Source organism: Rhodococcus sp. SJ-3, assembly GCF_051918125.1.
Lineage (GTDB): Bacteria > Actinomycetota > Actinomycetes > Mycobacteriales > Mycobacteriaceae > Rhodococcus.
Genome location: NZ_CM123306.1, coordinates 3777011 through 3892353, shown reverse-complemented (window position 1 = coordinate 3892353; position 115343 = coordinate 3777011). Strand labels below are relative to the sequence as shown.

Here is a 115343-nt window from a genome sequence, read left to right as displayed (position 1 = left end):
GCTCGAACCACACGCTCGGTCTCTGCGCCGACGGCACAGTCGTTGCGGCGGGAGATCCGAGAGATGGTCGGTGCGATGTCGATGAATGGCACGGCATCCGGCTACCCAGGTGTCGACCTCATCCGCAATCGCCCTACCGATCATGACGAGCGACGTATTCACGAACCCGATCGATGACCGCCTGCGGCTCATCCACCAGCACCGCGTGGCCTGCATCAGGGAGTATGTTCAGCTCGGTCTGGGGGTGAGACGCCGCGAACCATCTTCGACGCACGTATCGGCGGTGACGACACCGTGACCGAGTCGACGCTATGCGTGACCCCGCGATGACACACGTCGTAGGCGATCGTCAGTAGTGGTAGCGGGCCTGTTGGATGATGACGGTGTCGGCGTCGACGACATACACCAGACGGTGTTCGTGGGTGATCCGGCGGGACCAGACGTTGCCTTCCATGTGACGGAGACGTTCCGGCTTCCCGATGCCCTCATAGGGGTGTCGCTTGATGTCCTTTATCAGGTCGTTGACCTTGGTCAGGACTTTTCGGTCGGCGGTCAGCCAGTGGGTGTAGTCGTCCCAAGCATCGTCGGTAAAGGCGACCTTCACTCGATCAGTTCCCTCTCGGTGTATTCACCGCGCTTGGTCGCCTCCAAGCTCCGGAGTAACCGGCGCGCGTTTGCCGGTGACGAGAGAAGGTAAGCGGTCTCCATTATCGAGTCGTAGTCGTCCTTGGACAGCAACACAGCGTTGCCGTTCTTCGAAACGATTTCGATGCTTGTGTGATCCTCGTTGACCTGGGCTACCAGGCCGAACAGGTTCTTCCTGGCTTCGGTAGCAGTAATTGCGGACATGGCTTCGGAGCCTCCCAATGACGAGGTGTCCACGGTTGACAACTCAACACCCAAGAAGATACCACAAACGTACTGCATAACGTACATAGCCAGGACGCGAGGTGAGCCGTAGAGCCCACGGATGTGTCGCCGCTCCATACGCCTACGGATCCTGCCGCGATCGAAGTCGCGCGACTCACGCAGGAGAACGCGGCGCCCCGATGCCCGGATCGATCCGTACCGGCCCGTCCACTGTGGGCGACAGCGGGAAGTCGAAGATCGCGGTCGGAAGATAGACGGTGGCACAGGAATTGGGGATGTCCACGACTCCGGACAGCCGCCCCTCGATCGGTGCGGCACCGAGGAGAAGGTACGCCTGCTCCGGGCTGTACCCGAACTTCGTCAAGTACTCGATAGCGTGCAGACACGCCCGTTGGTACGCCAATTGCGAATCGAGATAGCGCTGTTCACCGTCGAGCGTCACCGAGGTGCCCGAGAAAGCGAGCCATTCGGAGAACTGGGGGTCGGTGTTCCCCGGCATGAAGATCGCGTTCTCACTCACCCCGTAGGTATCCATTCCACCCGGGATGAGATCGACACGCAGATCGATGAAACCACCCATCTCGATGGCACCGCAGAAGGTGATCTCGCCGTCGCCCTGCGAGAAGTGCAGATCGCCGACCGACAGATTCGCGCCATCGACGAATACCGGATAGAAGATCCGGCTGCCTTTGGTCAGATTCTTGATGTCCTGGTTGCCGCCGTTTTCGCGGGGAGGGGCCGTGCGCGCGCCTTCCCCCGCGACACGGTCGAAGTCTGCCCCCGTGAGGCTGCCCAGGATCGCACCGTTCGGTTCCGGTGGTAGCGCGAGAGGGGGCACCCGTTCGGGGTCGGTCGCGATCAGCGCGGCTTCACGAGTGTTCCACGTGGACAACAGATCATGCGACGGCGCCGTTCCCATCAGTCCTGGGTGAACGATACCGGTGAACGAGACGTGGGGAATGTGGCGGCTCGTTGTCCTCTGACCCGAGAAATCCCAGACCGCCTTGTAGGCGTCGGGGAACTGCTCGGTGAGGAAGCCGCCCCCGTTGGGTTTGGCGAAAATCCCTGTGTAACCCCAGCCCTGTCCCGCGAGCGGACCGGAATCCTCCTGTGGGATCGGGCCGAGATCGAGAATGTCGACGACCAGGAGATCACCCGGCTTGGCACCCTCGATCGCGAAGGGCCCGGACAGCGCGTGGACCGTGTGCAGCGGCGCATTGCGGATGTCGTCGGCGGAGTCGTCGTTGTGGATTTCCCCGTCGAACCACTCCCGGCAGTGCACCCGGAACGACTCCCCCGGTTTCACCGTAGCCACCGATGGGGTGTCGGGATGCCAGCGGTTGTGACCGATCTTGTCCTGGTCGGTGAAGCGGCGTGTCGAATCGAGCGGAAAGACGACGTCGGGCACTGGTCCTCCTGGGTCGGACGAACTCGTTCAAGGGCGAGGGAGTAGCCGGTGTCTCGGGTCGGTCGAGACGGGACGGGATTGCCGCGCGCCACCTGGGAGCGCACCCGACACGACGTGCGGATCGGATGCCGTGCGCGCTGTCGCGTCGTGCAGGCGCATCGCGGCAGATGCGCCCCGACCGAGACGCGGGGCCGTGATCGCGCGCGATGCCTGCTTTCCACACGAAGGGCACGCAGTGGACGGGCCGACGTCCCCCATCGGTATCGATGCATCGAACAGACCGCACTCGACGCACCGGAAGTCGTACAGCGGCATGGATATCGACCTTTCGAATCGATCTGCTGCCGAAACCGTAACCGACCGGCCTGTTCCGCGCGCCACGTCGACAGAATTCGTCACGGCCATTCCGCCGCGATCGCTCCCGTCGGTCATCCACGCGACCAGCAGTGAGAGAATCGACGCCGTGCCGATGCCCTCACCACTACCCGTCAAGAACGGAATCGGACCGACCCGGCTGAGTGTTCCGACGACCGGTCCGTGGTCGACGATCGCCGAGTACGTGGTTGCGAGATTCGATCACATGGACGCGGGCACTCTGTATCAGCGGTTCGACGACGGCGAGATCGTGGGTGCCGACGGCACTCCGATCGATCGCGGCGCCGCATTGGGCACACACAGATTCATCTGGTACTACCGCGAACTGCCCTTGGAAGATCCGGTGCCGTTCCGCGAAGAGATTCTTCATATCGACGACGACCTCGTCGTCATCGACAAACCGCACTTTCTCCCGACCACTCCGGGTGGGCGCTACCTACGCGAGTCGGCACTCGTCCGCTTGCGGATCCGCCTGGACAACCCCGACCTGACGCCGATTCATCGACTGGACCGCGCGACGGCCGGTCTGGTGATGTTCTCGACCCGCCCTGCCACACGCGGCGCCTACCAATCACTGTTCGAGAAGCGGCAGGTCACGAAAGTCTACGAGGCGGTCTCGGCACTACCGCCAGGCTGGGCCCCCGGCTCGCCGACGCTCGCAGGGCACGCGTTTCCCGTCACCTACCGGAACCACATCGAGGCTCGTAAGGGCGAGCTGCGGGTGGTCGTCGACGACAGCCGGGAACCCAACTCCGAGACCGTGGTCGGGGTGCTCGGTTCCGGTGTGAGTGCATCCGGACGCGCTGTACTCCACACGATCCTGCGTCCGCGCACTGGCCGGATGCACCAGTTGCGGGTGCATCTGGCCGCGCTCGGTATCGGAATCCTGGGCGACAGTTGGTATCCCGATCTCCTTCCCGAGTCTCCGGACGACCATTCCCTTCCGCTCCAATTACTCGCGCGGGAACTGGAATTCACCGATCCGCTGTCAGGAGAGCTCCGACGATTCGTCACCGGACTGACGCTGAGCGAGATCCCGCTTCCGGAGCATCGAGACGCTGCCGCACCGTCGTAGCTATTCTCCGGTGACGCCGTAGGCAGCGAGGAACATGTCGATGAGTCCGTCGATGACCTGTTCGTCGACCGGTCGCGGCGTCAGGAGCAACCGGTAGTAGAGCGCTCCGGCGAGCACCTCGGCGGGGATCGTCAGGTCTACGCCGGACTCGAGCTCTCCATGTTGCTGTGCGAGCCTGATGCGATCGAACGTCCTCTGCTCGACTGTCGCAAGGAACCGCTCGTGCAACGTCTTCCGCAGTTCCGGATCGGCCTGGGCCTCGGCGATGACCGCTCGGTAAACGGGGCCGATCGGAGGTGTGGAGAGGGCGCGAACGGACCGTCGGAACTGTTCGCGTAGATCCGCGCGGATGCCTCGCGTCGTGTGGTAGTCGAGCTCGGTGATCCACACGTGGTTCAGTGCGTCCAGCAGCAACTCGGGCATCGACGACCAGCGGCGGTAGATGGTGTGCTTCCCTACTCCTGCGCGCTGCGCGACCGCTTCGATTGTCAGGCCACGGTAGCCCGCCTCCGTCGCAAGCTCGAGCGTGACATCCAACAACTGACGGGTCAGCGCCTCCCCGCGTCGCCGCGGTGCCCGAGATTCCGTTGACGAGTGCTCTCGCTCATCCATTCCCCCATTATATCGGCACGCATCGTGCCGTTGACAGCACCCGATCCCCGAGTGCACACTGACCCATAACGGCACTAGCCGTGCCGTTATGAGCCGGAAGCGGAACAACACGGGAGGAACGACGATGAGCACCGACACAAGACACACGACTACCGACGAACAGCAGACATTCACCGCCGAAGAGCGAGCGGCCATGAAAGAGCGTGCGCGCGAGGCACGCGCGTCGACAAAACGCGTGTCCGCCGACCGGAAGGCCGCCGAGGACGAACAGGCCGTGCTCGCCAAGATCGACGAGATGCAGGGTCGCGATCGTGAGATCGCCGAGAAGATCCACTCACTCGTCACGAGGAGCGCACCGCAGCTCGCACCGAGAACCTGGTACGGCATGCCTGCCTACGCGCTCGACGGGAAGATCGTCTGCTTCTTCCAGAACGCCGCGAAATTCAAGGCTCGCTACGCAACTCTCGGATTCAGCGACGAAGCGCAACTCGACAACGGCGCCATGTGGCCTACGAACTACGCCATCACCGAGGTGACCGACGACGTCGAGATGCAGATCATCGCACTCGTGCAACGCGCCGTCAGCTGAACTTCACCCACACCCCACCTCATTCGAAGGAGATCCGATGAAATCCATGACCTGTCGAGAGCTCGGAGGGCCCTGCGACGCAGACCTCCGCGGAGAAACAGCCGACGAGATCATCAAGGCGCAGGACCGACACCTACGGGAGTCCGTGGACAGCGGTGACACCGATCATGTTCCGGCACTCGAGGAGATGAGGAAGCGGTGGAAGCACCCGATCAAGGCGATGGGCTGGTACAAGGACACCAAGAAGGCATTCGCGGCGCTCCCCTGACCTCGTGAGCGTTCCGGAACTCCCTCAGTTCAGGCGCATTCGACTGGCAGCCCCGGCTCACAGGTAACGGTGCACCGAAATCCGCTGCACATTCGAGGGCGGCGACGATCGACGGGTCCGGCGCAACCACCACGGTCGGACGGAACCACTCCGTCGCCGTCGCCGCCCACGCCGGCCGAGGCATGCGACCACAGCCTTTACTTTGCCTACAAAGTAATATCGTCCCTTATGCCTGACATCCCTCGCTCTCCTGGACAGGAGAGTGCCGTCGACTATTCGGCGCTTCCCGGGCCGGGCGGAAGCAGATCCAAGATGCCCGCTCTCGATGCGCGGGCGTGGACGCTGAAGGTGGCGCTCTCCCAGCGCCCGTGGAGCTTCGTGGCGTCGGCAGGCATGGCAGCCTCGTTCGTCTGCAACGGTCTGACGCCGGTCGTGGTGGGCAAGGCCGTGGACGAAGCCATCGCCACCTCGTCACTCCACCGGCTGGGTTTCTGGATCCTGATGCTGGGCTGCCTCTTCGTGGTCGCCATCGGCGTGAACTGGGTTGCGCGTTTCATGCTGATCCGAAGTCAGCAACTGGTCAGTCATGACCTGCGCACCATGGTCACCGACCGCATCCAGGATCCGCGTGGGTTCGCCGGTCGCGAGCGCACCGCCGGCGGCTTGCTGTCGATCGCATCGTCCGACACCAACCGGGTCGGTGACATCGTCATGATGACGGTCATGCCGGTGGCCGAGGCTGCAGCCATCACCTACGGCGCCATCATGATGTTCACCATCAATCCCTGGCTGAGCCTGGCAACCCTCATCGGCGGGCCCCTCCTCGTGGTCGTTGCGCTCGCAGTGGCCCGGCCGCTGCAGAGCCGTTCGGTGGCACGTCAACACGCAATCGCGCAGGCCGCGGCGACCGCCACAGATGTGGTCCAAGGGCTCCGCATCCTCAAGGGGCTGGGCGCGATCGTCACTGTCCGGAATCGCTATGACGAGGTCTCGGACATCGCCTATCGCAAGACCGTTCGCGCCAACGGGGCCGAGGCGAGCCTCAATGGTGCCACCGAGGCAGCGGGGGCGATCTTCGTCTCCGCCCTCGGCATCGCCACCGGCGCGCTCGCGCTCAACGGGCATGTGACCATCGGTGAACTCATCACGGTCGTGGGCCTGACCCAATTCCTCATCACTCCGATGACGATGTTCGGAAGAAACCTCGCCTCGCGCTGGGCGTCGGCCGAGGCATCCGGACGGCGGATCCGAGAGGTTCTCGGGGCGGATTTCGAACGCACCACCGAGGTCGACGCCGCCAGGGCCACCCGATTCATCGAGTCCCTGCCTACCGGTCTCACCTCGGTACGCGGCACCGATCACGATGTGATCGCCCAACTCGAGTCGCTGCCCCGCAGCAGAGTGATCGTCGTCCCGCACGCGGCCGACCTGTTCGACGGCAGCGTCGCCGACAACGTCTACTCCGACCGAGCCATCGCGGAAGAAGCACTCCGAGTCGCCTGTTGCGACGACATCCCGGAGGGCCCCGACAAACGCGTCGGAGAGAACGGACGCATGCTCTCCGGCGGTCAGCGCCAGCGCGTGGCTCTGGCGCGCGCCCTCGCCTTCGATCCCGAGGTCCTCGTATTGCAGGATCCGACCACCGCCGTCGACTCGGTGACGGAGCAGAACATTGCCGAGCGAGCGTCCCGTCACCGGGCGGGCAAGATCACCCTTGTCTTCAGCGAGGCACCTGCATGGAACGCTGTCGCCGCCAACCACCTGAGTGCGGAGGATCTGAAGGCCACAACCGAGGAACTACTGGCAGGGGCCACCGCATGAGGTCGCCGACAAGCCCGACCCCACCCGTCAAGGCCGACACCACCCTTCGATTCCCCCTGGCCACCCTGAGTCAGGTACGGCGCGAGGTAGCGCATCAGTTGGGGCGGGTCCGCCACGCGAAGCCGTTGTTCCTGCTCGCACTCGTGCTGCTCGGCCTCGGCGCCTACGCCGGAGTGCTGGTGCCGCAGCTGATGGGCCGGATCGTGGACGTTGTGATGGGCGATATCCAGCAATCGCTGTGGCCGATCGGCGCAGGCCTGATGTCGGCGGCGATCGCCGGCGCGGTCATGAGCGCCTGCGGTTTCTATCTGGTGGCCCGGCTGTCGGAGCGCGTGATCGCGAACCTCCGCCAGGACATGGTCGGCACCGCCCTCGGGCTGCCCACTCACCGAGTCGAGGATGCAGGCACAGGTGACCTCGTCAGTCGTTCCACCGATGACGTCGCCGAATTGTCGGCTGCCGTCACCGAGACCGTACCGACGCTCTCCACCTCGTTGTTCACGGTCATTGCCACCGTCATCGCCCTGTTCACGCTGGACTGGCAGTTCCTGATCATCCCGGTCATCGTCGCGCCGGTGTACTACATTGCCGCGCGCCTCTACCTCAGTAAGGCTCCCGCACGCTACGCCGACGAACGCGCGGCAATGGCCGAGCGCGCCCGCCGCGTTCTGGAGGCCATCCGGGGCCGAGCGACAGTGCGTGCGTTCTCGATGGAAGACCGCATGCACACCGAGATCGGGAACGCCTCGTGGAGCGTGGTCCGCAAAGGGATCAGGGCACGCACCACCATGCTCGGCCTCAACGCCTGGATGCTCGGTGCCGAGTTCCTCATGTTGACGACCGCGCTGTCGATGGGATATCACCTGGTGTCCACGGGCGTCCTCACCGTAGGTGCCGTGACCGGTGCGGTCCTCATGATCATCCGGCTGCGCGGTCCCTTGAACACGTTCATGCGCGTGCTCGACGTCGTACAGTCCGGGTATGCCTCACTGGCGCGTGTCGTGGGAGTGGTGACGGACCCACCGGTGCCGGTACCCGACAGCGGTGTCGATGCTCCGCAGGGTCGCGTCGAGCTGCGCGACGTCAGCTTCGGCTACGGCGATTCCTGGGCGGTACGCAATATCGACGTCACCATCGGCCCGGGCGAGACGGTCGCCGTTGTCGGCGCATCCGGAGCCGGAAAGACCACGGTGGCAGCGCTTGTGGCGGGACTGCGAGTACCCGATGCCGGTGTGGTGCTCGTCGACGACCGCCCCGTGTCGTCGCTGTCCGACCGTGAGCGCATCGCCCGTCTCGCCATGGTCAGCCAGGAAGTGCACGTCTTCTCCGGAACCCTGCGCCAGGACATGACTCTCGCCAAGCCCGATGCCACCGACGCAGAGCTCCTTGCGGCACTCGATCTGGTTCATGCGCGCCCGTGGTTCGACCGGCTCCCCGAAGGTCTCGACACGGTGGTCGGTGCACGGGGCATCCAGCTCGATCCGGTGGCCGCGCAACAGCTCGCACTGGCTCGCGTCCTGCTTCTCGACCCGGCCGTCGTCATCATGGACGAGGCAACCGCCGAGGCCGGCTCTGCCGGGGCGGGGGCGTTGGAAGATGCCGCCGACGAAGTGACCCGTGGTCGTTCCGCCTTGGTGGTGGCGCACCGCTTGGACCAGGCCTCACGTGCCGACAACATCCTCGTCATGGACTCGGGTCAGGTTGTGGAGCAGGGCACCCATGGCCAGTTGCTCGCTCGTGGCGGGATCTATCACGGATTGTGGTCCGCGTGGACTGCCGGTCGGCAGGAGACCGACGACGTGCGCGCGGAGAAAGTGCACGCGTACCGCGACTAGTTCGCACGAGGGGGTGGTTGTGTGCGTGTTTGCCATCGGACTCGCACATGACCTCCCCCTCGTCGCAACGGGTGCGGTACGTCAATGACGCTAGACGTTGAACCGGAACTCCACCACGTCGCCGTCGGCCATCACGTAGTCCTTGCCCTCCATGCGGACCTTGCCCTTGGCCTTCGCCTCGGCCATCGATCCGGCCGCGTCGAGATCCGCAAACGATACGATCTCGGCCTTGATGAAGCCCCGCTCGAAGTCGGAGTGGATGACACCCGCCGCCTGCGGCGCGGTCGCGCCCTGCGGGATGGTCCAGGCGCGCGCTTCCTTGGGTCCCGCAGTGAGGTAGGTCTGCAGACCGAGGGTGTGGAAGCCGACGCGCGCGAGCGAATCGAGTCCGGCTTCGTCCTGGCCGATCGAGTCGAGCAGTTCCTGCGCTTCGTCGGGTTCGAGTTCGATGAGCTCCGACTCGACCTTCGCGTCGAGGAACACGCAGTCGGCGGGCGCCACGGCCGCGCGCAGTTCCTGCTTCTTCGCGTCATCGGTGAGTACCGACTCGTCGGCGTTGAACACGTAGAGGAACGGCTTGGTCGTCATGAGGTTGAGCTCACGCAGCAAGCCGAAATCGAGGGTGTCCTTCTTCGAGAACAGAGTGGCACCCTCGTCGAGCACGGCCTGCGCTTTGAGCGCTTCCTCGTGCTGCGGCTTGAGTTCCTTGTTCTTCTTCGCTTCCTTCTCGAGGCGTGGCACAGCCTTCTCGAGGGTCTGAATATCGGCGAGGATGAGTTCGGTCTCGATGATCTCGATATCGCCGAGCGGGTCGACGCGACCGTCGACGTGGACGACGTCGTCGTCGGCGAACACGCGCACGACCTGGCAGATTGCGTCGGCTTCGCGAATGTTGGCGAGGAACTTGTTACCGAGCCCCGCGCCTTCGGACGCGCCCTTGACGATGCCCGCGATATCTACGAACGACACGGTGGCGGGAAGGATTCGCTGCGAACTGAAGATCTCGGCGAGCCGATTGAGCCGCGGATCAGGCAGTTCGACGACACCGACGTTCGGCTCGATCGTCGCGAACGGGTAGTTCGCGGCGAGCACATCGTTCTTGGTCAGCGCGTTGAAGAGCGTCGACTTGCCGACGTTGGGAAGTCCGACGATTCCGAGGGTAAGGCTCACAGGATCAAGAGTCTACGTGGTCGTCGCGGTGACCATTCATCCGCACGCCACACGCACCAGTTGCGCGATGCGGGCCGCCTGATCTTCGGTGGGGACCGCCGAGCCGTTGGCCGCGAGTTCTCCAACTTTCGCGTTCACCTCGGCATCGTCGGCGCCGTCTTCGATCAGCGGGCAGGTTTCGGTGACGATCGTTTCGATCGACTGGGTCTCGCGGTCGGCCGACAGGTTCGGATATGCGGCACGGAATGCAGTGACGAATGCACCGAGTTTGGCGTCGTCGAACCAGCCTCCGGCACGCTCTGCCGCGCTGGACGCGGCGCTCTGCACGGACGAGGCCGCCCCCTCCACACGCTCCTGAGCGGATGTGACAGCGACGTCCACCGAGGAGCGCACACCCTCGGAAGTGGCCGAGTCGTCCTCGCCACAAGCGCTGAGGGCTGCGGCACATGCGAGGGCCATGACCACATACATCACTCTGCGGGGACGGGATGTGTCGATGCGCAAGGACATATGTCGAGAATGCCACGCGTTCGTGCTGGACACGGGCGTATCCGACAAACCTGCATCCCACGGCAGATCCGGCACGGTGGCCGTAGATTGGCGAATATCGATCGAGGCGATCAACACATGCGCGCGGAAGGACCACCGTTGAGCGAGGCGAAGAACACCTCCGACCACAAGGCAGGCGACAAAGCTGCGAAGCCGGATCGCGGGACCCTACTGGGCGTCGGTGGAATCTGGTTGGCGAAGTGGTCGGGCTGCCTCGTTCTCATCGCCGCCGCGGCTGTAGTGCTCGGCTGGGTCATCGAGAAGATGTGGGTGATCATCCTGCCGGTGGCCCTGGCAATCGTCGTCTCGACGATCCTGTGGCCGCCGACCCGCGGGATGACCAGACGTGGGGTTCCGCCCGCCGCAGCAGCCGGGCTGACTCTCGTGCTGTTCTTCGCGATCGTCGCCGGGATCATCGCCGGCATCGTCCCCTCCGTGGTGGCACAGGTTCCCGACCTTGCGAACAAGGCCACCGAGGGCATCAACACCGTGCAGGACTGGGTACAGGGCCCGCCGATCAACCTGCAGGACGAACAGCTCGACAACGCAGTGCACGTCGTCGTCGAACGTCTACAGGGCAGTGCCGCCTCGATTGCCGGCGGCGTGTTCTCCGGGGTGAGCACGGCAGGATCACTGCTGGTGACTCTGGCTCTGGTACTTGTGCTGACGTTCTTCTTCATCAAGGACGGGCCGCGGTTCTTGCCGTGGCTGCACTCGGTCAGTGGTCGCAGGGCAGGCCGTCACCTCGAAGAAGTACTCGAGCGGATGTGGGCCACCCTCGGCGGATTCATCCGCACCCAGGCGTTGGTGAGCTTCATCGATGCATTGTTCATCGGCATCGGCCTCGTCATCCTGGGGGTCCCGCTCGCCCCGGTACTCGCGATCCTGACGTTCATCGGTGGGTTCATTCCGATCGTCGGTGCGTTCGTCGCAGGCGCACTCGCGGTATTGGTCGCCCTGGTCGCAAACGGGTTCACCACAGCAGTGATCGTGTTGATCCTGATCATCGCGGTGCAGCAGATCGAGGGCAACGTACTGCAACCGGTGCTGCAGTCCAAGAGCATGAAATTGCACGCCGTAGTTGTGCTGCTCGCCGTGACGGCCGGCTCGTCATTGTTCGGGATCATCGGCGCCTTCCTGGCTGTCCCGGTCGCGGCAGTCGGCGCGGTGGTCATCCGCTACATCGGCGAACAGATCGACGCACGATCGGTGGAGCGCGAAGACGGCGAGAACGAGGACGAGGAGGACAGGAAGGCCTTGCCTGCGCCGGGAGACACTTCCGCGCCCGACCCGAACTCGTCGTCCCCCAACCCGTAAGTACCGCTCAACCCGCCACCTGCACGGTGGAGCCGGTGCGACCACGCAACACGTGCAGGCGGCTCGGAATTCGTTGCCGCAGTTCGTCGACGTGGCTGACCACACCCACTACCCGCCCACCGGCACGCAGCTCGTCGAGGACCCCCATCACCGCATCGAGTGCGTCGGCGTCGAGAGTGCCGAAACCCTCGTCGATGAACATGGTGTCGATCACCACTCCGCCGGCCTCGGCTGCGACGACATCCGCGAGCCCGAGTGCCAGCGCCAGGGATGCCTGGAACGATTCGCCACCCGACAGCGTCTTGGTGGACCGCACCGAACCCGTGTATTCGTCGTGGATGTCGAGGCCGAGCCCGCCTCGCTTGCCGTGGCTACCTGCAGCGTCACTGTGCACGAATTCGTAGCGGCCACCGGACATCCTGCGCAGCCGCTCGGACGCCGCCTCCGCCACCTCTTCGAGGCGTGCAGCGAGCACATAGGAACGCAACGACATTCTGCGGGTGTTCGCCCCTCCACCGGCGACGACGTCGGCAAGTGCCGTGAGTTCGGCCTGCTCGTCGCGCAGCGGCACCAGCGCCTCGTAGGCCCGCTCTAGACGGCTCGCGTAGGACGCGATGTCGGCGTGACGACGGTGCGCCTCGGTCGCGGCAGCGAGCGCGGATTCGAGTGCCGCAGCACCGGAGTCGACCACCCCGCGCGCTGCCTCGACATCGGCGACCTCGTTGCCGGTGAGAGCATCGATCTCCGGTTCGGCGAGCACGGCGGCGACGATCGCCTTGCGGTTCTCGGCATCGCGGATCTCGTAATCGATCTCCGCGATTCTCGACGCGGGACGCAGCGCGGCACGCGCGTGCGCCAGGTCGGCGAATCCGCCGTCGGTTGCGGCGGCCTCCGCTTCACGAGCGCGTTGCTGCGCAACCGAACGCACCTGAACCACCCTGAGCCTGGCATCGAGCCACGCGGTGGCAGCGCGCACCAGAGCGGCGAGGTGCTCCCGCTTGACCGACAACGATTCACTGCCGTCGACTGCCGCAGCGATACGACAGCCGATCTCCTCGGCCTCCGATGCGAGTACCGCATCGTCGCGGGCGATGGTTGCCAGTACGGTCTCCGCCTCCCGCTCTCGGGCCTGCAGAGCAAGGTCGCGTTCGTGAAGATCGGCGACCGCGCGGCGACGACCCTCCAGCTGCGTTGCCGCAGACTCAGCCGTGTCGTGCGCCCGTACGGCGTCGGCGTGCGCCGCGGCCGACTCGTCTTCACAAGAGTCGCCGCTGCGTTGCCGCAGGATCGCCACCGCGCTGGCGGCATCTCCGACCGCCGCACGCACCTCGGTGAGCGCCTTCGCTGCTCGCCGCTCTGCGGCATGGGCGTTCTCTTCGTCGTCCTCGGTCGCGGCGTCGGGTTCGGGCCGTGCCGGCGACGGATGTGCGACCGCTCCGCACACCTCGCAGGGATCGCCGTCGACCAGCCTGGCAGCCAGTTCCGCCGCCATACCGGCGATTCGGCGAGCGCGAACATCGAGCAGGGCCTCGTGCGCCAGATTGTGATCCGTATGGCGCTGCGCAGCCGTCTTCTCGAGTTGGTGAAGTTCTGCACTGCGCGAGCGCAATTCACGAGCAGCAGCAAGCGCGTCGGCGGCGCGGTCGCGGGCATCGCGCAACCCCGGGAGCGACGCTGCAGCCTTCTCCGATTCGGCGACCGCGGCCGCTGCCTCCGTCACCATAATGGGCAGCGCAGCACGTTCCGCAACAACCCCTTCGAGTTCTGCAGCGGCGGTCTGCCGTTTTCCCTCCAAAGTCTCACGGCGCGAGACGATCTCGGAAAGACGCCGCTGCTGATCGATCAGGGCGTCGAGTCCGGTCACCTCACTCGACCACTGCTCGCAGCGGGGACGGATCAGCGCGCGGTCTGATTCGTCGGGCGGCCCGGGCACCTCGCCGAGTAGGCCGCGTCCCTCGACCGACCTTGCGAGAACCGATGCAGTGGAGTCGAGTTCGGCCTGGGCAGCTGCCGATTCAGCGGCAGCGCCCGCGGCTTCACGATCGAGGACCGCCACCAGTTGCGCACGACGCGCTGCGTCACGTTCGGCGAGAATCGCGGTGCGCTCCGGCTCGGTGACGTCGAGCCGGGCTCGGTCCGCGAGTGCTTCGCCGCGTCGCCGGATTCGGTCTGCCAGCGCGACCGCGTGGTCGAGTGCGGCGCGGTTGACACGATCGGTGTCGCGGGCATCGGCGTGCACCACCTCGGCCGAATCCCGGACGTCGGCTGCATCGGCGAGCAACCTGCGGGCCCATTCAACCGGTTCGGCGTCGGCTCCGGCCTCGATCCCGGCGGCTGCGGCCACCTTCGCTGCGAGTACGTCGACGGCCTTCTGCTGTTCGGCGAGCGCTTTCGCGCCGGACCCGCGGCGCTCGCGGAACCATTGCTCGACGTCACCGAATCTGGTGGTGTCGAACAGTCGCTCGAGAAGTTTGCCGCGCTCATCGCTGGGCGCCCGCAGAAATTTCGCGAATTCACCCTGCGGCAGCAACACGACCTGGAAGAACTGTTCGGCGCTCATCCCGAGCAGCCCCTTGACCACGTCGCCGATCTCGGGGATGCGCGACAGGTTCTCCCCAGTGCCGTCGAGCCACAACAGGGTGGCTTTCGCCTGCTGCTTGACGGTGCCGACCCCGCGCTTCTTCGGGCGCTCGAATTCGGGACTGCGCTCGATGCGTAGTCGCCGACCGCCGATCGTCGCCTCGAGGCAGACTTTCGGTGCGGCACCCGCGGGCGCGTGGTCGGACAGCAACCTACGCCCGTCGGCGCGGGCGCCGGGCACCGTGCCGTAGAGCGCGAACGCGACGGCATCGAGGATCGACGTCTTCCCCGCACCGGTCTGTCCGTGCAGGAGGAACAAGCCGTCGGCGCCGAGATCGTCGAAGTCGACGGCGACGGTGTCGGCGAACGGCCCGAAGGCGGTGATCTCGATCGAGTGCAATCTCATGCCGGTACGTCCACCCGCTGGTCGCGACCGGAGTCGTCGCCCCGCGACTCGTTGCCGATGCCGCGGCGGCGATCATCGTCGCGGAGGGCCTGTTCGAACCATTCCGTTTCGCGGGGGGACGGCTCGGAGCGGACGTCGGTGAGGAACGACGAGGCGATCTCGAGGTCGGTGCGGCCTCGGACCTTCTCCCGGTAGCTGCCGTCGGATCCCGACGCGGGGCGTTCCCACTGAACGTGCACAGCATGCGGAAATCGCTCCTGCAGCCGTCGCATCGCGTCGACGGGACGGGCCCGGTCGGTCAGGACAGCAGCGACATAGTGGTCCTCCGCGGCCTCGTGAGCCGAATCCGCGAGCAGATCGTCGAGATCGCCGGTGAGCTGGGTCAGCTCGCGCACCACGGGCAGGTCGACGCGGTCGGCGGAGACGAGGCCGTTCTCGTCGAGGTCGACGAGCCACACCGCCTTGCGATGAGAGCGCTCACCGAACGAATAGGGCAGCAGCGACCCCGAATACCGGACGTGTTCGGACACCGTCTGCGGCGAATGCAGGTGCCCGAGCGCAACATAGTCGGCGCCGTCGAAAGTGACCGCGGACACGGTCTCGACACCACCGACCGAAATCGACCGCTCCGACTCCGTCGGCTCCCCGCCCACGACGAACGCGTGCGCCAGCACCACGGTGCGGACGCCGCGCTCGGCGGCGTCGGTCTGTACCCGGGCCATGGCGGCGTCGAGGATCTCCTGATGCGACCGCGCACCGGGGACGCCGAGCTCGGCACGGGTGATCTCCGGCTCCAGATACGGGATGCCGTAGAACGCCACCGGCCCGTGCTCGTCGTTCAGCACCACGGGCCGGTCGACCTGCGAGACCCGCGTGATCAGGTGCAGTCCTCCGTGCACAGCAAACGCGGCACCCGCGCCGAGACGCACGGGCGAGTCGTGGTTGCCGGAGGTAGCGACGATCACTGCACCGGCGGCACGAATGGCCTCGAGCCCGGCATTGCACACTGCGACGGCGTCGGCACTGGGGATGGAGCGGTCGTAGATGTCGCCCGGCACCACCACCACGTCCACCCCACGCTCCGCGACGAGTTCTGCGACGGCGGTGAGCGCGGCGGCCTGGTCGGCGAGCAGGTCGACACCGTGGAAGGTGCGACCGATGTGCCAGTCGGAGGTGTGCAGGATCCGCATGTCGTCAGACGGTAGAGGAAGACACCGACACGCTCGGGTTCCGGGTAACTGTCACGGCGGTGCGGCATCATGCGGCTCATGTCAGCTCTCACAGCTCTGGGTCTCGTCGTCGCACTCGCCCTCGGGGTGGTGCTCGGCTGGCTGCTGCACGCATCGCGCAGCGGCGACCGCGCAGCGCGTGCCGAGGCGAAACTCGCTGCCCTCGAGGCCAACGAATCACAGTTGCGGCAATCGTTGAGCGCGGTGAACGAGGATGCCGCGCGGCGGCATTCCGGGGCCGTCGGTGAACAGGTATCGCGGCTGGTCGGGCCCCTGCACGAGGCAGTCGGGGCGCTGTCCAAACAGGTCGAGAACGTCGAGCGGAGCCGGATCCACGCGTATGCGGGCCTGACCGAGCAAGTGGAAGGGATGCACCGCGCCTCCCAGTCGCTGTCGACGCAGACCCAGCAACTCGTCACTGCACTGCGAGCGCCGCAGGTACGCGGCAGGTGGGGCGAGATCCAGCTGGAGCGGGTCGTCGAGCTGGCCGGGATGGTGCGGCACTGCGACTTCGACACGCAGGTGTCGAAGGAGGGCGTACGCCCCGACCTGTTGGTCTACCTCGCAGGCGGCAAACAGATCGTGGTGGACGCCAAGGTGCCGTTCGCTGCCTATCTCGACGCGGCGCAGGAGGAGGACCCGGCACAGCGCGAACGACATCTGACCCGGCACGCACGCCAGTTACGCACCCACATCGACCAGCTTTCCGCGAAGTCGTACTGGGAGTCGTTCGATCCGACGCCGGAGTTCGTGGTGCTGTTCGTACCGGGCGACCCGTTCCTCGATGCAGCCCTCGGCGCCGACTCGGATCTGCTTGAGTACGCGTTCGCGCGAAACGTGATCCTCGCCACCCCGACCACGCTCGTCGCTCTGCTGCGCACGATCGCCTTCACATGGCGACAAGAGGCCCTGTCGCGGGACGCCGCGACCATCCACAGGCTGGGTAGAGAGCTGTATCAGCGCCTCGGCACGGTGGGCGATCACCTCGATCGGCTCGGCGGGCAATTGGGCAAAGCAGTCGATTCGTTCAACCTCACGGTGTCGTCGATGGAGGCACGGGTGGGAGTCACCGCCCGAAAGCTCAATGAGCTGGAACTTTTCGATGGCGACGTTCCCGAGATCCGGCGCGTCGACTCGTGGCCGCGACGCAGCACACTCACAGAAACTGCGGAATCCGACGGTCCTGTCGACGAAGCAAGCTGATTCTGTCGGGTTACTGTTTACCTTGTGTCTGCATCCCAACGCGCTCGCTCGGCAGTGCCGCTCGATATGCGGTCGTTGGTCCCGTCGCTTCCCGGTGTCCCCTGGTGGGGTGCACCACTCATCGCTGTCGGTGTCACCCTTGTCGGGCTGCTGATCGATGCGACCGGCGGCGACCAGCTGACGTCCACATTCACTGTCTTCTATGTCCTCGGATGCATCGCGGCCGTTGCCGCGGTCCGCTATCGCGGATTGTTCACCGCGATGGCCCAGCCGCCGTTGTTGCTGCTGCTGGCTGTGCCGATCGGTCAGGAAATCCTGGCTTCGGGCAGCACGAGCGGACTCAAGGAATTGGCCTTGAATGTCGCATATCCACTGGTCAATCGGTTCCCGGCCATGTTGCTGGCGACCGTGGCGGTGTTGGTGATCGGTGCTGCACGGATCTTCCTCGCCAAGCAGAACGTCGGTGTTCGCGCGCGCGCCCCGCGGTCCCGTCGAGCGGCGCCTGCGCGCAGTGCCGCAACCGCACGCCGACGCAGTACCGCGAAGCGTCCCGTACCGGAGGAACCGAATCCGGCCGAGGCTCCTCGCAAGGCTTCCTCGCCGCGCACCTCCGCAGTGCGCGGCCCCTCGGCACGCGCGGAGCAGGCAGAACCGCCGAGGGCGAAGGCCTCGGTCCGCGACGTCGCCGATTCACGCGGCCGTGCGGCAGCACCGCGACGGCGAAGCACCCCGCCCCCGGCCAGCGACCCGGTGGCGCGCGCAACACCTGCGCCGCGCCGTGGCGATATCGATCCGAGGCGCGACGCCCCTCAACGGCGACGACCCCGACCTGAGGAAGCCTCCCTCCGCACACCACAGCCCACACCCATGGCCGGTGCTCCGAGGCAGGTCCCCGGGTACCGGCCACCGGTGGTGCGCTACCGGGATCGCGTCGACGACTGAGTTGCGCGATGTCCGCTCAGCGGCGGGCGTCCCGCAGCTCGCGCGGCAGCGCGAACACGAGGGTCTCGTTGGCGGTGGTCACCGACTGCACACTGTGGAATCCGTGCTCGTCCAGTAGATCGATCACGCCACGCACGAGGATCTCCGGCACGGATGCACCCGAGGTGATACCGATCGTCTCGACGCCGTCGAGCCATGCGGGGTCGACCTCGCGGGCGTAGTCCACCAGGTGCGCGGCCTTCGCGCCCGCACCGAGCGCGACCTCCACCAGGCGGACCGAATTCGAGGAGTTCCGAGAGCCGACCACTATCACCAGGTCGCATTCGGGTGCCATCGCCTTGACCGCGACCTGACGATTCTGCGTGGCATAGCAGATGTCGTCGCTCGGCGGATCCTGCAACTGCGGGAACTTCTCGCGCAACCGCTGCACGGTGGTCATCGTCTCGTCGACACTCAGGGTGGTCTGCGAAAGCCAGATCACCTTCGACGGGTCTCGTACCGTCACGGCATCGACCGCGTCGGGGCCGTCGACGAGCTGAACGTGGTCGGGGGCCTCTCCTGCAGTACCTTCGACCTCCTCGTGGCCTTCGTGGCCGATGAGCAGGATGTCGAAATCGTCGCGGGCGAAACGCTTCGCTTCCTGGTGCACCTTCGTCACCAGCGGGCAGGTCGCGTCGATCGTGTGGAGGTTGCGGACGGCCGCGGCCTCGTGCACCGCGGGCGAGACGCCGTGCGCCGAGAACACGAGGACCGACCCCTCCGGGACCTCGTCGGTCTCGTCGACGAACACGACACCTTGCTCGGCAAGGGTCTCCACGACGTGCCGATTGTGCACAATCTCTTTACGGACGTAGATCGGAGCACCGTGCTTCTCGAGAGACTTCTCGACGGTCTCCACTGCACGGTCCACACCGGCGCAGTATCCTCTCGGCTCGGCGAGAAGGACGCGCTTCCCCGGCGCCGATGTGCCGGGTGACCGTGTGATTCCTACTTCGAGCGGGACAGGCGCAGACATGTCTCCAGAGTACGGGCCGAGCGGTCACACCGACCCGCTCGGCTACCAAAGACACCGATCGTGAGGCAGGGTGAGGGAATGATCCGTCCACCGTTCATGGCACGGGTGGCCGCCGGCGTGGCCGTCACCGCGTACGAAGAAACTCTCCGACTTCCGAGTACTGCAGTTGCGCTCCCGATGACCACGGTAAGTCAGATCCTGCAGACCGCGATGCGGATGCAGCAAGTGATGACCGGCCTGGCGATCAAGGGCGATCAGCTTTTCGAGGTGTTCGCGTCGTCGCCTTCCGAGGAACCCGAGTGGGCAGTGTTCGACGAGGACAAAGAGCCTCTCACCAGCACAGAGGAGCCCGCGAAGCAGGTCGATACCGCGGCCCCGGCCACACCGGGGGCGTCGGCGTCCGGCCGCTTCGCGCTGTACTCGGTGCCGCCGGGTGAGGCTGCGGGCAGGCCTGCCGCGGCCCCCGCCTCGACGGAGGCGCCCGCCACCGCCCCCGCACCATCCGCTTCGTCCACCGCCGAGTCGAAGGCTCCCGCTGCTGCCGGGGCGAAGAAAGCGCCTGCGAAGAAGGCGGCCGCCAAGAAGGCCCCTGCGAAGAAGGCCTCGGCCCCGCGCCCCTCCGCCGCGAAGGCGGCTGTGACGAAAACCTCACCGGCGAAGAAGTCGGCGGCCGCGAAGTCCGCGTCGAAGTCGGCACCCGCCTCGGCGGCCAAGCCGACGCAGCCGGCCGAGATCGCCGAGTACCTCGACTACGGCACGTTGACCCTCGCGCAGCTGCGTGCTCGTCTCCGCACGTTGTCGGTCGAGGACCTCACCGCGCTCCTCGCCTACGAGAACGCGAATGCCGGGCGCGCTCCGTTCGTCACGATGCTGTCCAACCGGATCTCCAGCGCCGAACGCAAGTGAGCACAGGTCAGACCGGTGGTCGCACCAACTCGGCGGAGAACCCGTGGCCGGTGCGCACCGTGTCACAGAAGATCTCCGGTTGGATCGACAAACTCGGCACCGTATGGGTGGAGGGGCAGCTCACCCAGATCAACGCCCGGCCGGGGACCCGGACTGCGTTCTTGACCCTGCGCGACCCGTCGGTGGACATGTCGTTGCAGCTCACCTGCGACCCGCAGCTGCTTCGCGCATCCGAGGTGCCGCTCACCGAGGGCGCCAGCGTCGTGGTGTTCGGCAAGATCACGTTCTGGCCGGGTCGCGGCAGCCTGGCGTTGCGGATCACCGAGATCCGCCCCGTCGGAATCGGCGAACTTCTCGCACGCCTCGAACGTCTACGCAAACTTCTCGCCGCGGAAGGTCTTTTCGATCAGCGGCTCAAGCGCCCGTTGCCGTTCCTGCCCCGGCGCGTCGGGCTGATCACCGGCCGGGCCAGCGCCGCCGAACGCGACGTGTTGTCGGTCGCGGAGCGACGGTGGCCCGCCGTGCAGTTCGACGTGCGCAACACCCCGGTGCAGGGGCCGACCGCGGTGCCGCAGATCCTCGAAGCGCTCGCCGCGCTGGACAAGGATCCCGACGTGGATGTGATCATCCTCGCGCGCGGCGGTGGTAGCCCCGAAGATCTGCTGCCGTTCTCCGACGAAGCTCTGTGCCGCGCAATCGTCGCGTGCACGACGCCCGTCGTCAGTGCGATCGGGCACGAACCGGACACCCCGCTGTCCGATTACGTCGCGGACCTTCGGGCCGCGACACCCACCGACGCTGCGAAGTGTGTCGTGCCGGACGCCGTCGCCGAACAGGATCTCGTCGACGAACTCCGGTCACGAGCTGCCGGTGCCCTGAGGAACTGGGTGCGACGGGAAGAACACGTGATCGCACAGCTGCGCGACCGGCCCGTGTTGGCCGATCCGGCCGCCGCACTCGATCGGCGTACGGACGAGATCGAACGACTCCGGGTGGCCGCGCGCCGCGACATTTCGCGGGCGATCACGTCCGAGGCAACGACCGTCGAACATCTGCGTGCACGCCTGTCCACACTCGGACCTGCGGCAACACTCGCTCGCGGCTACGCCGTGGTGCAGCGGGTCGTGGCCGACGGCGATCCCGAGGTGGTGCGGTCGGTCGACGATGCCCCGCCGGGCACACAGCTGCGAGTGCGAGTGGGTGACGGTGCGGTGCGAGCCGTCGTCATGGGACGAGAGAAGTGAAGGATCACGCTGTGAGCGACACGAATTCCGACGTTGCCGAACTCGGCTACGAACGCGCGCGCGATGAGCTCGCGAACGTCGTCAAGATGCTCGAGCAGGGCGGGCTGGATCTGGACGATTCACTCGCGTTGTGGGAGCGGGGTGAGGCACTGGCCAAGCGGTGCGAGCAACATCTTGCCGGCGCACGTCAGCGGGTCGAGAACGCCCTCGCGCACGCCGACGACGAGTACGACGACAGCGACGAAGACTAACCGGTCAGGGCTCCAGCGGCTCGGCAACTCCGACCGCGGTGGCGAGTTCGGTGAACTCTTCGTCGGTGCCCGAACCACCGACCAGGATGCGGACGTCGCCGAAGTCCGATACCCACAGCGCTTCGACGCCTTCGCCCCCGTAGACGGTCCAGTCCCGGGTGCCGATCTGCTGCGCGCCGGTGACGCGACGCGATTCGCCTGCCACGAACCGGACGAGTTCGTCCTCGCCCGCGTCGGACTGCGTGAAGCGCACGTAGCGTCCTCCGGCGGTGACGAACCCCACGGTGCTCGAATCGCCGCCTTCGCTTCCGGAGATGATGCTGCGACTCCCCGAGTTGGACTGCCAGCCCTCCGGAACTTCGGGGTGCCGGATCGGGAAGCCGAGTTCCTTCGCGTCGTACTTCAGGCCTGCATCGAGATCGAAGGTCGGTACCGGACCCGCAGTCGGCCCCCCGGGGCTGAAGGAGCACTGGCTCGCGACTCCGGCAATGACCAGCATTGCGACAACCAGCGGAATCAGCGACCAGGCCATATCGCGGGTGTCGTTCAGGATGCGAGGTTTCTTGGGAGCCACGTAACCAGTCTGACAGCCCACGCCGAGGTGCGGTGCGCCCGCCCTGGGTCCGACACGTCATCGAGGCCCGGGTGATGAGACAATGACCACGCGATACACCCATCCGCTCGTGCGGCCCCGATCCCGGCGGCCACATCTGCGCCGGCGCCACTCGAGCGTCGACCGACTTTCATCAGGAGGCAGTAGCCCATGACGGCCAGCACCCCACAGCGCCGCGAAGCTCCCGACCGCAACCTCGCGCTCGAACTGGTGCGCGTCACCGAGGCCGCAGCGATGGCAGCAGGCCGCTGGGTCGGACGCGGCGACAAGGAGGGCGGCGATGGAGCCGCCGTCGATGCCATGCGCCACATGGTGAGTTCGGTGTCGATGCAGGGCGTCGTCGTGATCGGTGAGGGCGAGAAGGATGAAGCGCCCATGCTCTACAACGGCGAGGAAGTCGGCAACGGCGACGGACCGCTGTGCGATGTCGCTGTGGATCCGATCGACGGCACCACGCTCATGTCGAAGGGCGCGCCCGGCGCGATCGCAGTCCTCGCAGTCGCTGAACGCGGCGCCATGTTCGACCCGTCGGCCGTGTTCTACATGGAGAAGATCGCGGTCGGTCCCGAGGCAGCGGATGTCATCGATATCACCGTCCCCGTCGCGGAGAACATCCGCCGCGTGGCGAAGGCCAAGAGCATTGCGATCCCGGACCTGACGGTCACGATCCTCGATCGCGAGCGTCACGCAGGCATCATCGGCGAGGTGCGCGAGGCGGGGGCCCGCATCCGATTGATCTCCGACGGCGACGTTGCCGGCGCCATCGCCGCGGCACGGCCCGGCTCGGGTGTCGACATGCTGCTCGGTATCGGTGGCACCCCCGAGGGCATCATCGCTGCGGCCGCCATGCGGTGCATGGGTGGCGCGCTGCAGGGCCGGCTCGCCCCGAAGGACGACGACGAGCGCCAGAAGGCCATCGACGCAGGACACGACCTCGACCGCGTGCTGACCACGACCGACCTGGTGACCGGCGAGAACATCTTCTTCTGCGCGACCGGTGTCACCGACGGCGAATTGCTGCGCGGTGTCCGGTACACCCCGGGTGGAGCCGAAACGCAGTCGATCGTGATGCGCAGCAAGTCCGGCACCGTCCGCATGGTCGAGGCCTATCACCGCCTCAAGAAGCTCGGCGAGTTCTCGTCGATCGATTTCCAGGGCGTCGACGGCGCCGCGCCGCCGCTGCCGTGACCTGACAGGCCTCCGTGGGGTGCAGGAACGTTTTCTTGCACCCCACAGATGTGCTCGGCGGGCCTACCGTGGACGGCATGACCGACACTTCCGAGCAGTCTTCCCCTCAGTACCGCATCGAGCACGACACCATGGGCGAGGTCCGGGTCCCGGTCGACGCCCTCTGGCGCGCACAGACCCAGCGCGCCGTAGAGAATTTCCCGATCTCCGGACGCGGCCTCGACCGCGCGCAGATCCGCGCTCTCGGACTTCTCAAAGCCGCATGTGCACAGGTCAACAAGGATCTCGGCCTTCTCGACGCCGAGAAGGCGGATGCGATCATCGCCGCTGCCCGCGAGATCGCCGACGGCAAGCACGACGACCAGTTCCCGATCGACGTGTTCCAAACCGGTTCGGGCACAAGCTCGAACATGAACACCAATGAAGTCATTGCGTCGATCGCCGCGCAGGCCGGCGTCACCGTTCACCCGAACGACCACGTCAACATGTCGCAGTCGTCGAACGACACATTCCCCACCGCAACACATGTCGCCGCCTCCGAAGCGGCCGTCGCCGATCTCGTTCCGGCACTGGGGCAATTGCAGAGCGCGCTCAGCGACAAGGCCACCGAGTGGCGCACTGTCGTCAAATCCGGCCGTACGCACCTGATGGACGCCGTACCCGTCACTCTCGGTCAGGAATTCGGTGGATACGCACGCCAGATCGAAGCGGGGATCGAGCGGGTGCAGGCCACATTGCCGCGCCTCGGCGAACTGCCCATCGGCGGGACCGCCGTCGGTACCGGACTCAACGCCCCGGACGACTTCGGGCCGCGGGTGGTCGCCGAACTCGTCGAGGCCACCGGTGTCGATGCGCTGACACCCGCCCGGAACCGGTTCGAAGCGCAGGCCGCGCGGGATGGTCTCGTCGAGGTATCCGGAGCGTTGCGCACGATCGCGGTGTCGCTTACCAAGATCGCGAACGATGTTCGCTGGATGGGGTCGGGTCCGTTGACGGGGCTTGCCGAGATCCAGCTACCCGATCTGCAGCCCGGAAGCTCCATCATGCCGGGGAAGGTCAACCCTGTTCTGCCCGAAGCGGTTACGCAGGTCGCGGCACAGGTCGTCGGTAACGACGCCGCGGTCGCATGGGGAGGCGCAGCGGGTGCATTCGAACTCAACGTCTACATCCCGATGATGGCGCGGAACGTGCTGGAGTCGATTCGGCTGCTCGCCAACGTCTCGCGGCTTTTCGCGGACCGGTGCATCGCGGGCCTGGTCGCGAATGTCGAGCATCTGCGCACCCTCGCCGAGTCGTCACCGTCGATCGTGACCCCGTTGAACTCGGCGATCGGCTACGAGGAGGCTGCCGCAGTCGCCAAGGAAGCCTTGAAGGAGCGCAAGACCATCCGGCAGACGGTGATCGATCGCGGACTCATCGGCGAGCAACTCAGTGAGGACGAGCTCGACCGTCGCCTCGATGTTCTCGCGATGGCGAAGGTCGAACCCGAACGGTGATGCCCGACCCCGGCCCCATGCTCCGGGGCCGGGGATGGCGTCAGTCCATCACCACCTCGGTCTGGCCGTCGATGTAGGTGATATGGCCGTTCTCGAAGTCGCTCTGCAGACCCCCGTCGATAGGATGCTCATCGCTGACCGGGAAACCTAGTTCGCCGCCTGCCCCGTCTTCCGCCTCCCACGCCACGCGGATCTCGCCCCACACGATGTGGGCGTCGGTGTCCGGACTCCACGCGATGATGCCTCCGTCGAATTCGGCGATGTTGCCGTCGCCGACGTCCTCCTGGTTTCCGGTTGCCATGCCGAGCGGACTGGACTCACCGCCGACCTCGTTGTATTTGGCGAGGATCTGACCGCTCAGCTCGACCGATTCGCCGTCCGGTCCGGGTACCGCGCTGGTCTGCTCGTCAGCAGGCTCGGTGCCGGTCTCTTCCGCACCCTCGGTTCCTTCGTCGCCGGTGGTCTCCTCAGCGCCGGTGGTTTCATCAGAGCCCTGCACCTCGGACGCCACACTTTCGGCTGCGGACTCGACGGCGCTCGTAGCGCTACCGACAACATCTTCTGCACTGGTGTCGTCGCCGCAGGCCGAGGCGACCAGGCCGACGGCAGCGAGCGCAGCCACTGTAGTTGCCATTCGACGGTTGATTCGGTTCATGGATCTTCTCCTGTCGGACTTCCCGCACCGGTGGTCACGCACGGGATAGGACAAGCGGACGCCCCGAACGTAACCGCGCGGAACCGGTGTTCGTAGCCATTCGACCTGGATAAGTCCACTTTCTTCGAAGTGAACCGATTCATGGCGTCCCTGCAGATCGATTCGATTCCGAGAAGGTCGTTCTCGTCGACACGCCGGGAACGACGCCGTACCATCCCCGCAATCGACAAAAGGGGGAGCACATGAATGCCATCGCCACGACACCGACCACACCCGACACCGCCATCACGGTGGTCAGGGAGTTCCTCGAGGCCCTTGCCGAAAGCCGGCCACGCGACGCCACCCGCCACATGGATGACGACATGTCGTGGCACAACACCTCGCTGCCCACCCTGCGTGGCGCTCGGAGGATCGGCTCCGTGCTGGCGGGCCTCGAGAAGCAGTCGCTCGGTTTCGATGTGGTGGTACACCATATCGCCGCCGAAAGCGCCGAGGTCGTGCTCACCGAACGCACCGACGTGCTCCGCTTCGGCCGCATCGAGATCGTCTTCCCGGTGTGCGGCACGTTCGAACTACGCGACGGACGCATCGTTGTCTGGCGCGACCATTTCGATGTTCTCGGATTCCTCGGTGCGACCGCGCTCGGTCTCGTCCGGGCCGCGGTCCGCCGGCCGTAAACTCTCTGCGGCGACCGAACGGTTCGGTGGCCATCGAACAGGGAGCATTGACATGTCCGACGCCGAGTACAGCCCTGGGTTCGAAGCGGGACTCGAGATCCGGCGCGAAGTCATGGGAGACGACTTCGTCGAGCGAGCCTTCGACCGCGCGCGAGGCACCGATTCCGAGGAAATCCAGGAGTTCGTCACCGAACATGCCTGGGGCGCAGTGTGGTCGAGGCCCGGCCTCGACCGCCGTAGCCGAAGCCTGCTCAATCTCGGCATGCTCATCGCGCTGCGCGCCGAGAACGAGCTGCGCGGTCACGTACGAGGCGCACTGCGCAACGGCTTGACCCGCACCGAGATCGTCGAATCCGTGATCCATTGCAGCGCCTACTGTGGCGCCCCCGCGGCGCTCGCCGCGATGCGTGTCGTTCAGGAAGTACTCGAGACCGAACTCGGCGCCCTCCCCGACTCCGAATAGCGCACTCGCACATGGCCGAACGTCACCTTCGGCTATCTCAGCGTACTGAAGGTGACGTTCGGCCGACACATCAAGCGCCCGGCGCGAACTCCTCGAGCATCTCGGTCACGAGCGCCGCGATCGGCGACCGCTCGCTGCGGGTCAGCGTGATGTGCGCGAACAGTGGGTGCCCCTTGAGCTTCTCGATCACCGCTGCCACACCGTCGTACCGCCCGACACGGAGGTTGTCGCGCTGCGCGACATCGTGGGTGAGCACCACCCGCGACCCGGTACCGAGCCGCGACAGCACCGTCAGCAGCACATTGCGTTCGAGAGACTGCGCCTCGTCGACGATCACGAACGAGTCGTGCAGCGACCGCCCGCGAATATGGGTGAGCGGCAATACTTCCAGCATCCCTCTCGCGATGACCTCCTCCATCACCTGCGGGCTCGCGAGCCCCTCGAGGGTGTCGAACACTGCCTGTCCCCAGGGGTTCATCTTCTCGGCCTCGGTCCCGGGGAGATAGCCCAGTTCCTGACCGCCGACGGCGTAGAGAGGCCGGAACACGACGACCTTGCGGTGGGACCGCTTCTCGAGCACCGCCTCGAGGCCCGCTGTCAGCGCAAGTGCCGACTTGCCGGTTCCCGCCTTACCCCCGAGTGACACGATGCCGACGGATTCGTCGAGCAACAGATCGAGTGCGACGCGCTGCTCGGCCGAGCGGCCGTGCAGACCGAATGCCTCGCGGTCACCGCGGACCAGCTGCACCTGCTTGTCCGCGGTAACGCGGCCGAGTGCGCTCGAGGATCCGCCGAGAAGCCGGATACCGGTGTGACACGGAAGATCCCGGGCCGCTTCGAGATCGACGACGCCCGCCGCGAACAACTCGTCGATCAGCGCCTTGTCCACTTCGAGTTCGGACATGCCGCTCCAGCCGGAGGTGACCACGTCCTGTGCGTGGTATTCGTCCGCGGTCAGGCCGACCGCACCGGCCTTGACCCGCAGCGGTGTGTCCTTGCTGACGAGCACCACATCGCGACCCTCCGCCGCCAGATTCATCGCGCACGCGAGAATTCTCGAGTCGTTCGAATCGGTGCGGAAACCGGAGGGCAGGACCATCTGATCGGTGTGGTTGAGCTCCACGTGCAGCATTCCACCGGACTCGCCGACCGGGATGGGGCGGTCGAGGCGACCGTGGCGCTGCCGCAGGTCGTCGAGCAACCGCAGTGACTCCCGCGCAAACCACCCGAGTTCGTGGTGGTGGCGCTTGCCTTCGAGCTCGCCGATCACCACCAGGGGCAGTACGACCTCGTGTTCGGCGAATCTCGTGACCGCCCACGGATCGGAGAGCAGGACGGAAGTATCCAGCACGTAGGTGCGTACGGCTGGAACGGAGCGTGTTGCGTTCACGTGAGGCTCCTCGACCTGCGCGGCACCGCGCAGATTGTTCGGTGGCCGGTCGTTCCCTGGTGGTCCTCACGGACACGAGGGCCGGGTGCCGGCCCCTCGCTCGGACTGTTCTGCCGCACGATCAGGGACCTCCCGCGTAGCCGGCACTGCGCCGCCTACACCCTCGACGCTAACCCCGATACGACCGGTTCGCTGGGTACCGGCAAGGCGTGTCGGTGAAGTTCGGATGAACCGCAGTTGTCCGTCTGCGCGGCATCACGAGAGCGTCGCGGCCAACTGCCCGTCGTGAGGCACGTTGCGGTGGGCCGTCGCTTCGAGCGCGCCGATGATCGCGTCGGTCGTTTCGACCCTGCCGACCCGCTTGGCAACGTATTCGAGAGCCATCACGTGCTCGTCGCGAGAGAAGTCGGCGGTGCCGTCGACCACCATGAACGGAGCAACGTCGCTCATGAAGGCATCGGCGGCACTGAGCATGCAACCCATGTGCGCGTAGACCCCGGTGACGATCAGCTGGTCACGGCCGTAGTGCGCGAGCAGCTGCCGAAAATCGGTGCGCTGGAAAGCGGAGTACCGCCACTTGGTGACCTGGATGTCGGAGGTGTCCGGGGTCAGCTCATCGATCACCTCGGTGTCGCGGCCTGCGGTCAGGCCGGTGCCCCAGAAGTCGGCGAGGATGCCTCGGCGGGACGGGTGCTGATCGCCCGGCTGCATCGTGTAGACCACGGGCACTCCGGCAGCCTTGCAGGCCTCGCGGATACGAACGATGTTGGGAACCACGACGGACAGCGGCTCGGCGTCCGGCCGGTAGGCGTCGATGAAGTACTTCTGCATGTCGTGGATCAGCAGGACGGAACGCGAGGCGTCGAGCGCCCACTCCACTCTGGCGTCCGGGAGCTCGTCGCGGGTGGGCATCGAGTACGGGGAAATGGCGGGAATGGCCATGCGGCATAGTCCTTCTGGTCTCAGGGCACAAAAGTTGTCGCGAACATTGCGGCCATGAACACGGCCCCAACGGAGCATAGGCTACCCTAATGACCGCTCCGAGATGGGTGTCGGACACGCACGAGCCGAACGACATACGACGTGAGCCCGGTCCGCACCCATACAGGTGCGGACCGGGCTCACGACAAGCACAGGTCGAGACCGGAACCCCGGCCTGGACGACTCAGATCAGGGGCCAGTCCTCCAGTCCCTGGTAGAGCGGGATGTCCTGCGCCAGCTTGCTCACCCGGGCGCGCAGCGCGTCGAGATCGGCGCCACCGATGAGCGTCTGCGCGATGATGTCGGCGACCTCGGTGAACTGCTCGTCGCCGAAGCCGCGGGTTGCGAGCGCCGGGGTACCGATGCGCAGGCCGGAGGTGGTCATCGGCGGGCGCGGATCGAACGGCACCGCATTGCGGTTGACGGTGATGCCGACCTCGTGCAGCGCGTCCTCACCCTGCTGTCCGTCGAGCTGCGAGTTGCGCAGGTCGACGAGAACCAGGTGGACGTCGGTGCCGCCGGTCAGGACCGAGATGCCCTTGTCGGCCACATCGGCCTGCGACAGCCGCTCGGCGAGGATGCGGGCACCCGACAGCGTGCGCTGCTGGCGGTCCTTGAACTCCTCGCCCGCGGCGATCTTCAGCGCGACGGCCTTCGCGGCGATCGCGTGCATGAGCGGACCGCCCTGCTGGCCGGGGAAGACCGCCGAGTTGAGCTTCTTGGCCCACTCCTTCTTGGCCAGGATCAGACCGGAACGGGGGCCACCCAGGGTCTTGTGCACCGTGGTCGACACGACGTCGGCATACGGCACGGGCGACGGGTGCAGACCCGCAGCAACCAGACCTGCGAAGTGAGCCATGTCGACCCACAGGTAGGCCCCGACCTCATCGGCGATCGCGCGGAACGCCGCGAAATCCTCGTGCCGCGGGTACGCCGACCAGCCCGCGACGATGACCTTCGGCTTCTCCCGAAGCGCGATGTCGCGGACCTCGTCCATGTCGATGCGGTGATCGTCCTTGCTGACCCCGTAGGACGCCACGTCGTACAACTTGCCGGAGAAGTTGAGCTTCATGCCGTGCGTGAGATGACCGCCGTGCGCGAGATCGAGACCGAGGAGCTTCTCCCCCGGCGTCATGAGCGCCATCAGCACAGCCGCGTTGGCCTGCGCGCCCGAGTGCGGCTGAACGTTTGCGAACTCGGCGCCGAACAGTTCCTTCGCGCGGTTGCGGGCGAGGTCCTCGATGACATCGACGTGCTCGCAGCCACCGTAGTAGCGGCGACCGGGGTAGCCCTCGGCGTACTTGTTGGTCAGGACGCTGCCCTGGGCCTGCAGGACCGCACGCGGCACGAAGTTCTCCGACGCGATCATCTCGAGGGTGTCGCGCTGACGAGACAACTCACCGGCCATCGCCTGCGCGACCTCCGGGTCGAGATCGGCGAGCGAAGCGGTGTTGACGTCAGTGCCGGGCACAGTTGTCATCGAGGATTCTCCAAGCTGAGGACGGCAGGATACGGCGTCCAGTCTACGAACCGCGCCTCCATTCGAGGAACCCGGTCCCCGTAGGTGACCGAGGTCACCGCAGCGAACTCGGCACGAGCGGCTCGTCGAGCAGGCGCAGGAAGCGTTCGGAACGCGCGTCGCCGACCGGAACCTGAGCGAGCCAGCCGCCGAGCAGTCGGTAGCCCTCTACGTAGGTACTGATGTAGGCGCGCCACAGCGGCGACGACAGGAACCGCAGGGATTGCCGCGCGCGTTCCTGACTCGACAGCGACCAGCGCTGCAGGAACTCGGCGACATCGTCGTGACTGCACCCGCGGTCGTGCAGCAACAGCGCGGCATCCTGACGCACCGAAAGCAACCCGGCGGACGCCTGCCCCAGCTGCTCTGCGAGTTCCCCGTCGAATCGGAGTCCGAGATCCGCGTAGATCTCCTGCGCCCAGAGCCCCCAACCCGGCCCGACGATCGCCTCCAGCGCGAGGTCGGCGAGCCCCTCGGCCATGAGGCACTGCGGGGTATTGACGAGGAACAACGTCTGTTCACCTTGCCCGCCCGCGACGAGGCCCGCTTCCTTCCTGCAGTGTTCGGTGTGATGGCCGGGATAGGCCTCGTGCGCGATCAGCCGCGGCAGATTCGACATCTGCTGCTCGAGGTCGGAGTTGATCGCGACCCGCGACCGATAGTCGCCGAGGTAGTAGTTGAACCCGGACCACGGCTTGTCGCCGACCACCTCGTATTCGACGTGCTCGGTCTCGGGCAGCGGGTAGACCGCGCGGACTCTGTCGCGCAGCGCACTCGAAAATGCCTCGACGCATTCGGCCAGCCGGTCGGCGGGAATCACCTCGGTCTTGCGATGAGCCTGCAGCCGTTCGGCCAGCGACGCCCCACTACTCCGAATGGGCAGCAGCGCGTCGAGGCGTCGATGCGCGTCGCGGTAGTCGTCTTCGTTTCCGGGCTCGATGTACACGTCGAAATAGGCTGCGACCTCGTCGACGAATCCGATGTCGTCGCCTGCGAACTTGCGGGCGGAGCAGTCCAGTGCCCGCAGGTGGGCGTCGAGAAACCGGGTCCGCTCGTCCGAGAGTCCCGCAGCCGGAAGCTCGCGGCGGAGCCGTTGCGCGATGTGTGATAGATCACGAGGCGCCGCCGGGGGCGCGTTCTCCGTTCGGTGCCGCAACTCCGGGTCGCCGGTGTAGGCGTCGACGAACCCCTCTTCGAGACGGTCGAAAGCCAGCCCCAGCAGCAGGTATTCCCGTACGAATGCGTCCGATCCCATACCCGGCAACACTAGTCGCTCCCCCGACGGGACGACGCGCGGTTCCGCCACGTGCGGGGACCCCGGCGACGCATCATCCTGTGTCAGCGAGCACAATCCCCTGCATGGACACGCAGCGCCACGACCCACGCAGGGGCCGCATCAACCGGATGTGCGTCATCGGAGGGACGTACCGATGGCGCGTTTGAGCGAACCCAGCCCGTACGTCGAGTTCGACCGCAAGCAGTGGCGAACGCTGCGTAAGTCCACACCGCTCGTGCTCACCGAGGACGAACTCGTAGGGCTACGCGGACTCGGTGAGCAGATCGACCTCGCCGAGGTGGCCGAGGTGTACCTGCCTCTCGCTCGCCTGATCCATCTCCAGGTCGCAGCGCGACAACGTCTGTTCGCAGCTACCGCAACCTTCCTCGGGGAGAAGCATCCCGACCGCCAGGTGCCGTTCGTGATCGGTGTCGCGGGCTCGGTTGCCGTGGGCAAATCCACCACCGCGCGCGTGCTTCAAGCACTACTGGCGCGATGGGAGCATCATCCCCGCGTCGACCTGGTGACCACCGACGGTTTCCTGTATCCGTCGAAGGAACTGATCCGCCGGAACATCATGCATCGGAAGGGCTTCCCGGAAAGCTACGACCGGCGCAAGCTTCTGCGCTTCGTCACCGAGGTCAAATCGGGTGCCGAAGAGGTTGCAGCCCCGCTCTATTCGCACATCTCGTACGACGTCGTCCCCGGCCAGTACCATGTGGTCCGGCAGCCGGACATCCTCATCATCGAGGGCCTCAACGTCCTGCAGACCGGACCCCGCCTCATGGTGTCCGACCTGTTCGATTTCTCCATCTACGTCGACGCTCGCATCGAGGACATCGAGAAGTGGTACGTAGACAGGTTTCTCGCCCTGCGAAAGACGTCGTTCTCGAACCCCGACGCGCATTTCCACCACTACGCGGGACTGTCCGATCGTGATGCGATGAGCGCCGCGAAAGAGCTCTGGCACTCGATCAACCTGCCGAACCTGGTGGAGAACATCCTGCCGACCCGGCCGCGCGCGACGCTCGTACTCCGCAAGGACGCCAACCACTCCATCAACAGGCTGCGGCTGCGTAAGATCTGACCGACCCGGTCGTGCAAGATCTGACCGACCCGGTCGTGCACAATCCGACCGACCTCTTCAGACTCCGAAACGGCGATGCCGGGCCGCGAAGTCGCGGAGGGCACGAAGGAAGTCGACTCGCCGGAACTCGGGCCAGTACGCCTCGGTGAACCAGATCTCCGAGTACGCGCTCTGCCACAGCAGGAAACCCGAGAGGCGCTGCTCACCGGAGGTGCGGATCACGAGATCCGGATCGGGCTGCCCGGAGGTGTAGAGGTGGCTGTCGACGCCTTCGACGGTGATCGCGTCGATCAACTCGTCGCCCGAGAGCCCCTCGGCCTGCTTCTTGCGCAACAGCGCCTGCACCGCGTCGACGATCTCCTGTCGACCGCCGTATCCGACGGCAACGTTGACGTGCGTGCCGGTACGACCCGCGGTCCCGGCCGCGGCTTCACGCAACCGAGTCGCGTGATCGTCCGGGAGCAGTTCGGGAGTGCCGACGATCTTGACGCTCCAGTTCTGATCCGGCGCCGAGATCTCCTCGACGACGTCGGCGATGATCTCGAGGAGTGCGTCGAGCTCCTCTGGGTCACGGCCGAGATTCTCGGTGGACAGCAGATAGATCGTTGCGGTCTCGATACCCGCCGCGTCGCACCAGCTCAGCAATTCGGCGATCTTGCGGGCGCCCATGCGGTGACCGTGCGCGACGTCCGTGAACCCGTTCTCTCGTGCCCATCGGCGGTTCCCGTCGCACATCACCGCAACGTGTCGCGGTTGGCGAGCCCCTTCGAGTTCCCTGAGCAATCGCCGTTCGTAGAGCCCGTACAGCACGCCGCTGAGCCTCACCGCGTCATCACCACGTGAGTCACATTACGCCCACGAGTTGTCGCGGTTGCGACGGTGGGCAACGACACTCGCGCACTCCGCCCCCGCCCCGGTAGCGTGACATCCACCGAACCTACGCAACCGTAGGTTACTGATCGGTCGGGAAGGATCCACTCAGATGACGGTCTTCGGGATCGACGAGCTGCCCGTCAAACCTCGCATGCGCGGGTGGATTCACCTGTGGGCATTCGGGACCGCGGTGATCGCGGGCATCATCCTGGTGAGCGCCGCCGCGATGACGCACCCCGCTGCGACGTGGCCGACCGTCATCTACGGCATCACGGTGTGCGGCCTCTTCGGAATCAGTGCCCTCTATCACCGCGTGCACTGGAGCAACCTCCGGCACAGAATGTGGATGAAGCGAGCCGATCATTCGATGATCTTCATCTTCATCGCAGGCAGCTACACCCCGTTCGCGACGCTCGCATTGCCACCCGAGACCGGACGGACACTTTTGGCGATCGTATGGGCGGGGGCAGCCGGTGGCGTCGCGCTGAAGATGCTGTGGCCGACCGCACCGCGATGGGTGGGCGTGCCCCTCTACCTGCTGCTCGGATGGGCGATCGTTCCCGTCGCCGGTGACCTCGTATCCCAAGCGGGCGTCGCCCCGATGGTCCTGCTCGTCGTGGGCGGACTGTTCTACAGCGGCGGAGCGATTCTGTACGCGACGAAATGGCCCGACCCGTGGCCCTCGACGTTCGGGCACCATGAGTTCTTCCACGCTGCCACCGTCATCGCGGCGGTGTGTCACGCAGGTGCGGTCTGGCTCGTCGTGTTCGCCTGAATCGCTCGATCGGACTCGTCACACCTGCCGCACCAATGGTCACGGTTCGGTAACCTCGCGGGCAATGTCTATCTCGCTTCTCGCCTTCGAATTGACCGAAACGAATCGCGAGTGGCTGATCCACAAGCCGCTCGCGATCGTCAGCTACCTCGTCGTGGCAGTGGTGCTCAGATATGTGCTGCACAAACTGATCGACCGCATGACGCTGCCCCGCGATCCCGACCGGCCGCCCAAGCGGTCGATCCTGCGTCCCCTGCAGGGTCGCACGGGCAAGACCCTAGGCGATCCGGCCGCACGCGAGCGACGCGCTCAGCGCGCCCAGACCATCGGGTCCGTTTTCAAATCCGGCGTGTCCATCATCGTGCTGGCCTGGGTGGTGTTGCAGACCCTCGACAAGCTCGGCTTCAACGTCGCACCGTTCATCGCCTCGGCCGGTATCGCCGGTGTCGCGCTCGGTTTCGGCGCCCAGAACCTGGTCCGGGATTTCATCTCCGGCATGTTCATGCTGCTCGAGGACCAATACGGCGTGGGTGATGTGGTCGATGTGGGAGATGCCATCGGCACGGTCGAATCCGTCGGGCTCCGCGTGACGACGATCCGCGACATCGACGGGACACTGTGGTACTGCCGCAACGGGGAGATTCTGCGGGTCGGCAACATGAGCCAGGGTCACGCGGTCGCGGTCGTCGATGTGCCGATCGCCCCCACGGCGAACGTCGACCGCGCGCAACAGGTCGCGTTCCGTGCGGTGATCGAAACGGCCGACCGCGACGACATCGCACCCTACGTTCTGGAGAAACCTGAACTGCTCGGCGTGAACTCGGTCACCGCGGGCGCGGTCACCCTCCGCATGACCGTGCGGGTGCGAGCCGGCAAGCAGTGGGCGGTCCGCCGCGCCCTGACCGGCGCGGTACTCGAGTCGTTCGATTCGAACGGAATCGAGTCGCCGTCGCTGATGCTCGCGCCGGTCGCGACGTAGCCGGGGCCGACTCGCCTATACATCGGCATCATCCGACCGCCGGGCTGCGGGCACCTTGGTGACGACCGTCAGCAGCACCGAGACCAGGGCGATGATGCCGATGGTGGTGTAGGCGAGGGTGTAGGCCTTCTCCTCGCCGATCAGCGTGGAGGCGACGATCGGGCCGATGATGCCCCCGAGGCTCCAGCCGATGAGCATCAGCCCGTAGATGGCGCCGGCGTTGCGGACTCCGAAGAAATCGCCTGCGGTGGCAGGCATCGTACCGAATGCGCCGCCGTAGCACAGGTAGACGATCGCAGCCAGGATCGAGAACACCACGGCGTTGTCGGCGTGCGGCAGCACGATCAGGCACACGCCTTGCAGCACGAGGATGGCAGTGAACGTCTTCATCCGACCGGTGTAGTCGGAGATCGCCGCCCACACGATCCGGCCGGCACCGTTGAAGATCGCCAGCACACCCACCAACGTCGCCGCACCGGTGACGCTGAACCCGGCGATGTCGGTGGCGCTCGGTTTGGCCTGCGAGATCAAGGAGATGCCGGCTGCCACACTTGAGGGTGAGAATCGCGGTGAGTAGGTACCACTGCGGCGTGTGCAACGCCTCGCCCTGGGTGTATTCCTTACCGGCGGCTGCATGGTCGTCGCCTCGATGGACAGGTTCGAAGCCCGGCACGGTGTAGCCCTCGGGCGGGTTGCGGAACAGCGCTGCGCCCGCCAGTGACATCACGAGGTAGACGATGCCCAACGGAAGAAATGCGCTCGTGGGGTCCTCCGGGTTCCGGTTGATGAGCCACTGCGCGGCCGGCGAGGTGAGCACCGCGCCGAATCCGAAACCGCCAACGGCCAGACCGGTGATGAGACCGGTCTTGTCGGGGAACCACTTCTGCAGCATGGCGATCGGGACGATGTAGGCGAAACCCAACCCGAAGCCGCTGATGATGCCGTATCCGAGAATGAGCAACCAGTAGTCCTCGGCACCGTTGGTCAGCGAGGCGAGCAGAATGCCGACGGCATAGATGACACCGCCGATCAACGCGACGATGCGCGGGCCCCTGAGATCCTGCAGTCTGCCCCCGGCGTAAGTGCCGATGAAGATCATGCCGATCGTGACGGTGAACGGAAGTGAAGCCCTGACCGTGCTGAGCTGCCAGGACTCTGCGCTCTCTAGCGCCCCGCCGAAGACCGACCACGCATAGACCGCCCCGATCGAGAACTGCAGCAGCAATCCGCCTGCCACCAACACCCAGCGGAAGCTCCCCGGACGCTGCCCCTCCCGTGCACCGGTGCCGAGTTGCTCGTCGGTGGCCTTCTCGGAGTCCATGCCGTTCTCCTTCGTTCTGCCCGGGAGCCGAACCTCAGCCCCGGTAGCGCACCGGCTCCCCGCGATCGACCCGTTCACGCTGGGGAACGACGGTGTACTTCGGGTCTTTCGCCGAGGCGATACCCGCCTCGTAGACGCCGAGGCGAGTGCACAGCGAGCCCGCCATGAGTGCGGCACCGGACGCCATCGACAGCACCCGGCTGCGACGCCCGGCGAGTGCTCCGACGGCACCCAGCGCCGTCAGGGCCTTGCTGACCCTCATGAACTGTCCGGCCCTGCCCTGGTGAAGAGTCTCGGCGGCCAGACCCATCGACTGTTCCATCCGATGTTCTGTCGCGAGTTCGACGAACGCGCCGCCGACTGCGAACGCGCGCGCAGGACCGGCCTCGGCGACCGGCGCGCCCAGGAGACCGAGACCGCCGGACGCGGCGGCAGCCGACCCACAGAACACGAAGGGAAGCTCTTTGTAGGCCGAGTGCCAGGCCGGGGTGGCGGTGTCCGAGAGCAGCACTCCCGTGTAGGAGGCCACAGGCGCTGCGGTCAGGGCCCCCACGATCCCGGCGGGCCGACCGAGGGCGAGCAGTAGCCGAACCGGCCCCCGCTTCACGCCGTCGGGCAGCATTCCGGCCACTTCCGCCGCCGCGGCGATACCCGCGAACGGGCCGTGCAGGGACAGGATCCAGGTACCGACCGACATCGGCGACGTCGGCTTCACGACCCGCAGCATGTTGAGGAAACGGCTCGGCTTGCCCAGGTCGCGGACGAGGGCACCGACACTGACGAGCAGGGACACGAGCGACCCGAACCGGGCGACCCGACGCAGTGCAGGGCGACCGGTCAGGTCCGCGCCCGCGGCGAGCAGAGAAGATCCGGCCGCCACGCCACCGGTGAACAGGTAGACGGCGATGTCGTGCTCCCACGGCGCGGGCTTCACGATGGGGCGCCCGTAATAGGACTCGAAGTCGGCTTCCGGCACCATCACCCGGTCACCGCCACGAGCGCCGCCCGACCGATGGGGATTGCCCGGACTGCCGCCGTGCTGCACCTGGGTCATCCGCGCCTCCTCAGGAACGACACGGCAGCACCCGCCAGCATCGCGACCGCCGCGACGGCGGCCCGACTCCACATCTCCGGTAGGTCCTTGGTGGTCACCACCGGGTCCGGAGGCAGTCCGTAGACCTCCGGCTCGTCGAGCAGCAAGAAGAAGGCGCCGGTTCCGCCGACCCCGTCCCCCGGATCGTTGCCGTAGAGACGTGCCTCCGACACCCCTCGCTCGTGCAACAACGCCAGTCGCTCGTCGGCCCGCGCACGCAACTCCTCGACGTCGCCGAACTGGATCGACTCGGTGGGGCATGCCTGCGCACACGAGGGCGTCTGGCCGTCGGTGAGCCGGTCGTAGCAGAGCGTGCACTTCTGGGCGATTCCGACCTTCGGGTCGTCCTCCGGTCCCTTGCGACGGTCGATGACACCATACGGACAGGCGGCCACACAGTAGCCGCAGCCGTTGCAGATCTCGTCCTGCACGACCACCGTGCCGAACTCGCTTCGGAACAGGGAACCGGTGGGGCAGACATCGAGACAGGCCGCGTGGGTGCAGTGCTTGCACACGTCCGAGGACATCAGCCACTGGAAGTCGGGTTTCTGCTCATCCGGCCGATCACTCGGTGCCGCACCGACGGAGGGCATTCCCAACGCCACCGCGGCCGGCTTCTCTGCCGGGCGTTCGATGAAGGCGACGTGCCGCCACTGATTGGCGTTGAGCGAGTGGCTGTTGTCGTAGGAGGTGCCGAGCATCTGAAACAGGTTCTCGGGGACGTCGTTCCACTCCTTGCATGCGACCTCGCAGGCCTTGCATCCGATGCACACGCTCGTGTCGGTGAAGAAGCCCTTCCGTGCCGGCGAATCCTCGTACCCGGCATCGGATGCCGGGTCGAGCGGTCCGAAGAGACTGTTGCGGCCGATCACTCGTCGTCCTCCTCCTCTTGGGTACCTGCGTCTTCCGAGGCGGCGACAATGTCGTCCGAGACGGTGACGATGGGTGGATACTCGGTGTCGGTTACCCCGGCCCTGCTCGTGTACTCCTCGACGTACTGTCGCATCGCCGCTCCGGTCGGGCGCCGTCCTGGCTGGACATCGCACGTACCGACCTTGGTTTCTTGAATGAGCACGTTGGGGTCGAGCGTGATGCCGAACAGGTCGTTGGCGGAATCACCCGTGACCAGACCGCCGCTGCCCCAGTGGTAGGGCATCCAGACCTGGTGGACGGTGCGTCCTTCGACCTTCAGCGGCCGCAGTCGCTCCGTCACCAGTACCCGGCCCTCGACCACCGAACGTGCGGTGACGACGTGGCACCACCCCATGTGCTCGAGGCCGCGCTCGGCTGCCAGTGCGGGCGAGACCTCCACGAACATCTCCGGTTGAAGCTCGGCGAGATGTTCGAGGTAACGGCTCATCCCGCCCGCGGTGTGGTGCTCGGTGAGCCGGCTGGTCGTGAACACGAACGGGAAGACGTCGACGTGCTCCTCGGGCGGGGCGGGGTTCATCGGGTTGTCGTCGCGGCGGTACTCGACGCGCGTCGGGTTGGCCTGCTGCCCGTAGAGCTGGTTCCGGAACGGCGACTCCACAGGTTCGTAGTGGGTCGGCATCGGGCCGTCGACGAGTCCCTGCGGCGCGTAGAGGGCGCCCTTGCCGTCGCCCTGCATGATGAACGGATCGATTCCCTCGATCGCCTCGACACCGTCGGAACCCGCCGGCGCGCGGTAGCTCGGCGGCTTGGTCTTCTCGAAGTCGGGCACGTCTTCGCCGGTCCACTGTTGCGCGTCGGCGTCCCACCACACATAGGCCTTGCGTTCGCTCCACGGTCTGCCCTCGGGGTCGGCGGACGCCCGGTTGTAGAGGATGCGACGGTTCATCGGCCACGCCCAACCCCACTCCGGAGCCACGAACGACTGCTCGTGACGGGACTTGCGACGGTTGGCCTGGTTGACGCCGTCGGCATAGACACCGGTGTAGATCCAGCAGCCGCCCAGGGTGGAGCCGTCGTCCTTCATCTCGGTGAACGACGACAGCGGCCGGCGCGTCGCCACGTCGTAGCCGTTGATCTCCATCAGCACGGCTTCGGCGCTGGGCTCGTCGTGCTCGCCGTGCTCGGGATAATCCCATGCCAGGTCGAGCAGCGGGCGGTCGCGTTCGTCCGTCGACCCGGCCAGCCGTTCCCGCATCATCCGTCCGAGGTGGTAGAAGAACCACAGCTCCGAGCGGCAGTCCTCCGGCGGCTCCACCGCCTTCTCACGCCACTGCAGCATCCGCTGGGTCTGCGTGAAGGTGCCCTCCTTCTCCGCGTAGGAGGCTGCGGGGAACAGGAACACTTCGGTGCCGCATTCCTCGGGGACGATCTCGCCGGTCTCGACCTCCGGGGAGTCCTTCCAGAAACTCGCACTCTCGATCTCGAACAGATCGCGGACCACGAGCCAGTCGAGGTTCGCCATCCCGAGACGCTGTGCGCGGCCGTGGGCAGACCCGACCGCGGGGTTCTGGCCGAGAAGGAAGTAGCCCTTGACCGTGCCGTCGATCATGTCGAGCACCGTGCGGTAGGTACCGTGATCGCCGGTGATCTTGGGCAGGTAGTCGAAGCAGTAGTCGTTGTCGGCGGTCGCCGCATCGCCCCAGTAGGCCTTGAGCAGGTTCACGGCATAGGCGTCGGCCTTCGACCAGAAGCCCTTGCTGCCCGGGTTGCGGACACTGTCCACCCAGTCCGTCATCGACTCGTGCTTGTTCGCATCGGGCATCGGCAGGTAGCCGGGCAGGAGGTTGAACAACGTCGGAATGTCGGTCGAGCCCTGGATGCTGGCGTGACCGCGCAGCGCCATGATCCCCCCGCCGGGGCGGCCCATGTTGCCGAGCAGCAGCTGCAGGATCGCGCCGGTGCGGATGTACTGCACGCCCACACTGTGCTGGGTCCAGCCCACGCTGTAGACGAGCGCGGTCGTCCGCTCCCGACCGGAGTTCGCCGTCCATGCGCGGCAGACGTCGAGGAAGTCCTCCTGCGAGACGCCGCACACCTGCTCGACGACCTCGGGCGTATAGCGCGCGAAGTGCCGCTTGAGCACTTGGTAGACGCAGCGCGGGTGCTGCAGGGTCTCGTCGCGCCTCGGGTGGCCCGCCGTCTGGATGCCGTGCGCCTCGTTCTGCAGTCCGGCAGCGGTCGCTCGGTGCTCGGCATGTTCGCCGGAATCGTCGGCCTGAGACTTGTGCAGGTCGCCGGGTTCGTCCTCCACGTCGTACTGCCAGCTCGTCGGGTCGTAGGTCCGCTTCTCCGGATCGAAGCCGGAGAAGAGCCCGTCGAGGTCGTCGGTGTCCTCGAACTTGTCGCTGACGAGCATCGCCGCGTTGGTGTAATTGACGACGTACTCGCGGAAGTCCAGCTCGTTGCTCAAGACATAGTTGATGACGCCACCGAGGAAGGCGATGTCGCTGCCGACCCGGATGGGCACATGCTTGTCCGCCACCGCGCTGGTGCGCGTGAAGCGCGGATCGACGTGGATGACGCGGGCACCGCGCTTCTGGGCCTCCACGACCCACTGGAAGCCCACGGGGTGGGCCTCGGCCATGTTGGAGCCCTGGATGACGATGCAGTCAGCGTTGGCCAGGTCGGCTGTGTAGCCGGTGGCGCCGCCGCGCCCGAAGCTGGTCCCCAGACCGGGGACGGTGGCGGAGTGTCATATGCGGGCCTGATTCTCGACCTGAATCGCCCCCATCGCCGTGAACAGCTTCTTGATGAGGTAGTTCTCCTCGTTGTCCAGCGTCGCACCGCCGAGGCTTGCGATGCCCATCGTGCGTCGGACGCGGCGACCCTTCTCGTCGAACTCCTGCCACGTCTCGCGGCGGGTCTTCAGCACGCGATCGACGACCATCTCCATGGCCGTGCCGAGGTCGAGGTCTTCCCATTCGGTGCCGTAGGGCCGACGATAGCGAATCTTGGTCTCACGCAACTCGCTGGTGACGAGGTTCTTGCTGGCCGAACCCTTCGGGCAGAGGCGCCCGCGATTCACGGGGCTGTCGGGGTCGCCTTCGATCTGGACGATCCGTTCATCCTTGACGAAGATCTTCTGTCCGCAACCGACAGCGCAGTAAGGGCACACGCTGCGCGCGACACGATCGGCGGTGGAGGTGCGCGGTTCGATCTCGTCGGTGCGACGGGAACGTGCGGCCTTGCCACGCCCGAGCAGGTCCTTACCGAGGAACTGTCGCAGGACGGGCCAGGGGAGGGACGTGTCCTTCTCCGCCATCGGTCTCCTCTCCGCGCTGTCGTTTCCGAAGTTACCGTCTACCCACGCTTCGTGCCCGGTATTCGGGATCCCGTGCAGGTGTGTCGGCATGTCCGGCGGTCGTCGAGGTCAGCGCACCCGGATCGCGTGCTCGCCCGCGGGGACCACCTCGCCGATGACCGGATGGCCGGGGAGCTCCCCGACGACCAGGAGACCGCCCGAGGTCTGGGCATCGGCGAGCAACAGCAGCTCGTCGTCGTCCACTTCGGAGTCGACCTCGTCACGGACCCAGTCGAGATTGCGACGGCTCCCGCCGGGCACGAATCCCGCCGCGAGCGATTCGCGCGCTCCGGCGACGTACGGCACGGCCGCGGCATCGATCACTGCGGTTGTGCCACTGGCCCGCATCATCTTCATCAGGTGGCCGAGCAGACCGAAACCCGTGACGTCGGTGGCGGCACGGACACCTGCGGCGTGGGCGAGTTGCGCCGCGTCGCGGTTGAGAGTCGTCATCACCGCGACCGCTTCCTCGAACCGCTCGCCGGTGGCCTTGTGGCGGTTGTTGAGGATGCCGAGTCCGAGCGGTTTGGTCAGGGTGAGCGGCAGGCCCGGCGCGGCAGCATCGTTGCGCAGCAGGCGGTCCGGGTCGCCCAGCCCGGTGACCGCGAGCCCGTACTTCGGCTCCCGATCGTCGATGCTGTGCCCGCCGGCGAGATGAGCACCGGCCTCGGCACACGCGTCGGCACCGCCCCGCATCACCTCGGCAGCCAGCTCGAAGGGGATGAGTTCCCGCGGCCAGCCGAGCAGGTTCACCGCGACGATCGGCGTGCCTCCCATCGCATAGACGTCGGACATGGCGTTGGTGGCGGCGATTCGTCCCCAGTCGTAGGGGTCGTCGACGACCGGGGTGAAGAAGTCGGCGGTCACGATCAGCGCTCGGCCGCTCCCGTCGGGTGCCGCGTCGATCCGGACCGCCGCCCCGTCGTCTCCGTTTTCGACACCGACCAGCAGGTCGCCTCCGGCACGGCCGCCCTGCAGACCACCGAGCACCCGCTCGAGCTCACCCGGCGGAACCTTGCAAGCGCAGCCACCGCCGGCTGCGTACTGGGTGAGTCTGATGCCCTCGGGAAGGTGGACGTGTGTGGTCATGGGCCCAACATACGGGCGAGCCGTAACACGGGGCTCGACTTCGGTTAGGGTGAGCGCGGAGGCGGTTCTCGTCTGGTGATGGACGCGGTCTTCAAAACCGTTGTGGCCCAGCATCTGGGTCAGGCGGGTTCGATTCCCGTCCGCCTCCGCCGGATTTCAGGTCAGCCGTGGGATGAGGAGGGGCGTGCCGGACCCGAGACGGGGCACGCCCCGCACCGACCAGATCCTCGCGGACCCGCGATTGCGTGAGGCCGTCGACCGGCTCGGCACCCGTCTGGTCAAGCAGACGGTGACCGCGGCCCAGCAGCGGTGCCGCGCCGGCGAGATCGAACCGGCCGCCGTCGCCGACGAAGCGGTCGCATCGTTGCCCGACGGGGCGACCACCCTGCGCCGCGTCGTCAACGCGACCGGGGTGGTGGTGCACACCAATCTCGGCCGCGCCCCGCTCTCCCGCGCGGCGGTGGACGCCGTGACCGCGGCGGCAGGCGCGACCGACGTCGAACTGGACCTGGCCACGGGTCGGCGCGGCCGGCGCGGGCGTGGCGCCCTCCAGGCCCTCGCAGAGCAGGTGCCCGACGCCGGAGGCGTCCACGTGGTCAACAACGGCGCAGCCGCGCTCGCACTGGTCGCCCGGGTGCTCGCGCGCGGTGGCCGCTCGATCGTGATCGCGCGGGGCGAGCTGGTCGAGATCGGCGACGGCTTCCGGATCCCGGAATTGCTGGAGTCCGTGGGCGCCAGGTTGCGGGAGGTCGGTACCACCAACCGGGTGCGTCTGAGCGACTATGCCGCGGCGGTCGACGACGACACCGCCTTCGTTCTCAAGGTGCATCCGTCGAACTTCACGGTCAGCGGCTTCACGTCGTCGGTGCCGGTCCGGGAGCTGGCGGGGTTGGGCCTGCCGGTGGTGGTCGACATCGGGTCGGGGCTGCTGGCCCCGCATCCGCGTCTGCCGAACGAGCCGGACGCCGCCAGTGCGCTGCGCGCCGGAGCGCAACTCGTGACCGCCTCGGGCGACAAGTTGCTCGGAGGTCCGCAGGCCGGACTGCTGCTCGGCGAGTCGGGACTGGTGGAGCGGCTTCGACGCGACCCGTTCGCTCGCGCACTTCGCGTCGACAAGCTCACCCTGGCTGCGCTGGAGGCGACCCTGACGGGGCCGACCCCTCCGGTGCCGGCCGCGCTGGCCGCTCGGCCGGACGATCTCCGTGCCCGGGCGCGGACGATCTGCGCCGCGCTCCCGGCCGAGTTGAATCCGGAGGTGTTCGACTCCGACGGTGTTGTGGGAGGCGGCGGTGCCCCGGACGCCATCCTGCCCAGCGTCGCGATCGCCCTGCCCGAACGCCTCGCCGGCCCATTGCGACTCGGCGCGAAACCTGTCGTCGGACGAGTCGAGCGCGCCCGGCTGTTGCTCGACCTGCTGACGGTCGCTCCCGACGAGGACGACGACCTGATCGACGCCGTCAGGTGCGCGGCCGGCCACGAAGAACGCTGATGCACGTCATCGCGACCGCCGGCCACGTCGATCACGGAAAGTCCACGCTGGTCGAAGCGCTCACCGGCGCCGACCCCGATCGGCTCGCCGAGGAACGGCGGCGAGGGCTGACCATCGAGCTCGGCTACTGCTGGACGTCCTGGCCGGACGTTGGGGAGGTCGCCTTCGTCGACGTCCCCGGACACGAGCGCTTCCTGACGACGATGCTCGCCGGAGTGGGACCGGTCCCGGCGGTGTTGTTCGTGGTGGCCGCCGACGACCCGTGGATGCCGCAAGCGGCCGAACACCTCGCCGCGCTCGACGCTCTCGGTGTGCGGCACGCCGTCATCGCGGTAACCCGCGCCGACCTCACTGATCCGGGTCCCGCTGCCGCGCAGGCCACCGCGGAGATTGCCCGCACCGGTTTGGCGGGGGCTCGCGTCGTCGCCGTGAGCGGCCACACCGGGATGGGGCTCGACGACCTTCGCTCAGCTTTGGTGACGATGGTCGCCGAGCTGCCCGATCCGGATCCGGACGCCGACGTCCGGCTCTGGGTCGACCGCCGGTTCACCGTGCGAGGAGCGGGGACCGTCGTCACCGGGACGCTGCCCGCCGGGACGGTCCGCGTCGGAGACACCCTCGTCGTCAGAAACACACTCGCCGTCGACGACACACCTGTGCGGGTACGCGGTGTTCAAGCGCTCGGTAGCGACGAGACAGCAGTGAGCGGCGTGGCCAGGGTCGCGCTCAATCTGAGCGGCCGAGTCGACGACGTGGTGCGGGGCAGTGTGCTCGTGACACCCGGCGCATGGCACCACACCTCCGTCGTGGACGTGCGGATCACAGGAACGGACCGGCCTCCGCTCGCTCCAGTGCTGCATATCGGGGCGGTGGATGTCGCAGTCCGCTGTCGCCCGCTCGGAGACGATCTCGTCAGGCTCACCCTCGACCGGGCGCTGCCTCTCCGCATCGGCGACCGCGCCCTGCTTCGCGACCCCGGACGCCGGATGATCTGGCGTGCCGACGTGCTCGATCCCGACCCGCCACGTCTCCGGCGACGCGGTGCTGCGACACGCCGGGCCCGGCAACTCGCGGGCGCCGACGGCACTGCGAGGCTGACGGACGAACTCGGCCGCCGCGGGCTCCTGCACCGAGAGCAGCTGCGTCGATTGGGTATCCCCGAGGAGGCCGGCGACCACCTGGCCGTAGGGCCGTGGCTCGTCGCACCCGCTCTCGCAAGAGCGGTCGCCGATCGGCTGCCCGCACTCGTCCAGCAGCATGCTCGCGCGCATCCGCTGGATCCGGCCGTCCCGCTGACCGTTCTGGCGTCGCAGCTGCGACTGCCCACTCCCGACCTGGTCCGGGAGCTGGTACGCCTGCCCCTCCGCGTGGTCGGGGGCCGGGTCTCCGGACCAGCAACCGAGGTACTGCCGAGCAAGGTCCGGACGGCAGTCGACGTGGTGCGCCGCGATCTCCTCGCGGCGCCGTTCGTCGCGCCGACGGCCGACCGGCTCCGCGAGCTCGGCCTGGACGACCGGGCTCTGGGAGCGGCCGACCGCAGCGGGCAGCTGTGGCGGGTCGGCCCGGGGATCGTCCTGCTTCCCGACGCCGCCGACGCCGCCGTGGCACGGCTTCGGGAGCTGGAGCAGCCGTTCACCACCAGCGCCGCGCGGGAGCGGCTGGGGACGACCCGACGGGTGGTGCTGCCGTTGCTCGATCAGCTCGACCGAGCCGGCCGCACGCGGCGGCTCGCCGACGACCGTCGCGAGGTAGCCCGGTAAGAGCTGAAACCGGCCGACCGGACCAGTGCAACGAATCGACGGGCGCGCGACGCTAGATCTCGGCTTCCTGCGCAGACTTGCGGGAGCGAATCAGGTCGACCGCGGCCACGAGTGCGAGTGAGACGACACCCCAGATCACGAACGTCACCAGGTGGCCACCGACGTTGTCCGCGCCGAAGTACATGATCGATCGGACCGACTCCACCGCCGCGGGCATCGGCAGGATGTCGTGCAGCACGCGGAAGATCTCCGGGCTCATGAAGATCGACATTGCACCGTTCGACGCGGGCACACCCAGGAACATCAGGACTGCGACTGCCGGGACCACGGCGAGCATGCCGAACAACCGGGTGAGGAACGTGGCGAACATCGACGTCGTGAAGATCGCCAGCACTCCGGTGCCGAACAGTTGCAGAACGTGCCCGTCGACGGCGCCGGTGAGCGGAGAAGCGATCACCCACACGACCAGCGACATGAACACCGAGAACCCGGCGGCGATCGGCAGCAGCGACTTCAGTCGCATGGCTGCGGGAGCGGCACTGTTGCCCACGACGGCGAGCATGAAGCCCGACATGATCCAGCCCATCGCGACGTACATCGCGACCGTGCCCATGGTGTCGGACCCCGGCAACGGGGCGATGTCCTCGATCGTCAGCGGGACCTGCTGGCCTGCGGCTACCTGCTGGAACGTCATCGACACGACCTGCTGCTGGCTCATACCCGCCGACTGGTTCGCGATCAACGTGGCGGTGGGCGAATCGGCCGACGGCAGCACGTATGCTGCGACGACGCTGCGATCCTGCACCGCGGCACGCGCCTCGTCGACGGATGCCGACGCGGTGAAGTCGAACAGTCCGTCCATGTTCTGTTCGAGGCCTGCGACCGCTTGTTCTGCCACATCCTCGGTAGCGGCCACCACTGTCACGGGCATCTCACGGGGCGCCGGCTGGTACATCGCACCGAGCATGATCGAGAACATCATGACGACCATGGCGAGCGGGAAGGCCGCGAGCGTCACGTAACGAACCCAATTGCGTTGCGGACGCGGTCCTGCGGTGAGTGAGGCGACCGTGATCTCGGGGTCGCGGGCATCCGGGTTCCGCTTGCGTTTGATCGCGTCGATCCCGAATACCGCAGCGAGCGCAAGAACGGCACCGATCACCATCACGAGAATGTGGGAACCGAGCCCGACGCCGTCGAAGTACAGGACGGAGCGGAGCGCTTCACCGGTTGCCGCGGTGGGCAGGAACGAGTGCAACTTCACGTACATCGAGGGCAGCGTGTAGATCGACATACCCATGTTGGATGCAGGCACGCCGAGCACCATGACGAACAGCATGCCGACGAGCACCGCCATCGGACCGAAGATCCGGGTGAGGAAGAACTGCACCGACCCCACCGCGAACACTGCAAGCCAGGAGATTCCGAGAACCGCTGCGGTATGCCCCTCGACGGCACCGAGCACCGGATCGGCAACGAACCACACGAGGGCGGCGATCAGCGCGGACCAGCCGGCCAGCAGAGGAATCGCGCGGCGCTTACGGAGCAGCTCGGGCGAGTTCGACAGCGTGATACTCCACGGCATGTACCCGGCGAGCATCAGACCGGTCGCCATGAACATCGCCGCCAGACCGGCGGTGTCGTGGCCGGGCAGCGGAGCCAGATCCTCGGTGACGAGGTCGAGCCCCTGGCCGATCACGTGCGGCGCCACGAGGCCGGTGACCGTGGACGACTGGGATGCGCCTGCCGCGCCCGCTGTGTACAGCGTGGCGGAGCCGGTGTCCGACAGCGAGACCGCCCCTGCAACTTCACGGTCGAAAACGAGATCGCGGGCCTGTTCGTCGGTCGCAACGATGCGCACGTCGACGGCGTCGGGGTCGGCATCCTCGAGCCACCGAGCGAACTGTTCCACCTGCTGGCTCGTACCGGCAACGGCGATGGGCATGTTGTGGGGCGCCGGGGCGTGCATCGCGAAGAGATACCCGGTGATCATCATCCCGACCATCAGGAAGGGCATGACGAAGATCGCGACTACACGTCCGATCTGTTCTTTACGTGCACGAGCAAGGTCGGCTTCTGTGGTCTCGCCATCGCCCGGCGGACCGCTGGCGGATTGCTCGAGGGTGGTTGTGGACATCTGCGATACTCCTCGAATAATTACGTTGCGTGACTTAAAAATGCTACGCTAGGTGTCTTAAATCCTCCAAGCTGCAAGACTGGTGACGTTCGTCCCACATGCCGCGGGGACATCGATCGACACAGGAAGCGACGGAAGCGGACATGGGCAGCTACGGCGATCGAGTTCGGCAGACCCTGCTCGACTCCGCTGAAGAACTCTTCGCCGAACACGGCATCGACGCAGTGTCGAACCGGCGCATCGCGGAACACGCAGGCAACTCCAACCACTCCGCGGTCAACTACCACTTCGGCGGACGCGACGAACTCATCCGCGCCCTGCTGCATCGGTTCTCCGAAGACACCCACGCCCGACGACGGGAGCTCGTCGCGATGCTCGCCCCGGAATCCGGCCTACGGGATCTCTTGAGCTGCCTGATCGTTCCGTTCACCGACCAGCTCGCATCGATGCCTGTCCCGGGTTGGCGTGCAAGATTCCTCCGCCAGATGCGAAGCGTTCCGTCGGTCACCGAAACCGTGGCAGGTGCTATCACGGCCGATCCGGTCGTGGACGATCTCATCCAGCGCGTGCGTGCGCTACTCACCGAGATCCCACCGTCGGTCCTCACCGGCCGATCCTGGATCCTCGGTCGCATCGTCACCGATCTCTGCGCCGACTACGAGGCGCGCCTCGAGTCCGAGAAGGCCCCGCCCAACTGGACAGGCTTCGCCAATTTCCTCATCGACGCGTGCGCGGGGCTACTCGAGGCACCGGTGACCAGTGAAGGCGATTTCCTCGGAGCACGCAGCTCCCTGGTGTGGCCCTAGCCTTTGGTGTGGCCCAGCCTCTGGTGCTGCCGCGTGCCCGGTCACTGGGTCAGCGCTTCGCGTAACGCGGACACCGAACCGACCGGCCGATCACACACGAACCCTCGGCAGACATAGGCGGCGGGCGCTCCGTCGACAAGGGGCCGGCCCCGCAGAAGTGGAGACGAGTCCGGCTCGCCGCCGACCACGAGCGATCCGCCCGGTGCCTCACGTCGCGCGGCCCGGAGCAACTCGCCCTCCCCGACGAGCGCCACCTGGATCGGACCACGCACCGCGGCCTCGGCGACGGTGAGCCAATGTCCGGCGGAGCGCGGAGCGCGGTCGAGCAGGACCGACGCGGCGCCCAACGATGCGTCGGCCGCCTCCGCGTACCGGCCCCCGTCGTCGACCGCCCCCGCCAGCGTGAGCAGGGCCTCGGCGATCAATGCCGCACCGGACGGCGTCGCACCATCGACGGGATCGCGCGGCCGCGCCACGAGCTGTTGGGCATCGTGAGCGGTATCGAACCAGCTACCCGGCCTGTCCGGATCGGCGAAGTGGGTCAGCGCGGTGTCGGCCAACTGCCGGGCAGGGTCGAGCCACCGCACCTCACCGGTGGCCTGATACAGCGCGAGCAGAGCGGTGATCAAGGCGCCGTGGTCTTCGAGCACACCGGCGGGCGCTCCCACCGATCCGCCGAGCGATGCGCGCCGGAGGCGGCCGTCGACCAGGTGCAGGCTCAGTAGTGCACGTGCGCAGGCTGCGGCGGCGTCCACCCAGCCCGGTCTTCCCAACGCAAGGCCGGCCTCGACGAGACCGGTGATCGCCAAGGCGTTCCATGCGGTGACCACCTTGTCGTCGCGACCCGGCTGCGGCCTGGTCGACCGCGCCCTGAACAGCCGCACACGAACCGAATCGGTACGTGCCTGATCGTCCGGATCGGCAGGTAACTGCAGGACGGACGCACCGGCTTCGAACGTCCCGGTGTCGGTGACCGCGAACACTCCCGCTGCCCACGCTCCGTCCTCGTCGCCGAGAACGTCGACAAGTTGCTGCGGCGTCCACACGTAGGTCAGGCCTTCGACGCCGTCCGTATCGGCGTCGAGTGCTGATGCGAAACACCCCTCTCCGGTACGGAGATCGCGGAGCAGGAAGCCGGCGATTCCCTCCGTGACACGGCGCGGCAGGGTCGAATCGGTGATCCGAGCCAGGTGCGCACACACGCGCAGAAGCAACGCGTTGTCGTAGAGCATCTTCTCGAAATGCGGCACGACCCAACCGGAATCGACGCTGTAGCGGGCGAATCCGCCGCCGAGCTGGTCGTGGATGCCTCCGCGCGCCATGGCCTCGGCGGTGCGTTCGACGAGCCCCAGCGTCTCCGCATCCCCCGTGCGTTCGTATCCGCGGAGCAAGCCCTCCAGCAGGTTCGACGGCGGGAACTTCGGTGCGCCACCGAAGCCACCGTGGATCTTGTCCTCGTCCCCCGCGACCGACGCCGCAGCCGCGTCGAGAAGCTCCGGGCCGATCATCCTGGTGCCCGGTGGCAGTCCGCCACTGCTGCGCTGAAGTTCGGCAACGATCGCCGCGGCAGCCTTCGCGACGTCGTCGCGGCGGTTGCGCCACGTATCCGCGATCGCACCGAGCAACTGAGTGAACGACGGCATCCCACCGCGCGGCGCCTTCGGGTAATAGGTGCCGCAGTAGAACGGCTCCCCGCCCGGTGTGAGGAAGCAGGTCATGGGCCACCCGCCCTGCCCTGTCATCGCAACTGTTGCGTTCATGTACACCGCGTCGATGTCGGGACGTTCCTCCCGGTCGACCTTGATGCACACGAAATGCTCGTTCATCAGCGCAGCGGTGTGGTCGTCCTCGAACGACTCGTGCGCCATGACGTGACACCAGTGACACGCGGCGTAGCCGACGGACAGAAGGATCGGCACATCCCGGTCGCGAGCCTCGGCGAGCGCGTCGCCGCCCCATTCCTGCCAGTGCACGGGATTGCCCGCGTGCTGACGGAGGTACGGGCTGAGGGACTCGGCAAGCCTGTTCGCCATCCCCTCACGCTACGTGCGATCAGCTCGTCTCGGGGGTGCTGTGTCCCGTCTTGTTCGCCTTGTCCGTCTCTGCAGAAGCCTCGTCCGTCTTCGTGATGTTCACAGCGGCGGCGCCGCGGTCGGTGCCTTCGTCTGCGGCCTGGTCTGCCTCGGGACTGTCCGTATCGAAACTTTCGGGAAGGTTGCTCAGCCGCTTGTTCATATTCCAGATGAGCAGGGCGATGGCCACGAGCAGTACCAGCACAAGTGCCAACCCGACCGGCGACGCCTTACCGAACTCGGGGCCGGTGGGTTCCTGTGCAAGAACCTCGATTGCCAGCGTGCCTAACGTCATCTCACCTGTCCGTCCTCGATACCCGCGAAAAGATCCGACTCGGGGATCGTCGTGGTGACGCGGGTCTTTGCCAACTCGAACTCTTCGGTCGGCCACACCTTCTGCTGGATGTCCAGCGGCACCGCGAAGAACGACCCGTTCGGATCGATCTGGGTGGCGTGTGCCCGAAGCGCGTCGTCGCGGTTCGGGAAATAGTCACCACAGGTTATCTGGGTGGTCACCCGTGCCATGAGATCGCCCTGCTCAGTGCGCCACCGGCTGAGCCACTCCTCCATCGGGAACGGTTCGCCTCGGCGTTCGTACTCGTCGCGGAACAGTTCGATGCGCTTGCGGATGAAGCCGTGCGAGTAGTAGACCTTCTTCACTTCCCACGGCTCGCCGAGCTCGGGATGGTAGTTCGGATCTGCTGCCGCCTCGTACGCCGCCATCGACACCTCATGGCAACGGATGTGATCGGGGTGCGGGTAGCCGCCGTTCTCGTCGTACGTGGTCATGACGTGCGGGCGGAACTCTCGGATGACCTCGACGAGCTTGCGTGTGGGCTCGTCGAGTGGCACCACCGCGAAGCACCCGTCGGGCAGCGGCGGCTTGGGATCGCCCTCCGGAAGACCGGAGTCGATGAAACCGAGCCAGCGATGCTGCACGCCGAGATGACGCGCTGCCGTCGCCATCTCCTCGCGCCGAACCTCGGGCATACGATCCCGGATACCGGGCACGTCCATCGCAGGATTGAGGATGTCTCCTCGTTCGCCACCCGTGAGGGTCACGACGAGCACGTCGTTCCCCTCTGCCGCGTAGCGGGCCGTAGTGGCGGCACCCTTGCTCGACTCGTCATCGGGATGGGCATGCACGGCCATGAGCCGTAGTCCGCTCACGTGTTTCCTCCACCTCACCGTCGTGTACATCTCGGGACAGGGCGGCGACCGCCGGTGCGGGCCGTCCGGATCCCTCCCCTATAGTTCCACCTGAGCGCTCCTCCGTCAGCCGTGGCCCCACGGGAGCACCCGAACTTCGGCCCGGGCCTGAAAGAAAATGATGACCGATACTGCAGAACAACCCCGACGCAGCGCGAGATACCCGTCGAAGGCACGGACGACGCGCGGCAAGAAGTGGGGCTTCACCGCCCTCGGCGTCCTCGCTGGAATCGGGCTCGGATTCGTGATGTACCAGCAGTTCGGACCCGCCGAGATCGAATACGAAGTGGTGGCGTTCAACGTCGTCGACGACGACACCCTCGATATCAAGCTGTCGGTCACGCGGCAGGACCCGTCGCAGGAGGCGGTGTGCATCGTCCGTGCGCGGTCGCGGGACGGCAGCGAAACCGGGCGGCGTGAAGTCCTCATCCCGGCGTCGGACTCATCGACGGTGGTTCTGGATTCGACGGTCAAGACGTCACAGCGCCCCGGTATGGGCGACGGCTACGGCTGCAGTTTCAACGTTCCGGAATACCTGCGCGCACCCTGATCTGATGCCGTTACGCTGCGCTTTCCGCGCGTAATCCAGATCTGGTGCTAGAATATGCCAATACACGGTTCCACCCATTGGGGCCGTGTATTGCTGCATTAGAGACAGTACGACCCCGTTCGCCACATTCCAGGGGGGAACGACGCGGGTCGTGCTGTTGCGGTCGTTGCGTATGCACGACTTGTCCACGGAGCCGGGGGCTCCAACCCGAAGGAAGTGATCGATGATGACCGAGACCCAGGTGACCTGGCTGACACAGGAGTCCCACGACCGCCTCAAGGCGGAACTGGACCAGCTCATCGCCAATCGTCCCGTCATCGCGGCCGAGATCAACGAGCGGCGTGAAGAAGGTGACCTCAAGGAAAACGGTGGTTACCACGCCGCCCGCGAAGAACAGGGTCAGCAGGAAGCACGCATCCGTCAGCTGCAGGAGCTGCTGAGCGCCGCGAAGGTCGGCGTCGCACCTACGCAGTCCGGTGTCGCGCTGCCCGGCTCGGTCGTCACGGTGTACTACGACGGCGACGAATCCGACAAGGAAACGTTCCTCATCGCGACCCGCGAAGAAGGCGCGCGCAACAGCGAGCTCGAGACCTACTCGCCCAGCTCCCCGCTCGGCAAGGCCCTCATCGAGGCGAAGGTCGGCGAGACACGCGAGTACGCGCTGCCCAACGGCAAAACGATGAAGGTGACGCTGGTTTCCGCAGAGCCGTACCACGGCTGATTCCGACGTACACGCAGCGATGCCCGGCCGGTGTTTCCGGCCGGGCATCGCTGCGTTCTCACCGCGTCAGATGATCCGACGCGCCTTCATGTCGGGGAACACCGTGCCGACGCGCACCACGTCACCGGTGGTCGGGGCGTGCACCATCTGGCCGCCGCCGATGTAGATCGCGACGTGGCCCGGGCCGCCGGCCTGCCAGTTGCCGAACAGGAGGTCGCCCGGGCGGGCGAGCTCGAGCGGAATCTCGGTGCCCACGTGCCACTGGGTTTCCGAGGTGCGGGGCAGGGTGATGCCGGTCGCGGCGTGCACCGCGTACGACGTCAGGCCCGAACAGTCGAAGCCGCCTCCGGAGGGGCCGTTGATGTTGCCTCCACCCCAGACGTACGGCAGGCCCAAGAACTTGAAGGCGAGATCGACGACACGGTTGCCGACGTCGCTCGTACCTCCCAGACCGAGGCCGAAGAACGGCGACAGCAGTCGGGAGAACGCCGCCTCGGTGGCCCGGATCTTCGCGACGTACGGCTTGGTCTGGTTCTCGTAGTCGGGCGACCCGGATGGCATGCCGCCCGACCGACGGACGGCACCCGCACCCGCGTTGTAGGCCGCGAGCGTGAGATCCAACGTGTTGCCCTCGACGAGCCCGCGCTTCTTCCAGTCGTCGATCTGCTTGTAGTTGTCGCACAGCAGGTTGCCGGAGGCCATGACGGGGTCGGCGATACCGAGGATGTCGATCTTGCCGTCCCCGTCGGCGTCCTTGCCGTACTCGCGCCATGTGCCGGGCATGAACTGTCCCGGCCCCTTCGCACCCACGGGCGACACGGGCGCGGTGGCTCCGAACCGGAAGCCGTTCTCTGCCGAGTACAGAGCTGCGAGGACCGGTGCGGTGATGCCGTCGCAGATTTCCCCGGCTTTGCGCAACCACGGGGCGAACACCGCGATCGCACCGATGGGCGCAAGACCTGTACCGGGCAGGATCGCCGGGATCGAAGGGAGGGTGACGCCACCGATCGTGGCGGTCGGTTGCGGGCCGGGTACCGGCGCCTGGGGCACCGGCGCGATTCCGAACGCGCTCGGTCGCGGGGCCGGGGCCGCCGGTGCGATCGGAGATTCCGGTGCGGGCTCCTGCGGTCGGAGCGCCTCGATCGCCTCCTCCGGCAAGTGCGGCTCGATGGCCGCCGCGACCGAGTCGGTGGTGTCGGCGACCACCTGCTGGGCCTGTCCCTGTACCTGCTCGGGTAGCGACGCGACGAAGTCCTCGACCTGCTTGTCGGTGTCCGGTGCCCCCGCCTCGAACGACTCGATCGCTTGTGTCACTTGATCTTTTATTTCTGCTGGTACGTCCGCTCCCTGCACGAGCGCACTCGCTGCCGTGGCCACTGCCACGATGACCGCAGACGGGTCTACCGACATCCGCAACCCCCATCCATCCTGAACGACCCCAACCGTACTTGTGATGCCGGTCACGAGCACGGCTTCCGCTACTTGATATCACATATATTTAGGAACACGTTCTAGTTGAGTGGCGGGTGGGATTAGTGTGACTGGAGGTACTCGCCGTTATCCGTCTGTTGCCTGCGTGGAGAGGGAGGGATCGGTCAGTAACTCCACGATGACGACGCCTGCGTACTCGTCGGCCCGCTCGCCGTCGTCATCGACCAGCCCGAGAATCGCGTCGCCCTGCTCCTGAGTCACCGGTGTGGCAGCCCCCAGAATCCTCCAGGTGCCGGCGACCGGTACGACTCGCGCGCACAACAGCCCGCCGACGGGAACGTCCTCGCCCACCTCCGGCGCGGTCAGGTCGCGCCGCTCACCCGAACGCAGATCGCGCAGCGTCAGCCCCTCCCCCGGCCGGACAGCCTCGACCTCGTGCACCGACCGCTCCACCGGCAGCCACTGCGCGAGAAGTTCGCGTTCGTCGTCGGGCAGCAGATGCCCACGCACCTGAGCGAACTCGACCAACCCTCCGCCTTCACCGAGCATGACGTCGTCGAGCAACGGATCGGACAGAGCCTCGAACAGGTCGTCGTCGTTGTCGCTGTAGCCGCTGCGTGCCTCCGCAAGGGCGAAGCGATGGTCCCGCCACGAGACCTGCGTCGTCTGCATGCAGGCTTTGAAGTACAGCCAGGGCGCGCGGGCCTCCAGCGGATACTCGGCCTTGCCGAGATGGCACGCCTTGTACTTGCGCCCCGAACCACACCAGCACCGATCGTTGCGACCCAGATCGGGGCGCTCGACAGGCTGGAAAGCCTCCAACACCGCATACAGCGGATGATCCGGACCGTCGAGAGACCGGCCCAGCAACGACAGCGCCCGGACCGCGTCCCCGCTGTCGGAGACGTACCGGGCGAGGTCCTCTAGCGCCGGATCGAACTCCGAATCCAGGTCCGTCGAACGCTCGAAGTGGCGAGCCGCCTCGTCGACGCGCGCATCGGTTTCTGCGGCCTTGCCCGCCATCCAGAACGCCGCCGCGTCGACCTTCCGCGGTCCGTGGTCTTTCATCCACAACGCCGCCCGTTCGATCGCCTTCGGATCGATCGCCTGCTCGAGGAGTTCGTCGAGAACCGTCGACGCGACATCGGGGTCGGCCAACACTGCGAACAACCCGGATTTGCCCTCCGAGAACCGCGATTCGAGATCGTGGTCGTCCCCGGAATCGATCGCATCGACCAGCGACGCGAACAACACGACCCCCGGCACCGCCTCGACCGGTACTCCGACCTGCTCGGCGTAGGAATCGACTGCACTCTGCGCAAGATACCCTGCGAAATCGAACCCGGGCGGCGCCACGAGGCCGCCCGACACCTCGAGCCCCGCCGCCTCGATCTGTTCCGACAACGGAAGGGTCGGAACGGTGAACGACGTGGGTGCCTCCACCATCACGGCGTACACCGACGATTCGAGATACGCCGGGTCGCCGGACGCGAGCGCCTCCCCCAGCACCGCGGTCAATTCGGGAACGACATCGACCTCGGCGGTCGCCGGCGCGACCATCAATCCCGTTTCCGTCACGGTCGCGGCCACGAGGTCCCCGGCGGACAACTCGGCGAATGCACCCCGGGGGAACACGAGCACCTCACTGCCGAATGGTGCGAGATCGGTGATGCCGCGATCGTCGAGCCGGTCGGGTTCGTGATCGATCTCGACGAGGTCGTATCCCTCGTCGCCGGTCACGAACACGAGCAGAGGGTAGATCTCGTCGATGGGAAGCACCGCCGACGCCACCTCGGCTTCGGTGAGCCGATGCGTCAGGACACGTCCGCCGAGAAGCGCGTCGAATGCCGCGTATCGGCCGTCGCTCAGGTAGGCCAGCATCGGATGCTCGGGGAGTTCATCGACGGGCAAGTCCAGGTCGTCGGCATCGTGGCCCGACGCGAGTCGCTCCCCTATCTCGTCGAGTGTGAGCGGGCCGTGCTCCCGAAGCAGAGTCAGCACGGCGGCGATCAGTGCGTCATCGGCGGCGAGGTCGTAGTCGAAGTCGGTCACGGGTGCGATCGTACGGTCCGGACGCCCGGTCAGTCGTCCTCCTCGATCACCTCATGATGATCGTGGTCCGCCTTGCCCAGACGCCAGTACCCGTCGACCTTCGCCCGGCCCCGTGCCAGCCCCAGTTCGCGGGTGAGATACGAACGGATCGGCTTGATCGATCCCGCCTCACCCGCCACCCACGCGAACATTTCGCCGTCCGGGAACTCGCACGCGCGGACCGCGTCCGCGAGCAGTGTCGTCGTACCCGGTTCCGCCGAGTGCCGATGCAGGTAGGTGAGCTCGACACCGTCTCGTCCCGATGCAATCAGTTCGGAGTGCTCGTCGGCGACTTCGGCGAAGGCCACCACTCTCGTGTCCGAGGGCAGTTCTTCGATCCACCTGCAGAGCGCAGGAAGCGCGGTCTCGTCGGCCACGAGCAGATACCAGTCGTACCCCGTCGGATAGACGTGCGAACCACGCGGTCCGAGCACACCGACCTCGTCACCCGGCGTAGCCTTCGACGCCCACGTGCCCGCAATGCCGTGGGAGTGGAGTACGAAGTCCAGTGTCAATTCCAGCGATTCACGATCGAATGCACGGACGGTGTAGTCACGGGCCTCGGGCCGAGGTCCCTGAGCCGGGATGCGCATCCCGTCCGGGCCGATCTCGGGCATCGCAATTCGTCCGGTCGTGGCATCCGGAAAGAACAGCTTCACGTGGTCATCGGGAGCCATCGTCACGTACGGAAACCCCTGCAGCGCAGCACCCCCGACTACGACGCGACGCATCGTCCGCGAGAGATTCTCCACACGGACAACCTTCAGTACCCGCGGAGTCAGATCATGCATGATCAGTTCGATCTCACGACGTTCTTCGGTCACGGCCGGTCCAGAATCAGCACTCATCTATTGCCCTTTCGTAATGGACTGCGAATCCGTCCAGCAGGATCCGCAGCTGCCTGTCGAAATGATGTCGGGGTCGCGACAACCTGTCCTGTTCGACGGCGCGCATCTCGGGGCCGAGAACTCCCAGGCGCGCATCCAGGGCCTGCACCGCGCCCGGCCGCTGCTGGAATGCAAGCAGCAGGCCGTAATCCGCGGCGGCTGCGGCGATGGCTGCGACGACTCCGCGGGCGTCTGCGAGGTCGAAGCCGGCGTCGGCGACACGGAGCGCCACCCACTCGTTGCGGCGTACCGATGCAATGACAGGTCGCCCTGTTCTGGGCCAGGCTGCGAACAGTTCGGGATGTCCCTCGTACAGCCGCCAGCGAACGTCGCACTCCTGCTCGAGGAGACCGCGCCAGCCTCGGGCAGGATCCGGTCGTGGCGTCTCGGCGATGAGCAGTTCGAGAGCCCCGATGACGATGTCGTCCTTGCTCTCGACATGCCGGTAGAGCGCCGCTGCAGAGCACCCCAGCTGCTCGGCGATCCCGGTGATGGTGATCTCTCTCGAGGTCGCCAGCGCAGCACGCAGGATCACCTCTCGCGACAATCGGGCCTTCGGCCCAGGTTTGCGGTATGGAAACATCATCGCGTCGACACCGTCATTCCGGGGACCCCGCGGTGACGATCGGCCGGTGCCTACGCGCAAGAGTCGCTTCGAAATCAGCGTAGCGTCCGCCGGCCGCCATCAGCTCGTCGTGACTCCCGGTCTCTGTCACCTCACCGTTCTCGAGGAAGACGATGCGGTCGGCGTTCACGATGGTATGCAGACGATGGGCGGTGACGAGAACCGTGCGGTCGCGGCATAATTCGCCGAGAGCAGCAAGAATCGCCGTTTCGTTCTCGCGATCGAGCGCGGACGTCGGCTCGTCGAGGACGACGATCGGAGCATCGCGCAGAAACGCACGCGCGATCGAGACACGTTGTCGCTCACCACCGGACAGGGACGATCCGTGATCACCGACCCGGGTGTTCCACCCGTCGGGCAGCCGTTCGACGATATCGTCGACCCGTGCCAACCGGGCCGCACGCTCGAAATCGGCATCCGATGCACCGGGATCGGCAATGCCGATATTCTCCCGAATGGTGCCGTCGAACAGGTATACATCCTGGAATACGAGCGACACGCGCGCCATCAGGTCTGCCGTCGCCATGTCACGGACGTCGACTCCCCCGATGCGCACAGAGCCCGCTTCGACGTCCCAGAATCGCGCGACCAATCGTGCCAGCGTGGTTTTCCCCGATCCCGAGGGCCCCACCACGGCGCACGTGGTGCCGGCAGGAACGTCGAACCCGACCCCGCGCAGTACCGCACGTCCCGACATGTACGAGAAGGAAACGTCATCAAATGCGAGGGAGTTGTCGTGCCCGGACGGGACGGGCACGGCGGGTTCGGGCAGCGCCGGCACCCGGAGCAGGTCGCCCGCCTCAGCGAGGATCCCCTCTGCTTCACGGATGACACTTCCGGTCCGTCCGAGCGCCGCGACAGCATCGACCAGCAGCGCCGCGAACAGAACTGCGCACACGGCAGAGGCCACGGCGAGACTCTCGCCGTCGGCCCGCTGGAGAGCCACCACCAGAACACCGGAGAAGAACACACCGGTGCCGATCGCGAACAGCACGGCACCGACGATCGCACCGCGAAAATACTTCGCCGCACCGCGACGCATCTCGTCGATCGCAGACAACAGCTCCGTGTCGGCATCGCCCACTCTCCCGTATCCGCGTAGTACAGGCTGGTTCTGCGCGAACTCGACGATCTTGCCGTTGATGTCCTCGGCCGCGCGCTCCTGCGCGGCTGTGGCACCGCGCAGCAACCGGATGGCGACCCTGTACAGAACCACGAGCAGCACGAGTCCGGCCGCACCGACGGCCGCAGTAGGCCAGTCGATCCACACGAGCACGAACCACAGCGATGCGCCGAGAACCAATGCGCGCAGGTTGATTGCCATGATGCCGTTGACCGTCAGTGTCAGTGCCTCACCCGCATCGGTGACGATGCGCGTCAGGCGGTCCTGGTTCGCGGCACCGAACCACCCCAGCGGCAATGTGGTGGCGTGGTCGGCGATACGCCTCTGCAGCGCGGCCACGGACTCCGAGGTGTCGCGACGCCGCCGGGTGGTCACCACGTCTTGTGCCACCATTGCCGTAGCGACGATCACCACCAGCAGCGCGGTCCACAACCACACGCGGGGAAAGTTGTCGGCGAACAGGTCGGTGAGCAACGGCACCAGCATCGCGAGCCCGACTGCCTCCAGTACCGCGACAGCGCCGGTCGCCACGAACGTGCGGCGCAATCGCACGACTGCTGCGGGGCCGATGGCCCGACCGAGAGCGGTGAGCATCACCCTGCAGCCCCCGTCGTCGCGAAGCCCGATCGCCACATGTTTGCGTATCGTCCGCCTCGGTTCATCAGCTCGGTGTGAGTGCCGCGCTCGGCGATGCGGCCGGACTCCATCACCACGATCACGTCGGAATTCACGACGGTCTCCAATCGATGGGCCACCATCAGCACGGTCTTGTCTCGGCTCAGTGCTGCGATCGCGTCCTGGACGAGGGATTCGGATTCGGGATCCGCCGCCGACGTCGCCTCGTCAAGAACGAGAACCGGCGGATCGGCGAGGATCGCCCGCGCGATCGAGATGCGCTGGGCCTCGCCCCCGGAGAACGAGACGTGCTCTCCTATGACTGCGTCGTATCCGAGCGGCTCTTCCAGGATCCGGTCGTGGATACGCGCCGCGCGCGCTGCAGCTCGGACCCGCTCGTCACTCGCCGCCGGATCCGCGAGGCGGATGTTGTCGGCCACGGTTCGTCGCAGCATCCGCACATCCTGGAAGACGAAACCGATCAGCCGGTAGAGCTCAGCAGGATCCAGCCCGCGGATATCGATCCCGTCGACCGTGATCGTGCCTCCGGTGACGTCCCAGAATCGTGGCAGCAGGCGGGTCAACGTCGATTTCCCCGACCCGGACGGGCCGACCACAGCGGTCACCGTACCGGGGGTCAGCTCGAGATCGATATCTTCGATAACCGTTCTGCCTCTGTCATATTCGAATGTGACGTCGGCGAAACGGATGGTGATGTCGCGGCGTGCGGCAAGAGTCCGGTCTCCCGTCGGGAGTTCCGGGGTCGCGAACGCGCGGTCCAGCGACTCGGCAAGGGCACGGCTGCGACTCACCAGCGTCCGCAACGTCGGCACAAGCCACACAGCGCGCGACACGATCCAGCACATCAGCAGGAAGGGGATGAGATCCGCCGGCACCAGCAGGTCGGTCGCGACGAAGACCACGCCCCACACGGTCGTCCACACCAGGATGAACGACCATGACGAGAGAGTCAGCGGAAGGCGCCCCCGCCTGTCCCGGGCGCGTTCGGTCGCGAGGTAGGAGCGGGTGTGCTGGTCGATGGCATCGACGAATCTGTCGTCGGCAATGCGATTGCCCGAGAACACCTTCCAGACGGCCATACCCTGGCCGAGTTCGGTCGCGCGCTCGCTCAACCCCCGAGCGGCGCGACGGTACTCCCGTTCGAGGTCGGGAGCTATCGGCGGGCGGCGGACCAGGAGTACAGAAGCGATGACCACCGGCAGGGCGATCACGATCGCGAAAAGCGGGTCGATCCAGGCGAGGTAGGCGATCGCGAGGACCGAGACAGCGGCAAACCGGGGTGCGAGCGGAACCGCTTCACCGATCAGCCCGGTCAGAGCGGCCACGTCGCTGCTCACTAGCTTGCGTAGTCCACCCCCGGTGACGCCACCGAACCAACCGAGCGGCACCCGCGCGAGATGACCGACCAGGTTCCGCCGTGTCCGGTACTGGGTGTCGCGGCTCGCCCCGAAGCTGAGCGAGAACGAGCAACTGTGAACGAGCGGCGTCACCACCAGGGCTACCACCGCGGCCCACACCCAACCCCAGGGGACAACTCCGCCGCCGAGCAATTCCCGCGTCACCTCGGTTATCGCAATGAACGGAAGCACCGTTCCGATCGCACAGAACACCTGCAGCACACCGGAAATCAGGAGGCGAACGCCTACCGGATACAGCAGGCTCCGAATGCCTGATCCCGTAGCCATAGGTTGCATGCACCTTCTCCGAACGACATTGATTAGGTTAACCTTAGCCAATTGCGAAACGTTTTCGCAATTACGCGCGTCCATACGGTGCCGCGTTGTCCTGTCCCCACGAGAGGTCCCATGTTCGCCACACGTTCACGCCGCAGATTCGGAGTCGGTGCACTGGTCGCCGCAGCAAGCCTGGCCATGATCCTGACGGGATGCAGCTCACCCGAACCCGCCGAGACCGCACCGACGGAGGCTGCCGTCCGCACGGTGACCGACGGCTCCGGCGAGGTGGAAATCCCCGTCGACGTCGAGCGCATCGTCACCATCCATCACATCGCGACGCAGCCTCTGATCAATCTCGGTGTCGTCCCCGTCGGGCGCGGCGCCGTGGATGAAACGTCCATCACACCGGAAACCTGGGAACAGATCGAGGACGTCCCGGTCGTATCCAACGGATCGGAACCCGATATAGAGCAGATCGCCACTCTCGAGCCGGACCTGATCATCGCCCACAACCGCATCGAGGACAGTGATCTGGCCCCACTCCGCGAGATCGCACCCGTGCTGGTGCTCGACATCGCCGGACCCGGTCGCGCCGACTGGCAAGGACGCGTCGAGCTTGTCGCGCAGGCACTTGGCAAGGAAGACACCTACGAGCAGCTGGTCACCGACTTCGACGAGCGCACCGCACGTATCGCTGAAACACACCGCGTCGCCCTCGACACCGAGACCTTCGCGCTGCTCGGCTCCTGGAATGCGGGCACGTTCAACACCTACAGCGGCGAGAGCATCTGGGGAAGTGTGTTCACGAAGGCCGGCGCGCGCATCGCGCCCGCCGAGCAAGCAGTCGCAGGCGCAGAGTCGGCCGGTGAAGCCGAACTGAGCGTCGAGCAGCTTCCGGTCGTGCTCGACGGCACAGTGCTGCTCCACGTCACGAACCTTCGCGGCGAGCCGAACGCAGAGCTCGAGGCTGTCATGGCCGAACCACTCTTCGAGGCGGTACCGGCGGTCGTCAACGACACCGTGTTCCCCGGCGGCAAGGACACCGTGGGCGGATTCGAGGACGCGAACTACAACCTCGACCTGTTCGAACAAGCACTCACAACACTCGAGTCGCAGCGGGGCTGAGCTGGCACCGAACACACCACCGCAACGGCGTCGACCGATCGGCCTGGTCGTCCTCCGAGACGGCCAGGCCACCGGCCTATTCGATCTGCAGCACGTAACCGGCGTCGCGCAGCGCATCGAGTACCTCACTGCGGTGTTGCGCACCACGGGTTTCCATCGTCAGTGCGACCTGCACCTCGTCGAGCGCGAGTTGCCCCGCCGTACGCGAATGTACGACGTCGACGACGCTGGCATCGGAATCTCCGACAACGCTCAGCAATCCGACCAGAGCACCGGGCCGATCCAGGATCGACACGCGCACAGCAAGATACCGACCGTCTGCTCGCAGGCCATGTCCGATCACATGAGTCAGAACGAGCGGATCGATGTTGCCGCCGGTAAGGATCGCGGCCACCGGGCCGTCGAGCTCCAGTCCCGCGGTGGACAGCGCAGCGACCGCAGCAGCTCCCGCGGGCTCGACGATGAGCTTGGACCGCTCCATGCACAGCACCAACGCTCTGGCGAGGGCGTCGTCGCTGACAGTGACGACGCCCTCGACGTGGCCCTGCACGAGCGGAAACGGTACGGACCCAGGCATTCCCACGGCAATACCGTCAGCGACGGTCGACATCGCCTCGGCCCGTTCGGGGTGCCCCGCTTGCAACGAACCCGGCCATGCGGCCGCGCCCTCGGCCTGCACACCGATCACCCGAACCCCCGGCCGGACAGCAGCGAGTGCCACTGCGACTCCTGCCAGCAGACCGCCGCCACCGGTCGGAACAACCACAGCGCTCACATCGGGGAGCTGCGCAGCGATCTCGAGTCCGACGGTGCCTTGTCCGGCCACGACATCCTCGTGGTCGTACGGGTGGATGAACACCGCGCCCGTCTCCGCCGCGAAGTCCTGCGCCGCTACGAGCGCGTCATCGATCGTGTGGCCGGCGAAGTGGACGTCGGCGCCGTAGGCACGGGTCGCGGCGACCTTCGGCAGGGCCGCACCGACCGGCATGAACACCGTCGAGGCGATGCCGAGCCCGGTCGCCGCCCACGCGACTCCCTGCGCATGATTGCCCGCGCTCGCCGCAACGACACCGCGCGCCCGCTCGTCCGCTGCGAGCCTCGCGATCCGGTTGTACGCACCCCGCGGTTTGAACGAGCCGGTGTGCTGGAGGTTCTCGCATTTGAACCACACGGGGACGCCGGTACGTTCGGAGAGCACACGCGACGGCAACACCGGTGTTCTCCGCATGACGGGCGCAAGCACTTCCGCTGCCGCACGGATCTCCGGTTCTCCTATCCGCGCCTGATCGAATGCACCCATCGCCTCAGCGTAGGGGACTCGAACGCGCAAGGAGGCGCCCAGGCGGGCGCCTCCTCGCGTGTCGCCGGGACTTATCCCAGAGCCTGCTCGATGTCGGCCAGCAGATCCGCAACATCCTCGATGCCGACGGACAGCCGCACGAGATCGTCCGGCACTTCGAGCGCCGAGCCCGCCGTCGACGCGTGCGTCATGGCACCCGGGTGCTCGATCAGCGACTCGACGCCGCCGAGCGACTCGGCGAGGGTGAAGATCTGCGTGCGCTTGCAGAAGTCGAGCGCAGCCTCCCGCCCGCCTGCCAGACGCACCGAGATCATGCCGCCGAAACGACGCATCTGCTTGGCAGCGGCCTCATGACCGGGATGCGACTCGAGACCGGGATAGAGCACCGACGTGACCGCCTTGTGCCCGGAGAGCGCGTCGACGATCTTCTCGGCATTGTCGCTGTGCCGCTCCATCCGCACCGCGAGGGTCTTGATGCCCCGCAACGTGAGGAAGGCGTCGAACGGCCCGGGCACCGCACCTGCGCCGTTCTGGAGGAACGCGAACGCCGTGTCGAGTTCCTCGTCGTTCGCCACCAGCGCTCCCCCGACGACGTCGGAGTGACCACCGATGTATTTGGTGGTCGAGTGCAGCACGATGTCGGCGCCGAGTGACAGCGGCTGCTGCAGGTACGGCGACGCGAACGTGTTGTCGACGACGAGCTTCGCGCCGCCGGTATGTGCGATGTCCGCGAGCGCGGCGATGTCACCGATGTTGAGAAGCGGGTTGGTGGGGGTCTCGACCCACACGAGCTTGGTACTCGGCCGCAGGGCTGCGCGCACCTCGTCGAGATCGTTGACCGCGGCGGGTGTGTACTCGATACCCCACTGCGTGAATACCTTGTCGATGAGCCGGAACGTGCCGCCGTAGGCATCGTTGGGGATGACGAGGTGGTCGCCGGGCCGCAGCGTCGAACGCAGCAGGCAGTCGGTGGCCGCCATACCCGAACCGAACGCGCGACCGTAGGCGCCGCCTTCGAGCGCTGCGAGATTCGCTTCGAGTGGGCGACGAGTGGGGTTGCCGGTGCGCGCGTATTCGAAGCCGTTGCGCATTTCACCGACGCCGTCCTGAGCGAACGTCGACGACGCATAGATCGGCACGTTGACCGCGCCGGTCTGCGGGTCGGGCTCGAAGCCTGCATGGATGGCGCGTGTGGCGAAGCCGTGCTGTGTGTTGTCCGTCATTGTGAAATCGGTGTCCTATCGGCCTTCGGAGATGAAACCAAGCAGATCGTGGCGGGTGATGACGCCGACGGGTTTGCCGTCGTCGATCACCATGAGCGCGTCGGTGTCGCCGAACGCCTTTGTCGCGGAAGCGATCGACTCGCCGACACCGATGTTGGGCAGCGGCGGGCTCATGTGCTTCTCGACGGAGTCGGCGAGATTCGCGCGTCCTTCGAAGACGGCGCTGAGCAGTTCGCGTTCGCTGACCGAACCGGCGACCTCGCCCGCGGTGACGGGTGGTTCGGCACCGACGACGGGCATCTGCGAGACGCCGTATTCGCGGAGGATCTCGATTGCGTCGCGCACAGTTTCGGAGGGGTGGGTGTGCACGAGTGCGGGCAGGTCGCCGGATTTGCCGCGCAGCACGTCGCCGACTGTGGAGTCGTCGGGCTTGCCGTCGAGCGGGGCGCGGAGGAAGCCGTACGACGCCATCCACTTGTCGTTGAAGATCTTCGACAGGTATCCGCGACCACCGTCGGGCAGCAGCACCACGACGACGGCCTCGGGACCTTCTCGCTCGGCGACTTCGAGGGCCGCGACCATCGCCATCCCGCACGAGCCGCCGACGAGCATGCCTTCCTCGCGGGCGAGGCGGCGGGTCATCTCGAACGAGTCGGCGTCGGAAACGGCGATGATCTCGTCGGGGATGGCCGGGTCGTATGCGGCGGGCCAGAAGTCCTCGCCGACGCCTTCGACGAGGTACGGGCGGCCGGTGCCGCCGGAGTACACGGAGCCTTCCGGGTCGGCGCCGACGACCTTGACCTTGCCGCCCGACACCTCCTTGAGATAGCGGCCGGTGCCGCTGATGGTGCCGCCGGTGCCGACACCTGCGACGAAGTGTGTGATCTTGCCGTCGGTGTCGTTCCAGATTTCGGGGCCGGTGGTCTCGTAGTGACTCTCGGGACCGCCCGGGTTCGAGTACTGGTTCGGCTTCCAGCCACCGGGGATCTCGCGGGCGAGCCGGTCGGAGACGTTGTAGTAACTGTCGGGATGCTCCGGCGGCACCGCGGTCGGGCACACCACAACTTCGGCGCCGTAGGCCCTGAGCACGTTGCGCTTGTCTTCGCTGACCTTGTCGGGGCAGACGAACACGCACTTGTATCCGCGCTGCTGGGCGACGAGAGCCAGACCGATCCCGGTGTTTCCGGAGGTCGGTTCGACGATCGTGCCGCCGGGCTTCAGTTCGCCCGAGGCCTCGGCGGCGTCGATCATCTTGACGGCGATGCGGTCTTTCGAGCTACCGCCGGGGTTGAGGTACTCGATCTTCGCTGCCACCAGCGCCGATCCGGGTTTGACCACCGAGTTGAGTTTGACCAGGGGGGTATTTCCGATGAGGTCGACAACAGAATCCGCGATGCGCATACCACCATGTTCTCAGACATCGGTTGTCGAGGGCCTCTCGGCCATACGACAGCGGCCGGACCACCTACTAGATGGTCCGGCCGCTGTGCGGCTGAAGACTAGTCGTTCTGGAAGTAGCTGAGCAGTCGCAGGATCTCGACGTACAGCCAGACCAGGGTGACGGTGAGACCGAAGGCCACGCCCCACGCAGCCTTCTCCGGCGCCTGGGCGCGGATCAGCTGGTCAGCGGCGTCGAAGTCGAGCAGGAAGCTGAATGCGGCAATGCCGATGCACACGAGGCTGAAGATGATGGCGAGAGCGCCGCCGTCGCGCAGGCCGAGTCCGCCGTCGATGAAGAAGCTCGCGACCAGGTTGCCGAGTGCGAGAACCAGGACACCGACCAGGGCGCCGACGATCATGCGGGTCAGCCGCGGGGTGACGCGGATCGCGCCTGTGCGGTAGACGACGAGCATGCCGAAGAACACGCCGAAGGTGCCGAGGACCGCCTGAGCGATCAGCGTCGAGCCGCCGGCGCCACCGAAGGTGATGTCAGTGAACATGAACGACAGCGCGCCGAGGAAGAAGCCTTCTGCGACCGCGTAGGCCAGGACGATGGCCGGGTTGTCCATCTTCCGGCCGAACGTGGCGACGAGGACGAGGACGAGACCGATCAGTCCGCCGCCGACCACGAAGGGCAGAGCCAGACCGGTATTGGAGTTGACCAGTACGTACGAGATCAGCGCCGTGACGGCGAGCACGCCGAGCGTGATGCCGGTCTTGGTGACGACGTCGTCGATCGTCATGGACCGCTGATCGGTGGGACGCGCCCACGGATCTGCAGGCGCATATTGCGGCTGTCCGAATTGCTGGGTTACCTGAGCGGCGCCCGCTGTCGCAGAGCCGAATGAGGCGTATCCGCCGCCCTCTTGCTTGGGCAGGTTGCGGAACACCGGATTGCTGGTGGTGCGCACCGTGCACTTCCCTTCTGATGGTTCGCTTCTGTCCGTTGAACCTGGTTGTCCATTGAACGAGGCAGCCGCGACGAAAGTTCCCCACCGCGGAGCGGACCGTCTTCGATGCCGCGAAGCGGCCCCGGACAAACCGGACTCTACCGGGTGCGGACCGATCGGGTCACGGTGAACTTGCGGTTACGACCCGCAACGGTTGTTCGGCCGACCAGTTCTTGCAGGTTGCGATGGTAGCCGAGGTTGGAGTTGTGCACGGTCCACAATTCGCCGCCGTCACGCAGGATGCGGGCGGCCGATTCGAACATCTTGACCGCGACACCGGTGTGCACCGCAGCACCGATGTGGAACGGCGGGTTGCACACCACGACGTCGACGGACGCATCGGGTAGCGAGGATGCGACGTCGTCGCGGAGAGTCTCGATGCGGTCGGCCAGACCGTTCGCAGCGGCGGTCGCCGCGGCGGAGGCCACTGCCGAGGCGGACTGGTCGGTCGCGATGATTCGCGCCGAAGGCCGAAGCCTGGCCAGCTCCGCGGCGAGGATTCCGGTGCCACACCCGAGGTCCACCGCCACGCCGATGTCCCGCGGGGTCTGACGCAGGAAGTCGAGGAGGTAGCGGGTCCCGATGTCGAGGCGCGGGCCTGCGAAGACCGCACCGTGCGCGACAACGGTCAGATCGAGGTCGGTCAGTGTCTCGGCGACCGGATAGGTCGGCGCGCCGGGAATCGGCTTCCGGGCTCTGAGGACCCTCGACTTCTGCCTTCCCCGCGATGCCTGGACCTCGCCGAACGACTGGCCGAGGACATCGTTCATGGCGACTGTGATGTGTTTGTCCCGTCCACCCGCGAACAGAGTGACCTCCGGTGCTGCATACCGGGCGACGGCTTCCGCGATCTCGGTGAGAGCGCTGAGCGATCGAGGCAGCTGCAGAAGAACCACCTGCGCGCCGGTCAGGAGCTCCTCGCTCAGGCCGCCGGAGGTGAAGCGGTCCAGCATGCCTTCACGGTCGGCGTTCGCGGCCAATGCGCGTTCGGCGACGATCGAATCCTGGTGAACGCGCAATCCGGACGCATCGTGCCGGGCAGCGGTGCCGAGTGTGAGCGCACCGAAGTGGTCGTCGATCACGACGACGGATCCGTCGGGCGCGGCCACGAGCGCGGCGTCCGCCTCGTCGAGAATCAGGCGGTCCGCCGCGTCGACAGCAAGCAGATTGGGCGCTTCCACGTCAGGGAAGCGCCGCAACCTGTCGAACAACTCGCTGTTTATGAGCACTGCCCCTTACCGGCGTCCTCGATGGCCTTGAGGGTATCGGCCTGTTCTTCCTCACTCAGGTTCTCCCATTCCGGGAGCTGCTGCTGAGCTTCCGCGACCGCGGCCGCAGCCGCAGCGCGATCCTGACCCCATTCCTCTAGCTCGTCGAGGTACGGGAGCATGGCCGCGCAGTTGTCCTCGTAGCTGTCGCCGAGGTTCACCGCGGGGCTGCTCGGAGTACCGGACTCGGCCGATGCAGAGGTGGTCGTGGTGGTGGTGTCCTCGGCCGAGTCGGATGCCTCGTCCGAGGATCCGCACGCCGCCGCCAGCAGGACCACGCCCGCACCGAGCAGCGCCGCGAGAGTCTTCTTCATGTGTGTGTCCACTTCTCGTCGCAGTGTCGTTTTCGTCCGGGTCGTCGGCTTCGTCGACGCGCCCCGGCGGCACAAAGGTAATCGAGGCCGGTGAAGAGATAAGCGCCGGGCGTGCACCCAGCGGGACTATCCTGGAGAAACCCCTGAACGAGGCACCCTGATGACCGAAAACGACCCGCTCGCCACCCGAGCCGCGCCGGTCCTGACCGCGAACGAGGCCGACACCGTTCGGGCACTGGCCGCTGCCGGATTCACCGATCCGGAAGAGATCGGTCGAGGCGGTTTCGGTGTGGTCTACCGATGCCGTCAGGAATCGCTCGACCGGACAGTGGCGGTGAAAATTCTCAGCACCACCCTTGATCCCGACAACATGGACCGGTTTCTGCGGGAGCAACGCGCGATGGGCCGGTTGTCCGGCCATCCGCACATCGTCACCGTGCTCCAAGCAGGCACCGGCGACACCGGGCTGCCGTACCTCGTGATGCACTACCACCCGCACGACTCCCTCGAGGCACGGATCCGCAGACACGGCCCACTCGAGTGGCCGGAAGCCGTGCGCTTGGGAATCAAGGTCGCGGGAGCGCTCGAAACCGCCCACCGGAACGACGTACTGCACCGCGACGTGAAACCGGGCAACATCCTCATCACCGAATACGGCGAACCTCAACTCACCGATTTCGGCATCGCACGAGTCGGCGGGGGTTTTCGCACCTCATCCGGAGCAATCACCGGATCGCCCGCGTTCACAGCTCCCGAGATTCTGCGCGGCGACACTCCCGCCGCCGCGGCCGATGTTTACGGGCTCGCGGCGACCCTGTTCTGCGCGATCACCGGCCATGCCGCATACGAGCGCCGGGAAGGTGAGAAGGTCGTTGCGCAATTCCTTCGGATCACGTCGGAGCCCATCCCGGATCTCCGGGGCGGCGGGCTCCCCGACTCGCTCTGCGAAGTACTCGAACGCGGAATGTCGACCGACCCCGCAGGGCGTCCACAGACCGCCATGGACTTCGGGGAGGAGCTTCAGCAACTCGAACGCAGCTTCGGTCTGCCCGTCGACGACATGGCATTACCCGAGGACGCTCCCGGGCACTCCCTTCCCGCAGCGCTACCGTCGACCTCCTCGACAAGCGATTCGGGACGCCTCCCGTCGACGTCGTTCACATCGCCGTCGACCTCACCTGCGACTCGCTTCCGTCCACCGGCCGCCAACAGGCCACTGATCGACCGCACCCGGCTGATCGATCTGCTGCGAGCGGGCCGGCGGCGCAGACTCACCGCGATCCACGCGCCCACCGGTTTCGGTAAGTCGACCCTCGCGGCACAGTGGCGCGACGTGCTCACGAGCGACGGTATCCAGGTCGCGTGGCTCGCCGTCGACAGCGACGACAACAACGTCCTGTGGTTCCTGACCCATCTGATCGAAGCGGTCAAACAGGTACGAGCACCGCTCGGCAGGCAACTCGCGCAGATCCTGGAGTCACACGGCGACAACGCCGAACGCTACGTCCTGAGCACCATGATCGACGATCTGCACCGCGCCGACGTGCACATGACCCTGATGATCGACGACTGGCACCGGGTCACCTCACCCGAAACGATCGCCGCGCTGGACTTCCTCCTCGAACGAGGTTGCCACCACCTGCAGATCGTGGTGACCAGCCGGTCTCAGGCCGGGCTGCCCTTGAGTCGCATGCGGATGCGGGACGAACTCGTCGAACTCGATTCGAGTGTCCTGCGTTTCGACACGGACGAATCCGATTCGTTCCTACGCGAAGTCAGCGGCCTTCACCTGGACCGCGAGGACGTGCAGGACCTCAACAAGTCCACCGAAGGATGGGCCGCGGCGTTGCAGCTCGCCTCGCTGTCGTTGCGCGACAGCGATGATCCGACGGGGATGATCGAAAGCATCACCGGACGACACCATGCGATCGGCGAGTTCCTCGCCGACAACGTCCTGTCCACGCTCGAACCCGAGACCTACGAGTTCCTGCTGGACACCTCGATCACCGAATCCATCAGCGGCAGCCTCGCCTCGGCACTCACCGGGCATCCACGAGCGCAGGCTGTGCTCGAGGAGATCGAACAGCGTGACCTGTTCCTCCGACACATCGACGACGAACGCATCTGGTTCCGGTATCACCACCTGTTCCTCGATTTCCTCCGCCGCCGCCTCGAACGCGATCGGCCCGACACGATCCCGGAACTGCACCGGAAAGCAGCAGCGTGGTTCGAACGTCACCACATGCTCAGCGAAGCCGTCGACCATGCCCTCACGGCAGGCGACGAGCAACGCGCAGTGGACCTCGTCGCCACCGACGGCATGTTTCTGATGGAACATTCACGCATGTCGACGCTCCTCGTGCTGATGGGAAAGCTGCCGCCGCGCGCGGTTGCGGCGAACGCCCGGCTGCAACTGGTGTCGGCATGGGCGCTGGTTGCACTCAATAGGCAGGCCGAGGCCCAGACAGCCCTCGACACCGCACGAAACCTCCTCGGGCACAACGCCCCCGGAGAAACCGAGGCCGAGGCCATGCTCATCGAGGCCGACGTCGTCGACGGGGCCATGGCGATCTACTCCGACCGTATCGTCGGTGTCCAGAAACTCGTCGCACCCGCCCTCGACGCCGCCGACACCCTCTCGCCGTGGATCGTTTCCGCCGCGGCGAACGTCGCCACCTTCGTCGAGATCTACCGGTTCGAATTCGATGATGCACGAAGGCGCCAGCAATGGGCCGAGCAGTTCCACACCCGCACCCGCGGCGCGTTCACCGCCGTTTACGGCCAATGCCTGGCCGGTATCGCCGCAAGTGAACTGCTCGACATCCAGGACGCTGAAGCCCATTTCCGCAAGGGTCTCGAGCTGGCTCGGCGCAACGGTGGGATCCACTCGCACGCAGCTCGCCTCGCAGCAGCGATGCTCGGGGAATTGTTGTACGAATCCGGCCGGATCGCCGAAGCCGAAACCCTGCTCGACGAGAGCCAGAAACTCGGGATCCAGGGCGGGGTGCCCGATTTCATGATCGCGAGATTCGTCATCGGCGCACGACTGAAGATTCTGCGCGGAAGGCATGACGACGCGGCGGCGCTGCTGAACGACGGCGTGCGCGCAGCCACCGAATTCGGCCTGCCCCGGCTCCGAGCCCGTGTGGAGAACGAACGCGCCCGGCTCGGTCTGCCCGTTGCCCCGCAAGCCGCACGTTCGATGCCGGAGTCCCTCGAACCCGACCCGGACGGGATCGTCGAAGTCACGGAACAGATCGAGGATGCCACCGCGATCCGCCTGTTGTATCGCACCGGAGACCCTGATTCGGTTGCGCGGGCTGTCGAGTGGGCTCGACTGTGGCAGCAGCGCACCGACTACAACGGACGACGACGTGCACATCTGCAGGCCACACGGCTACTCACCGCATGTCTGCACGCAGCGGGACGCCTCGAGGAGGCAGAAGAGATCCTCGCACCGGCCATCGAGATCTGCGGCGACCGCGGCATGCTCCGGTACCTCGTCGACGGTGGGGCGCACGTCGTCGACGTACTCGTCTCCCTCCGCGGCAGATTGCACGAGGATCGATGGCCTACGGGCTGGCCGGTCGTCGATGCGGCGTTCGTCGACGAGATGCTGCGACTCACCGAAACCGGAGAAACCAGCACCGAGCTCTGAATACGGCACACTTCGAGCATGGACGATCTCCCCGGAGAGGTACGTACCCGCTTGTGGCGCGATGGTGTGCTCGTCGCGGACGATTTTTCGCTCGACGAGGTGTCCGAGCATCTCGCGGACGACAGAGCGCTCGTGTGGGTGGACCTGCACGACCCCGGGCACGATCAGCTGAGCGCGCTCGCCACCGAGTTGACACTGGACGCTCATGCGGTCGAGGACGCGATTGCGCGCGGCGAACGTACCAAGACCACCCACTACCCCACGCACACCTTCCTCACGGTGTACGCGACCGAGCTCGAACGGGACTCCGATGCGCTCAGCACAGTCGAATCACGGCTACACACCACCCGCGTTTCGGCGTTCGTGTTGCCGCGCGGGATCGTGACGGTGCGTCGCGGTGGACAGTTCGACATCGACGAGGTCGTCCGCCGGTGGGACGAGCATTCCGACCTCCTGCAGTTCGGCACCGGCGCCCTGCTCCACGGTCTGCTCGACGTGATCGTCGACGGCCAGTTCGACACCATCCAGGCCCTCGACGACGCGATCGAAGGCATCGAGGACGGACTCTTCGGCGACACGCCGATGACTCGCGAGACCCAGCACCGCATCTACCGCCTGCGCAAGGAACTGGTCCAGCTCAGACGCATCGTACTTCCGATGCGCGAGGTCGTGACCGCGGTGATGCGCCACCGCGCCGAGACCGGCAACCATGCAGAACTCGACGGTTGGTACACCGATCTCTACGACCACGTGATCCGGGCGACGGAATGGACCGAATCGCTGCGCGACATGGTGACCACGTTGTTCGAAACGAACCTGTCGTTGCAGGATGCGCGCTTGAACACGGTCATGAAGAAACTCACCGGGTGGGCCGCGATCATCGCCGTGCCAACGGCAGTCACGGGCTGGTACGGCATGAACGTGCCCTACCCGGGCTTCGGTCACGGGTGGGGTGTACTCGTCAGCGCCTGCGTCATCGCAGGATCGGCCGGACTGCTGTATCTGCTGTTCAAGCGGCGCGACTGGCTCTGATCACTGCATCTTCCGATCCGAGCGGCGCACTCAGATGAGTACGAGGATCAAGACGATGATCAGTACTACGACGATGACTGCTGCGATCACCGACGCCACGGACGCACGACGCCTGCCCGCGCCGCTGCGCACCAGCTCCGGGTCGGCGTCCGGCGCATCACCGATGGGGTCTTCGTCGTTCGCTCGAGACATGACACCTCCCGGGTCCTCGTGTGATCAGGGACTGCTGTGCGATCAGGGACTGCGGTGTGATCAACGACTGCGTACCCAGGAAGTCTTGCACGCGAAGTCCCCGGAGGTGTGGACGTTTGCCTCCCGATCCCGCGGGTATCTCTTCATGGCACGAAGATCCATCGGCAAGCATGAGGAGGATCGATGGCAGACTTCATCGACAAGGCCAAGCACAAGGTGGAAGAAGCCACCGGCAAGGTCAAGGAACAGACCGGCAAGGCCACAGACGACCGCGATCTCGAAGCCGAAGGCAAGGGCGACCGCGCCTCGAGCGGCATGAAGCAGGCCGGCGACAAGGTCTCCGACGCTGTGGAGGACGTGAAGGACGCGTTCAAGAACAAGTAGGTGCCGGCAGCACACAGATCCGAAAGAGGGCCGGTGTACGGAAGTTTCCGTACACCGGCCCTCTCTGTGGAGTGTTACTCCGTTACTCCGAGGTCCCTTCGGTGCTGTCGAAGAAGTGCCACGTGCCATCGTTCTCGTGCTGCGCTTCCATGCGCCAGCCGAGCTCGGTGTTGTCGGCGCGAGTATCGACGAACCACGCGTGGGCGTCGTCGGCGCTGTCGATGTCCTTGGTGTCCACTACATCCCCGTTGGGGTCGATCACTCTGTAGGTTGCCATGGGGATGGGCTTCCCGGGAGGAACGGCAGCCAAACGTCGCCGACCCCGATCAGCTGTCGCCGAGGTTTCCGGACAGCATCTCGACCCGGCGCAGGCTGGCGCCCTCCAGACCCACGATTGTCGCGGACTTCCCCTTCTCGGAGTACTTGTGAAGCACCGAATCGAATGTCGCCACGGTCGACGCATCCCACACCTCGGCGTCGGTGAGGTCGATGACGACACGCTCGGGGTCGTCGACGTAATCGAATTGGTACACCAGATCATTGCTCGATGCCCAGAACAACTCGCCCGATACCTTGTAGGTGCGCACGCCGTCCACGTCGAGGGCGCGGACGCGCGTCATGTGCGCGACCCGCCGCGCGAACGCGACCATGGCGGTGAGTACACCCGCGACCACACCGACCGCAAGATTGTCGGTGGCCAGCGTTCCGATCACCGTCACGAGCATGACGAGTGTTTCGCTGACCGGCATGAGTTTCAGGGTCCGGGGGGCGATGCTGTGCCAGTCGAACGTGGTCACCGCGATCACGATCATCACCGCGACCAATGCGGCCATCGGGATCGCTCCGACCACATCTCCCACGGTGACGCACAGGAGAAGAAGGAACATCCCCGCGCAGAACGTCGAGATCCGGGTCCTCGCGCGACCTTCCTTGACGTTGATCATGGTCTGGCCGATCATCGCGCACCCACCCATGCCGCCGAACAGCGCGGCAACGCCGTTCGCGACGCCCTGGCCCCAAGCCTCGCGGGTCTTGTCCGAGTGACTGTCGGTGATGTCGTCGACCAGCTTCGCTGTCATCAACGACTCCATCAATCCCACCAGCGCCAGGCCCACCGCATACGGGGCGATGATCCGGAGGGTTTCGAGTGTGAGCGGTACGTCCGGGATCATCCAGCTCGGGAAGCCTCCGGGAAGCTCACCCTGGTCGGCGACGTCGGGGACATCCACGCCGAACAGCACGACGATACCGGTCAGCACGATGATCGCGATCAACGCGGCGGGCACCGCGGTGGTGAGCTTCGGAATGAACACCACCATCGCAATGCCGAACGCGACCAGCGGGTAGACGAGCCACGGCACGTCGAACAGGTGCCCCAGCTGGGCGCTGAAGATGAGGATGGCCAACGCATTGACGAATCCGATCATCACCGAACGGGGGATGAAGCGCATCAGACGTGCGACGCCTGCCAGCGCCAGTACGATCTGCAACGCTCCTGCCAGCCAGACCGCGGCAATCAAGTAGTCGAGCCCGTGCGACGACACCAGCGGCGCGATGACCAGGGCTGTCGCGCCGGCTGCGGCCGACACCATCGCAGGCCGCCCACCCACGAACGCGATGGTGATGGCCATGACACAGGACGTGTACAACGCGACTTTCGGGTCGACTCCCGCGATGACCGCGAACGAGACGACCTCGGGAATCAGGGCCAGGGAGGTGACCAGCCCCGCGAGGATCTCAGTTGTCAATCTCCGAGGCGATCGGAGGGTCGAACGAACGGTATTCACCGCTGAAGTCTAGGCGCGCCCGTCGTGGCGTCGCGCCTCGCAGCGGTGCCGGGTGTAGTGTTGGACCATCGACCGGTTCGATACCTCCGGACATCTTCCCGATACGAACCTCGATGATCCTCCCCCGAGCTGCACGCTCCTGGTTTCGCGTACCCCGCGCCCGCGTGTTCCTCGCCAACACCTGAAGTGTTCGAAGCAGTACCTGAAAGGACTCACATGAGCCAGCACACCGAAGACAACAACCCGCTGTTCCTGCAGCCGGTGGACCCGAACAACACCGAACCGGCGGTTGTGGAGGCCGAGCACCAGACGTCGACCGAGCCATTCGACTACACGTCGATCTTCTCTTCGCGCGGAGCCTGACTCACTATCTCCTCGCAAAGTCGGCCAGCGCCGCCGATACCGGTTCGGTGCGGCCGTCGTGGGTCGCGCCCGCAGCGGTGAGCACGTCGATGTGGTTGTAGCCCGGAAGAACAATGGGCACGTCGTCCGGGTGATCCGAATCCGGTAGCGAGATTCCGCCGCTTCCCACCAATGTGAGTATCGGATTCCGCGCGACCCCGTCCCTGTGGATGTGGTGTGTCGCGAACGACGGAGCCGACGACAGCGCAAGATCCGATGGCAGCCGAGTCGGGAAGTACCACTCCGTGAAGTCCAACGGGGGTTCCGACAGATTACGCGCCAGTTCGGCGATCGAGGTGACCTCGCTCGCCGGGTTCGTGTAGCGCGCCTCGTTCGAAAGCGAGTCTGCTGCCGCGACCTCGTCGTAGTCGAGCCATCTGTAGAGCACATCCGCGCCGTACACTGCGGGCGACGCTTTCGGTGCGTCGCCGAACATTCCCGTCGACAACACCTCGGTTGTGCTCGGCACCGGAAACAGCTTGTCCTGCACAGGAGCTCCGGCAATGAATCCGACGCTGACCTGCAAGAAGCCGAACGGCTGCGAATTGTCGTCGAGTATCGCGCCGAGTACGGCCTCGTTGGTGGCATTGAGGATGCGCACATCCGGTGTCCCCGTCGCGAACATCGCGGCGTCCTTCGCCAGCAGGGATCGGAGCGTCCAGTCGACGTTGGGGTTGTCGGGCAGCCGTTCGACGAGGTCGTTGACGCCCTCCGGGGCGAGGCGCGCGGCGAGACCGGCCAATGCGAGCAGATTCGTGGTCTCCGGATTGATCACCGCAGGCAGCGCCAGAACCGGCATGTCGCCGACGACAGCTCCCGTCGCTGCATCGAGCGAAGTCTTCACGATGTCGGGGATCCCTGGGAAGGATCCGCCCACCGGTGCGGGAGATTTCGCTGCGATCACGGTATCGAGCGCGAAATACCCCGAGCACTGGTTGAATCCGGCGTCGCCGAGGGTCTGCGGGTTTCCGTCGAAGTCCCATTCAGCGAAGAACCCCGTGATGAAGCCGCCCAAAGAGTGTCCGCCGCACAGAACCTTGTCCTTGCGGAGCCCCGGGTCGGGAAGTTCGTGTCGTAGAAGGTCGTACTGGTCCCGGAGCGTCTGTTCGAGTCCGACGTGTACGAGCCACGCGGTGTCGTCGCCCGAGGCGTAGCCCGCGAAGCGCGACCCATCGATCTCGGCGTCGTGGAAGTAGTAGTCGGTGGCGGTGTCGAGGCTGCCGGTCGCGAGAGCTGTCTGCACTCCGGTGTGGTCTTCGAGGCAGTTCGATCGCCTGTCCAGCGCCCAGAATTCGACGTGTGCACCTCGTCGAGCGGCCGCAACGACGGTGTTGCGCGCAACGCTTTCGAATGCCCCTGCGCCCTCGAAGATTCCCGGTTGGGCGACGAAGATGCGGTCGGCGCGCGTCGAATCTGCCGGGCCGTCGACCGACCGCCACCGAAGGTAGGACAAGCGATCGCACTGGGCCGGTCGCGCGCCGGCGCTCTCGGGCAGCGGAGCCGGAATGGACACGACCGAACCGATCACCATGTCGGCGAGCGGCGCGGTCGACGTGTACGGCACCTCGATCCTGCCGTCCTGAGCAGAGGCGTACGGCGCGACGACGATACCGACAGCGAATGCCGTTGCTGTCGCGAGAACCACCCGGATTGCACTGCTGCCCATCGCTGCCCCCATCATCAGTGATGCGTACACAATAAGGACACGCCCAGGCTTCGACGGGAAATTCGGCTACTTCAGCGGGAAGGGCGCCGGGGTCGGCTACACGAACATGGTCTGCAGACAGATACAACAGTTCAGGCAGGCCGCTTCTGTCCGCTGGCGTTGTGGCCGTGCGGCACAGCCGCCGAGGTCGGTCTTGTCGAGTGGGACACGCTCGAGGACCACACCCAGGGATTCCGTGAATCACCCGAGTACCAGCAGCGGCGTTCACTGCTGCACGACTTCTACGAACCCTTCCCGACCCTCGAGCACTACGAGCGGATAGACCACATGTGAGCCGGAGAAGGCCGCGCTACACGGCGTCGACGTCCTCGCGTCTGCTGCGAAAACCGCGCACCGGCCTTCGAATCCGACGATGCACGTGCACGGCTGGCTGCGCCTGTGGCGCGCACTGCCCGCGCCCCGGATGCCGTTGGCACCCAAGTGCGGGCAGTGCGACGAGTACGGCCGGCTCGACGACGACGAACACCGACGTGCCGTCCGGTGTGGTTGCCGCGTGCCGGTTGCTGCGTAGCTCGCTCACCACACGTCGACGACGCCACCGCACGATGTGGTCGGGATGCTCCACAGCGGAATGCTGTTGACCGCGCTCACCGTGAACTCGACGGGTCCGGGACCCGAGTTCAGATCGAACGTCACCACGTCACCGCCCGGGTACGCGACGGTCGCGGTGTCGGTGAGGGTGCCGCGCTCGTCGGTGGCGATGTTGTGCCAGTCGAACTTCACGTCGGTCTGATATCCACCGGCGAAGAACCACAGGCTCGACACGTCGGGCATCTGGAGCTGGATGCTGCCCGATTCGGTTTGGTAACCGAACAGGCGGGCCGGGGCGTAGGGCTGATCGAGGATGTACGGGCTCACGCCCCAGCACCGATCCATCGGCACCTCGACCGTGTCGGCCGCGGCCGTCCCGGTTCCTACTGCGAGTCCCGTGAGCATGCCTGCGGCGACAAATGTGGCGGCGCCGACGCGGCGGAGGGCTCGTAAAGACATACATGCACCTTTCTCGTGGACGGATTGTCCACCCAGTGCACCATGATCAGGTCGACGCCGTCCGCGTGATCGTGTTTCTCATCGATACCGGTGTGGTCAGCCGAGTGGTTCGAGTACGTCCTGTGCAGGCGGCCGTGGAGTTGCCGCATTCGCGGGTGCAAATCGAACAACGGTGAACAACACGCCGCACGCGAGCAGTGCCATTCCCGCGCCGAAGGCCACCCAGGTGGAGGCCGAGTGACCGCCCGCGTTCGCAACCTCACCAGCGACCCAGTTCCCGATCGAGGTGCCCAGGGTGATTCCGGCACTGAGCAGGGTCATGATGAATCCGAGACGTCGCGCAGGGGTGTGATCGCCTGCGACCTTGAAGATCGTCACGAGGATCGGGCCGATCGGTGCGCCGACGAACAGCAGGACGACCGCCATCTGCCACGGAACGCTCGGCAACCACATCAATGCCAGAGCAGGAATCAGCACGAGCGCACATGCAGTCCACCTCACCGACGCGCTCAGACGTCCACTCCACCGTGACACACTCAATGCGGCTGCGCCCGAGGTCAAGCCGAGTGCGGCGTAGATCAGGCCCCCACTTCCCGGGTGGCCGGTCTCATCGGCGAAGACCGCGGTGGTGGTGGCCAGCGAGCCGAAAATGGTTCCGATGCCGAGCATCCCGAGGAAGAGGACCGATACCGGAGCCCACGACACTTTCGCGGAGGAGAACTCCCCCTCGCCCAAAGGGTCGACGCCGTCGGCAGGTGCTGCGAACTGTGCGCTGGGATGCAACGCGAACCATGGCACCACGATCACCGTGAGCGCGATGAGGACGTACAGCGGCGCCGCAGCACCGAAAAGCGCAGCAACGATGCCCACGGCCGCCGGGCCGAGAACGAATCCGAGTTCGTCCATCGTGCCCTCGTATCCTTGGGCTTCCCCGACGGCGTGCTCTGAGCCGCGGCTCGACAGCCCACGAATCCACCGCACGCGGGTCATCGGGCCACACTGCGGCACCACGATTCCTGCGACGAATGCCGCCGCGAGCAGGCCCGGCGACAACGCCGGGGCGTCGCCGCCCGGGTCGCCCGCAGCAAGGACTGCCAGCACCGCAAGCACGTAGACCGCGGTGGAGACGAGGAGCGCCCACCGCTGACCCCAGCGGTCGGATGCGATTCCGGACAGCGGGGCGCCGACAGCGACCCCTACTCCCGTGACCGCGGCCGCGATGCCTGCGGAAGCGAAGTCGGATGAGGATGCGACGACGTAGGTCAACACACCCATGACGAGCATGGACAGCGGCAGACGAGCCAACGCCGATACCGGAAAGTACGCCGATCCGACGAGATCGTGCATGGCGCGAAAATGAGAGGGGTTGGAGTTGTGGGCCATCAGTACCTTTTCAGGAACTTTCTGCGTGCAGAAAGACGCGCACGGCGTCCCTGCCTCCCGCCGTGCCTGACCCAGAATCAACCCGACGAGTTTACAGCAGGATTTTCCGGGGTGAACCCGAGGGTGAATTACCTACTTCTCGGTAACATACGACCGAGTTGGTCCGTTGTTCAAATTGTGAACTGGATTTTGTGGGCGCTACTCGCCTGGCTCGTCGTCTCCGTGGCGGTCGCGTTGATCGCGGGGCGAGTCATCCGTGCCCGCGATCAACAAGAGATTCCACCGGCGATCGAGGACGGCGGCGACGACGAGATACACCGGGCCGGCTGAGCAGAGGGCTGATCCATCACGAGCGGTGGCATGCGTGCTCTGTGCGACCGCCGGGCTGTTACTCGAACTCAGTGGGCGCACTCCGACCGGAGGTCGGCAGTGTGACGGTGCCCCCAGTCGGACTCGAACCGACACTTGGCGGATTTTAAGTCCGCTGCCTCTGCCAATTGGGCTATGGGGGCCGCCCGGATCACCCTAGCGGGTGGTAGGCGTCCGCTTCGAGCGAGGCCGCGGATCCGCAGCCTCGCCCGTGTCGCGTCAGCAGCTCGTCGGCGCAGGCTCACCGCGGAACCGTGCGTCGATGTAGTCGTAGGCGTCCGGGAATCCGGCGACTGCGGTCGTCATGTGTTCGGCGATCTCGTACGGCACGAAGGTCAGCGGTGCGCCCTCCGCGCAGTAGCGCCGGGCCACCTCCTCGACCGAGTCGAAGGGTGTGAGGCCGTCCATCGTTCCCTGCCACACGTACAGGGGCGCGGTGGGCACGCCCTCGAAATAACGCAGGCTGTTCTCCCGCAAGATCTCCCGCACCTCGGGGCTGGCCAGCAGGCTCGTGCTCGTCGCCACCTCACCCGCGCTGCGGAAGGCACCGTGGAAGAGAAGGAAACGTCGGCATTCGTTGCCCGTCCAGTCGCGCAACCACATGCCGGTGTCGTTGAGCTGCTCCGAAATGGGCAGGCGTTCCGGATATTCGCGTTCGAGGCCGATCGCAGCGGCGAAGGCCAGACCGAATCCCGGGTGCGGGTTGAGGCCGAGGCCGTCGGCCATCTGCTCGAGGTCGGCGGGTATCCCGCCCGCCACCACCGCGGTCAGATCCAGTTCCGGCGCGTAGGTGGGGGCCAGTGCCGCGGCCCACGCGCTCGCCATTCCGCCTCCCGAATATCCGGCCAATGCGACCGGGCTTTCGTCCAGACCGAGCTCGGCGACACGTTGCACCGCGCGCACGCTGTCCAGCGTGATCATCCCGCCCAGCTTCGCAGCGCCATACGCTCCGGTGGGGCCGAGATGGTCGGGGACGGACACTGCCCAGCCACGTTCGAGACCCAACATCATTCCGGGCGATTCCTGCAGCTCCATGTTGAACAGCGAGCGCGAGGGAGCACACTTGGTTCCCAGCGAGTTGATGATCGCCTGGTACGACACCAACGGCGGGTTCTCGACACCGCGGGGCAACAGCACCGTGGTCACTCCGAGGATCGGGTTGCCCAGCGAGTTGGTCGACCGGAACGCAACCTGCCAACCGTCCGAGTTCGGATACATCCAGGTGTCGATACGGCGTGTGCGGACGACGTCACCGGGCTGCTTCGCGGCAAGATCGGCGGGTGCGGAGTAGAACGGATCCGGATCGGGAACCGGGTACATCGGATCGGCAGCCGCGACGAGCGGCATACCCATTCCCACAAGAACGGCCCCGAGGACCGTTGCCACCACCGTGCCGAGCCTTTGTCGCATGAGTACCCTTCCCGGTTTTCCGCATCATCAGCGGCCAACCGCTCTATACTCACGCCCCGGTCGTTCGTTACCGCTTGATTACGGCATTGTGGGAAGGCAATGGGATTTCGGTCTACCGCACGAGGGAGAGGGCAATTCCGTCGAGGATGTCGTGCTCGCTCACAACAAGTTCGGTGATTCCGGCACGTCGGCCGAGTTCCTCGGCGAGCACAGTGGTCACGATCGAACCACCACCGATGACGTCGACGCGACCTTCATGCATGGGCCCGAGTGCCGCACGTTCGGCGCGGGTCGCGCCGACGAGTCCGTCGCACACTTCCTTCAACCGGTCGAACGGGACCGACGACAGGTGAATCTTCGCCGGGTCGTACACGTCGAGGTCGTGGGCCAGCGCGGCCAATGTGGTCATCGTTCCCGCGACACCCACCCAGGTGCGTGCTTCCTCGACGGGAACGCGTTCGAGCGCTTCGGCGATCTTCTCCCCCGCGACCACGCGCGCAGCCGCGACCTGGTCGGCGGTGGGCGGGTCGTCGTGCAGGCACCGCTCGGTCAGACGCACACACCCGATGTCGGTGGAATAGGCGGCGTGCACACCATTTTCGTCACCCAGCACCACTTCGGTCGAGCCCCCGCCGAGGTCGACGACGACGAACGGCCCACGCGCCGGGTCGAGTTCGCCCACGGCACCGGTGAACGACAGTCGGGCCTCTTCGTCGCCGGTGATCACCTCGGCTTCGGCACCGGGGATCACGGCACCGAGCACGTCGCGGGTCATCGCGAAGAAGTCCTCGCGGTTCTGTGCGTCGCGGGTCGCCGACGTCGCGACCATCCGCACGGCCGTGGCGCCGGTCTTGCGGATGAGATCCGCGTACTCGACGAGCGCGACGCGGGTACGTTCGATTGCTTCGGGGGCGAGGCGGCCGGTGGCGTCGACGCCCTGCCCGAGTCGCACGACCTTCATCAGGCGTGTGACGTCGGTGAGGGTTCCGTCTTCGGCGATGTCGGCGATCAGCAAGCGGATCGAGTTGGTACCGCAGTCGATGCCTGCAACACGAACAGCGCTCACTGGGATTCTCCGCGCAGTTCGGCGTAGGTGGGCCAGTCGGCGGGGATCGCGGTGCCGCGCAGGCCTGCGTCGGCAGCGAGCGCGACCGATTCGTCACCGAACGGGTTGAGGCCCGGCCCCTTGGCGAGCGAATGAGCGATGAGCACGTGCAGGCATTTGACGCGGTCGGGCATACCGCCACCGGTGAAGTCGGTGCCGAGGGATTCGATGGCGTTGCGCTCGTCGAGGTACGACTCGTGTGCGCGTCGGTACGCGGCGGCAAGGTCGGTGTCGGTGCTGAGCCGCTCCGTCATCTCCCGCATCACGCCTGCCGATTCCTGGCGGCTCGCCTCGGCCGTGAGCCGGGGGTCGGTCAGGTAGTAGAGCGTGGGGAACGGTGTGCCGTCGGGCAGCTTCGGTGCGGTCTTGACCACGCCGGGAGCTCCGTCGGGACTGCGGTAGGCGATGGCGAGGACGCCGCGGGGCTCGCGCCCGAGCTGGGCGGCGACGGCGTCGAGGTCTTCCTGTGGAACGGGAGCGGTCACCCGGGGATATCTCCTGGTTCTGGGGGTGCCACGGGCATGTGCTGCGGCACCGGGTCGGTCTCGGGTTCGGGTGGCGGTTCGACCACCGAAAGCCACAGGTCGCTGTACCAGGCGCCGGTGGACGGTGTTTCCGGCTCCTTCTCCTCGTCGACGAGGGCCACGTCGCCGGGCAGCTGCACCTGGTATGGGATGTCGCCCGGCATCACGAAACCCAGACGGTTGCGTGCCTCCGCCCTGACCCAGGCGGGGTCGTCGATGTGGGCCTTCTGGGCTTCGAGGGCCGCGATTTCGCCTTCGAGCTGCTCGCGTTCCTGCGCGATCTGCTCCGCCTCCGACCGTTGGCTGACGTAGGTGCGCAGCGGCACCGCAAGCGTCAGTGCGAGTCCGCACACGACGAGGGCGAGGATCACCGCGCGTCCGGTGGACAATCCGAGGATGGTGCGTTCGGTGCGGGGACGACGACCGTCGCGGGGTGCTCCGACGCGGGTGGGCCGGGCACGGCCCGTACTGCCTCGTCCGCGACGGGACGAATGAACAGGATCCTCTCGACCTGCGGGTCGTGCGCCCGCGGTCTCGGGACCGAGGTCGGCCGGTGCGGTAGATCCCGACGGGCGGGTCCGACTGGGACGGCGGGTCCCGGCCGCACCGTCGGTTCGGCTGCGGCGGGCGCCGGGCCGGGATCTACCGCGCTGGCTCATACCTGACTTCAGCCCTCGAGGTTGAAGCGCGGGAACGCGAGCTCGCCGGCGTAGCGGGCAGCGTCGCCGAGCGATTCCTCGATGCGCAGGAGCTGGTTGTACTTGGCGACACGCTCGCTGCGTGCGGGGGCACCGGTCTTGATCTGGCCACTGCCCACGGCGACCGCGAGATCGGCGATGGTGGTGTCCTCGGTCTCACCGGAGCGATGGCTCATCATCGTCTTGTAGCCGTTGCGGTGCGCGAGGTCGACGGCGTCGAGGGTCTCGGTGAGCGTGCCGATCTGGTTGACCTTCACGAGCAGCGCGTTTGCCGCACCCTTGAGGATGCCGTCTTCGAGACGCTCCGGGTTGGTGACGAACAGGTCGTCGCCGACGAGCTGGATCTTGTTGCCGATCTTGTCGGTCAGCGCGACCCAGCCCTCCCAGTCGTCCTCCGACAGCGGGTCCTCGATCGAGACCAGCGGGTACGCCGAGAGCAGCTCGTCGTAGAAGTCCGCGAGTTCGTCGGCGGTGCGGTTCTTGCCCTCGAACGCGTAGCCGGTGCCCTCGGTGTAGAACTCGGTGGCGGCAACGTCCAGCGCGAGTGCCACATCGCTGCCGAGCTTCAGGCCGGTCTTCGCGATGGCCTCGCTGATCAGATCGAGTGCTTCCTTGGTGCCCGCAACGTCCGGCGCGAAGCCGCCCTCGTCGCCGAGTCCGGTGGCCAGGCCCTTCGCCTTGAGTACCGACTTGAGCGAGTGGTACACCTCGGTGCCCCAGCGCAGGGACTCCTTGAAGGTGGCCGCGCCGATGGGGGCGACCATGAATTCCTGGACGTCGACGCCGGTATCGGCGTGAGCGCCACCGTTGAGGATGTTCATCATCGGCACCGGAAGAATGTGAGCGTTCGGGCCACCCAGGTAGCGGTACAGCTCGAGGCCGGAGGTCTCTGCGCCGGCCTTGGCGACGGCCAGCGACGCACCGAGCAGGGCGTTTGCGCCGAGGCGGCCCTTGTCGGGGGTGCCGTCGGCGTCGAGCAGCGCCTGGTCGACGGTGCGCTGTTCGGTGGCATCCAGACCGATGATGGCCGGGGCGATCTCGTCGAGAACGGCTTCGACGGCCTTCTCGACACCCTTGCCGTTGTAGCGGTCGCCGCCGTCACGCAGCTCGACGGCCTCGTGCTCACCGGTGGAGGCACCGGACGGCACGGCAGCGCGGGCGAAACTTCCGTCCTCGAGCAGCACCTCGACCTCGACTGTGGGGTTGCCACGGGAGTCGAGGATCTCGCGGGCTCCTACCTGCTCAATGATGGCCACTGGCTGATTCTCCTTCGATGGACTTCACGCTGCGGGGTCTGCACGCTGGGGACAGCGTAACCGTCACTACCAGGCAGTGATGCACGGGCGCGCCGCTCGGAGCAGGACTGGAGCGTCGACTCGGCAGATGGGTCTGTCCTCACGGCCGCACACCCACGCTGTATGCGGCAGCGCGGTCGCGGACCAGGGCGAGATAGTCGCCCGAGTAGTTGTAGGCCATCAACGCCCTCGTCCAGCCTTCCGGAGTGGTGAGATCTCCGCCTCGATCACACAGGTAGCGTCCCGCTGAGAGAGCTGCGTCGTCGATGTTGTCCGGTTCGGCGACACCGTCACCGTTCGCGTCGACACCCCAGCTCTTCCATGTCTCGGGGATGAACTGCAGCGGCCCCATCGCCCGGTCGAGGACGGGATCGCCGTCGAGCTCGCCGCCGTCGGTGTCGCGGATCTCGGCGAGGCCGGGCCCGCCGTCGAGCGGAATCCCACGAATCTCGGGTATCGCGGTCCCGTTCTCGTCGAGACGTGCACCCCCGTGTCTGCCGTGGTTGCTCTCGACGCTGCCGATCCCCGCAAGGGTGGTCCACGCCAGTCCGCATTCGCTGTTCGTCGAGGCGAGAACTGCCGCGGCGTGCCCGTATGCCTCCAGCGCGACGACCGGGATTCCCAGTGTCTCGGCCTGAGGTTCTGCCCAGTCGCGCAGGAGGGCAGAGGTCCGGCCCGGACCTTCGAAATCGACGGGCGGCACGGGCACACCGGGACCCGGCGGAACTCCGTCGGGAACCTCTATTCGTGGCAGCTGGGGCGAACGAAGGTTGGAACCCACCGCGATGATCACCACCACTACCAACGCGCTGAATACGAGCAACGGCCAGGCCGAGCGACGACGTCGTGGAGCGGGATACACATCTCCATCTTCCACATGCCCGAAGAACCGCAGGTGAACGCGCCTACGCGGGTGATCGCGAAGATCACCCGCGCAGACTCGGACGGTGGGGGCTCCGAGGGGTCATCGAGCTCCCACCGCGAGTGCAGCGTCCTGTTCCGACGCAGTCTCGATGGCCGCCCTCGACGCCGTCCAGGCTTCCCACGCGCTGCCGACGATGTCGTCGAGGTCGTGCTGCGCCGTCCAGCCGAGATCCGCGTAGATTCGGCCGGCGTCGGCAACTACTCGGGCCGGGTCGCCGGGACGGGGATCGTCGATCCGCCAGTCGAACGGCACACCGCTCGCCTCGCGTGCCGCGCGCATCACGTCGAGCACGCTGGCACCACACCCACAGCCCACGTTGTAGACGGTTCCCATGGCCTCGGCGTCCATGGCGTCGACGACGGTGGCGTGCGCGTCGGCGAGATCGGTGACGTGGATGTAGTCGCGGATACAGGTGCCGTCTGGTGTGTCGTAGGTGTCGCCGAACACCGCGGGCGCCTCGCCACGGTCGATCGCCTGGAACACGCGGGGAACGAGGTTGTGGACGCCTCGGTCCGCAAGTTCTTTCCCTCCGGCGCCGGCCACGTTGAAGTAGCGGAGCGCGGCCCAGCTCAGCCCATCGGCGGCAGCGATATCACGAAGCAACCACTCGCACATGAGTTTACTTCTCCCGTAGGGTGATTGAGGAAGGGTCACGGCTTCTTCGGTGACGGTCGCGTCGCCCACGGTGCCGTAGACCGCGGCGCTGGACGAGAACACGATCCTCCGTACGTCCATCCGGACCATCGCCGCAAGGACACTCTGCATGCCGTACACGTTCTGCCGGTAGTAGTAGGAGGGACGGGTGATGGACTCGTCCACGGCTTTCCGGCCGGCGAGGTGCACCACTTGATCGACGTCGTACATGTCGATCACGTCCATCAGGAAATCCGTGTCGAGGACGCTCCCCACTTCGACGGGCACACCGGCGGGAAGCAGTTCCGGATGTCCGGCCGACAGGTCGTCCACCACCACCACTTCGCGGCCGCCCGATCGCAGTGCGCGCACGACATGGGTGCCGATGTATCCCGCGCCTCCGGTCACCAACAACATGGCTACCACCCTTCATACCAGGAGAGTTGCACGTACTCGAAAACTTGTACTGCTCGGTTCGATTCGGGCGGGTCAGGATGTTCGGTTGCCATGGAGGACAGCTCCGAAGGTCCTGCACAGGATCGACAGATCCATCACGAACGACCGGTTCTCGACATATCGGAGATCGGCCCGGTCCGCTTCCTCCGACGAGGGATTGCAGGCTCCGCCGATCCGCCACAATCCGGTGAAACCCGGTTTGACGACCAGTCGGTGTGCCCCGCTTCGGCCGCCGTACCAGGACCGGCACTCGAGTGGCACCCGAGGTCCGACGAGCGCCAAGGTGCCTCCCACCACGTTGAACAGTTCGGGTAGTTCGTCGATGGAGTGCCTGCGAAGGAACCTGCCGACCCTGCCCGTCCGGAGATCGTCTCGAAACGCATACACGGCGAATGCGCGACCGTCCCGCCCCACCCGGTCCCGCTCGAGGAGCACAGGGCCCGAACCGTCGAATCGGATGGTCGCAGCAACGAGTGCGAGCACGGGCGCAAGGACGATGAGAAGCAGCAATGCGAACACCCGGTCGGCGACGTTCTTCGCGACCCATGTCGGGCCACTGTACCGAGGCGCACTCACCTGCAGCAGAGGAAGACCGGCAAGGGGCGAGATGTGCAGGCGTGGACCGACGACGTCGATGAGGATCGGGGCGATGATGAGATCCACCCCGACACTCTCGAGGTCGCGGTCGAGCGTCCGCATTCGCGCACACGAACACCTGTCGGACGGGAGCAGTGCGACCGCGTCGAACTTGTGGATCTCGGCGATCCTGAGGATGTCGGCGTCGGTTCCCAGTACCGGAACGTCGTCTATCGCCACCGGCGGTGCGGGTGGAGCGTCTCCCTCCGCGTCGACAGCAAGGCAGACGCCCTCCACCTTCCAACCGGATTTCTCCGGTCCGTTCGTGCGACCGACGAGTTCATGGACCTCTTCCGCATTCCCGACGACGAGGACGGAGCGCAGCCATCTTCCTCGACTCCGGAGACGCAACACTATGATCCGCATCATCTTTCGAGTTGCGAGCGTCAGCACCAGCGCAAGCGGAAGCGCACCGAAAATGTACATCCCGGCCTGAGCCGCACCCAGCATGTATGCAAGGATCGCCGATGCTGCAATCGCATAGAGATAGGCACGGACGATTCTGCGGTACTCTTCCGAGCCCGATCCCAGAATTCTTCTGTCCCAGCATTTCTGAAACGCAACCGACAGCACCGTGACGACGGTGCAGATCGCGAGCACGGCGACCCCCTGCCCATCGGTGAGTGCGTCGTTCGGGTGGTATCCGACGGCGACGATGAGGATTGCCAGGGCGAGGCAGAGCAGGTCGCAGGACAGCACCGAGACTTCGTAGCGACGCTCCCATCGCGCGGGACGCACGATGCCGTCGGGCACGACGATTCCGGGCGCCGCGAACGCACGAACCGGAGCAGTCGAGTTTCGTACTGGGGCAGCGACTGCGGCATACCCGCCGATACGCTTGTACATCAAGGTCACCCCTGTTCGGAGCCGTCGGACCCCCGACACTCAAACCGTACCTTGAGACTGTTTTATTCGCAATAACAAACCGTAAGTCCGACTCAGCGTGCAACATCCCCGAGAAAAGTCCTGTGGGAAATGGCCCCATCGACGTTCCACGGCAACGCGAGCGCACCAACCTCCAGCAATCGCTCGATCTCCTCCGGCCCCTTCGGCTTGCTCATCAAAAAACCTTGCGCACGAACACAACCCACGTCAAGAAGGTAGCTCACCGCCCCCACGGATTCGACCCCCTCGGCCACCACATCGAGCCCGAAGGACGCGGCCAGCCCGACGATCGAATCGATGATGACCCTGTCGCCTTCGCTTCGATCGAGATTCTGCACGAACACCTTGTCGATCTTGAGGGTGTCGACAGGAAGGGACTTGAGATGACCGAGAGAACTGTATCCGGTTCCGAAGTCGTCGATTGCGATCCGCACTCCCAGCCGCTCGAGTTTCGAGAGCGTGGACCGCGTACGTCGCAGGTCACCGACAACCACATTCTCGGTGATCTCGAGGCACAATTCCGAGCCGAGGAGACCGTACTGCTCGAGAACCTGCTTCACATAGATGTCGAAATCCATGGAAACCAACTGAACCGGCGACACATTGACGCTCATGATCAGGTCGAGTTCTCGGAAATCACGCTTCCACTGTCCCAGCTGTGCGCATGCAGTATCGATCACCCAGGCACCGAGTTCACCTGCCAGGTTGGTGGATTCGGCGACCTCGATGAACTCCAGCGGTTGCAGTTTTCCCAGCACCGGGTGGTTCCATCGCACCAGCGCTTCGAGCCCCAGTATCCTGCCGGTGCGCAGATCGACCTCGGGTTGGTATTCGAGCATCAGGTGGTCGTCGTCGATCGACGTGCGCAGGTTCATCTCGATGATCGTTCGTCGCTCGCCCATATCGTTCATGTCTTCGGTGAACACACCGACACTGTTGCCGCCCTGCGCCTTCGCAGACATCATTGCCTGGTCGGCCCGGCTGAGCAGAGTGACCGCCAAGACCTCGCCGGGTACTCCGAGCGCGACCCCCACACTCACACCGCGCCCGACCGTCTGGCCATCCAGAGCGACGGACTCTCCGACATGTTGCAGCATCGCTTCTGCCCGACCGGTCACCTCGTCCAGTGTCGCGGGACCGTCGAGCACCACCACGAATTCATCGCCGCCCAGCCGCGCGACCATGTCGTCACGTCCGTTTCCGTCCGACAAACGTTGAGCGATCCGGCACAGGTAGGTGTCGGCTGCGCGATGGCCGAGAAAATCATTCAGCGCCTTCAACCGATCGAGATCGAGGAACAGCACTCCGACAGGACCGGGCTTACCTGCGCACAATCGGTCGTCGAGATACTCGAACAGAGCGCGCCTGCTCGCAAGTCCCGTCAACGCATCATGATAGGCCGCGTACCTCAGATCCTCCTCCGCACGAATCCGTGCCTGCACCTGGGTCAGCAATGCGGCGATCAATTTCAGCGTGGTGACCTCGTTGTCGTTCCAGGCCCGATCGCCTTCTTTGATCAGCCCCAATGCGCCGGTCGTGATCGGTCCGGAAACGAGGGGCACGGCCGCCACCGACACATTAGGCATCCCCGACCCCTCGAAGACCCGGTGCTCGTACCCCTCCCAGTCGGGGTCGGAGGCCGCCTGCGTGCGCGGGCGACTCAGCAACGGCTCCTTCATCGTGGCGGAAGCCGCGAAGATCAGGTCCGCATTGTGGAAGTAGATCACCCCGAGCGGGTCGGGATCCGGGATCACCGGCCTCTGCGGCCATTCGGCGACCAGACGCGTGGCACCGGCGTCATGGTCGTTGTACCGGAGGAACGCGGTGTCGACTCCGAAGTGTTCGACAAGCTCGCGGAGCACTTCCCGCGCCGCGACCACCTGAGTGGCGGCATCGGCAGGCATCAGGTGCGCGGCGATGCGGGTGACCAGCGCATCCAGCGTATGTTCCGTACCGGGCATCGCTGTCCTCCTTCAGCTCTGTCCACTCCGGTGCCTGTACCGGACTCGATCCGCACGGCGGCGGCTGCGTTCTGCGGCGTGCCGAGTTCTCCCGACCCGCAGGACGAGCGCAATTCGGTCGTCGTCCGCCACTCCCAGCGACACGCTGAGCTTTTCGCGCAACGCATCGAGGGCACTGGCGTGCCTGCGCGACAGCCGCTCCAGGTCGGCGAACGTGTCGGCGTACAGGAAGACCGGTGAGACCGGCTGGACCGCAAGCCCGAGGGCATGCGCACGCACCCACACGCTTTCGACCACGGTGCCTGCACGGATGTAGTCGCGTGCAGCGCCTCCTTCGGTCACGATCGTCACCAGGGCGGCGCTTCCTCGTACCCGGTCTCTGGTGATGCGTCCGAGTCCGCCGCCGAGCCCCCAGTGGTCGAGTTGGTCGAGGACGTCGTCGCGCAGGACGACGTCGAGCATGGCGCTCTCCGCTGCATCGAGCCCGAGTGAGTTCACCTCGATACCGCTGTCGGCATTCTCGCTTCCGGGCCGACGCAACTCCCCCAGCATGTCTCGTCTGAGTTCTCCGGTCAGGTAACGGATCCGATCCGACTCGGCCAGAATCTCGGCGCTCTCGTCGAGCGCTGCCGGATCGGTCACGACTTGGATCCGACCGCCTTCCAAGGCCGCCGCTGCATGCAACGCCGCGATCTCCCCGCCCGTGAGATCGCAGTCATCGCTGGGATGCCGGTTCGTCTCTCGCGCAAGCATCGGGCCGTACAGCTCCGAGAGGTACGGATCGGCACCGTCGCCGAATTCCAGCATCGCGACGGGGCGAGTCGAATCGATTCTGTCGGCGGTAGGCAGTCTCACCGTACCGAGGATTCCGTGAGCCGCTGCGGCTACTTTCGCGTTGAACAGAGCTGCCCCGACCGCGATGCAGCTCCCTCGATGATGCAAGTCCATCAGTACCGCAGCAGGCTCCGGAGCGATCGAGAAGACGAGCCGTCGCTGCTCGACGGTGATCGACCAGGGCTGGCTGTTACCCCCGGACGGCGCCCGAACCGCCGCGTGCAGCAGCGCGTCGACCGGCCCCGTCGGCACCGGCTGATCGGTCGGTTGCGCCGATGGTTCGGCCGCTTCCGCATCCGGCGGTTCCAGCTGCCCGAGAGATTCCTCGAGGTCGATCCGCCCGCGCCCGGAATCCACGTTGTACCCGAGCGCAATTCGTCGGATCACTTCGGTGACCGTCGCGCCACCGAGTGCCACGTCGCTTGCGAGTTGCGGCCACGCTTCGAGCGTTTCGTCGATTTCCAGCATGGATGCGGCCAATCGCGTCGACAGTTCGCCGGCACCGAGGATTCGCAGTACGTGCGGCACCTTGTCTCGGCTGGACAACCCCGTAAGTGCCTCGACATCGATGTCACCGAGCAACCCGTGGAACGGTCGGCGCTCCGGCACGAGGTCGAACCGCTCGACATCGACCAGACCCCGGTCGCTGGTATGCATCACGACAGGCATCCGCCTTCGCGCTGCCTCCACCCTCAACAGCACCTTCACATCCAGCGAATCGCATTCGTCCACCAAGACGTCGAGACCGTCGAGGAAGTCGCCCACGGTATGGGGCGCGACGCCGTCCGGCCACACCCCGATGTGCAGGTACGGATCCACCTCTGCGATACGACGCGCGGCGACCACCGCCTTGTTGAGTCCCAGATCGAGCAAAGTGGCAGGCACCCGGTTCAGGTTGGACAACTCCACACCGTCGAAATCGGCCAGTCGGATCTCACCGCAGACACCCTCGAGGGCGAGCGTGTGGGCCACGGCATGCCCGACACTGAGACCGACGACACCGACGGTCACGGCCTGCAGCCGCTCCTGTTCGGCAGTGGTGATCTTGTTTCGGTTGCGATCGAGACGCAGCCGCCGGAACGACACCGGTCCGAGTACCCGGACCGCGGTACGCCGCCACGGGTAGTACGCCCACCGTGGCGCCTCCTCAGGAACGGCGAGGCCACCGAGACGACGCAGTCCGTCACGCTGCTGCGTCAACCGATCGACCAGCGCGACCCCCAGCTCGTCGCGCAGTCGCTCGAGTTCGACCGTATGGTCCGAATGTTCCTCGGACAAGAGCACCGCCGTGTGCATCTCGTCCTCGCCGCGCTCTGCGTCTGCGATCCTCCCGCCGGGAATGGGGCCCGCGCTCATCCGACATCCGATGTCAGGAGCTTCTCGAGCTCGCGAGTCCGCTCGCATGATCTGCCCTCCAGGACGTCCCAGAGGAGCAGACGTGTCCGGTACCGCGAATCCGGATACGGACACGGCGGGACGCTCTCGACGATACGAGCACCGGACTGCGTCCACATCTCCAAGGCGTTGTCGGCTGCAGTGCCCACGAGATATCTGGCACCGAGGAGCTCCATGCAATAGGTCGTGGTTCGCGCGACCGAGGTGCTCAGTTGTCGTCGTCTCGGAATCCCGGCTGCTACCCACCCCATCTTGGATTCGACCAGCCCGTGGGTGAGACATTCGCCGAGCACCCGGCGGAGCACGGCCCGGTGCACCGGATCGGTCCACTCGACCATCGGATGCGCGTCGTCGACACTTCGATACGGCCCCAACGCCCGAGACCCTCCCACCACCGCGCCCTCCGCGTCGAGGGCGGCGAAGAAATACGTCGTCGAGATTCCGTCGATGATCTTGTCGTATTCCACAGCCGTTTCGACACCGTACTTCCGGTACGCGGTGAGCGCGCCGGCAACGAACTCCGTCCACAGAGCCGGTTCCGCAGCCGGGGACGCTGCGACGAAACGGTATCCCGAATTCTCGTCATGGAATTCGAGTGTTCGCCCCACGAACAGCGGAGACAGCTCTTCGGCTCTGCGGTCCACATCGGCCTCCGTTCGGCGGCCGTGCTTCGCATCGGACAACCACACATCGGACGCCCGCACGTCGACGACCTCGACGAACCGCCGTTCGCGCTCGCCCACGACCGGTGGCATGGTTACACCGATATGGTCACCCATTCCGGCACCACTCGTCACCGTTACCTGAATTCCGAGGCAGAATAATCATCTCAGGGACACATACAATTCGGCTTCACCGCGCTCCGGAAGAACGAGAATCTCCTCCGTGAATGCTCGCGTGATCTCGCCCCTCTTGTCGGCAGCCTCGACCTGATCCCACAGATCCTCGCATCGATCGGATGATCCACCCTCGGGCACGAACCGCGCTGCGTAGTTCTCGGAGACTCTGACCAGCGAGTCTCCGATCGTCAACTCGTCGATGTTGTCGCAGCGATATCCTGCGACGGCGGACCATCCCGCTTCGAGGTGCCTGACGTAGACCACCGTGATGTCCCGGACACCGCGTTCGCAGAGCCGCTCCAGGGTGAAGTTCATCAGGTCTGCGGCAGGGCCGAGGACCCCGGGCGCGGCACCCGGCACCACGAGCCCTCCCACCTGATACGGACCGACTTTGACAATGGTGAATGTCATTGCGGTTCCCCGTACTTCGCAGGCCGAACGGCCACGTACAGGTCGACCCCGAAGGCATGCGGATAATATTCGAAGTCCCCGGTGAAGGTCCGCTCGATCTCGCCGCGACGCTCCGCTTCCCAGACCTCCTCCCACAATCGGGGGAAAATCTCGGTGAAATCGTCGCCCGTTACCGAGAACTTGGCGTACGTACCCGCAGGCAGACGAGAGACCATGTATCCGGTGGGCACATCGTCGAGCGACTCGCAGCAGTACCCGACCGTCTGAATGTAATAGGAACCGACCTCCTCGGCGTGATCGGTGTAGGTCGACGCGAGCGGACCCGCGGTCTCTCCGTTCAGGACCGCGAACCACGCTTTCTCCAGATGCGGGTCGCGCACCTTGCCGAGCGCCCGGCGTGGACTCCTCACGGGCAGGCCTGCGACAAGGGTTTCTTTACGATCGATCAATCGAAACGGCATCGGATGTACCTCCATGCAGCACGAACTTCCCCTACGCGCGCTGCCCGACCCTTCGCACGCAATACCGGGACGATTCGAGATTAGGTCCAAAAGCGCCCGGTTTCAAACGTTCCTGAAAATCAACCTGAAGTATGTTTCCAGTCGGCTATTGAGTTTATGAGTTTTTTACTATCGGATGCGGACGAGAATGCGGGATCTAGCCCGCAGTGCCACCCCACGAGTCCGCCGCCGTGAACCATCTGACCTCGTAAGCCGACCACTCGAACTGCCTGCCGTCGACGGAAGCACTCGTCGTCGTGTCCCTGGTATTGACGATCACGCGAGCGAGGTCGGTCTCGAGCGCGAGCAATCCGTCCGCCAACCGCACCGTCCGCCGATCGACGGTTGGGGGAAACCACCGCGCGAAACCTTGGAGAACATCGAGGAACGGTAACGGCCGGCCCCCGTCGGCGTCCCAGGTATCCGTCCAGAGACACTCTGCACATGCCGCGTCCTGCGGTCGTGGGTTCCAGTACAAGACCGTATCTGCTCCACTACCGGCGAGCTCGATCATCGCGGCGACACGCAATGCCATCCGATGCTCCGGCGACCAGCCCGGGCCCGGTGGCTCGACGTACCACTCGGCCCACCAGATGGGCAGACCGACCTGCCAGTGGAGCCATTCATTGACCGCCGCGAACTTCTGAACAGCTGTGAACTCGTCCGGCGCGCCCTGAGCCGTTGTCGCATGGGCATCGACAGCAACGAAGTCTGCACCCTTCCGATGCATGTTCCAGAAGACGAATGCATCCAGGTACCGTTGGTCCACTGCTCCCCACGGACCCTCCAGCTGTGGCGAGGTGCCCAGTGAACCCACCGGCTTACTCGCGAATTCGAGGTAGGGCCCACCGACCTGATTGGCGGGATCCACCGCTTTCACCGCGTCGTACACCATGTTGTACAAGGTCGTGTATCCCTGCGCGTCCCAGCGATCGGTGTCGTCGTCGAAGAATCCTTTGAACTCGTTCCAGACGAGAAAGTGCCGGACATTCGGATAACGCCGTGCCACTTCGGCACTCAGTTCCGCGAAATCAGCGTAGTGTTCCGGACGCGGAGCGACCTCCAGTCGGTCCCAATCGGTCTCTCCGGGCTCTCCTCCCTTCATCCAGTCCGGTGCGCAGCACAGCACGATCACCGGCGTACCGCCACTGCGGGAGATGAAGTCCATTCGACGATCGAGACTTTCGAAATCGTAACGGCCCGGCGATGGCTCCGGGTTGTCCACTCCCCACCCCATGATGGCCTGTGCCTGCACCATCGGCACCGATCCGACTGCCCTCTCGGCAGCCGCAACTGCCAGAGGTCTGCCGGTGTCGGCACTGAATTGCGTATGGGTGAAACCCCATCCGGCAGTACTGATACTCCCGGCTCCTCCCGAAGGAGGAAGACCAGGGGAGCTCAGATGCACGGCGGCAAGCAATGCGGCCACCGCTACCATGACCGGCAATCCGACCGTGCCCCACCGCCGGATCGTGCTTCGTACGACCGGCCATATCCCGAGGTGGGGCGTCATGGCCCCACCCCCTCGGTGTCAGGCATGTGTCGTCCCCTGCTCGGACGTTGCCGAGCCGCCCTGCGGAATACGCGCTCGGAGCCCGAGGAGGAGCACGATATCGGCCGCAATGAGCAGAACGAACAAGGCCGCGATCGCAAGGACGAATATCACCACTGCGTTTGTCGCCATCTCGATCATGCTGCATCGCTCCCTTTCATTGCCGGATTCTTCAGGGTCGGATTCTTCGATGTCGGATGGGCGACCCCGACTACCAAGGCACGCATACGAGTTCGCTGTAGAGGTCGTCGACCTGCCCGGGATCGAGCGTCGCACTGCGGTACATCTTGGGCCAGTTGTCCAGCTCGAATGCCAGCGGTGGACGACGCCCGATCACCCGCAACTCGGCAAGTGTCGCCACAAGTCCGTGGCGCACCAGCAGGTGGCGCGTCAGCGGCATCCAGGCACGATGAAACAGATCCGGATTGCTCACATGCAGCGCGACGGCGAAAACGGGTACACCCTTGTACCGGCATTTGCGGTACATGACGTAGCAGGACTGCTGTCCCTGGACCACCACGAGATGACACGCAGCCAGCGCGCGCACATGGTCGCGGTAGATGTCGAGCTCTGCACCGGTGAGTGTGCGCGCGATGACCCTCGGGTCGGAACTGACCCTCGTTCGCGGGGACACAGTCGGCCACGGGAGATTGGGGATGAGCGCCGCAGACGTATCGAGGAATCGGAACTTCCTCCAGGACAGAATCTCCCGAGGTCCGTCGTCGGGCGAGAGCACGGTGAAGTGATATCCGTCCTGCTCCAGCAAGGCGTCGAGCAAAGACATACTGCGCGCCCGATACTCGGACAACACGCACCACGATCCCATATTGCAGAACCGCTCCACTTGCCCCGCGACCCGGCGCTGGGAGTAGAGAGCCAGCAATGTGCCGACCACATTCGGCCCGTCGCGCAACATGAATCCGTGATTCGGAGCGTCCACCTTCCACGGCACCGTCGAGCATGCCGACTCCCACGGAACGCGGTCGTTGTGATTGACGCTCAGGAAGTCCGCGACCTCCCCGAGGTCGGCGTCGGTGATCGGGGCAAGCTCGACGGTCATGGCGCAGAGACCGTTCCGGAGGCATCACACGGGACGGTGCACGAGTTCCGCCACCACGTCTGCCCGGAGGGCGGGAGTGTGTCGATCGGGTCGTAATACGGATAGACCCGGTTCAACGCATCGACGTCCACGCCGTCCAAACCAGTGCGATAGTTCTTGCTCCAGTGCGAGATACCGCGGATCCGGTCGTAGTAGACAACCTGGTGAACCCAGCGCTTGCCGACGAACGGGACGTCGCACACAATCCGCGGAGTCGCGAATCCGGGTAGGTAACCCATGATCTCCTGCTGCAGTTGCTGCGCCTCCCACAGCGCGACCCGCCAGTGCTCGGCGTGGGGAATCATGTCGCACATGTAGAAGTAGTACGGCAGGATGTTCGCTTCACCCTGCAGTGCGAAACACAAATCGAGCAGGTCGGTGGTGGTGGCGTTCACCCCGCGCAGCAATACCCCTTGGTTCCGCACATCCCGCAGACCTGCGTCGAGCAGTGCCCGCGTGGCCTCCGCAACCAGCGGAGTCACCGACTGCACATGGTTGATGTGGGTATGCAAAGCCAGATTGACGCCTCGATCCGCGGCGGTGCGCGCCACGCGGGCAACCCCGTCGACCACCTTGTCCTGCAGCCAGTGCTGCGGCAACCCCGCCAGGGCCTTCGACGCCAAGCGGATATCGCGAACGGTGTCGATCTCGAGCAACTCCGCGACGAAGGCTTCCAGCCGCGGCCAGGGAAGGTTCGCCACGTCTCCACCGGAGACCACCACGTCGCGCACGGATGGCGTGGCGCGCAGGTACTCCAGCATTCGTTCCTGCCGGTCGACCGGCCGCAGCTCCAACTTCGCCTTGCCGATCGTCGGTGTCGAATTGCCGACGAGATCCATCCGTGTGCAGTGTCCGCAATATTGCGGACAGGTCGACAACAGCTCGGCAAGAACCTTGGTGGGGTACCGGTGGGTCAGCCCCTCCGTCGCCCACATTTCGCTCTCGTGCAGCGAATCCCGCTCGGCGTACGGATGCGAGACCCACTGGGGATCGCGATCGCTGAGCACGGGCAACATGTAGCGGCGGATCGGATCCGCGTAGAAGGCCTCGGTGAAGCCGCGGCGTGTCGCGCCCGACGGCGTCATGGTGTTCAGCATCTGCGGCGGCAGAAGCATCGACATCGTCGCACGTTCCTGCTGATCGGCAGCCAGATCGGCATAGAAATTCTCGTCCAGCAGATCACCCATCACCGCGCGCAATTGCGCGATGTTCTTCACGGAGTGTGCGCGCTGCCATTGTGCATCACGCCACTCGGCTTCGGTGACGGCCGTCCATCCCGGATATCGTCGCCAGTCCGGCTCGATCAATTGCCTGCGCACATACGTGTACGGCTGATCGGTGGCGTAGGCGAACCCGGTCTTCTCGCGTTCGATGTATGTGGTCATCGTGATGCAACCTTCCGAGAGTCGGTCTGCGAAATTCCGGCCGCGATCATTTCGGTGGCGACGCGACGACCGGACCTGATCGCGCCTTCCATGAGCCCGAAGAACTCCAGGCTCGTTTCGGTTCCGGCCCAGTGCACCCGGCCGTGGGGTTCGATCAAGCTCGGTCCGAGCCGCAACCAATCGCCAGGGCCGAACAAGGCGGCATAACAGCCCTTGCTGTACGTCTCGGACAGCCAATCGGTCACCGTGCACTGCGACGGCGACGGCAGCTCAGGGAAGAGCCGACGGGTGTGGGCCAGCGCTGCCTCTCGCTGTTGCGACTCCGACATCGCGGAGAAGGCGGATGCCGCAGCACCCGTGACGAATCCGGTGAGAATGCCGACGGACCCATCCGGAGGCGAATCGTCGACAGTGGACAGCAACGGCCCCTGCGCACTCACCGACCACCCGGACAGTCCGCTTTCCCGCCAGATCGGCGAAGGGTAGCTCAGGTGCACCTTCACCGCGCATCCACGGCCGGTCGCGGTTGTCGCACGCGGCTCGGGCAGCCCTGGCCGGAACTCGATCTGCTGCGCCAACAGCGGCGGAATGGCGACCACGACGCGATCGGCCCGGTACGTGGTCGATACCCCCTCGCTGTCCGAACCACAGGCCACCACTACTCCGTCCCGGTCCTGCTCGATCGCGCGAACCGGACGATCCGACCGCACTCGGTCGCCGAGCCGGTCGGCGAGCGCCTCGCACAGCAGGTGCGAACCCCCATCGATTCGCCATTGCTGCGCACCGCCCTCGAACGCATTGAGGTAGCGGATGCCACCGCCGGACGACAGGTAGAAAGCCATGTGGAGCACGGAGATCGACGCGGGGTCCGCCGCCATCATCTCGCCGAGGAACAGCGGGAGAAAGGTCTGCGCATCCGGATGATCGATCACGTCGGCTGCCCATTGTGCAACCGAGATCCGGTCGAGGCGTTCGGCATCCGGACTCAGCCAGGGAGCGTCGGTGCGCACCGACGCCACGATCTCGTCGAGCCGGTCGAACAGATCACCGAGTGCGACGGCCCCCAGAGGGGGCACCCTGCCCGGCGTGGTCGTCCGCTGCCCCGCCATCAGAAAGGTGCTGTCCCCGGTCATCTCGGTGGAGGCCAGATCGAGTCCGTACTCGCGCAACTGCGCGAGAAGCTCGGTGTGCCGCACGCCCAGATAGGCAGCCCCTCCGTCCGCTGAGATACCCGAGGACACCGGGATACCGTGCATCCGGCCGCCGACACGATCGCGCGCCTCCAGGACAGTGACGTCCGCGCCCGCGTTCACCAGATCGACCGCAGCGGTCAACCCCGCGAGTCCCGCACCGACCACGACGACCCGCATGCGCGTCCCGTTCACGACGCGACCGCCGTCACTTTGGCGAACAACTGCTCCGCGGAGGGCCCATCGAGGAAGTCGTCGTACGGCAGTTCGATTCCGAAATCACGGGCAATGGCACTGAGCACCCGCGTTGCCAGAAGTGAATCACCACCGAGTTCGAAGAAGTCGGAACCGGCATCGACGTCGGGGGTCTCGAGGACCCGGCGGAAGATCTGGACAATATGGTCAGAGTTCATCGTTCTGCTCCTTCGAGGTCACCGTTCAGTGCGGCACGCTGTGTCGCCGATCGATCGATTTTTCCGCTGGCGGTGTACTCCAGTCCTGCAACGAAATACACCCGGGCAGGGACGAATTGGCTGGGTAGCCGCTCACGCAGAAAGCGCTTCAGCTCGAGCGGCGTCGGGAGCATTCCTGCGGCCGGGACCACATACGCCGTCAGCGACATTCGTCCCAGTAGCAGTTCCCCGACCACCACTGCACCCGCGACGGCGGGATGCGTATTCAACTGCGCCTCGACTTCCGCCGGATGCACCCGAACGCCGAGCACCTTCAGCTGGTCGTCAGCGCGGCCCCGTGAGAACACCGGCCCCGTCCCGCTGCGAGTGGCGAGATCACCTGTGCGAAACCAGCGGGCCGGTCCCGTTCCGTGGTCGGCGACGGGAAACCCGGACGCCGTGTGCTCCGGCATGCCCAGATACCCGGTTGCCAACGATGGGCCGGATATCAGGAGTTCACCGTCGTCGGTGATGTGATCGCGCACGTGGGGCAGCGGGCGCCCGAGCGGTGCGTCGGAGACGAGTGCCATGACCTCGGGTTCGGTGCCCGGTCCGCTCAGTCTCACGGCGTGGGTCACCATCGTCGTCTCGGTGCACCCGTAGGTGTTGAGCAACACGACGTTCCCGACGGGGAGTTCTCGCCACTGCCGCAACCGGGTCGGATCGACCCGTTCGCCCCCGATCACCACCAGCCTGAGACTGTCCGGCAGGCCGATCTGCTCTTCGTGCAGGTAGAGCACGAGTTCGTGCCAGTACGCCGTCGGCAGGTCGATCATGGTGATCTCCTGCTCGGTCAGCATGCGCACGAAGGGCCGGAACGATCCGATGCGGGCCGCATCATCGAACACCACTGTTGCGCCGGTGATCAATGCGGGCACCATCTCTTCGAGACACGTGTCCCAGCCGAGAGAGGCGAACTGGAGAACACGGTCGTCGGGTGTGAGTTCGAAGAGGTCGCGCAACGCGCGTGCCGTCACGGTCAGCGCACGCCGCGAGATCGCAACCGGCTTGGGAGTTCCTGTGGAACCCGAGGTACACAGCACATATGCCGGATCGTCCGGGAACCACATACGGCTCGACGGGTCGCCGTCCACCACTGCCGGGTTGTCGGGCACCTCGATCCGATGGTTGTCCGATTCGCCGCCATCGAGATCGGTGATGACCACCCGATCGACTCCGAGGGCCGCGGCGAGAGAATGCTTGCGGGCACCGGGAAGCGCCGAGTCGATCGGACAGTAGGTGACGCCGGCCTGCAGGATTCCGAGCAGATGTTCCACCACGGCGGGTGTGTGCGACACGACCGCGCCGATCCGGCCCGATCCCCCGCCCGCGTCCGGCCGGGTCGAGCGGTACCTCGATGCCGTGGAACGGACCCTTTCGGCGAGGTCCCCATAGGTGATGACGGACCCGTTGTACACGAGAGCCGCGTGGCCGGGCAGGTCGTGCGCCGCGGCGACGAAATCCGTCACCACGTCACCGGTGTGATCGATGGCGACCGGAGCGATATCGGGTCCGGAAAGAGTGTTGTGAGACATGAATTCCTCGCTGTCGAGAGATTTCGGTTGCGGTGCGATTCGCTCCTTCTTCGTCATGACGTCAACATCGCGAAGCGCTCGAGAACGACGAGCACGAATCCGATGAGCAGTGGTATCGCAGCGAAGGTGAGTGGGCGCAGACGTGTGTATCGGTCGGGCGTGAGCCGCAGGCGCCATGCCTCACGCACACCCAGGGTGCCCACGAGCAGGATCAGAAAAGCCACGCCGACACCGGTCCACGGCGTGAGCCACACCTGTACTCCGGTGGACATCAGCGCCTTGTGTTCGGCTTCGGCATCCGGAGGCCAGTCGAGGGAATAGACCGTGGCGTCCTGGTTCTCCACGACCGTTCTCAGTCCGGGCGCATCGGCCAGCGAGGCGCGGAACTCGTCGCCCCAGCCCAGCGGGTATCCCTGGCCGAGCTCGACGAACGCTTCCTGACTTCGCGTGGTGATCAGGTAGGTGTCCGGCCCCTTTTCGCGGAGCGCCTGCAGCACGCCTGTCACATCCGACGGATCGAGGGGGGCCATCGTGTTCGACCAGTGGACGCGTTCCACGTCGCGGTAGCCGAGCGGCATGAATGGCGTGGAGTTGAGCTCGGGGACCGCGGTGACGTAGAGGAACCGCACGTCGTCGGTGGTCTGGTCGTACACCGATCCCACTGCACTCACCGCACCACTGTCGATCCGCTCGAACGGCTCGTTGCCGTATCGGGTGACGAAGAAGGACAACAGCATGACCAGCCCGAGCACGCATGCAGCGCAGCGCGCCAGCAGGGAGGGCCGCGACACCGGGCGGGGAAACAGGGCGAGCGCGACGAGCACCGAGGCCGGGGCGAGTGCGAACAGGTAGACCCGCAACGCCATCTCGCCGCCGTAGCTCTGCATGAAGGCCAAGCCGATCGGAGCGGTGATCAGGACGAGAAGTACACGGTCCTCGATTCCTCGCCGCCGGCGGCGGAGTAGCCCTACGCCTGCGATCACGAAGACCAGTACCGTCGTGAGCATCCGGGCGCGCACCACCCATTGGTGCTCGGGGTTTCCGAGTTCTGCCCGATCGGAGATGTTCGCAGACACCGTCGATCCGACGTTCCCGACACCGCTCATCACCTCCCCGAAGTGACCTCCCCAGTACGCCTGGGTCATATAACTGACCCAGGCGACGACGATCACGACGAGCAGTACGGGAAGTCCCCGGAGTACGCATCGGCGCGCGACGACCAACCCGGCGGCGCTCAGGATCATGGCGAAGGGAGTCAGCTGGTGGCAGACGGTCGCGGCAGCGAACAGACCCACCACGACGGCGAGGATCACCACTCGCTCCGACGGATCTGCCTTCCTCTGCGGCAGCTCCCCGCGCGATGCTTCACCCCAGACCCATCGCCACAGCCTGTTTCCCGGACGCAAGGGCCAGGGGGCATCCCCCGACGGTGAATGAGGTGTACGGAACCAGACGACGAGGAAGCCCACGAAGAGCAGGTAGAGCACCAGCGCGAAGCCCTGCGGCGAGAAGTAGTCCTGCCCGATCCAGTTGAGGAGACAGAAGAACATGGCCGCGAGCCATTTCGCCTGCCAGGACATCCGGAGTGGGCTCATCAGCAGCCCGAGTGCAACGAGATACAGCAGGTTGGTGCCCACCGAGGCCACGGACACCGCGGTGTGCAGCGCAGACAGGTCTCCCGAACCACCCCAGAACGCGGCCAGCGCAAAGAACCCGGGCCAGGACCATCGGGCATCGAGGTCCGGTGCGGTGGTTCCGGTTCGGGCGATGAACTCGACGAATCCGATGTGGACCCAGCTGATCGGGAACCGCGGCTCCGATTCGAGCAGCAGTGTGATGCCGTGCAGCATGAGCACGAGCAGGACGAGGTGGATGCCGAGTAGCCAGGTGCGGCGGCGGCTCAGCGACAACGTCCCGATGAAGCCGAGCACGATCAGACCCGGCCCGAGCATGGTCGATATCGTCAGAACCGATATCAGCCCGAGCCCGGTCATGGCTTGCAGATCGATATTGCGCAGTCCAGCGAGGTACAACGCGACAGCCACGACGAGCGCAACGCAGAGAATCGCCACGGGCAGCCGTTGCCTGCGGACTTGCGGAGGCAACGGCGGCTGCGCGTCGGCGTCGGTGCACTGTGCAGCGAAATCGGCCGGATCGGACCGGCGCTTGTCCGCGTCGATCAGGGACATACGCTCTCCTCGTATGTCTCGATCGGGGGGTCGGGCTGCGGGCGCCGCCTCAGAAGCCTGCCGAGATCCGGAAGCACCGTCAGCATGGTGACGAGTTGACCGAGCAGCACCGCGACTCCCACTGCGGTGAGTCTCGGATCGCCGAACTGCGCGAATACCTGGTCGTATTGCTGCAGGAGCACCACCAACCCCAGTACTGCCATCGCTCGCGATGATTGGACGATGATGATCCGCCTGCTTCGGGTGCGCGCCCGCAGCGTGCCGAGGTAGATGTCCACTACTGCGCTGGCCAGGCTGGCGAGGGCCAGCAGTTGGAGCAGTGGCACGGCGTCGAGGTAGCCGTCGCCGAGTAGTCCCATGGCGTATGGAGCCGCGAGGCCGACCGCGACGAAACCTGTGACGAGCAGCCCCAGGGTCCTGATGAGCGCGGCGCGGCAGTAGTCGGCCAGACGCGAAGGGGCACACACTCCTTCCACAGCAAGCGATACACCGGTGTTGATCGCCACGAGGTTCATCATGTTGGCGACGGACCAGGCCAGGAAGAAGTACGCGTAGGTATGCGGAGCAACCCGCAACGCCACCAGGACGGGGACGAGGAAGATTGTGCCGTACTGCAGTAGCGCTCCGAAGTAGTCGGCGGCGAAGAACCGGCCGACCTGTGCGGCTCGCACCGCGACATCGTGGGTCGACGTGCGCACGTGCCGCGGTAGTAGCTTGCCGAAGATCAACAGGTTCACCGGGAACACGACGATGAACATGGAGATGATCCAGGAGAAGAAGACTCCCGTGCGGGGCATCGACTCGGCGAGCAGTACGAGTAAGCCGAGCTTGGCGACCGCGAATGCCGCGTTCCACACGGGCACCCAGACGGCGACACGCAACCCGGTCAGGACACTGTCCTGCACCGTGATCACACTCGCAACCACCGCCGCGCAGATGAACCACAGTCGCATGTTCGGCTCGCGCAGGATGTCGTACGCCGGGCCGCCCAGCATGTCGAGCGCGAAGGTCAGGGCGACGGCCAGCGCGGCGACCACTCCGGAGGTGAGCAGGTATACGAACACGACGACCCGGACGGTGCGCTTGCCGGTCTTGGGTATGAAGCGGTTCAGCGTGCCCGCGAAATTGGCCGACACCAGCCCGGTCAACAACATCAACGCAGAGATCGCGGCTGATCCGCGACCGACATCCGAATCGTCGTAGTAGTGCGCCGCGAGAATCCAGTACCCCAGGCCGAGTGCGCCGGTGATTCCCGTGTTGAGGACGAGCGCATAGGTGTTCCGCAGGAAGAGCGAACCGCTGCCCCGCTCGCTGACCGGCCTTCCGGCCGCAACATGATCGTCGGTGGGGCCGCCACCGGGATGGATCGCGAGCACGCTCTCAGCCATGTCGCGCGACCCGTTTACCCACGCGACGGGCTCCGCGCACGGTCGCATACCCTGCGGTCAGCACGCGGTCTCGCAGGTAGAACTGCTTGTCGCCGCGCATGATCGACGCGAAGTCGTTGTCGTCGGTACTTCGGCGGATGGTCAGCCGCGGGATCATGAACGGGTCGCCGGATGCAGTGGCGCGAATATTTCGCACGGCCGCCGCGCACCGGTAGCCGGCTGCTCTGGCGGCGACCCGCACCCGCGGGGTCGAGTAACCGAAGGGGTAGGCGAGCGAGTGGACGGGAGCGCCGACGCACTCCTCGAGCAGGATCCGCCCGATGCGAAGCTCCTCGCACAGTGCCGCATCCCCACACTGGTCGAGTTGAGCGTGGCTGTGGCTGTGCGCCCCGATTTCGACACCCTCGCTTGCAAGCTCCCTGACCTGCGCCCAGTTCAGCATCGGTCCCAGCGGATGTCCGGCTGCATTGGAGCCTGCGTCGTCGATCCAGCCGCTCGTGACGAACACCGTCGCCGGGAATTCGTGCCGCCGGAGGATCGGCCAGGCAACCCGCGCGAAGTCCGCGTAGCCGTCGTCGAATGTGAGCACCACCGTTTTCTCCGACACGGGCCCGTTCTTCGCCAGTGCATCGGCGAGGTGGGAGAAGGTCATCCCGGTGTAGCCGTTCTCTGCGAGAAAGGTGATCTGCCGGTCGAAGGCATCGGGATCGACGGAGAGACGACGGGTCGCGGCGGTGGGAGCTTCCGAAACCGAGTGGTACATCAGGACCGGAATCGACTCGTTCATGACGTCGCCGACATTGCAGGTCGCCTGCGGAGCGGCACGCCCCCGCGCGCGTAACCGGCTGCCGCAGAAAGGAGACCGACCGAGATCGCGTACGAACGCTCGATACCTGCTCGTTCTCCACGGAGCGCCTCCCCCAGCCCCCGCGCCACGCCTCGGGTGAGGGTGCGTGCGGTGTAGCTACGTTCCGCCGAGAGTCCATCTGCGACACCCACACTGCGCGTGACGGCCGCTTTGGACAGACCCTCGGCGAAGCAGCGGGAGCGGAAGTAGGAGAAAGTCTCTCGCGCAGCAGGTACGCGGTGCCAGATCACGGACTGCGGTTCGAAGACGAAGGTCCAGTCCGGTCGATGCTGGCGCACCCGGATGCAGAACTCCGTCTCCTCACACCCGAGGGGTCGGCTCTGCTCCGAAGTCCGGCCGATGTGACTCGGGAATCCCCCCGCGACCGAGAAGACCTCGCGGCGGAATGAAGCATTGCCGCCCAGCAGGTTCCGCACCGGTCCCGGCTCTCGCCCGGTGAACGTGCATCCAAGGACCCAATCGAACTCTTCCGGAAACCATCGGGGCCGCCCGGATTCCCAGGAGGGAAGGGTGGTGCCTCCTACGCCGACGATGGTCTCGTCCACGTAGGCGTCGCGGAAATGCCTGAGCCAGTCGGGATGAGCCACTGCATCGTCGTCCAGGAAAGCCACCACATCACTGGTGGCCACCTCGACACCGGTGTCCTTGCCACCGGACAATCCACGTTGCTTCCGGTTCTCCACCACGGTCACGTCGGGTAGGGCCGCGCTGAAGAGTTCGTAGAGATCGGGATTGTGGTCGACGACGAGGACGATCTTCTGGGGCGGCGTCGTTTGATTCCGCACCGATTCGATCGCAGCGAGGGTGTCGTCCCAGCGCTCGAGCGTGTAGGCGCAGATCACCACATCCATGGTCATACTGCTCGGAGGTATTGCGGCGGTCATGGAACATCTTCCTTCGTATGTGGAAGCGAGTTGTGATCGTTCGGCACCAGCCACAGCACGGACGCGGTGAGGCCTACCGCGAGCACACCTGCTGGGGGCGACCAGGCTTCGGCCGTCAACATCGTCTGTGCGATCAGAATGTTGATGACGAGAGAACCTGCGGCCCCGACGATCAGAGCGAGTAGGACGTTGATGCCCGGTAGCAGCCGGACGAGTGCGATCAGCGGGGCTGCGACGACGAACATCACCACTATCAGCCGATCCGGGACCCCCGGAAGATGAGGACTGTTCACGGCGATCGCCACTCCTCCGAGCGCCGTCACTGCGGCGGCGACAAGGCGGTGCCCGAGTCGTGTGCCTCCTCGCGGCGCCCTGAGGGCCGTGAGAAGCCGGCCGGTGGTGTCACGACGCACGACGGACCTCCTCGCTCTCCGGGTGCAGGCCGACCGCAGCAGTGCAGCCGAGCTCGGATCCTGAATTCGCGGGTATCTCCCAGGTCTCACCGGTTCGGATGCAGAACGTGCCGGTGACCGACATGGGGGCCCGGCCTGCGCGCACGAATGCCTCGACAGCGTCGTCGACGCAGACGCGGTCTTCGGTGGTGTCCGCGCGCCCGCTGTTCTCCTCGCGCGGATCGTAGACGTCAGCGAGCGCCAGGCAGATCGGCGCCAGCCCGTACATGCGGGCATACGCATTCAGATAGAGTTCACCGGCCAGTTTCGCTGCCTCGCACGGTGTGGTCGGAGCAGGAGACGAACTCCGTACCGGGGGAATCGGTCTCGCGTCGTCGTACCGGGGACTACCCGATGTCGCGTACACGACTCTGCGTACGCCGGCCCGCCGACCGGCTTCGCAGACATTGATCGTGCCGAGGACGTTGATGCGGGCATCGAACTGCGGATCGGCCACCGATACTGCGGGATCCACCTGTGCGGCGAGGTGGAATATCACTTCCGGATTCGCTCCGGCCACGATGCCTGCCAGTTCGGGACACTGAATATCGCGCTGCAGCAGAACGAATCGACACGCTCCGAGTTTTCGTCGGAGCATGATACGTTCGAGATTCGCGGTGGTGCCGGAGCTGAGATCGTCGACTCCGACCACGTGGTGTCCTTCGGTGAGGAGTCGATCGACCAGAGCAGACCCGATGAACCCCGCGGCACCGGTGACCAGTGTCCGCACGGTTCATTCCTTCGCGAGCTCGGGGGCGCCGCCACGGGACAGGGCTTGGGCGACATAGCCGGACATCCCGGAGTTGTGTCCGCGGAGGACGGTGCGCAACACCCTGATCCCGTCACGGACAGCGTGGAGGTTCGATTTGCCCGACCGGCGAGGCATTTCCAAGCTCGGAACCTCGACCACGCGCAGACCGCCCTGCATCGCGTGCACCACCATTTCGGCCTCGATCTCGAATCCCGACGCGGAAAGCGACAGGAGCTCGAGGTAGCGGCGGTGGAATGCGCAGAAGCCGTAGCACAGGTCGGTGAGTTCGGCGTCGTAGAGAGTGTTGAAGACGGTGAGCAGGAAGCGGTTGCCGAGCCGGCGGAAGGGGGTGATGTCGAGCGAACCGCCACCCACGATGAACCGCGAGCCCTTGACGAAGTCGAATCCGTTGTTGAGGAAGTACAGGTAGTGGCGGATCTCCTGGGGTGCCATGCTTCCGTCTGCATCCATCATCACGATGATGTCGCCGGTTGCCGCAAGGAATCCCGTCCTGAGCGCGCTGCCCTTGCCGGTGCCTTCCTGAGGCACAACCTTGATGTCCGACCGGCAGCTACTGGCGGTGATGAGGGTCGAGTCGGTCGAGTTCCCGTCGACCAGGATGATCTCGCCGATGTCGTCGGTGATCTGCTCGAGCACCCAGGCGATGTTCCGTCCTTCGTTTCTGACCGGGATGATCAGGCTGACGGTGGATCTCTGCGCGGGGGGAGCTGCGTCGACGCGATCGTGACGTGCAGTACCGGTGACGCCGTTGGACGATCGAGCGGGGCTTCCCGGCCGGAAATGTTCGGTTGGGTCGACCATCCGCGTCGATGACGCTTCGGTCACGAGCCCGTTGGGTGGGCGTACCTGGGTCATGCTGGACTCCGATCTGCTCTGGGCACGGCGCTCTCGGGCGCGTGTGGCAAATTCCGCTTGTCCGAACCCGACACTCGGAGACCGGAGATTGCCTTTCCCGGTGATTAACATGTCGTAGATACCATAGTAAGCTACAAAACAGTATTTGAGTTTGTTTTAAAGCGAGAAATAATCTTTACGTCTTCTGTGCTTAGAAAAACGCGGGATCGGCAGATCGAGCTCAGCGCCGCCAGTGGCGACGCCACGCCTCAGCATCGTGTGGTGGACCGGCCTGACCACCGCCGCCCGCTGCGGAGACCTCGGCCCCACGAATGTCCGCGACGAATTCCAGGACGATTGCGCGAAACACCGACTCCGTATCGCCGGAGTCGCGGACACGCACACACCTGAGACCATCCGGCACGAGATCGTCGGGCAACCCCGCCCGTCGCGCCCGCTCGAGCACCTTGTCGGCCAGTGCCAGCGCCGGTTGCGCCATCGCGATACCGTCGAGACACGACGGTCGCGCCTTCTCGGCCGCCTTCGCCGCCTCCCACGCCGCTTCCTGTTCGGCGACGTCGAGCGGACCGGTGTGCCCGTTGGTCAGGTGCGGGCTACGGGCAGCCAGCTTCGCGACGAGTGTCGCGGCCACGTCGTCGACGGTGAACTCCCCCGCGGCCTCCGCGATCCGCGAGTGGAACAGCACCTGCAGCAACAGGTCTCCGAGTTCTTCACGCAGAGAGTCGGGATCACCGGAATCGATGGCGTCGAGAACCTCGTAGGTCTCCTCGACCAGATACCGCCGCAGGCTCTCGTGCGTCTGAGTGACCTCCCACCCACCGAAGGACCAGAGCCTGTCCATCACCTCGGCGGCTCTGCCCAGAGCGTCCCCGGTGTCCGTCATCGCCGGCTCAGACCTGCGCCGCGGACTCGACTCGCACATCCACCGACCCCTGCGGCTTACCGTCCATCGCAAGCAGGAAATCGGCGATGAACTGGAGCAGTTCGACATCGCGCACGCGATCGGATGCGATCCCGCCGGTTCGCGGCAACGGCAGCTGCACGATGCCGCTCGTGGCACGGTACTGCGCCGTCGGGTAGAGGCGCTTGAGCCGCATCTGCTTCGAGTCGGGAAGCTCCATCGGCGAGATCTTCAATTGCGTGCCGGTGACCGCCAGTTCCTCGAGCCCGTACTCACGCGCGAGCAACCGCAGCTTCGCTACCGAGACGAGTCGGCGCACCTCCTCGGGTAGCGGACCGTAACGGTCGACCAGTTCGTCGATGACCGCACTGATGGCTGCGTCGTCCGTGGCAGCGGCGAGCTTCCGATACGCCTCGAGCCGCAGGCGGTCGGAGGTGACGTAGTCGGCGGGGATGTGCGCATCGACAGGAAGATCGACCCGCACCTCCTTCGGTGCCTCGTCCGTCGTGATCGGCGTGCCATCGGCGGCGGCGCGGAACGCCTCGACTGCCTCGCCGACGAGCCGAACATACAGATCGAAGCCGACACCCGCGACGTGGCCGGACTGCTCTGCACCCAGCACGTTTCCGGCGCCGCGGATCTCGAGGTCCTTCATCGCGACCGCCATACCGGCACCGAGATCGGAGTTCTGCGAGATCGTCGCGAGCCGGTCGTATGCCGTCTCGGTGAGCGGCTTCTCGGGCGGATAGAGGAAGTACGCGTAGCCGCGCTCGCGGGAACGCCCTACCCGGCCGCGCAGCTGATGCAACTGCGACAGGCCGAGCGCGTCGGCACGCTCGACGATGAGGGTGTTGGCATTGGAGATATCGAGTCCGGTCTCGACGATCGTCGTACACACCAGCACGTCGAATTCGCGTTCCCAGAACCCCTGCACGGTCTTCTCGAGGGTGTCCTCGTTCATCTGCCCGTGCGCCACCACGACCCGCGCCTCGGGGACGAGTTCGCGAATCTTCTTGGCGGCCTTATCGATCGAACTGACCCGGTTGTGGACGTAGAAGACCTGACCGTCGCGCAGCAGCTCGCGACGGATAGCGGCAGCCACCTGCTTGTCGGCGTACCCGCCCACGTACGTGAGAATCGGGTGCCGCTCCTCGGGCGGAGTGAGGATCGTCGACATCTCACGGATCCCCGCCATGCTCATCTCGAGTGTGCGCGGAATCGGGGTCGCGGACATGGTGAGCACGTCGACGTGGGTGCGCAAGGCTTTGATGTGTTCCTTGTGCTCGACACCGAAGCGCTGCTCCTCGTCGACGATGACGAGGCCCAGATCCTTCCAGCGCACCCCGGTCTGCAGGAGACGGTGGGTACCGACGACGATATCGACCTCACCGTCGGCCATGCCCGCGAGAATTTCCTTGGAATCGCCGGGGTCGGTGAATCTGCTCAAGCCCTTGACCGTCACCGGGAACGCCGCCATCCGTTCGGTGAAAGTCTGGAGATGCTGCTGCGCGAGCAGTGTCGTGGGCACCAGCACCGCAACCTGTTTGCCGTCCTGCACTGCCTTGAATGCCGCGCGAACCGCGATCTCGGTCTTGCCGTATCCGACGTCGCCGATCACCACGCGGTCCATCGGCACCGGCTTCTCCATGTCGGTCTTGACCTCCGAGATGACCGTGAGCTGGTCCTGTGTCTCGGTGAAGGGGAAGGCGTCCTCCATCTCCTTCTGCCACGGAGTGTCGGGGCCGAACTGGTGACCGGGCGACGCCTGACGCGCCGCATACAGTCGGACCAGCTCGCCTGCGATCTCTCGAACCGCCTTGCGGGCCTTCCGTTTCGTGTTGGCCCAGTCGGAACCGCCCAGCTTGCTGATCGCGGGCAGTTCACCGCCGACGTAGCGGGAGAGCTGATCGAGTGATTCCATCGGGACGAACAAACGGTCGCCCGGCTGGCCACGCTTGCTCGCGGCGTACTCGATCACAAGGTATTCGCGGCGGGCGCCGCCGACAGTGCGTTCGACCATCTCGACGAAACGACCGATACCGTGCTGGTCGTGGACCACGTAGTCACCGGCGGTGAGCGCGAGCGGGTCGACCTGGTTGCGACGCTTGACCGGGGACTTGCGGCCTTCCACCGCGGTGACACGGTTGCCCGTGAGGTCCGCTTCGGTCACCAGCACGAGTCCCGGCACCTGATTGTCGCCGTTGCCTGCGAGGACGATCCCCTCGTGCAGCGCGCCCTTGATGACCCCGACCTGCCCGCGGACGGGTTCGGCTCCGGGTTCGAGCTTGGCCGCAGGGACCTCGTTCTCCTTCAGCCGCTCGAGAATACGCAGCCCGGTGCCGGTGCCTGCAACGACGATCGCGGCACGACCACCGGTGGTGACGTGCGCACGCAGATTGACGAACAGCATCGACAGCAGTTCCTCGGACCCGCGCACCTCGGGTGCCGATTGCACTTCGAGCACCGTTTCGGTGTCGGCTCCCGACGCGAGCGGCGACAGCGTCCACCACGGGGTGCCGTTCGCCTGCGCGGCCTCGCGGACCTGCCGCAGCGACCGGTACGACGACGCCGCGAGATCCATCGGCTTGCCGTCGACGCCCTTGAGGTTGCCCGCGTCCAGGGGTGCAGCACCGCCTATCGATGCGGCCGTCCACGACGCCTCCAGGAACTCCTGGCCGGTGCGCATCAGGTCGGTCGCGCGGGTCCGGACCTTCTCCGGATCGCACAGCAACACGTGCGTACCGGGGGGCAGTACGTCGGTGAGCAGCTGCAGTTCGCCGGTCTGCAGGACGGGCAGGAGCGCCTCCATGCCCTCGACAGGAATGCCACCTGCCATCTTGTCGAGCATCTCGACCAGCGAAGCGTCGGCGGGGTTGTCCTTCGCGAGCTGCGCCGCGCGTTCCTTGACGGTCTCGGTGAGCAGAAGTTCGCGGCAGGGGGTGGCGATGACCGTGGGCACCTCGACATCGGCGATCGATCGCTGATCGGCGACGGAGAACGGACGCAGCTCAGTGACCTCGTCGCCCCAGAATTCGACGCGGACAGGGTGGTCGGCCGTGGGCGGGAAGACATCGAGGATGCCGCCGCGGACAGCGAACTCACCGCGTTTTCCGACCATGTCGACGCGCGCATAGGCGAGTTCGACGAGCCGCTCGACGAGGGTGTCGAAGTCGTGCTCGGAGCC

Annotated in this window: 105 protein-coding genes, 2 tRNA genes and 1 pseudogene (2 of these 108 running past the window's edge); 33 read left to right on the top strand and 75 right to left on the bottom strand. The window is 65.9% G+C overall.

The annotated features are described in order from the left end of the window. Window positions 1-146, top strand: the 3' portion of a protein-coding gene (locus tag ACTDXD_RS18160; RefSeq protein ID WP_440123685.1) for an RCC1 domain-containing protein. 730 nt of this gene lie to the left of the window's left edge; only the last 146 of its 876 coding nucleotides appear in the window; the start codon falls outside the window, past its left edge; its stop codon occupies window positions 144-146. Between the two features lie 203 nt (window positions 147-349). Here ACTDXD_RS18160 and ACTDXD_RS18155 read toward each other — a convergent pair whose 3' ends face one another. The 4 genes from ACTDXD_RS18155 to ACTDXD_RS18140 all read right to left on the bottom strand — a co-directional run bounded on the left by ACTDXD_RS18155 (window position 350) and on the right by ACTDXD_RS18140 (window position 2593). Next, on the bottom strand, window positions 350-604 hold the full coding sequence (locus ACTDXD_RS18155; RefSeq protein WP_440123684.1) for a Txe/YoeB family addiction module toxin: 255 nt from the start codon (window positions 602-604) through the stop codon (window positions 350-352). Beyond that, window positions 601-882, bottom strand: coding sequence for a type II toxin-antitoxin system Phd/YefM family antitoxin (locus tag ACTDXD_RS18150; protein ID WP_440123683.1), 282 nt, complete (start codon window positions 880-882; stop codon window positions 601-603). The genes ACTDXD_RS18155 and ACTDXD_RS18150 overlap by 4 nt, the downstream gene beginning before the upstream one ends. Window positions 883-1024: 142 nt before the next feature. Then, window positions 1025-2278 (bottom strand): formamidase, encoded by a 1254-nt coding sequence (gene fmdA / locus ACTDXD_RS18145; protein ID WP_440123682.1) that lies wholly within the window; start codon window positions 2276-2278, stop codon window positions 1025-1027. 27 nt (window positions 2279-2305) lie between these two features. Next, entirely contained in the window at window positions 2306-2593 is a 288-nt protein-coding gene (locus ACTDXD_RS18140) for an FmdB family zinc ribbon protein (protein ID WP_440123681.1), read from the bottom strand. A gap of 154 nt (window positions 2594-2747) precedes the next feature. On the opposite strand from ACTDXD_RS18140, the gene ACTDXD_RS18135 reads away from it, so the two are divergent. After that, complete coding sequence (locus ACTDXD_RS18135; protein ID WP_440127684.1) at window positions 2748-3728, top strand: pseudouridine synthase; 981 nt, start codon at window positions 2748-2750, stop codon at window positions 3726-3728. Here ACTDXD_RS18135 and ACTDXD_RS18130 read toward each other — a convergent pair whose 3' ends face one another. Continuing rightward, entirely contained in the window at window positions 3729-4340 is a 612-nt protein-coding gene (locus ACTDXD_RS18130; protein WP_440123680.1) for a TetR/AcrR family transcriptional regulator, read from the bottom strand. 124 nt (window positions 4341-4464) lie between these two features. Here ACTDXD_RS18130 and ACTDXD_RS18125 point away from each other — a divergent pair, with 124 nt between their 5' ends. The 4 genes from ACTDXD_RS18125 to ACTDXD_RS18110 all read left to right on the top strand — a co-directional run bounded on the left by ACTDXD_RS18125 (window position 4465) and on the right by ACTDXD_RS18110 (window position 8853). Then, the gene (locus ACTDXD_RS18125; protein ID WP_440123679.1) at window positions 4465-4929 is read left to right on the top strand and encodes an iron chaperone; all 465 of its coding nucleotides are present in this window, start codon (window positions 4465-4467) and stop codon (window positions 4927-4929) included. A gap of 37 nt (window positions 4930-4966) precedes the next feature. Further along, on the top strand, window positions 4967-5197 hold the full coding sequence (locus ACTDXD_RS18120; protein WP_440123678.1) for a DUF1059 domain-containing protein: 231 nt from the start codon (window positions 4967-4969) through the stop codon (window positions 5195-5197). Window positions 5198-5425: 228 nt separating this feature from the next. Further along, window positions 5426-7018: an ABC transporter transmembrane domain-containing protein gene (locus ACTDXD_RS18115; protein WP_440123677.1), complete on the top strand. Its 1593-nt coding sequence runs from the start codon at window positions 5426-5428 to the stop codon at window positions 7016-7018. Beyond that, entirely contained in the window at window positions 7015-8853 is a 1839-nt protein-coding gene (locus ACTDXD_RS18110) for an ABC transporter ATP-binding protein (protein ID WP_440123676.1), read from the top strand. The genes ACTDXD_RS18115 and ACTDXD_RS18110 overlap by 4 nt, the downstream gene beginning before the upstream one ends. A gap of 90 nt (window positions 8854-8943) precedes the next feature. Here ACTDXD_RS18110 and ychF read toward each other — a convergent pair whose 3' ends face one another. Together ychF and ACTDXD_RS18100 are read right to left on the bottom strand one after the other, a co-directional pair. Further along, window positions 8944-10023: a redox-regulated ATPase YchF gene (gene ychF, locus ACTDXD_RS18105; protein WP_440123675.1), complete on the bottom strand. Its 1080-nt coding sequence runs from the start codon at window positions 10021-10023 to the stop codon at window positions 8944-8946. 36 nt (window positions 10024-10059) lie between these two features. After that, window positions 10060-10533 (bottom strand): hypothetical protein, encoded by a 474-nt coding sequence (locus ACTDXD_RS18100; protein ID WP_440123674.1) that lies wholly within the window; start codon window positions 10531-10533, stop codon window positions 10060-10062. Between the two features lie 117 nt (window positions 10534-10650). On the opposite strand from ACTDXD_RS18100, the gene ACTDXD_RS18095 reads away from it, so the two are divergent. After that, window positions 10651-11889 carry an AI-2E family transporter gene (locus ACTDXD_RS18095; RefSeq protein ID WP_440123673.1) on the top strand — a complete coding sequence of 413 codons (1239 nt, stop codon included), beginning with the start codon at window positions 10651-10653 and terminating at the stop codon, window positions 11887-11889. 7 nt (window positions 11890-11896) lie between these two features. Here the strand turns inward: ACTDXD_RS18095 and ACTDXD_RS18090 are convergent, their stop codons facing one another. Next, complete coding sequence (locus tag ACTDXD_RS18090; protein WP_440123672.1) at window positions 11897-14875, bottom strand: AAA family ATPase; 2979 nt, start codon at window positions 14873-14875, stop codon at window positions 11897-11899. Next, on the bottom strand, window positions 14872-16065 hold the full coding sequence (locus tag ACTDXD_RS18085) for an exonuclease SbcCD subunit D (protein WP_440123671.1): 1194 nt from the start codon (window positions 16063-16065) through the stop codon (window positions 14872-14874). Before ACTDXD_RS18085 ends, ACTDXD_RS18090 begins: the two co-directional genes overlap by 4 nt. Before the next feature lie 78 nt (window positions 16066-16143). Between ACTDXD_RS18085 and ACTDXD_RS18080 the strand changes: the two genes are divergently transcribed. Next, the gene (locus tag ACTDXD_RS18080) at window positions 16144-17307 is read left to right on the top strand and encodes a DNA recombination protein RmuC (RefSeq protein WP_440123670.1); all 1164 of its coding nucleotides are present in this window, start codon (window positions 16144-16146) and stop codon (window positions 17305-17307) included. 24 nt (window positions 17308-17331) lie between these two features. After that, window positions 17332-18249, top strand: a complete 918-nt coding sequence (locus ACTDXD_RS18075) for a DUF6542 domain-containing protein (protein ID WP_440123669.1) — start codon at window positions 17332-17334, stop codon at window positions 18247-18249. A gap of 16 nt (window positions 18250-18265) precedes the next feature. Here ACTDXD_RS18075 and ACTDXD_RS18070 read toward each other — a convergent pair whose 3' ends face one another. Continuing rightward, window positions 18266-19264, bottom strand: a complete 999-nt coding sequence (locus ACTDXD_RS18070) for a 4-hydroxy-3-methylbut-2-enyl diphosphate reductase (protein WP_440123668.1) — start codon at window positions 19262-19264, stop codon at window positions 18266-18268. A gap of 78 nt (window positions 19265-19342) precedes the next feature. Here ACTDXD_RS18070 and ACTDXD_RS18065 point away from each other — a divergent pair, with 78 nt between their 5' ends. From ACTDXD_RS18065 to ACTDXD_RS18055, 3 genes are read left to right on the top strand one after another with little or no spacing between them, the layout of a single operon-like run. Then, on the top strand, window positions 19343-20170 hold the full coding sequence (locus ACTDXD_RS18065) for a lipid droplet-associated protein (protein ID WP_440123667.1): 828 nt from the start codon (window positions 19343-19345) through the stop codon (window positions 20168-20170). Next, on the top strand, window positions 20167-21414 hold the full coding sequence (gene xseA / locus ACTDXD_RS18060) for an exodeoxyribonuclease VII large subunit (protein ID WP_440123666.1): 1248 nt from the start codon (window positions 20167-20169) through the stop codon (window positions 21412-21414). The genes ACTDXD_RS18065 and xseA overlap by 4 nt, the downstream gene beginning before the upstream one ends. A gap of 11 nt (window positions 21415-21425) precedes the next feature. Further along, a complete protein-coding gene (locus ACTDXD_RS18055; protein WP_440123665.1) occupies window positions 21426-21665 on the top strand; it encodes an exodeoxyribonuclease VII small subunit in 240 nt (79 codons plus the stop codon). Window positions 21666-21669: 4 nt separating this feature from the next. Here the strand turns inward: ACTDXD_RS18055 and ACTDXD_RS18050 are convergent, their stop codons facing one another. Further along, entirely contained in the window at window positions 21670-22239 is a 570-nt protein-coding gene (locus tag ACTDXD_RS18050) for a DUF4245 domain-containing protein (protein ID WP_440123664.1), read from the bottom strand. A gap of 189 nt (window positions 22240-22428) precedes the next feature. On the opposite strand from ACTDXD_RS18050, the gene glpX reads away from it, so the two are divergent. Together glpX and ACTDXD_RS18040 are read left to right on the top strand one after the other, a co-directional pair. Continuing rightward, on the top strand, window positions 22429-23466 hold the full coding sequence (glpX, locus tag ACTDXD_RS18045; protein ID WP_440123663.1) for a class II fructose-bisphosphatase: 1038 nt from the start codon (window positions 22429-22431) through the stop codon (window positions 23464-23466). 77 nt (window positions 23467-23543) lie between these two features. Then, window positions 23544-24962 (top strand): class II fumarate hydratase, encoded by a 1419-nt coding sequence (locus tag ACTDXD_RS18040; RefSeq protein ID WP_440123662.1) that lies wholly within the window; start codon window positions 23544-23546, stop codon window positions 24960-24962. Window positions 24963-25002: 40 nt separating this feature from the next. On the opposite strand, the gene ACTDXD_RS18035 is transcribed toward ACTDXD_RS18040, so the two are convergent. Then, window positions 25003-25617: an LGFP repeat-containing protein gene (locus ACTDXD_RS18035; RefSeq protein ID WP_440123661.1), complete on the bottom strand. Its 615-nt coding sequence runs from the start codon at window positions 25615-25617 to the stop codon at window positions 25003-25005. A gap of 242 nt (window positions 25618-25859) precedes the next feature. Between ACTDXD_RS18035 and ACTDXD_RS18030 the strand changes: the two genes are divergently transcribed. Both ACTDXD_RS18030 and ACTDXD_RS18025 read left to right on the top strand, forming a co-directional pair. Further along, window positions 25860-26294: a limonene-1,2-epoxide hydrolase family protein gene (locus ACTDXD_RS18030; RefSeq protein ID WP_440123660.1), complete on the top strand. Its 435-nt coding sequence runs from the start codon at window positions 25860-25862 to the stop codon at window positions 26292-26294. A gap of 52 nt (window positions 26295-26346) precedes the next feature. Next, a complete protein-coding gene (locus ACTDXD_RS18025; RefSeq protein ID WP_440123659.1) occupies window positions 26347-26757 on the top strand; it encodes a carboxymuconolactone decarboxylase family protein in 411 nt (136 codons plus the stop codon). A gap of 70 nt (window positions 26758-26827) precedes the next feature. Here ACTDXD_RS18025 and ACTDXD_RS18020 read toward each other — a convergent pair whose 3' ends face one another. The 4 genes from ACTDXD_RS18020 to ACTDXD_RS18005 all read right to left on the bottom strand — a co-directional run bounded on the left by ACTDXD_RS18020 (window position 26828) and on the right by ACTDXD_RS18005 (window position 31902). Beyond that, window positions 26828-28147: a PhoH family protein gene (locus ACTDXD_RS18020; protein ID WP_440123658.1), complete on the bottom strand. Its 1320-nt coding sequence runs from the start codon at window positions 28145-28147 to the stop codon at window positions 26828-26830. A 255-nt stretch (window positions 28148-28402) separates the two neighbouring features. Further along, the gene (locus ACTDXD_RS18015) at window positions 28403-29089 is read right to left on the bottom strand and encodes an isochorismatase family protein (RefSeq protein ID WP_440123657.1); all 687 of its coding nucleotides are present in this window, start codon (window positions 29087-29089) and stop codon (window positions 28403-28405) included. A 223-nt stretch (window positions 29090-29312) separates the two neighbouring features. Beyond that, window positions 29313-30608: a serine hydroxymethyltransferase gene (glyA, locus tag ACTDXD_RS18010; RefSeq protein ID WP_440123656.1), complete on the bottom strand. Its 1296-nt coding sequence runs from the start codon at window positions 30606-30608 to the stop codon at window positions 29313-29315. 94 nt (window positions 30609-30702) lie between these two features. Further along, a complete protein-coding gene (locus tag ACTDXD_RS18005; protein ID WP_440123655.1) occupies window positions 30703-31902 on the bottom strand; it encodes a DUF885 domain-containing protein in 1200 nt (399 codons plus the stop codon). Between the two features lie 175 nt (window positions 31903-32077). Between ACTDXD_RS18005 and coaA the strand changes: the two genes are divergently transcribed. Next, a complete protein-coding gene (gene coaA, locus ACTDXD_RS18000) occupies window positions 32078-33010 on the top strand; it encodes a type I pantothenate kinase (RefSeq protein ID WP_440123654.1) in 933 nt (310 codons plus the stop codon). Between the two features lie 57 nt (window positions 33011-33067). On the opposite strand, the gene ACTDXD_RS17995 is transcribed toward coaA, so the two are convergent. After that, window positions 33068-33835, bottom strand: coding sequence for an isoprenyl transferase (locus ACTDXD_RS17995; RefSeq protein WP_440123653.1), 768 nt, complete (start codon window positions 33833-33835; stop codon window positions 33068-33070). A gap of 157 nt (window positions 33836-33992) precedes the next feature. Here ACTDXD_RS17995 and trhA point away from each other — a divergent pair, with 157 nt between their 5' ends. Further along, a complete protein-coding gene (gene trhA, locus ACTDXD_RS17990) occupies window positions 33993-34658 on the top strand; it encodes a PAQR family membrane homeostasis protein TrhA (protein WP_440123652.1) in 666 nt (221 codons plus the stop codon). 64 nt (window positions 34659-34722) lie between these two features. Further along, window positions 34723-35637 (top strand): mechanosensitive ion channel family protein, encoded by a 915-nt coding sequence (locus tag ACTDXD_RS17985; RefSeq protein WP_440123651.1) that lies wholly within the window; start codon window positions 34723-34725, stop codon window positions 35635-35637. Between the two features lie 15 nt (window positions 35638-35652). On the opposite strand, the gene ACTDXD_RS17980 is transcribed toward ACTDXD_RS17985, so the two are convergent. The 6 genes and pseudogenes from ACTDXD_RS17980 to selD form a co-directional block, all read right to left on the bottom strand. Continuing rightward, a complete protein-coding gene (locus ACTDXD_RS17980; RefSeq protein ID WP_440123650.1) occupies window positions 35653-36186 on the bottom strand; it encodes an MFS transporter in 534 nt (177 codons plus the stop codon). Between the two features lie 70 nt (window positions 36187-36256). After that, window positions 36257-36958, bottom strand: a pseudogene (locus ACTDXD_RS17975) (MFS transporter); the annotation flags it as partial. Window positions 36959-36992: 34 nt separating this feature from the next. Continuing rightward, window positions 36993-38012, bottom strand: a complete 1020-nt coding sequence (nrfD, locus tag ACTDXD_RS17970; RefSeq protein ID WP_440123649.1) for an NrfD/PsrC family molybdoenzyme membrane anchor subunit — start codon at window positions 38010-38012, stop codon at window positions 36993-36995. Further along, window positions 38009-38923 carry a 4Fe-4S dicluster domain-containing protein gene (locus ACTDXD_RS17965; protein ID WP_440123648.1) on the bottom strand — a complete coding sequence of 305 codons (915 nt, stop codon included), beginning with the start codon at window positions 38921-38923 and terminating at the stop codon, window positions 38009-38011. The genes nrfD and ACTDXD_RS17965 overlap by 4 nt, the downstream gene beginning before the upstream one ends. Then, window positions 38920-42246: a formate dehydrogenase gene (fdh, locus tag ACTDXD_RS17960; RefSeq protein WP_440123647.1), complete on the bottom strand. Its 3327-nt coding sequence runs from the start codon at window positions 42244-42246 to the stop codon at window positions 38920-38922. The genes ACTDXD_RS17965 and fdh overlap by 4 nt, the downstream gene beginning before the upstream one ends. A 108-nt stretch (window positions 42247-42354) precedes the next feature. Next, window positions 42355-43374 (bottom strand): selenide, water dikinase SelD, encoded by a 1020-nt coding sequence (selD, locus tag ACTDXD_RS17955; protein WP_440123646.1) that lies wholly within the window; start codon window positions 43372-43374, stop codon window positions 42355-42357. A gap of 57 nt (window positions 43375-43431) precedes the next feature. On the opposite strand from selD, the gene ACTDXD_RS17950 reads away from it, so the two are divergent. The 3 genes from ACTDXD_RS17950 to selB all read left to right on the top strand — a co-directional run bounded on the left by ACTDXD_RS17950 (window position 43432) and on the right by selB (window position 46623). After that, a tRNA-Sec gene (locus ACTDXD_RS17950) sits at window positions 43432-43523 on the top strand. Window positions 43524-43558: 35 nt separating this feature from the next. Beyond that, on the top strand, window positions 43559-44863 hold the full coding sequence (gene selA, locus ACTDXD_RS17945; protein WP_440123645.1) for an L-seryl-tRNA(Sec) selenium transferase: 1305 nt from the start codon (window positions 43559-43561) through the stop codon (window positions 44861-44863). Beyond that, window positions 44863-46623 carry a selenocysteine-specific translation elongation factor gene (gene selB, locus ACTDXD_RS17940; RefSeq protein WP_440123644.1) on the top strand — a complete coding sequence of 587 codons (1761 nt, stop codon included), beginning with the start codon at window positions 44863-44865 and terminating at the stop codon, window positions 46621-46623. Before selA ends, selB begins: the two co-directional genes overlap by 1 nt. A 52-nt stretch (window positions 46624-46675) precedes the next feature. Here the strand turns inward: selB and ACTDXD_RS17935 are convergent, their stop codons facing one another. Next, complete coding sequence (locus tag ACTDXD_RS17935; protein ID WP_440123643.1) at window positions 46676-48760, bottom strand: ABC transporter permease; 2085 nt, start codon at window positions 48758-48760, stop codon at window positions 46676-46678. Window positions 48761-48903: 143 nt separating this feature from the next. On the opposite strand from ACTDXD_RS17935, the gene ACTDXD_RS17930 reads away from it, so the two are divergent. Next, window positions 48904-49566: a TetR/AcrR family transcriptional regulator gene (locus tag ACTDXD_RS17930; RefSeq protein WP_440123642.1), complete on the top strand. Its 663-nt coding sequence runs from the start codon at window positions 48904-48906 to the stop codon at window positions 49564-49566. Between the two features lie 41 nt (window positions 49567-49607). Here the strand turns inward: ACTDXD_RS17930 and ACTDXD_RS17925 are convergent, their stop codons facing one another. The 3 genes from ACTDXD_RS17925 to mca are packed head-to-tail and all read right to left on the bottom strand — an operon-like array spanning window position 49608 to window position 52808. Beyond that, on the bottom strand, window positions 49608-51599 hold the full coding sequence (locus ACTDXD_RS17925) for a thioredoxin domain-containing protein (RefSeq protein ID WP_440123641.1): 1992 nt from the start codon (window positions 51597-51599) through the stop codon (window positions 49608-49610). 19 nt (window positions 51600-51618) lie between these two features. Further along, on the bottom strand, window positions 51619-51933 hold the full coding sequence (locus ACTDXD_RS17920; RefSeq protein WP_440123640.1) for a hypothetical protein: 315 nt from the start codon (window positions 51931-51933) through the stop codon (window positions 51619-51621). Further along, the gene (gene mca, locus ACTDXD_RS17915; RefSeq protein ID WP_169687731.1) at window positions 51930-52808 is read right to left on the bottom strand and encodes a mycothiol conjugate amidase Mca; all 879 of its coding nucleotides are present in this window, start codon (window positions 52806-52808) and stop codon (window positions 51930-51932) included. The genes ACTDXD_RS17920 and mca overlap by 4 nt, the downstream gene beginning before the upstream one ends. 160 nt (window positions 52809-52968) lie before the next feature. On the opposite strand from mca, the gene ACTDXD_RS17910 reads away from it, so the two are divergent. Together ACTDXD_RS17910 and greA are read left to right on the top strand one after the other, a co-directional pair. Continuing rightward, the gene (locus ACTDXD_RS17910) at window positions 52969-53397 is read left to right on the top strand and encodes a DUF4307 domain-containing protein (protein ID WP_440127683.1); all 429 of its coding nucleotides are present in this window, start codon (window positions 52969-52971) and stop codon (window positions 53395-53397) included. 226 nt (window positions 53398-53623) lie between these two features. Continuing rightward, complete coding sequence (gene greA, locus ACTDXD_RS17905; RefSeq protein ID WP_132471639.1) at window positions 53624-54118, top strand: transcription elongation factor GreA; 495 nt, start codon at window positions 53624-53626, stop codon at window positions 54116-54118. Window positions 54119-54184: 66 nt separating this feature from the next. On the opposite strand, the gene ACTDXD_RS17900 is transcribed toward greA, so the two are convergent. From ACTDXD_RS17900 to ACTDXD_RS17875, 6 genes are all read right to left on the bottom strand, one after another. Further along, window positions 54185-55528 (bottom strand): C40 family peptidase, encoded by a 1344-nt coding sequence (locus ACTDXD_RS17900; RefSeq protein WP_440123639.1) that lies wholly within the window; start codon window positions 55526-55528, stop codon window positions 54185-54187. A 147-nt stretch (window positions 55529-55675) separates the two neighbouring features. Next, window positions 55676-57601, bottom strand: a complete 1926-nt coding sequence (locus ACTDXD_RS17895; RefSeq protein ID WP_440123638.1) for an SEC-C metal-binding domain-containing protein — start codon at window positions 57599-57601, stop codon at window positions 55676-55678. A gap of 29 nt (window positions 57602-57630) precedes the next feature. Next, complete coding sequence (locus ACTDXD_RS17890) at window positions 57631-58488, bottom strand: siderophore-interacting protein (RefSeq protein ID WP_440123637.1); 858 nt, start codon at window positions 58486-58488, stop codon at window positions 57631-57633. Beyond that, the gene (locus tag ACTDXD_RS17885) at window positions 58478-59113 is read right to left on the bottom strand and encodes a TetR/AcrR family transcriptional regulator (protein ID WP_440123636.1); all 636 of its coding nucleotides are present in this window, start codon (window positions 59111-59113) and stop codon (window positions 58478-58480) included. The genes ACTDXD_RS17890 and ACTDXD_RS17885 overlap by 11 nt, the downstream gene beginning before the upstream one ends. A 13-nt stretch (window positions 59114-59126) precedes the next feature. Continuing rightward, window positions 59127-60869 (bottom strand): ABC transporter ATP-binding protein, encoded by a 1743-nt coding sequence (locus tag ACTDXD_RS17880; protein ID WP_440127682.1) that lies wholly within the window; start codon window positions 60867-60869, stop codon window positions 59127-59129. Further along, the gene (locus ACTDXD_RS17875) at window positions 60869-62596 is read right to left on the bottom strand and encodes an ABC transporter ATP-binding protein (protein WP_440123635.1); all 1728 of its coding nucleotides are present in this window, start codon (window positions 62594-62596) and stop codon (window positions 60869-60871) included. Before ACTDXD_RS17875 ends, ACTDXD_RS17880 begins: the two co-directional genes overlap by 1 nt. A 120-nt stretch (window positions 62597-62716) precedes the next feature. On the opposite strand from ACTDXD_RS17875, the gene ACTDXD_RS17870 reads away from it, so the two are divergent. After that, on the top strand, window positions 62717-63712 hold the full coding sequence (locus ACTDXD_RS17870) for an ABC transporter substrate-binding protein (RefSeq protein ID WP_440123634.1): 996 nt from the start codon (window positions 62717-62719) through the stop codon (window positions 63710-63712). 76 nt (window positions 63713-63788) lie between these two features. Here the strand turns inward: ACTDXD_RS17870 and ilvA are convergent, their stop codons facing one another. The 6 genes from ilvA to ACTDXD_RS17840 form a co-directional block, all read right to left on the bottom strand. Further along, complete coding sequence (ilvA, locus tag ACTDXD_RS17865) at window positions 63789-65012, bottom strand: threonine ammonia-lyase (protein ID WP_440123633.1); 1224 nt, start codon at window positions 65010-65012, stop codon at window positions 63789-63791. Between the two features lie 71 nt (window positions 65013-65083). Further along, the gene (locus ACTDXD_RS17860; RefSeq protein ID WP_440123632.1) at window positions 65084-66235 is read right to left on the bottom strand and encodes a cystathionine gamma-synthase; all 1152 of its coding nucleotides are present in this window, start codon (window positions 66233-66235) and stop codon (window positions 65084-65086) included. A 15-nt stretch (window positions 66236-66250) separates the two neighbouring features. Next, complete coding sequence (locus ACTDXD_RS17855) at window positions 66251-67636, bottom strand: cystathionine beta-synthase (protein ID WP_440123631.1); 1386 nt, start codon at window positions 67634-67636, stop codon at window positions 66251-66253. Between the two features lie 98 nt (window positions 67637-67734). After that, complete coding sequence (locus tag ACTDXD_RS17850; RefSeq protein ID WP_440123630.1) at window positions 67735-68586, bottom strand: Bax inhibitor-1/YccA family protein; 852 nt, start codon at window positions 68584-68586, stop codon at window positions 67735-67737. A 137-nt stretch (window positions 68587-68723) separates the two neighbouring features. Next, a complete protein-coding gene (locus ACTDXD_RS17845; protein ID WP_440123629.1) occupies window positions 68724-69854 on the bottom strand; it encodes a class I SAM-dependent methyltransferase in 1131 nt (376 codons plus the stop codon). Then, window positions 69845-70207 (bottom strand): hypothetical protein, encoded by a 363-nt coding sequence (locus ACTDXD_RS17840; protein ID WP_440123628.1) that lies wholly within the window; start codon window positions 70205-70207, stop codon window positions 69845-69847. The genes ACTDXD_RS17845 and ACTDXD_RS17840 overlap by 10 nt, the downstream gene beginning before the upstream one ends. Window positions 70208-70367: 160 nt before the next feature. Here ACTDXD_RS17840 and ACTDXD_RS17835 point away from each other — a divergent pair, with 160 nt between their 5' ends. Together ACTDXD_RS17835 and ACTDXD_RS17830 are read left to right on the top strand one after the other, a co-directional pair. Next, window positions 70368-73865 carry a protein kinase domain-containing protein gene (locus ACTDXD_RS17835; protein ID WP_440123627.1) on the top strand — a complete coding sequence of 1166 codons (3498 nt, stop codon included), beginning with the start codon at window positions 70368-70370 and terminating at the stop codon, window positions 73863-73865. An 18-nt stretch (window positions 73866-73883) separates the two neighbouring features. After that, entirely contained in the window at window positions 73884-74897 is a 1014-nt protein-coding gene (locus tag ACTDXD_RS17830; RefSeq protein ID WP_440123626.1) for a magnesium transporter CorA family protein, read from the top strand. 30 nt (window positions 74898-74927) lie between these two features. Here the strand turns inward: ACTDXD_RS17830 and ACTDXD_RS17825 are convergent, their stop codons facing one another. Then, the gene (locus ACTDXD_RS17825) at window positions 74928-75089 is read right to left on the bottom strand and encodes a hypothetical protein (RefSeq protein WP_440123625.1); all 162 of its coding nucleotides are present in this window, start codon (window positions 75087-75089) and stop codon (window positions 74928-74930) included. Window positions 75090-75272: 183 nt separating this feature from the next. Between ACTDXD_RS17825 and ACTDXD_RS17820 the strand changes: the two genes are divergently transcribed. Beyond that, entirely contained in the window at window positions 75273-75473 is a 201-nt protein-coding gene (locus ACTDXD_RS17820; protein WP_169687744.1) for a CsbD family protein, read from the top strand. A gap of 82 nt (window positions 75474-75555) precedes the next feature. Here ACTDXD_RS17820 and ACTDXD_RS17815 read toward each other — a convergent pair whose 3' ends face one another. Then, complete coding sequence (locus ACTDXD_RS17815) at window positions 75556-75750, bottom strand: hypothetical protein (protein ID WP_440123624.1); 195 nt, start codon at window positions 75748-75750, stop codon at window positions 75556-75558. Between the two features lie 49 nt (window positions 75751-75799). Then, window positions 75800-77260: a SulP family inorganic anion transporter gene (locus ACTDXD_RS17810; protein WP_440123623.1), complete on the bottom strand. Its 1461-nt coding sequence runs from the start codon at window positions 77258-77260 to the stop codon at window positions 75800-75802. 216 nt (window positions 77261-77476) lie between these two features. On the opposite strand from ACTDXD_RS17810, the gene ACTDXD_RS17805 reads away from it, so the two are divergent. Beyond that, on the top strand, window positions 77477-77623 hold the full coding sequence (locus tag ACTDXD_RS17805; protein ID WP_169687747.1) for a hypothetical protein: 147 nt from the start codon (window positions 77477-77479) through the stop codon (window positions 77621-77623). A gap of 4 nt (window positions 77624-77627) precedes the next feature. On the opposite strand, the gene ACTDXD_RS17800 is transcribed toward ACTDXD_RS17805, so the two are convergent. Then, the gene (locus tag ACTDXD_RS17800; RefSeq protein ID WP_440123622.1) at window positions 77628-79343 is read right to left on the bottom strand and encodes a hypothetical protein; all 1716 of its coding nucleotides are present in this window, start codon (window positions 79341-79343) and stop codon (window positions 77628-77630) included. A 144-nt stretch (window positions 79344-79487) separates the two neighbouring features. On the opposite strand from ACTDXD_RS17800, the gene ACTDXD_RS17795 reads away from it, so the two are divergent. Further along, a complete protein-coding gene (locus ACTDXD_RS17795; RefSeq protein ID WP_440123621.1) occupies window positions 79488-79661 on the top strand; it encodes an antibiotic biosynthesis monooxygenase family protein in 174 nt (57 codons plus the stop codon). Between the two features lie 79 nt (window positions 79662-79740). Then, window positions 79741-79899 (top strand): hypothetical protein, encoded by a 159-nt coding sequence (locus ACTDXD_RS17790; RefSeq protein ID WP_440123620.1) that lies wholly within the window; start codon window positions 79741-79743, stop codon window positions 79897-79899. Window positions 79900-79904: 5 nt separating this feature from the next. On the opposite strand, the gene ACTDXD_RS17785 is transcribed toward ACTDXD_RS17790, so the two are convergent. Further along, window positions 79905-80378 carry a hypothetical protein gene (locus ACTDXD_RS17785; protein WP_169687748.1) on the bottom strand — a complete coding sequence of 158 codons (474 nt, stop codon included), beginning with the start codon at window positions 80376-80378 and terminating at the stop codon, window positions 79905-79907. Between the two features lie 96 nt (window positions 80379-80474). Continuing rightward, a complete protein-coding gene (locus ACTDXD_RS17780) occupies window positions 80475-81725 on the bottom strand; it encodes an MFS transporter (RefSeq protein WP_440123619.1) in 1251 nt (416 codons plus the stop codon). A gap of 213 nt (window positions 81726-81938) precedes the next feature. Between ACTDXD_RS17780 and ACTDXD_RS17775 the strand changes: the two genes are divergently transcribed. Next, complete coding sequence (locus tag ACTDXD_RS17775) at window positions 81939-82091, top strand: hypothetical protein (protein WP_440123618.1); 153 nt, start codon at window positions 81939-81941, stop codon at window positions 82089-82091. Window positions 82092-82199: 108 nt separating this feature from the next. On the opposite strand, the gene ACTDXD_RS17770 is transcribed toward ACTDXD_RS17775, so the two are convergent. The 30 genes from ACTDXD_RS17770 to mfd all read right to left on the bottom strand — a co-directional run. Further along, window positions 82200-82273 (bottom strand) — tRNA-Leu (locus tag ACTDXD_RS17770). Window positions 82274-82349: 76 nt separating this feature from the next. After that, window positions 82350-83540, bottom strand: coding sequence for a lipase family protein (locus ACTDXD_RS17765; RefSeq protein ID WP_440123617.1), 1191 nt, complete (start codon window positions 83538-83540; stop codon window positions 82350-82352). A 112-nt stretch (window positions 83541-83652) separates the two neighbouring features. Then, window positions 83653-84606 carry a Ppx/GppA phosphatase family protein gene (locus ACTDXD_RS17760; RefSeq protein WP_440123616.1) on the bottom strand — a complete coding sequence of 318 codons (954 nt, stop codon included), beginning with the start codon at window positions 84604-84606 and terminating at the stop codon, window positions 83653-83655. Further along, entirely contained in the window at window positions 84603-85130 is a 528-nt protein-coding gene (locus ACTDXD_RS17755; RefSeq protein WP_440123615.1) for a DUF501 domain-containing protein, read from the bottom strand. The genes ACTDXD_RS17760 and ACTDXD_RS17755 overlap by 4 nt, the downstream gene beginning before the upstream one ends. Next, window positions 85127-85828 (bottom strand): FtsB family cell division protein, encoded by a 702-nt coding sequence (locus ACTDXD_RS17750; protein ID WP_440123614.1) that lies wholly within the window; start codon window positions 85826-85828, stop codon window positions 85127-85129. Before ACTDXD_RS17750 ends, ACTDXD_RS17755 begins: the two co-directional genes overlap by 4 nt. Before the next feature lie 8 nt (window positions 85829-85836). Beyond that, complete coding sequence (eno, locus tag ACTDXD_RS17745; RefSeq protein ID WP_169687755.1) at window positions 85837-87123, bottom strand: phosphopyruvate hydratase; 1287 nt, start codon at window positions 87121-87123, stop codon at window positions 85837-85839. A gap of 139 nt (window positions 87124-87262) precedes the next feature. Then, window positions 87263-88024, bottom strand: coding sequence for a lytic transglycosylase domain-containing protein (locus tag ACTDXD_RS17740; protein ID WP_440123613.1), 762 nt, complete (start codon window positions 88022-88024; stop codon window positions 87263-87265). 102 nt (window positions 88025-88126) lie between these two features. Further along, window positions 88127-89137, bottom strand: a complete 1011-nt coding sequence (gene galE, locus ACTDXD_RS17735) for a UDP-glucose 4-epimerase GalE (RefSeq protein WP_440123612.1) — start codon at window positions 89135-89137, stop codon at window positions 88127-88129. Between the two features lie 72 nt (window positions 89138-89209). Next, window positions 89210-90658 (bottom strand): sugar transferase, encoded by a 1449-nt coding sequence (locus tag ACTDXD_RS17730; protein ID WP_440123611.1) that lies wholly within the window; start codon window positions 90656-90658, stop codon window positions 89210-89212. Window positions 90659-90750: 92 nt separating this feature from the next. Then, the gene (locus ACTDXD_RS17725; protein ID WP_440123610.1) at window positions 90751-92658 is read right to left on the bottom strand and encodes a putative bifunctional diguanylate cyclase/phosphodiesterase; all 1908 of its coding nucleotides are present in this window, start codon (window positions 92656-92658) and stop codon (window positions 90751-90753) included. Between the two features lie 12 nt (window positions 92659-92670). Next, window positions 92671-94788: an Rv1355c family protein gene (locus ACTDXD_RS17720; protein ID WP_440127681.1), complete on the bottom strand. Its 2118-nt coding sequence runs from the start codon at window positions 94786-94788 to the stop codon at window positions 92671-92673. Between the two features lie 56 nt (window positions 94789-94844). Beyond that, window positions 94845-95666, bottom strand: a complete 822-nt coding sequence (locus ACTDXD_RS17715) for a hypothetical protein (protein ID WP_440123609.1) — start codon at window positions 95664-95666, stop codon at window positions 94845-94847. Window positions 95667-95711: 45 nt separating this feature from the next. Further along, window positions 95712-96137, bottom strand: coding sequence for a hypothetical protein (locus tag ACTDXD_RS17710; RefSeq protein ID WP_440123608.1), 426 nt, complete (start codon window positions 96135-96137; stop codon window positions 95712-95714). Next, entirely contained in the window at window positions 96134-96598 is a 465-nt protein-coding gene (locus ACTDXD_RS17705; RefSeq protein WP_440123607.1) for a GyrI-like domain-containing protein, read from the bottom strand. The genes ACTDXD_RS17710 and ACTDXD_RS17705 overlap by 4 nt, the downstream gene beginning before the upstream one ends. A 196-nt stretch (window positions 96599-96794) precedes the next feature. Continuing rightward, on the bottom strand, window positions 96795-98150 hold the full coding sequence (locus ACTDXD_RS17700; protein WP_440123606.1) for a GH39 family glycosyl hydrolase: 1356 nt from the start codon (window positions 98148-98150) through the stop codon (window positions 96795-96797). A gap of 18 nt (window positions 98151-98168) precedes the next feature. Continuing rightward, window positions 98169-98321: a hypothetical protein gene (locus ACTDXD_RS17695; RefSeq protein ID WP_440123605.1), complete on the bottom strand. Its 153-nt coding sequence runs from the start codon at window positions 98319-98321 to the stop codon at window positions 98169-98171. 79 nt (window positions 98322-98400) lie between these two features. Then, entirely contained in the window at window positions 98401-99249 is an 849-nt protein-coding gene (locus ACTDXD_RS17690) for a hypothetical protein (RefSeq protein WP_440123604.1), read from the bottom strand. Continuing rightward, on the bottom strand, window positions 99246-100673 hold the full coding sequence (locus tag ACTDXD_RS17685) for a KamA family radical SAM protein (RefSeq protein WP_440123603.1): 1428 nt from the start codon (window positions 100671-100673) through the stop codon (window positions 99246-99248). Before ACTDXD_RS17685 ends, ACTDXD_RS17690 begins: the two co-directional genes overlap by 4 nt. Then, complete coding sequence (locus ACTDXD_RS17680) at window positions 100670-102058, bottom strand: flavin monoamine oxidase family protein (RefSeq protein WP_440123602.1); 1389 nt, start codon at window positions 102056-102058, stop codon at window positions 100670-100672. Before ACTDXD_RS17680 ends, ACTDXD_RS17685 begins: the two co-directional genes overlap by 4 nt. Next, window positions 102055-102276, bottom strand: coding sequence for an acyl carrier protein (locus ACTDXD_RS17675; RefSeq protein ID WP_440123601.1), 222 nt, complete (start codon window positions 102274-102276; stop codon window positions 102055-102057). The genes ACTDXD_RS17680 and ACTDXD_RS17675 overlap by 4 nt, the downstream gene beginning before the upstream one ends. Continuing rightward, window positions 102273-103907, bottom strand: coding sequence for an AMP-binding protein (locus ACTDXD_RS17670; protein ID WP_440123600.1), 1635 nt, complete (start codon window positions 103905-103907; stop codon window positions 102273-102275). The genes ACTDXD_RS17675 and ACTDXD_RS17670 overlap by 4 nt, the downstream gene beginning before the upstream one ends. Next, window positions 103904-106039: a hypothetical protein gene (locus ACTDXD_RS17665; RefSeq protein WP_440123599.1), complete on the bottom strand. Its 2136-nt coding sequence runs from the start codon at window positions 106037-106039 to the stop codon at window positions 103904-103906. The genes ACTDXD_RS17670 and ACTDXD_RS17665 overlap by 4 nt, the downstream gene beginning before the upstream one ends. After that, complete coding sequence (locus tag ACTDXD_RS17660) at window positions 106030-107427, bottom strand: lipopolysaccharide biosynthesis protein (protein ID WP_440123598.1); 1398 nt, start codon at window positions 107425-107427, stop codon at window positions 106030-106032. Before ACTDXD_RS17660 ends, ACTDXD_RS17665 begins: the two co-directional genes overlap by 10 nt. Next, complete coding sequence (locus ACTDXD_RS17655; protein WP_440123597.1) at window positions 107420-108214, bottom strand: polysaccharide deacetylase family protein; 795 nt, start codon at window positions 108212-108214, stop codon at window positions 107420-107422. The genes ACTDXD_RS17660 and ACTDXD_RS17655 overlap by 8 nt, the downstream gene beginning before the upstream one ends. After that, entirely contained in the window at window positions 108211-109179 is a 969-nt protein-coding gene (locus ACTDXD_RS17650; RefSeq protein WP_440123596.1) for a glycosyltransferase family 2 protein, read from the bottom strand. Before ACTDXD_RS17650 ends, ACTDXD_RS17655 begins: the two co-directional genes overlap by 4 nt. Next, window positions 109176-109592 (bottom strand): hypothetical protein, encoded by a 417-nt coding sequence (locus ACTDXD_RS17645; RefSeq protein WP_440123595.1) that lies wholly within the window; start codon window positions 109590-109592, stop codon window positions 109176-109178. Before ACTDXD_RS17645 ends, ACTDXD_RS17650 begins: the two co-directional genes overlap by 4 nt. After that, a complete protein-coding gene (locus tag ACTDXD_RS17640; RefSeq protein WP_440123594.1) occupies window positions 109582-110361 on the bottom strand; it encodes an NAD-dependent epimerase/dehydratase family protein in 780 nt (259 codons plus the stop codon). The genes ACTDXD_RS17645 and ACTDXD_RS17640 overlap by 11 nt, the downstream gene beginning before the upstream one ends. A gap of 3 nt (window positions 110362-110364) precedes the next feature. After that, a complete protein-coding gene (locus tag ACTDXD_RS17635) occupies window positions 110365-111258 on the bottom strand; it encodes a glycosyltransferase family 2 protein (protein WP_440123593.1) in 894 nt (297 codons plus the stop codon). A gap of 220 nt (window positions 111259-111478) precedes the next feature. Continuing rightward, complete coding sequence (locus ACTDXD_RS17630; RefSeq protein ID WP_440123592.1) at window positions 111479-112141, bottom strand: MazG family protein; 663 nt, start codon at window positions 112139-112141, stop codon at window positions 111479-111481. A 7-nt stretch (window positions 112142-112148) separates the two neighbouring features. Beyond that, window positions 112149-115343, bottom strand: partial view of a transcription-repair coupling factor gene (gene mfd / locus ACTDXD_RS17625; RefSeq protein ID WP_440123591.1) — the 3' portion only. The gene runs 462 nt beyond the window's last position; 3195 of the gene's 3657 nt are visible here — the last part of the coding sequence; its start codon lies beyond the right edge, outside the window — the gene reads right to left on this strand; its stop codon occupies window positions 112149-112151.

Bases quoted from the DNA above. Each gene is read 5' to 3' on its own strand.
- ACTDXD_RS18140 (WP_440123681.1), bottom strand. From the start codon at position 2,593: ATGCCGCTGTACGACTTCCGGTGCGTCGAGTGCGGTCTGTTCGATGCA.
- ACTDXD_RS18135 (WP_440127684.1), top strand. From the start codon at position 2,748: ATGCCCTCACCACTACCCGTCAAGAACGGAATCGGACCGACCCGGCTG.
- ACTDXD_RS18130 (WP_440123680.1), bottom strand. From the start codon at position 4,340: ATGGATGAGCGAGAGCACTCGTCAACGGAATCTCGGGCACCGCGGCGA.
- ACTDXD_RS18125 (WP_440123679.1), top strand. From the start codon at position 4,465: ATGAGCACCGACACAAGACACACGACTACCGACGAACAGCAGACATTC.
- ACTDXD_RS18120 (WP_440123678.1), top strand. From the start codon at position 4,967: ATGAAATCCATGACCTGTCGAGAGCTCGGAGGGCCCTGCGACGCAGAC.
- ACTDXD_RS18115 (WP_440123677.1), top strand. From the start codon at position 5,426: ATGCCTGACATCCCTCGCTCTCCTGGACAGGAGAGTGCCGTCGACTAT.
- ACTDXD_RS18110 (WP_440123676.1), top strand. From the start codon at position 7,015: ATGAGGTCGCCGACAAGCCCGACCCCACCCGTCAAGGCCGACACCACC.
- ACTDXD_RS18100 (WP_440123674.1), bottom strand. From the start codon at position 10,533: ATGTCCTTGCGCATCGACACATCCCGTCCCCGCAGAGTGATGTATGTG.
- ACTDXD_RS18095 (WP_440123673.1), top strand. From the start codon at position 10,651: ATGCGCGCGGAAGGACCACCGTTGAGCGAGGCGAAGAACACCTCCGAC.
- ACTDXD_RS18090 (WP_440123672.1), bottom strand. From the start codon at position 14,875: ATGAGATTGCACTCGATCGAGATCACCGCCTTCGGGCCGTTCGCCGAC.
- ACTDXD_RS18085 (WP_440123671.1), bottom strand. From the start codon at position 16,065: ATGCGGATCCTGCACACCTCCGACTGGCACATCGGTCGCACCTTCCAC.
- ACTDXD_RS18080 (WP_440123670.1), top strand. From the start codon at position 16,144: ATGTCAGCTCTCACAGCTCTGGGTCTCGTCGTCGCACTCGCCCTCGGG.
- ACTDXD_RS18070 (WP_440123668.1), bottom strand. From the start codon at position 19,264: ATGTCTGCGCCTGTCCCGCTCGAAGTAGGAATCACACGGTCACCCGGC.
- ACTDXD_RS18065 (WP_440123667.1), top strand. From the start codon at position 19,343: ATGATCCGTCCACCGTTCATGGCACGGGTGGCCGCCGGCGTGGCCGTC.
- glpX (WP_440123663.1), top strand. From the start codon at position 22,429: ATGACGGCCAGCACCCCACAGCGCCGCGAAGCTCCCGACCGCAACCTC.
- ACTDXD_RS18040 (WP_440123662.1), top strand. From the start codon at position 23,544: ATGACCGACACTTCCGAGCAGTCTTCCCCTCAGTACCGCATCGAGCAC.
- ACTDXD_RS18035 (WP_440123661.1), bottom strand. From the start codon at position 25,617: ATGAACCGAATCAACCGTCGAATGGCAACTACAGTGGCTGCGCTCGCT.
- ACTDXD_RS18030 (WP_440123660.1), top strand. From the start codon at position 25,860: ATGAATGCCATCGCCACGACACCGACCACACCCGACACCGCCATCACG.
- ACTDXD_RS18025 (WP_440123659.1), top strand. From the start codon at position 26,347: ATGTCCGACGCCGAGTACAGCCCTGGGTTCGAAGCGGGACTCGAGATC.
- ACTDXD_RS18015 (WP_440123657.1), bottom strand. From the start codon at position 29,089: ATGGCCATTCCCGCCATTTCCCCGTACTCGATGCCCACCCGCGACGAG.
- glyA (WP_440123656.1), bottom strand. From the start codon at position 30,608: ATGACAACTGTGCCCGGCACTGACGTCAACACCGCTTCGCTCGCCGAT.
- ACTDXD_RS18005 (WP_440123655.1), bottom strand. From the start codon at position 31,902: ATGGGATCGGACGCATTCGTACGGGAATACCTGCTGCTGGGGCTGGCT.
- coaA (WP_440123654.1), top strand. From the start codon at position 32,078: ATGGCGCGTTTGAGCGAACCCAGCCCGTACGTCGAGTTCGACCGCAAG.
- trhA (WP_440123652.1), top strand. From the start codon at position 33,993: ATGACGGTCTTCGGGATCGACGAGCTGCCCGTCAAACCTCGCATGCGC.
- ACTDXD_RS17985 (WP_440123651.1), top strand. From the start codon at position 34,723: ATGTCTATCTCGCTTCTCGCCTTCGAATTGACCGAAACGAATCGCGAG.
- nrfD (WP_440123649.1), bottom strand. From the start codon at position 38,012: ATGACCCAGGTGCAGCACGGCGGCAGTCCGGGCAATCCCCATCGGTCG.
- selD (WP_440123646.1), bottom strand. From the start codon at position 43,374: ATGACCACACACGTCCACCTTCCCGAGGGCATCAGACTCACCCAGTAC.
- selB (WP_440123644.1), top strand. From the start codon at position 44,863: ATGCACGTCATCGCGACCGCCGGCCACGTCGATCACGGAAAGTCCACG.
- ACTDXD_RS17935 (WP_440123643.1), bottom strand. From the start codon at position 48,760: ATGTCCACAACCACCCTCGAGCAATCCGCCAGCGGTCCGCCGGGCGAT.
- ACTDXD_RS17930 (WP_440123642.1), top strand. From the start codon at position 48,904: ATGGGCAGCTACGGCGATCGAGTTCGGCAGACCCTGCTCGACTCCGCT.
- ACTDXD_RS17925 (WP_440123641.1), bottom strand. From the start codon at position 51,599: ATGGCGAACAGGCTTGCCGAGTCCCTCAGCCCGTACCTCCGTCAGCAC.
- ACTDXD_RS17920 (WP_440123640.1), bottom strand. From the start codon at position 51,933: ATGACGTTAGGCACGCTGGCAATCGAGGTTCTTGCACAGGAACCCACC.
- ACTDXD_RS17910 (WP_440127683.1), top strand. From the start codon at position 52,969: ATGACCGATACTGCAGAACAACCCCGACGCAGCGCGAGATACCCGTCG.
- greA (WP_132471639.1), top strand. From the start codon at position 53,624: ATGACCGAGACCCAGGTGACCTGGCTGACACAGGAGTCCCACGACCGC.
- ACTDXD_RS17900 (WP_440123639.1), bottom strand. From the start codon at position 55,528: ATGTCGGTAGACCCGTCTGCGGTCATCGTGGCAGTGGCCACGGCAGCG.
- ACTDXD_RS17890 (WP_440123637.1), bottom strand. From the start codon at position 58,488: ATGAGTGCTGATTCTGGACCGGCCGTGACCGAAGAACGTCGTGAGATC.
- ACTDXD_RS17885 (WP_440123636.1), bottom strand. From the start codon at position 59,113: ATGATGTTTCCATACCGCAAACCTGGGCCGAAGGCCCGATTGTCGCGA.
- ACTDXD_RS17880 (WP_440127682.1), bottom strand. From the start codon at position 60,869: ATGCTCACCGCTCTCGGTCGGGCCATCGGCCCCGCAGCAGTCGTGCGA.
- ACTDXD_RS17875 (WP_440123635.1), bottom strand. From the start codon at position 62,596: ATGGCTACGGGATCAGGCATTCGGAGCCTGCTGTATCCGGTAGGCGTT.
- ACTDXD_RS17870 (WP_440123634.1), top strand. From the start codon at position 62,717: ATGTTCGCCACACGTTCACGCCGCAGATTCGGAGTCGGTGCACTGGTC.
- ilvA (WP_440123633.1), bottom strand. From the start codon at position 65,012: ATGGGTGCATTCGATCAGGCGCGGATAGGAGAACCGGAGATCCGTGCG.
- ACTDXD_RS17860 (WP_440123632.1), bottom strand. From the start codon at position 66,235: ATGACGGACAACACACAGCACGGCTTCGCCACACGCGCCATCCATGCA.
- ACTDXD_RS17855 (WP_440123631.1), bottom strand. From the start codon at position 67,636: ATGCGCATCGCGGATTCTGTTGTCGACCTCATCGGAAATACCCCCCTG.
- ACTDXD_RS17840 (WP_440123628.1), bottom strand. From the start codon at position 70,207: ATGAAGAAGACTCTCGCGGCGCTGCTCGGTGCGGGCGTGGTCCTGCTG.
- ACTDXD_RS17835 (WP_440123627.1), top strand. From the start codon at position 70,368: ATGACCGAAAACGACCCGCTCGCCACCCGAGCCGCGCCGGTCCTGACC.
- ACTDXD_RS17830 (WP_440123626.1), top strand. From the start codon at position 73,884: ATGGACGATCTCCCCGGAGAGGTACGTACCCGCTTGTGGCGCGATGGT.
- ACTDXD_RS17825 (WP_440123625.1), bottom strand. From the start codon at position 75,089: ATGTCTCGAGCGAACGACGAAGACCCCATCGGTGATGCGCCGGACGCC.
- ACTDXD_RS17820 (WP_169687744.1), top strand. From the start codon at position 75,273: ATGGCAGACTTCATCGACAAGGCCAAGCACAAGGTGGAAGAAGCCACC.
- ACTDXD_RS17815 (WP_440123624.1), bottom strand. From the start codon at position 75,750: ATGGCAACCTACAGAGTGATCGACCCCAACGGGGATGTAGTGGACACC.
- ACTDXD_RS17805 (WP_169687747.1), top strand. From the start codon at position 77,477: ATGAGCCAGCACACCGAAGACAACAACCCGCTGTTCCTGCAGCCGGTG.
- ACTDXD_RS17800 (WP_440123622.1), bottom strand. From the start codon at position 79,343: ATGATGGGGGCAGCGATGGGCAGCAGTGCAATCCGGGTGGTTCTCGCG.
- ACTDXD_RS17790 (WP_440123620.1), top strand. From the start codon at position 79,741: ATGCACGTGCACGGCTGGCTGCGCCTGTGGCGCGCACTGCCCGCGCCC.
- ACTDXD_RS17785 (WP_169687748.1), bottom strand. From the start codon at position 80,378: ATGTCTTTACGAGCCCTCCGCCGCGTCGGCGCCGCCACATTTGTCGCC.
- ACTDXD_RS17780 (WP_440123619.1), bottom strand. From the start codon at position 81,725: ATGCACGATCTCGTCGGATCGGCGTACTTTCCGGTATCGGCGTTGGCT.
- ACTDXD_RS17765 (WP_440123617.1), bottom strand. From the start codon at position 83,540: ATGCGACAAAGGCTCGGCACGGTGGTGGCAACGGTCCTCGGGGCCGTT.
- ACTDXD_RS17750 (WP_440123614.1), bottom strand. From the start codon at position 85,828: ATGAGCCAGCGCGGTAGATCCCGGCCCGGCGCCCGCCGCAGCCGAACC.
- galE (WP_440123612.1), bottom strand. From the start codon at position 89,137: ATGTTGTTGGTGACCGGAGGCGCGGGATACATCGGCACCCATGTCGTG.
- ACTDXD_RS17730 (WP_440123611.1), bottom strand. From the start codon at position 90,658: ATGTACAAGCGTATCGGCGGGTATGCCGCAGTCGCTGCCCCAGTACGA.
- ACTDXD_RS17725 (WP_440123610.1), bottom strand. From the start codon at position 92,658: ATGCCCGGTACGGAACATACGCTGGATGCGCTGGTCACCCGCATCGCC.
- ACTDXD_RS17720 (WP_440127681.1), bottom strand. From the start codon at position 94,788: ATGCACACGGCGGTGCTCTTGTCCGAGGAACATTCGGACCATACGGTC.
- ACTDXD_RS17715 (WP_440123609.1), bottom strand. From the start codon at position 95,666: ATGGGTGACCATATCGGTGTAACCATGCCACCGGTCGTGGGCGAGCGC.
- ACTDXD_RS17710 (WP_440123608.1), bottom strand. From the start codon at position 96,137: ATGACATTCACCATTGTCAAAGTCGGTCCGTATCAGGTGGGAGGGCTC.
- ACTDXD_RS17705 (WP_440123607.1), bottom strand. From the start codon at position 96,598: ATGCCGTTTCGATTGATCGATCGTAAAGAAACCCTTGTCGCAGGCCTG.
- ACTDXD_RS17700 (WP_440123606.1), bottom strand. From the start codon at position 98,150: ATGACGCCCCACCTCGGGATATGGCCGGTCGTACGAAGCACGATCCGG.
- ACTDXD_RS17695 (WP_440123605.1), bottom strand. From the start codon at position 98,321: ATGGCGACAAACGCAGTGGTGATATTCGTCCTTGCGATCGCGGCCTTG.
- ACTDXD_RS17690 (WP_440123604.1), bottom strand. From the start codon at position 99,249: ATGACCGTCGAGCTTGCCCCGATCACCGACGCCGACCTCGGGGAGGTC.
- ACTDXD_RS17685 (WP_440123603.1), bottom strand. From the start codon at position 100,673: ATGACCACATACATCGAACGCGAGAAGACCGGGTTCGCCTACGCCACC.
- ACTDXD_RS17675 (WP_440123601.1), bottom strand. From the start codon at position 102,276: ATGAACTCTGACCATATTGTCCAGATCTTCCGCCGGGTCCTCGAGACC.
- ACTDXD_RS17670 (WP_440123600.1), bottom strand. From the start codon at position 103,907: ATGACGAAGAAGGAGCGAATCGCACCGCAACCGAAATCTCTCGACAGC.
- ACTDXD_RS17665 (WP_440123599.1), bottom strand. From the start codon at position 106,039: ATGTCCCTGATCGACGCGGACAAGCGCCGGTCCGATCCGGCCGATTTC.
- ACTDXD_RS17660 (WP_440123598.1), bottom strand. From the start codon at position 107,427: ATGGCTGAGAGCGTGCTCGCGATCCATCCCGGTGGCGGCCCCACCGAC.
- ACTDXD_RS17655 (WP_440123597.1), bottom strand. From the start codon at position 108,214: ATGAACGAGTCGATTCCGGTCCTGATGTACCACTCGGTTTCGGAAGCT.
- ACTDXD_RS17650 (WP_440123596.1), bottom strand. From the start codon at position 109,179: ATGACCGCCGCAATACCTCCGAGCAGTATGACCATGGATGTGGTGATC.
- ACTDXD_RS17635 (WP_440123593.1), bottom strand. From the start codon at position 111,258: ATGACCCAGGTACGCCCACCCAACGGGCTCGTGACCGAAGCGTCATCG.
- ACTDXD_RS17630 (WP_440123592.1), bottom strand. From the start codon at position 112,141: ATGACGGACACCGGGGACGCTCTGGGCAGAGCCGCCGAGGTGATGGAC.